Annotated in this window: 106 protein-coding genes and 7 pseudogenes (2 of these 113 only partly in view); 53 read left to right on the forward strand and 60 right to left on the reverse strand. The window is 62.3% G+C overall.

What is annotated here, in order from left to right; all coding sequences use genetic code 11:
• From GFK26_RS03325 to GFK26_RS03355, 7 genes are all read right to left on the reverse strand, one after another.
• Positions 1-142, reverse strand: partial view of a hypothetical protein gene (locus GFK26_RS03325; RefSeq protein ID WP_093299129.1) — the 5' end (the start) only. Its footprint begins 383 nt before the window's first position; the window shows 142 of its 525 coding nt (coding positions 1-142); its start codon is at positions 140-142; its stop codon lies off the left edge, out of view.
• Position 143: 1 nt separating this feature from the next.
• Complete coding sequence (locus tag GFK26_RS03330; protein ID WP_093299126.1) at positions 144-344, reverse strand: hypothetical protein; 201 nt, start codon at positions 342-344, stop codon at positions 144-146.
• Between the two features lie 25 nt (positions 345-369).
• Positions 370-969: a hypothetical protein gene (locus tag GFK26_RS03335; protein ID WP_093299123.1), complete on the reverse strand. Its 600-nt coding sequence runs from the start codon at positions 967-969 to the stop codon at positions 370-372.
• Positions 970-1,016: 47 nt separating this feature from the next.
• Positions 1,017-1,412 (reverse strand): hypothetical protein, encoded by a 396-nt coding sequence (locus GFK26_RS03340; protein WP_093299121.1) that lies wholly within the window; start codon positions 1,410-1,412, stop codon positions 1,017-1,019.
• A gap of 394 nt (positions 1,413-1,806) precedes the next feature.
• Positions 1,807-2,517, reverse strand: a complete 711-nt coding sequence (locus tag GFK26_RS03345) for a YqaJ viral recombinase family protein (RefSeq protein ID WP_093299116.1) — start codon at positions 2,515-2,517, stop codon at positions 1,807-1,809.
• A gap of 117 nt (positions 2,518-2,634) precedes the next feature.
• Positions 2,635-3,624, reverse strand: a complete 990-nt coding sequence (locus tag GFK26_RS03350; RefSeq protein WP_093299114.1) for a DUF932 domain-containing protein — start codon at positions 3,622-3,624, stop codon at positions 2,635-2,637.
• An 869-nt stretch (positions 3,625-4,493) separates the two neighbouring features.
• Positions 4,494-4,682, reverse strand: a complete 189-nt coding sequence (locus tag GFK26_RS03355) for a hypothetical protein (protein ID WP_143042881.1) — start codon at positions 4,680-4,682, stop codon at positions 4,494-4,496.
• A 260-nt stretch (positions 4,683-4,942) separates the two neighbouring features.
• Between GFK26_RS03355 and GFK26_RS03360 the strand changes: the two genes are divergently transcribed.
• The 5 genes from GFK26_RS03360 to GFK26_RS03380 all read left to right on the forward strand — a co-directional run bounded on the left by GFK26_RS03360 (position 4,943) and on the right by GFK26_RS03380 (position 12,143).
• On the forward strand, positions 4,943-6,247 hold the full coding sequence (locus GFK26_RS03360; RefSeq protein ID WP_093299110.1) for a TolC family protein: 1,305 nt from the start codon (positions 4,943-4,945) through the stop codon (positions 6,245-6,247).
• Between the two features lie 9 nt (positions 6,248-6,256).
• Positions 6,257-7,852 carry an efflux RND transporter periplasmic adaptor subunit gene (locus GFK26_RS03365; RefSeq protein WP_093299107.1) on the forward strand — a complete coding sequence of 532 codons (1,596 nt, stop codon included), beginning with the start codon at positions 6,257-6,259 and terminating at the stop codon, positions 7,850-7,852.
• A gap of 12 nt (positions 7,853-7,864) precedes the next feature.
• Positions 7,865-11,113, forward strand: coding sequence for a CusA/CzcA family heavy metal efflux RND transporter (locus GFK26_RS03370; protein WP_093299105.1), 3,249 nt, complete (start codon positions 7,865-7,867; stop codon positions 11,111-11,113).
• A 66-nt stretch (positions 11,114-11,179) separates the two neighbouring features.
• Complete coding sequence (locus tag GFK26_RS03375; RefSeq protein ID WP_093299102.1) at positions 11,180-11,599, forward strand: hypothetical protein; 420 nt, start codon at positions 11,180-11,182, stop codon at positions 11,597-11,599.
• A gap of 118 nt (positions 11,600-11,717) precedes the next feature.
• A complete protein-coding gene (locus GFK26_RS03380) occupies positions 11,718-12,143 on the forward strand; it encodes a hypothetical protein (protein ID WP_143042880.1) in 426 nt (141 codons plus the stop codon).
• A 992-nt stretch (positions 12,144-13,135) separates the two neighbouring features.
• Here GFK26_RS03380 and GFK26_RS03385 read toward each other — a convergent pair.
• The 10 genes and pseudogenes from GFK26_RS03385 to GFK26_RS03430 all read right to left on the reverse strand — a co-directional run bounded on the left by GFK26_RS03385 (position 13,136) and on the right by GFK26_RS03430 (position 21,855).
• Complete coding sequence (locus GFK26_RS03385) at positions 13,136-14,464, reverse strand: heavy metal sensor histidine kinase (RefSeq protein ID WP_228121890.1); 1,329 nt, start codon at positions 14,462-14,464, stop codon at positions 13,136-13,138.
• On the reverse strand, positions 14,461-15,144 hold the full coding sequence (locus GFK26_RS03390; RefSeq protein WP_093299094.1) for a heavy metal response regulator transcription factor: 684 nt from the start codon (positions 15,142-15,144) through the stop codon (positions 14,461-14,463). The genes GFK26_RS03385 and GFK26_RS03390 overlap by 4 nt, the downstream gene beginning before the upstream one ends.
• Positions 15,145-15,452: 308 nt before the next feature.
• Positions 15,453-15,647: pseudogene (locus GFK26_RS03395) on the reverse strand (transposase domain-containing protein); the annotation flags it as partial.
• 123 nt (positions 15,648-15,770) lie between these two features.
• Complete coding sequence (locus tag GFK26_RS03400) at positions 15,771-16,772, reverse strand: tyrosine-type recombinase/integrase (RefSeq protein WP_093299092.1); 1,002 nt, start codon at positions 16,770-16,772, stop codon at positions 15,771-15,773.
• Complete coding sequence (locus GFK26_RS03405; protein ID WP_093299901.1) at positions 16,765-17,721, reverse strand: tyrosine-type recombinase/integrase; 957 nt, start codon at positions 17,719-17,721, stop codon at positions 16,765-16,767. Before GFK26_RS03405 ends, GFK26_RS03400 begins: the two co-directional genes overlap by 8 nt.
• Complete coding sequence (locus tag GFK26_RS03410; RefSeq protein ID WP_093299089.1) at positions 17,718-18,944, reverse strand: tyrosine-type recombinase/integrase; 1,227 nt, start codon at positions 18,942-18,944, stop codon at positions 17,718-17,720. Before GFK26_RS03410 ends, GFK26_RS03405 begins: the two co-directional genes overlap by 4 nt.
• Before the next feature lie 112 nt (positions 18,945-19,056).
• Positions 19,057-20,532, reverse strand: a complete 1,476-nt coding sequence (tnpC, locus tag GFK26_RS03415) for an IS66 family transposase (protein ID WP_093299087.1) — start codon at positions 20,530-20,532, stop codon at positions 19,057-19,059.
• A gap of 70 nt (positions 20,533-20,602) precedes the next feature.
• Positions 20,603-20,944 (reverse strand): IS66 family insertion sequence element accessory protein TnpB, encoded by a 342-nt coding sequence (gene tnpB / locus GFK26_RS03420; protein WP_143042879.1) that lies wholly within the window; start codon positions 20,942-20,944, stop codon positions 20,603-20,605.
• A complete protein-coding gene (gene tnpA, locus GFK26_RS03425; RefSeq protein WP_093299084.1) occupies positions 20,941-21,312 on the reverse strand; it encodes an IS66-like element accessory protein TnpA in 372 nt (123 codons plus the stop codon). The genes tnpB (GFK26_RS03420) and tnpA (GFK26_RS03425) overlap by 4 nt, the downstream gene beginning before the upstream one ends.
• Before the next feature lie 198 nt (positions 21,313-21,510).
• Positions 21,511-21,855 carry a helix-turn-helix domain-containing protein gene (locus GFK26_RS03430; protein ID WP_093299082.1) on the reverse strand — a complete coding sequence of 115 codons (345 nt, stop codon included), beginning with the start codon at positions 21,853-21,855 and terminating at the stop codon, positions 21,511-21,513.
• A gap of 1,441 nt (positions 21,856-23,296) precedes the next feature.
• Between GFK26_RS03430 and GFK26_RS03435 the strand changes: the two genes are divergently transcribed.
• From GFK26_RS03435 to GFK26_RS03485, 11 genes are all read left to right on the forward strand, one after another.
• On the forward strand, positions 23,297-24,520 hold the full coding sequence (locus GFK26_RS03435; RefSeq protein WP_093299079.1) for a porin: 1,224 nt from the start codon (positions 23,297-23,299) through the stop codon (positions 24,518-24,520).
• A gap of 102 nt (positions 24,521-24,622) precedes the next feature.
• Positions 24,623-25,561, forward strand: a complete 939-nt coding sequence (locus tag GFK26_RS03440; RefSeq protein WP_093299076.1) for a LysR family transcriptional regulator — start codon at positions 24,623-24,625, stop codon at positions 25,559-25,561.
• Between the two features lie 532 nt (positions 25,562-26,093).
• Positions 26,094-27,800: a phosphoethanolamine transferase gene (locus tag GFK26_RS03445; protein ID WP_194274016.1), complete on the forward strand. Its 1,707-nt coding sequence runs from the start codon at positions 26,094-26,096 to the stop codon at positions 27,798-27,800.
• A 63-nt stretch (positions 27,801-27,863) separates the two neighbouring features.
• Positions 27,864-28,163, forward strand: a complete 300-nt coding sequence (locus GFK26_RS03450; protein WP_153280821.1) for a zinc ribbon domain-containing protein — start codon at positions 27,864-27,866, stop codon at positions 28,161-28,163.
• Positions 28,164-28,274: 111 nt separating this feature from the next.
• Positions 28,275-28,607 carry a cobalt-zinc-cadmium resistance protein gene (locus GFK26_RS34095; RefSeq protein WP_153280822.1) on the forward strand — a complete coding sequence of 111 codons (333 nt, stop codon included), beginning with the start codon at positions 28,275-28,277 and terminating at the stop codon, positions 28,605-28,607.
• Between the two features lie 89 nt (positions 28,608-28,696).
• Positions 28,697-30,007, forward strand: a complete 1,311-nt coding sequence (locus GFK26_RS03460; RefSeq protein ID WP_153280823.1) for a TolC family protein — start codon at positions 28,697-28,699, stop codon at positions 30,005-30,007.
• Positions 30,004-31,221, forward strand: coding sequence for an efflux RND transporter periplasmic adaptor subunit (locus GFK26_RS03465; protein WP_153280824.1), 1,218 nt, complete (start codon positions 30,004-30,006; stop codon positions 31,219-31,221). Before GFK26_RS03460 ends, GFK26_RS03465 begins: the two co-directional genes overlap by 4 nt.
• Positions 31,222-31,239: 18 nt before the next feature.
• A complete protein-coding gene (locus GFK26_RS03470; RefSeq protein ID WP_153280825.1) occupies positions 31,240-34,365 on the forward strand; it encodes an efflux RND transporter permease subunit in 3,126 nt (1,041 codons plus the stop codon).
• Complete coding sequence (locus GFK26_RS03475) at positions 34,362-34,700, forward strand: P-II family nitrogen regulator (RefSeq protein ID WP_153280826.1); 339 nt, start codon at positions 34,362-34,364, stop codon at positions 34,698-34,700. Before GFK26_RS03470 ends, GFK26_RS03475 begins: the two co-directional genes overlap by 4 nt.
• Positions 34,701-35,204: 504 nt before the next feature.
• The gene (locus GFK26_RS03480) at positions 35,205-36,116 is read left to right on the forward strand and encodes a cation diffusion facilitator family transporter (protein ID WP_153280827.1); all 912 of its coding nucleotides are present in this window, start codon (positions 35,205-35,207) and stop codon (positions 36,114-36,116) included.
• 45 nt (positions 36,117-36,161) lie between these two features.
• Positions 36,162-36,401, forward strand: coding sequence for a hypothetical protein (locus tag GFK26_RS03485; RefSeq protein WP_153280828.1), 240 nt, complete (start codon positions 36,162-36,164; stop codon positions 36,399-36,401).
• Between the two features lie 173 nt (positions 36,402-36,574).
• Here the strand turns inward: GFK26_RS03485 and GFK26_RS03490 are convergent, their stop codons facing one another.
• Positions 36,575-36,814 carry a hypothetical protein gene (locus GFK26_RS03490; RefSeq protein WP_153280829.1) on the reverse strand — a complete coding sequence of 80 codons (240 nt, stop codon included), beginning with the start codon at positions 36,812-36,814 and terminating at the stop codon, positions 36,575-36,577.
• 1,057 nt (positions 36,815-37,871) lie between these two features.
• Between GFK26_RS03490 and GFK26_RS34100 the strand changes: the two genes are divergently transcribed.
• The 6 genes from GFK26_RS34100 to GFK26_RS34435 all read left to right on the forward strand — a co-directional run bounded on the left by GFK26_RS34100 (position 37,872) and on the right by GFK26_RS34435 (position 42,442).
• The gene (locus GFK26_RS34100) at positions 37,872-38,270 is read left to right on the forward strand and encodes a mechanosensitive ion channel family protein (RefSeq protein ID WP_228121891.1); all 399 of its coding nucleotides are present in this window, start codon (positions 37,872-37,874) and stop codon (positions 38,268-38,270) included.
• A gap of 323 nt (positions 38,271-38,593) precedes the next feature.
• On the forward strand, positions 38,594-39,880 hold the full coding sequence (locus GFK26_RS03500; protein ID WP_153280830.1) for a sodium:proton exchanger: 1,287 nt from the start codon (positions 38,594-38,596) through the stop codon (positions 39,878-39,880).
• A 31-nt stretch (positions 39,881-39,911) separates the two neighbouring features.
• Positions 39,912-40,286 carry a copper-binding protein gene (locus tag GFK26_RS03505; RefSeq protein ID WP_228121892.1) on the forward strand — a complete coding sequence of 125 codons (375 nt, stop codon included), beginning with the start codon at positions 39,912-39,914 and terminating at the stop codon, positions 40,284-40,286.
• 138 nt (positions 40,287-40,424) lie between these two features.
• Positions 40,425-41,060: a hypothetical protein gene (locus GFK26_RS03510; RefSeq protein WP_153280831.1), complete on the forward strand. Its 636-nt coding sequence runs from the start codon at positions 40,425-40,427 to the stop codon at positions 41,058-41,060.
• A gap of 568 nt (positions 41,061-41,628) precedes the next feature.
• A complete protein-coding gene (locus tag GFK26_RS03515; protein WP_194274017.1) occupies positions 41,629-42,111 on the forward strand; it encodes a hypothetical protein in 483 nt (160 codons plus the stop codon).
• 199 nt (positions 42,112-42,310) lie between these two features.
• Positions 42,311-42,442, forward strand: a complete 132-nt coding sequence (locus tag GFK26_RS34435; RefSeq protein WP_265590120.1) for a hypothetical protein — start codon at positions 42,311-42,313, stop codon at positions 42,440-42,442.
• 516 nt (positions 42,443-42,958) lie between these two features.
• On the opposite strand, the gene GFK26_RS03520 is transcribed toward GFK26_RS34435, so the two are convergent.
• Positions 42,959-43,939: an arsenic resistance protein gene (locus GFK26_RS03520; RefSeq protein WP_153285844.1), complete on the reverse strand. Its 981-nt coding sequence runs from the start codon at positions 43,937-43,939 to the stop codon at positions 42,959-42,961.
• Positions 43,940-44,062: 123 nt separating this feature from the next.
• On the opposite strand from GFK26_RS03520, the gene GFK26_RS03525 reads away from it, so the two are divergent.
• From GFK26_RS03525 to GFK26_RS33950, 3 genes are all read left to right on the forward strand, one after another.
• Entirely contained in the window at positions 44,063-44,323 is a 261-nt protein-coding gene (locus tag GFK26_RS03525; protein ID WP_194274018.1) for a hypothetical protein, read from the forward strand.
• Between the two features lies 1 nt (position 44,324).
• A complete protein-coding gene (locus GFK26_RS03530) occupies positions 44,325-44,780 on the forward strand; it encodes a MerR family transcriptional regulator (RefSeq protein WP_153280833.1) in 456 nt (151 codons plus the stop codon).
• Between the two features lie 99 nt (positions 44,781-44,879).
• Positions 44,880-45,056: a hypothetical protein gene (locus GFK26_RS33950; protein ID WP_194274019.1), complete on the forward strand. Its 177-nt coding sequence runs from the start codon at positions 44,880-44,882 to the stop codon at positions 45,054-45,056.
• A gap of 301 nt (positions 45,057-45,357) precedes the next feature.
• Here the strand turns inward: GFK26_RS33950 and GFK26_RS03540 are convergent, their stop codons facing one another.
• From GFK26_RS03540 to GFK26_RS03550, 3 genes and pseudogenes are all read right to left on the reverse strand, one after another.
• A complete protein-coding gene (locus GFK26_RS03540) occupies positions 45,358-48,000 on the reverse strand; it encodes a heavy metal translocating P-type ATPase (RefSeq protein WP_153280834.1) in 2,643 nt (880 codons plus the stop codon).
• Positions 48,001-48,798: 798 nt separating this feature from the next.
• Entirely contained in the window at positions 48,799-50,043 is a 1,245-nt protein-coding gene (locus tag GFK26_RS03545; RefSeq protein WP_153280835.1) for a porin, read from the reverse strand.
• A gap of 386 nt (positions 50,044-50,429) precedes the next feature.
• A pseudogene (locus GFK26_RS03550) lies at positions 50,430-51,184 on the reverse strand (transposase).
• Positions 51,185-51,377: 193 nt separating this feature from the next.
• Between GFK26_RS03550 and GFK26_RS03555 the strand changes: the two are divergent.
• The 3 genes from GFK26_RS03555 to GFK26_RS03565 are packed head-to-tail and all read left to right on the forward strand — an operon-like array spanning position 51,378 to position 55,125.
• Positions 51,378-52,850 carry an alkaline phosphatase gene (locus tag GFK26_RS03555; RefSeq protein ID WP_153280836.1) on the forward strand — a complete coding sequence of 491 codons (1,473 nt, stop codon included), beginning with the start codon at positions 51,378-51,380 and terminating at the stop codon, positions 52,848-52,850.
• 32 nt (positions 52,851-52,882) lie between these two features.
• The gene (locus tag GFK26_RS03560) at positions 52,883-54,415 is read left to right on the forward strand and encodes an alkaline phosphatase (protein ID WP_373669305.1); all 1,533 of its coding nucleotides are present in this window, start codon (positions 52,883-52,885) and stop codon (positions 54,413-54,415) included.
• A complete protein-coding gene (locus GFK26_RS03565; RefSeq protein ID WP_153280837.1) occupies positions 54,412-55,125 on the forward strand; it encodes a hypothetical protein in 714 nt (237 codons plus the stop codon). Before GFK26_RS03560 ends, GFK26_RS03565 begins: the two co-directional genes overlap by 4 nt.
• A 175-nt stretch (positions 55,126-55,300) precedes the next feature.
• Here the strand turns inward: GFK26_RS03565 and GFK26_RS03570 are convergent.
• Positions 55,301-55,612 (reverse strand): annotated as a pseudogene (locus GFK26_RS03570) (transposase); the annotation flags it as partial.
• Positions 55,613-55,784: 172 nt separating this feature from the next.
• Here GFK26_RS03570 and GFK26_RS34650 point away from each other — a divergent pair.
• The 3 genes and pseudogenes from GFK26_RS34650 to tnpC (GFK26_RS03585) form a co-directional block, all read left to right on the forward strand.
• Positions 55,785-56,153 (forward strand): hypothetical protein, encoded by a 369-nt coding sequence (locus GFK26_RS34650; protein WP_416222562.1) that lies wholly within the window; start codon positions 55,785-55,787, stop codon positions 56,151-56,153.
• The gene (tnpB, locus tag GFK26_RS03580) at positions 56,092-56,430 is read left to right on the forward strand and encodes an IS66 family insertion sequence element accessory protein TnpB (RefSeq protein ID WP_153280838.1); all 339 of its coding nucleotides are present in this window, start codon (positions 56,092-56,094) and stop codon (positions 56,428-56,430) included. Before GFK26_RS34650 ends, tnpB (GFK26_RS03580) begins: the two co-directional genes overlap by 62 nt.
• A gap of 366 nt (positions 56,431-56,796) precedes the next feature.
• A pseudogene (gene tnpC / locus GFK26_RS03585) lies at positions 56,797-57,960 on the forward strand (IS66 family transposase); the annotation flags it as partial.
• Between the two features lie 46 nt (positions 57,961-58,006).
• Here the strand turns inward: tnpC (GFK26_RS03585) and GFK26_RS03590 are convergent.
• From GFK26_RS03590 to GFK26_RS03600, 4 genes are all read right to left on the reverse strand, one after another.
• A complete protein-coding gene (locus GFK26_RS03590; protein WP_153285846.1) occupies positions 58,007-59,221 on the reverse strand; it encodes an IS110 family transposase in 1,215 nt (404 codons plus the stop codon).
• Between the two features lie 328 nt (positions 59,222-59,549).
• Entirely contained in the window at positions 59,550-60,401 is an 852-nt protein-coding gene (locus GFK26_RS34110) for a helix-turn-helix domain-containing protein (protein ID WP_228121894.1), read from the reverse strand.
• Positions 60,385-61,620, reverse strand: coding sequence for a recombinase family protein (locus GFK26_RS34115; protein WP_228121895.1), 1,236 nt, complete (start codon positions 61,618-61,620; stop codon positions 60,385-60,387). The genes GFK26_RS34110 and GFK26_RS34115 overlap by 17 nt, the downstream gene beginning before the upstream one ends.
• The gene (locus GFK26_RS03600; RefSeq protein WP_153280839.1) at positions 61,607-61,816 is read right to left on the reverse strand and encodes a hypothetical protein; all 210 of its coding nucleotides are present in this window, start codon (positions 61,814-61,816) and stop codon (positions 61,607-61,609) included. Before GFK26_RS03600 ends, GFK26_RS34115 begins: the two co-directional genes overlap by 14 nt.
• Between GFK26_RS03600 and GFK26_RS03605 the strand changes: the two genes are divergently transcribed.
• From GFK26_RS03605 to GFK26_RS03615, 3 genes and pseudogenes are all read left to right on the forward strand, one after another.
• Positions 61,815-62,195: a hypothetical protein gene (locus GFK26_RS03605; RefSeq protein WP_153280840.1), complete on the forward strand. Its 381-nt coding sequence runs from the start codon at positions 61,815-61,817 to the stop codon at positions 62,193-62,195. The two genes, GFK26_RS03600 and GFK26_RS03605, sit on opposite strands and share 2 nt — an antisense overlap.
• Positions 62,129-62,344, forward strand: a pseudogene (locus tag GFK26_RS03610) (transposase domain-containing protein); the annotation flags it as partial. The gene GFK26_RS03605 and the pseudogene GFK26_RS03610, both read left to right, overlap by 67 nt.
• Positions 62,341-62,844 carry a hypothetical protein gene (locus tag GFK26_RS03615; protein WP_153280841.1) on the forward strand — a complete coding sequence of 168 codons (504 nt, stop codon included), beginning with the start codon at positions 62,341-62,343 and terminating at the stop codon, positions 62,842-62,844. The pseudogene GFK26_RS03610 and the gene GFK26_RS03615, both read left to right, overlap by 4 nt.
• A gap of 79 nt (positions 62,845-62,923) precedes the next feature.
• On the opposite strand, the pseudogene GFK26_RS03620 reads toward GFK26_RS03615, so the two are convergent.
• From GFK26_RS03620 to GFK26_RS03630, 3 genes and pseudogenes are all read right to left on the reverse strand, one after another.
• Positions 62,924-63,099: pseudogene (locus tag GFK26_RS03620) on the reverse strand (IS5/IS1182 family transposase); the annotation flags it as partial.
• A 166-nt stretch (positions 63,100-63,265) separates the two neighbouring features.
• Positions 63,266-64,465: a glycerate kinase gene (locus GFK26_RS03625; RefSeq protein WP_153280842.1), complete on the reverse strand. Its 1,200-nt coding sequence runs from the start codon at positions 64,463-64,465 to the stop codon at positions 63,266-63,268.
• A gap of 334 nt (positions 64,466-64,799) precedes the next feature.
• Entirely contained in the window at positions 64,800-65,339 is a 540-nt protein-coding gene (locus GFK26_RS03630) for a protein-disulfide reductase DsbD N-terminal domain-containing protein (RefSeq protein WP_228121896.1), read from the reverse strand.
• A gap of 773 nt (positions 65,340-66,112) precedes the next feature.
• Here GFK26_RS03630 and cadR (GFK26_RS03635) point away from each other — a divergent pair.
• Together cadR (GFK26_RS03635) and GFK26_RS03640 are read left to right on the forward strand one after the other, a co-directional pair.
• Positions 66,113-66,589 (forward strand): Cd(II)/Pb(II)-responsive transcriptional regulator, encoded by a 477-nt coding sequence (gene cadR / locus GFK26_RS03635; RefSeq protein WP_153285847.1) that lies wholly within the window; start codon positions 66,113-66,115, stop codon positions 66,587-66,589.
• On the forward strand, positions 66,586-66,822 hold the full coding sequence (locus GFK26_RS03640; protein WP_153280844.1) for a hypothetical protein: 237 nt from the start codon (positions 66,586-66,588) through the stop codon (positions 66,820-66,822). The genes cadR (GFK26_RS03635) and GFK26_RS03640 overlap by 4 nt, the downstream gene beginning before the upstream one ends.
• A gap of 91 nt (positions 66,823-66,913) precedes the next feature.
• Here GFK26_RS03640 and GFK26_RS03645 read toward each other — a convergent pair whose 3' ends face one another.
• Both GFK26_RS03645 and GFK26_RS03650 read right to left on the reverse strand, forming a co-directional pair.
• Positions 66,914-67,645 carry a glycosyltransferase gene (locus tag GFK26_RS03645; protein WP_153285848.1) on the reverse strand — a complete coding sequence of 244 codons (732 nt, stop codon included), beginning with the start codon at positions 67,643-67,645 and terminating at the stop codon, positions 66,914-66,916.
• A 305-nt stretch (positions 67,646-67,950) separates the two neighbouring features.
• Positions 67,951-68,577, reverse strand: a complete 627-nt coding sequence (locus GFK26_RS03650) for a cytochrome b/b6 domain-containing protein (RefSeq protein WP_194274022.1) — start codon at positions 68,575-68,577, stop codon at positions 67,951-67,953.
• Between the two features lie 390 nt (positions 68,578-68,967).
• On the opposite strand from GFK26_RS03650, the gene GFK26_RS03655 reads away from it, so the two are divergent.
• A complete protein-coding gene (locus GFK26_RS03655) occupies positions 68,968-69,348 on the forward strand; it encodes a hypothetical protein (RefSeq protein WP_153280846.1) in 381 nt (126 codons plus the stop codon).
• An 18-nt stretch (positions 69,349-69,366) separates the two neighbouring features.
• Here GFK26_RS03655 and tnpC (GFK26_RS03660) read toward each other — a convergent pair whose 3' ends face one another.
• From tnpC (GFK26_RS03660) to GFK26_RS03710, 11 genes are all read right to left on the reverse strand, one after another.
• Positions 69,367-70,944, reverse strand: a complete 1,578-nt coding sequence (gene tnpC / locus GFK26_RS03660) for an IS66 family transposase (protein ID WP_153280847.1) — start codon at positions 70,942-70,944, stop codon at positions 69,367-69,369.
• Positions 70,945-71,018: 74 nt separating this feature from the next.
• A complete protein-coding gene (gene tnpB, locus GFK26_RS03665) occupies positions 71,019-71,345 on the reverse strand; it encodes an IS66 family insertion sequence element accessory protein TnpB (protein ID WP_228121897.1) in 327 nt (108 codons plus the stop codon).
• Positions 71,342-71,713: an IS66-like element accessory protein TnpA gene (tnpA, locus tag GFK26_RS03670; RefSeq protein WP_153280848.1), complete on the reverse strand. Its 372-nt coding sequence runs from the start codon at positions 71,711-71,713 to the stop codon at positions 71,342-71,344. The genes tnpB (GFK26_RS03665) and tnpA (GFK26_RS03670) overlap by 4 nt, the downstream gene beginning before the upstream one ends.
• Before the next feature lie 53 nt (positions 71,714-71,766).
• Positions 71,767-71,934, reverse strand: coding sequence for a hypothetical protein (locus GFK26_RS03675; protein ID WP_153280849.1), 168 nt, complete (start codon positions 71,932-71,934; stop codon positions 71,767-71,769).
• A 42-nt stretch (positions 71,935-71,976) separates the two neighbouring features.
• Complete coding sequence (locus GFK26_RS03680; protein ID WP_153280850.1) at positions 71,977-72,540, reverse strand: MAPEG family protein; 564 nt, start codon at positions 72,538-72,540, stop codon at positions 71,977-71,979.
• 16 nt (positions 72,541-72,556) lie between these two features.
• Positions 72,557-73,294 carry a cytochrome c biogenesis CcdA family protein gene (locus GFK26_RS03685; RefSeq protein ID WP_153280851.1) on the reverse strand — a complete coding sequence of 246 codons (738 nt, stop codon included), beginning with the start codon at positions 73,292-73,294 and terminating at the stop codon, positions 72,557-72,559.
• Positions 73,294-73,902 (reverse strand): TlpA family protein disulfide reductase, encoded by a 609-nt coding sequence (locus tag GFK26_RS03690; RefSeq protein WP_228121898.1) that lies wholly within the window; start codon positions 73,900-73,902, stop codon positions 73,294-73,296. Before GFK26_RS03690 ends, GFK26_RS03685 begins: the two co-directional genes overlap by 1 nt.
• Positions 73,902-74,255, reverse strand: coding sequence for a hypothetical protein (locus tag GFK26_RS34655; protein WP_153280852.1), 354 nt, complete (start codon positions 74,253-74,255; stop codon positions 73,902-73,904). Before GFK26_RS34655 ends, GFK26_RS03690 begins: the two co-directional genes overlap by 1 nt.
• Positions 74,252-74,749: a signal peptidase II gene (gene lspA, locus GFK26_RS03700; protein WP_153285851.1), complete on the reverse strand. Its 498-nt coding sequence runs from the start codon at positions 74,747-74,749 to the stop codon at positions 74,252-74,254. Before lspA (GFK26_RS03700) ends, GFK26_RS34655 begins: the two co-directional genes overlap by 4 nt.
• 99 nt (positions 74,750-74,848) lie before the next feature.
• On the reverse strand, positions 74,849-76,171 hold the full coding sequence (ccsB, locus tag GFK26_RS03705; RefSeq protein ID WP_153280853.1) for a c-type cytochrome biogenesis protein CcsB: 1,323 nt from the start codon (positions 76,169-76,171) through the stop codon (positions 74,849-74,851).
• Between the two features lie 106 nt (positions 76,172-76,277).
• Positions 76,278-76,874 carry a thiol:disulfide interchange protein DsbA/DsbL gene (locus tag GFK26_RS03710; protein ID WP_228121899.1) on the reverse strand — a complete coding sequence of 199 codons (597 nt, stop codon included), beginning with the start codon at positions 76,872-76,874 and terminating at the stop codon, positions 76,278-76,280.
• Positions 76,875-77,129: 255 nt separating this feature from the next.
• Here GFK26_RS03710 and lpdA point away from each other — a divergent pair, with 255 nt between their 5' ends.
• A complete protein-coding gene (lpdA, locus tag GFK26_RS03715) occupies positions 77,130-78,575 on the forward strand; it encodes a dihydrolipoyl dehydrogenase (RefSeq protein ID WP_153280855.1) in 1,446 nt (481 codons plus the stop codon).
• A gap of 265 nt (positions 78,576-78,840) precedes the next feature.
• Here lpdA and lspA (GFK26_RS03720) read toward each other — a convergent pair whose 3' ends face one another.
• The 3 genes from lspA (GFK26_RS03720) to GFK26_RS03730 form a co-directional block, all read right to left on the reverse strand.
• Positions 78,841-79,329, reverse strand: coding sequence for a signal peptidase II (gene lspA, locus GFK26_RS03720; protein WP_153280856.1), 489 nt, complete (start codon positions 79,327-79,329; stop codon positions 78,841-78,843).
• 88 nt (positions 79,330-79,417) lie between these two features.
• On the reverse strand, positions 79,418-80,032 hold the full coding sequence (locus tag GFK26_RS03725) for a phosphatase PAP2 family protein (RefSeq protein WP_153280857.1): 615 nt from the start codon (positions 80,030-80,032) through the stop codon (positions 79,418-79,420).
• Between the two features lie 7 nt (positions 80,033-80,039).
• Entirely contained in the window at positions 80,040-82,949 is a 2,910-nt protein-coding gene (locus tag GFK26_RS03730; protein WP_153280858.1) for a heavy metal translocating P-type ATPase, read from the reverse strand.
• Between the two features lie 92 nt (positions 82,950-83,041).
• On the opposite strand from GFK26_RS03730, the gene cadR (GFK26_RS03735) reads away from it, so the two are divergent.
• Positions 83,042-83,440, forward strand: coding sequence for a Cd(II)/Pb(II)-responsive transcriptional regulator (cadR, locus tag GFK26_RS03735; protein WP_153280859.1), 399 nt, complete (start codon positions 83,042-83,044; stop codon positions 83,438-83,440).
• 8 nt (positions 83,441-83,448) lie between these two features.
• On the opposite strand, the gene GFK26_RS03740 is transcribed toward cadR (GFK26_RS03735), so the two are convergent.
• Entirely contained in the window at positions 83,449-84,684 is a 1,236-nt protein-coding gene (locus GFK26_RS03740) for a sterol desaturase family protein (RefSeq protein WP_153280860.1), read from the reverse strand.
• Between the two features lie 238 nt (positions 84,685-84,922).
• Between GFK26_RS03740 and GFK26_RS03745 the strand changes: the two genes are divergently transcribed.
• Positions 84,923-85,549, forward strand: a complete 627-nt coding sequence (locus GFK26_RS03745; RefSeq protein WP_153280861.1) for a cation transporter — start codon at positions 84,923-84,925, stop codon at positions 85,547-85,549.
• 30 nt (positions 85,550-85,579) lie between these two features.
• Here GFK26_RS03745 and GFK26_RS03750 read toward each other — a convergent pair whose 3' ends face one another.
• Entirely contained in the window at positions 85,580-87,511 is a 1,932-nt protein-coding gene (locus tag GFK26_RS03750) for a cytochrome c/FTR1 family iron permease (RefSeq protein WP_093299048.1), read from the reverse strand.
• A gap of 577 nt (positions 87,512-88,088) precedes the next feature.
• Positions 88,089-88,517, reverse strand: coding sequence for an Hg(II)-responsive transcriptional regulator (gene merR / locus GFK26_RS03755; RefSeq protein ID WP_176947364.1), 429 nt, complete (start codon positions 88,515-88,517; stop codon positions 88,089-88,091).
• 72 nt (positions 88,518-88,589) lie between these two features.
• Between merR and merT the strand changes: the two genes are divergently transcribed.
• The 4 genes and pseudogenes from merT to merA all read left to right on the forward strand — a co-directional run bounded on the left by merT (position 88,590) and on the right by merA (position 91,369).
• A complete protein-coding gene (gene merT / locus GFK26_RS03760) occupies positions 88,590-88,940 on the forward strand; it encodes a mercuric ion transporter MerT (protein WP_093299046.1) in 351 nt (116 codons plus the stop codon).
• Between the two features lie 12 nt (positions 88,941-88,952).
• Positions 88,953-89,231 (forward strand): mercury resistance system periplasmic binding protein MerP, encoded by a 279-nt coding sequence (gene merP, locus GFK26_RS03765; RefSeq protein ID WP_093299044.1) that lies wholly within the window; start codon positions 88,953-88,955, stop codon positions 89,229-89,231.
• 10 nt (positions 89,232-89,241) lie between these two features.
• Positions 89,242-89,662 (forward strand): annotated as a pseudogene (gene merC / locus GFK26_RS03770) (organomercurial transporter MerC).
• A 30-nt stretch (positions 89,663-89,692) separates the two neighbouring features.
• Positions 89,693-91,369 (forward strand): mercury(II) reductase, encoded by a 1,677-nt coding sequence (gene merA, locus GFK26_RS03775; protein WP_093299042.1) that lies wholly within the window; start codon positions 89,693-89,695, stop codon positions 91,367-91,369.
• 151 nt (positions 91,370-91,520) lie between these two features.
• On the opposite strand, the gene petA is transcribed toward merA, so the two are convergent.
• From petA to GFK26_RS03830, 11 genes are all read right to left on the reverse strand, one after another.
• Positions 91,521-92,126, reverse strand: a complete 606-nt coding sequence (gene petA / locus GFK26_RS03780; RefSeq protein ID WP_093299040.1) for a ubiquinol-cytochrome c reductase iron-sulfur subunit — start codon at positions 92,124-92,126, stop codon at positions 91,521-91,523.
• Between the two features lie 27 nt (positions 92,127-92,153).
• A complete protein-coding gene (locus tag GFK26_RS03785; RefSeq protein WP_093299038.1) occupies positions 92,154-92,408 on the reverse strand; it encodes a DUF2933 domain-containing protein in 255 nt (84 codons plus the stop codon).
• Between the two features lie 42 nt (positions 92,409-92,450).
• On the reverse strand, positions 92,451-92,780 hold the full coding sequence (locus GFK26_RS03790; RefSeq protein ID WP_093299036.1) for a P-II family nitrogen regulator: 330 nt from the start codon (positions 92,778-92,780) through the stop codon (positions 92,451-92,453).
• A 287-nt stretch (positions 92,781-93,067) separates the two neighbouring features.
• Positions 93,068-93,529 carry a copper-binding protein gene (locus GFK26_RS03795; protein ID WP_093299033.1) on the reverse strand — a complete coding sequence of 154 codons (462 nt, stop codon included), beginning with the start codon at positions 93,527-93,529 and terminating at the stop codon, positions 93,068-93,070.
• A gap of 110 nt (positions 93,530-93,639) precedes the next feature.
• The gene (locus tag GFK26_RS03800) at positions 93,640-93,936 is read right to left on the reverse strand and encodes a hypothetical protein (protein WP_093299031.1); all 297 of its coding nucleotides are present in this window, start codon (positions 93,934-93,936) and stop codon (positions 93,640-93,642) included.
• 90 nt (positions 93,937-94,026) lie between these two features.
• Positions 94,027-94,338: a hypothetical protein gene (locus GFK26_RS03805; RefSeq protein ID WP_093299029.1), complete on the reverse strand. Its 312-nt coding sequence runs from the start codon at positions 94,336-94,338 to the stop codon at positions 94,027-94,029.
• Positions 94,339-94,761: 423 nt separating this feature from the next.
• Positions 94,762-97,926 (reverse strand): efflux RND transporter permease subunit, encoded by a 3,165-nt coding sequence (locus GFK26_RS03810; RefSeq protein WP_093299026.1) that lies wholly within the window; start codon positions 97,924-97,926, stop codon positions 94,762-94,764.
• Entirely contained in the window at positions 97,923-99,647 is a 1,725-nt protein-coding gene (locus GFK26_RS03815; RefSeq protein ID WP_093299024.1) for an efflux RND transporter periplasmic adaptor subunit, read from the reverse strand. Before GFK26_RS03815 ends, GFK26_RS03810 begins: the two co-directional genes overlap by 4 nt.
• Positions 99,644-100,999 carry a TolC family protein gene (locus GFK26_RS03820; protein WP_093299021.1) on the reverse strand — a complete coding sequence of 452 codons (1,356 nt, stop codon included), beginning with the start codon at positions 100,997-100,999 and terminating at the stop codon, positions 99,644-99,646. The genes GFK26_RS03815 and GFK26_RS03820 overlap by 4 nt, the downstream gene beginning before the upstream one ends.
• Positions 101,000-101,136: 137 nt before the next feature.
• Entirely contained in the window at positions 101,137-101,562 is a 426-nt protein-coding gene (locus GFK26_RS03825) for a hypothetical protein (RefSeq protein ID WP_228122047.1), read from the reverse strand.
• A 284-nt stretch (positions 101,563-101,846) separates the two neighbouring features.
• A complete protein-coding gene (locus GFK26_RS03830; RefSeq protein WP_093299016.1) occupies positions 101,847-102,296 on the reverse strand; it encodes a hypothetical protein in 450 nt (149 codons plus the stop codon).
• Positions 102,297-103,199: 903 nt separating this feature from the next.
• Between GFK26_RS03830 and GFK26_RS03835 the strand changes: the two genes are divergently transcribed.
• From GFK26_RS03835 to GFK26_RS03875, 9 genes are all read left to right on the forward strand, one after another.
• Positions 103,200-105,128: a copper resistance system multicopper oxidase gene (locus GFK26_RS03835; RefSeq protein ID WP_322745832.1), complete on the forward strand. Its 1,929-nt coding sequence runs from the start codon at positions 103,200-103,202 to the stop codon at positions 105,126-105,128.
• Positions 105,125-106,204, forward strand: coding sequence for a copper resistance protein B (locus tag GFK26_RS03840; RefSeq protein ID WP_228121900.1), 1,080 nt, complete (start codon positions 105,125-105,127; stop codon positions 106,202-106,204). The genes GFK26_RS03835 and GFK26_RS03840 overlap by 4 nt, the downstream gene beginning before the upstream one ends.
• A 12-nt stretch (positions 106,205-106,216) precedes the next feature.
• Positions 106,217-106,753: a c-type cytochrome gene (locus GFK26_RS03845; protein ID WP_093299006.1), complete on the forward strand. Its 537-nt coding sequence runs from the start codon at positions 106,217-106,219 to the stop codon at positions 106,751-106,753.
• Positions 106,754-106,793: 40 nt separating this feature from the next.
• Positions 106,794-108,635: a glycoside hydrolase family 15 protein gene (locus GFK26_RS03850; RefSeq protein ID WP_176947363.1), complete on the forward strand. Its 1,842-nt coding sequence runs from the start codon at positions 106,794-106,796 to the stop codon at positions 108,633-108,635.
• Positions 108,632-109,624, forward strand: a complete 993-nt coding sequence (locus tag GFK26_RS03855) for an SDR family oxidoreductase (protein WP_093299001.1) — start codon at positions 108,632-108,634, stop codon at positions 109,622-109,624. The genes GFK26_RS03850 and GFK26_RS03855 overlap by 4 nt, the downstream gene beginning before the upstream one ends.
• A 3-nt stretch (positions 109,625-109,627) precedes the next feature.
• Positions 109,628-112,165, forward strand: coding sequence for an NAD-dependent epimerase/dehydratase family protein (locus GFK26_RS03860; protein ID WP_093298999.1), 2,538 nt, complete (start codon positions 109,628-109,630; stop codon positions 112,163-112,165).
• Between the two features lie 226 nt (positions 112,166-112,391).
• A complete protein-coding gene (locus GFK26_RS03865; RefSeq protein ID WP_093298995.1) occupies positions 112,392-112,730 on the forward strand; it encodes a hypothetical protein in 339 nt (112 codons plus the stop codon).
• A gap of 5 nt (positions 112,731-112,735) precedes the next feature.
• Positions 112,736-112,879: a hypothetical protein gene (locus GFK26_RS03870; protein WP_153280863.1), complete on the forward strand. Its 144-nt coding sequence runs from the start codon at positions 112,736-112,738 to the stop codon at positions 112,877-112,879.
• Positions 112,869-113,123, forward strand: the 5' portion of a protein-coding gene (locus GFK26_RS03875; RefSeq protein WP_093298992.1) for a four-helix bundle copper-binding protein. Its footprint extends 75 nt past the window's final position; the window shows 255 of its 330 coding nt (coding positions 1-255); it begins with the start codon at positions 112,869-112,871; its stop codon lies beyond the right edge, outside the window. The genes GFK26_RS03870 and GFK26_RS03875 overlap by 11 nt, the downstream gene beginning before the upstream one ends.

Raw genomic sequence — 113,123 nt, forward strand, 5'->3', positions numbered from 1 at the left:
GCTCGCCCGTGCGGGTCTGGGCCAGGAACCACAGGCGGTTGCCGATCACGCGGTGCGCCAGCACCGTGGAAGAAGCCCCGACGCTGGCAAGCTCATCGTGGATCGCCTGCGCCTTGGTGGCGCGGTAGACGATGGAGCCCATGTCAGGCGCCCGCCGCCAATGCATGCCCCTGTGCGAGGCGGACATCGAACAGGTCGCGAGGGTGAAGACCGATGGACTGCCGAGCCGCAGTCATCGACGAGAACAGGAAGACAAGAGAGTGGTGCATCGTGTAGACGTAAAAAAGCCCGCACAAGGCGGGCTGGGTTGATGAAGAAAAGCGCTTGAAGCAAGTGACTGTCATGGAGGCTGCGTACCTTGTTGACGCATCACAACGCCCCCGAGCCAGGCGTTCCAGCGGCAGCAAGACATGCCTCAGCACCATGGACATAGGCTTCGATGCGCGCGTACTCTGCAGGGGATGATTCCTTCAGGAGGTCGATCACCTTCAGATGCAAGGGGGTGGCCCGGGTCCAGACTCGGATCCAGGCGGCCGCATCGTCGGGCAGCGCACCATCGCCCTCGTCGGGACTGTCGATGCGCTCGAGTCGAAGTTCGGTGGTTTGGCCCATGTGCGTGAAGAGAGACCAGCCTTCGGCGCAGGCCTCGGCGTTTTCTTCTTCGCTGAGCAAGGAGTCTTCGCCCTGCGTCCGCGATGCCGGTGGCAAGAGGCCGTTGTACTCGCGAGCTGAGGCAATGATCTCGCGCATCGCCAGCGGCCCCATCGCATCGATGGCTTCGCGCTGCGCATCGTCGATTTCGCTCCAGTCCACGCTGCCATCGCCGCCATTGTCGACATCGGCGATCTCGTAGGCGCGCGCCACGCTGTGCGCGCAATGGATGGCACGCTGGAGCTGATGCCCTGTGTACACATTGCCTCCCAGCAAGTACTTGCTGGCGGTGTCAATGGAAATGGAGATGGAAGTCATGAAGGCGGCTACCGGTTGAGATTCGAATGAAGGAGGTGCGAAACGGCTCAAGGCCATGGGAAGACCTCGAACTCCAGAACGGCCGGCAACACCAGGTGGTCGCCGGCAAGCTCCAGGGCTTCGCATTGGTAGGCCTGCGCCAGCCGCAGCAACCGGCGCAGTGCGTCCCATCGCAGCGCCTGTGCCGCTGCGATGCTGTCGGCCGTGACATCGGCGCGCCAGCTGTAGTCGTCGAGCTCGAGGATCAGGAGGCCGCCAGTGGATGGGAACGCACCACAGGTCTCGCCCATCTGGTCCTCCGCGTGTATCTGCCGCGCGATCTCCCAGGGCAGGTGGCTCGAACTGACACGCAGCGTCCGGGCTATGTAGCGATGAAGCCCCACCGACTGCAGTGCGGAAGGCCCATGCGCCCACGGGGCTGGAGTGATTGATTCGTTGTTCATTTCTATTCGGGTTGTTAAAAAGAAGGCAAAGGGATTCGAAAGGCAAGAGAACAGGAACTGACAAACACGCCTACTGCGCTGGCGCGCGATGTCTCATGCCCCTCTCAGGACAGCTGTTAAGGAACGCTGGCCGATGCGGCACAATCTGCGCATGACGACAAAGCAGGAGCGGCCCGACGAGGCGCTAAGTGCGATGGCCATCGAGTGGCACAGGAAGGCCCTGGAGGGAGACCTTCACGCGCGCGGGATCGCTCATGAACTCGAGACGGAGTTGCGCCGGCGCGCTGGGGCACCATTTACGAACTACGACACCCTGGATCTACGGCCCCTGGAGACGAGATCGGCGCCACGCCGGTGGTGGACGCTCTGGCAGGAACGCTAACGTCCCCACATTTCAGGACACCGGCATATCCTCATCCCGCGAAGGCGGGGCCTGATCGCATTCGACACTGCGCCAGAACACCTTCTCCTGCCTGATCAGCCATGCGATCTCGGCCTCGTCGCGCTCGATGCGATAGATCTGCAGGTCCTGGCCGCCCAGCAGCGCGACCACATCGGCGGCGCGTTGACCCGTGACAGCAAGCAAATGCATGACCCGAAGCCGCATGTACGCCGGGACGCCGTGAGCCCATAGGGGCGCGGCGTCCATGCCGACACACGAGCACTCAAGAAGCTGGACATCGGGTGCGTCCACCACCTCGCGCGTGACGGTAGCGATCATCCACGGATGCTTTTGGTGCCGCTGCGTGGCGTTGACTTGCCGGATCCTGCGCCCGGTCCTATTGGTGTAATGCGCTGCTACGATCGGCTCGAGCAAGAGCCCCCAGTACCCCAGGCTATCGTCCTGGACCAGCACTGGGTGCAATAGGTCTTGGCGCCCTTTCTTCTCCATCCAGAGACGGACCTGGGATTTGAAGGGATCGTGTCCGAGGGCAGCGGCGGCATCGCGGTTTCCGATGCCGACTTCCGAGGGCTGGGGACTGTCGATCTGGCGATCAACGATCGCCGCCGATCCAAGTCTTTTCGACGTTGAGACTAGGTGCAGTGCGACGCGCCTTGTGGTTGTGAGGCTCGCAGTTCGCAAGCGTTCAGCACGTGTGTACATGATGTCTTCCTTGAAATGGAGTGCCCATAGCCAAAAGCCCCGTCCTCCTGATGGAGGGACGGGGCTTTTGGTAAGGGGGACGTGGTGGAGAGGCGGTGCCGAGGTTGGTTGTCTGCCTCATGAAGCGAGCTCAAGCGCATGGTCCAGCGCTCGCTGCTTCAGTGCGGCGCCCTGACCGAACCAGGCACTGTCAAGGCGGTACTCGCGGTTGCGGGCACGTCGTTCGTGGTCGACGTATTCGGTCATTGCACTCAGCAGGCCCCAGGCAGTGCCCCGAGCGGCTGCGAGTTCGGCGCCACGGCCTTTGCCTTCGTACAGTTGCAGAACCTTCCGCGCCGCCAACGCGCGCGGCACGGACTGCGCATTGGCATTGGACGCCGTTGGCTGATCCAGTTCGTCCGGCCCGTAGAGCACGCGCTGGATGTAGCCTTCGACTTCTTTGCTCTTGACTTTGCGCTCAGACAGGGCATTCATGCGATGCATGAAGTTGTCCCATTGCGACACAGCAATGCCCAACTGGCGTTTGATGGCGTCGGGGTCGAAGCTGGTGTTGTGTGGCACTCGAATGGCGTTGCTGCTCGCGCCGCTGATAGCCATGGTGAGGGTGTTGTGGCAAACAACCCTCACGGTTGTCGGCGTGACAGTGGTGGCCAGGGTGCCGTCGCAGGAGGTAGCGAGCAGCAGGTAGCCGTCGACAGCATCCGAGCCTTTGAGCACGGTGCGCTGGCCGGTGCGCGCCAAGGCCCAGAATTTCCGACCCGCCTTGAGAACGCCTGCTGTTTCCATCTCGCAGCCAGAGACCTCGATGAGGTCCCGGTAGAACTCGAGCACCGCCCGGGGCTGGACTACTTGGTAGCGATTGCTGACCACCGACAGGGCCGCCTTGGTATCGCTGCGATAGAGGACTTTCTGTTCCTCGAAGGACTTGAGGGTTTGGATACCACCAGTGCGCTCGCTTATGTAATGCACGGGCGTTTCGCAAATTGTCCAGGCCATACCTGCCTTCTGAGCCCAGACTTCCAGAGGCTGCTTCGGGGGGAGCTGGTGGCCCAGCAGATGCCAGGGGGTGTCGCCGGCGTAGGCCATGGTTTCGATGAGATGGGCCATGAATGATTGATTTCCTTTAAGAGTGAACACATGCGTAAGCCCGCGCCGCTCGCCGCAAGAGCAGCGTCCGGACGGGAATTCACGCCTACTTCCAGTTGATTTGGTGGATGACAGACAGGCGCGATCGCGACGGCACGAATGCCATCGATATTGCGCATCTGAGAACGGGAGGACAGACTCTGCTCGAGTGAACGGGTGAGTAATGCGAGTGTCTGATCCCATTTCACCTGGCCTGCTCATAGCGAGTGAGTCAAGAGAAATGCAATGAAATAGCGACTGCTCTACTGTTCTCGGGGGGTGATATAGGTCTGAAAAAAACTGGAATCGGAACTTAGGGGAGCTTCAATGAAAAAACAGGCGCTTCTGCGCGATTCGCCCCCTTGCCGAGACACAGAGGTCACTGCAGCGCCGCGCGTCGACGTCTTGTCGACGGCACTGCATCCGCCTGCTCAACGCGCGGGTTGTGTCAGGCGACACGACAAACTACCCCAGGGGGGCAGCTCCTGATGTCGCTTGACAGGTTGACGCTCGTTGGCTCATCGCGCCTGGTTGTCGGGCACTTGAAGCGTTTTTCATGAGGCCGCCGTTCCAGGGGGATCGCTGCCCCGCCTTCTGGTCTGCCACGCGGTCTACATGGACTTGCAGCACACACGCCACCACCGCGCCGCCACGGGCGGACGTTCCAGATTACAGCAATGTAATCTGGAAGTTCACTTTCTTGGCAAAATAGCTCATAGGATCTCGGTCGCAAGTCCCGTCTGCCCTATCCTTCGCGCTCCATTGGCGCTCTGCACAATCCAGGTTCTGAGTGACCTCGAGTCGAGTGCGCCTTCACGCTGCATATATAAAATTCCTCGATGGTCCGCTGCTTACTCGTCGTTTTGATGCTTTTGCTGCCCACCCAGTTCACTTGGGCGGCGGTCGCGACCTATTGCGAGCACGAGACTGCGCCAGCGTCGTTTCATATCGGGCACCATGACCATCAGCATAAGGCTGATCCCTTGGACCTCGCGCAACAAGAAGCCGATCTGGCGGACAAGCCCATATTTCTTGAACACGACGACTGCAGCTACTGTCAGACCGGTGTAGCTCAGTTTGGAGCAGCCTTGAACACGTCTTTCGTGGGTCCTCAGGGTCTCTCCTTTGTAGGAGCAACGTCCAAGCCCTACAACTTCAGGGTCGACGAGGACATCGATCGCCCGAAATGGATATGCGCCGCTTGACCCGGCGCGCCTCTGTCTTTACTTTTTCGCTCACAAACGATGTTCTGACGATCGCGCCGGATTCCCTTGTCTCGTTCCTTTGACTGGAGAATTCGATGTGCAGGTTTATCGTGCCGTTCGCGCTTGCGCTTACGGCATTCGCGGGCGGCAGTGCGTTCGCTCAAGGCAGCAGCTTGGGTACGCCCTCTGTGCCTAATCAGGCTTCTTTGCCTGTTGTCCCATCTTCTCCGCCCCTTACGTTGGCGGCCGCGATTCAGATCGCCCTGGATGGAAATCCCGAGATTGCTTCCTCGCGACGCGAGGTCGAAGCGATGGAAGGTGCACGTGTCCAGGCCGGGGTTTTTCAGAATCCCACGCTGAGCGTCGAGGTCGAAGATGTACGGCGCGACACACGCACGACCACAGTACTGCTGAGCCAGCCATTCGAACTTGGCGGCAAGCGGGGCGCACGTATCGAGGCGGCCGAGCGTGCCATCGACGTCGCGCGCGTGCAGCTCGAGACAAAATACGCAGACATTCGGGCGAATGTGACGGCTGCATTCTTCGCCACCCTGATCTCGCAGGACCGTGTGCGACTGGCGCAGGCATCGCTTGAACTTGCACGTACCGGCAGCGAGACGGCCGGCAAGCGCGTCACTGCAGGCAAGGTATCTCCGGTTGAGGAGACGAAAGCGAAGGTCGCGGAAGCCAATGTCCGACTGGAGCTGGTTCAGGCGCGTGGTGAGCTGCAGACAAACCTCTATCAGCTTCGTGCGTTGACGGGACCGACCGTGGCATTCGACGCGGTCGACGGCAATGCGCTGCAGATTCCCAAACCGCAGGCCCAGGAGACCATCGAGGACCGGATCACGAACGCGCCCTCCATGCGGCAGGCGCGCTTGGAAGTGCAGCGATACGGAGCTCTCTCGGAGCTCGAGAAGGCCAAGCGCATTCCGGACATCACCCTGAACGCGGGAACGATGCGCTCACGGGAGGTCGGACGCAGCCAGGCGGTCGTGGGCATCTCCGTGCCACTGCCCCTCTTCGATACCAATCGAGGAAACATCATGGAAGCGCTTCGACGTCAGGACAAGGCGGAAGAGGACGCTCGTGCGCTCGAACTCAGGCTGCGTGCCGATGTAGGCGGCGCGCGCCAGCGATATGTCACCACCCTGGCCGAGGTCGAAGCGCTCCAGTCGGACATCTTGCCGGGCGCGCAGACTGCGTTTGACGCGGCCACCAAAGGTTTCGAACTGGGCAAGTTCAGCTACCTGGATGCCCTCGACGCGCAGCGTACGTTGCTGCAGGCACGTTCGCAGTACCTGAGGTCGCTGTCCGAGCTGCATCGCTCCATCACTGATCTGGACCGCCTGCTTGGCGGCCCCGCCGCTGCAAGCGGCTCTCCCGCCTCCAATCCTTAAGGACCGATCATGGCCAACTCTTGGCAGTCGACGCTCGGCAAGCCCGGGCGCAAGCAGCTTTTCATCATCATTTTTCTCCTCATCGTCGGAGCAGCCGCAGGCGCGCTCATCTTGCGCGGCGGCTCATCCAAGAAAGCGGTCGAGGGCGCTGGCCATGCCGAGGAAACTGCCAAGGGCGACGACGGGCACGGCCACGGCAAGAGCGCCGAGGACGACGGCCACGGGCATGGCAAATCCGAAGAAGGCGGACACGAAGAGGAGTCCGCACCCAAGGGACCCAACGGCGGGCAGCGTTTCACCGAAGGCGATTTCAGCATCGAGCTGAAGCTCGCCGAGGAGAACGGCGAGCCAAGGTTCAAGGCCTGGCTCTATGACAAGGAAAAGCCGATCGCGCCGACCGACGCTGAGATAACGGTGACGTTGAATCGCCCGAACGGCGACCAGCAAGAAGTCAAGCTGGTGCCGGTCGCAGGCGTTCTGACGAGCCAAGAGACGGTGGCGGAGCCTCATATCTTCGAAGCCACGATCGCCGTGCAGACGCCGAAAGAACCGTACCTGTTCACGTTCAATCAGCAAGAGGGCAAGGTCAACATGACCGACGCCCAGATCAAGGCATCGAGCATCACGCTCGATACCAGCACACCGGAATCGATTCGCAGCGGGCTCCAGTTCCCGGGCGAGATCCGCTTCAACGAGGACCGCACTGCGCACATCGTCCCGCGGGTCGCCGGCGTCGTTGACAGCGTCAGCGCGAACCTCGGGGAACGGGTCAAGAAGGGGCAGGTACTGGCGGTCGTTTCCAGCGCCGCGATCTCCGAGACCCGTTCTGAACTTCAGGCTGCCCAGCGGCGGCGCGAGCTCGCCAAGACCACCTACGATCGCGAAAAATCGCTCTGGGAGCAGAAGATTTCACCGGAGCAGGATGTCCTCCAGGCCCAGCAAGCGCTTCGTGAGGCAGAGATCAGCGTGGCCAATGCGACGCAAAAACTGCTGACCGTCGGTGCGTCGACCAGCAGCAGTTCTCTGGGGCGCTTCGAGCTGCGTGCACCCTTCGACGGCATGGTCGTGGAGAAGCACATCGCCCTGGGTGAATCAGTCAAGGAAGACGCGAGCGTGTTCACCATCTCCGACCTGTCCAATGTGTGGGCCGAGATGAACGTTCCCGCACGCGACCTCCAGCAGGTGCGCGTGGGTGAGCGTGTCGTCGTGCGATCTGGCGCCTTCGATGCAACGACCAACGGCACCGTCGCCTACGTCGGCTCTCTGATCGGCGAGCAGACTCGTACTGCGCGTGCTCGCGTGGTGTTGCCCAATCCGCAAGGCGCCTGGCGACCGGGGCTCTTCGTCAGCGTTGAAGTCCTCGCCAGCGAAGTCGTCTCGCCCGTGACTGTCGCCTCCTCCGCTCTGCAGACCATCGAGGACAAACCTGTCGTCTTCCTCAAGGTCCCTGGCGGATTCGTGCCGCAGCCTGTGCAGATCGGCCGTACGGATGGCAAGCGCGTGGAAATCGTGAGTGGCCTGAAAGCGGGCGCGACGTACGCTGCCGCGGGCAGCTTCGTCGTGAAATCCGAGCAGGGCAAGGGCTCTGCGACCCATACGCATTGAGGCGAAAAACGCATGTTTGAACGCATCATTCGCTTCGCCATCGAACAACGATGGTTGATCCTGCTGGCCGTGGTGGCGATGGCAGGCCTTGGCGTATACAACTACCAAAAGCTACCGATCGACGCCGTCCCGGACATCACCAACGTCCAGGTCCAGATCAATACAGGTGCTCCCGGGTACTCACCGCTGGAAACGGAACAGCGCGTGACCTTCCCTATCGAGACCGTCATGGCCGGGCTGCCTGGGCTGCTCCAGACGCGCTCGCTGTCGCGCTACGGTCTCTCGCAAGTCACCGTGATCTTCAAGGACGGGACCGACGTCTACTTTGCGCGCCAGCTCGTCAACGAACGCCTCCAATCTGCAAGCGGTGAGATGCCTGAAGGCGTCCATCCGCAGGTAGGTCCCATTTCCACGGGCCTTGGGGAAATCTACCTTTGGACGGTGGAAGCGAAGGACGGGGCGAAAAAACCCGATGGCACTCCGTACACCTCGACGGACCTGAGAGAGATTCAGGACTGGATCATCAAGCCGCAACTGCGCAACGTGGCTGGTGTCACCGAAATCAATTCGATCGGTGGCTATGAGAAGCAATACCAGATTGCCCCCATTCCAGAGAAGCTGTCCGCGCATGGGCTGTCGATGGCGGACGTGGTCAAGGCGCTGGAACGCAACAACACAAACGTTGGCGCGGGGTACATCGAACGTCGCGGCGAGCAGTACCTCATTCGAGCGCCTGGCCAGGCGCGAGGCGTGGAGGATCTGCGCAACATCATTCTTTCTAGCAACGGAAGCACGCCGGTCCGCGTGCGCGACGTCGCGGAGGTCGGGATCGGGAAGGAACTGCGCACAGGTGCGGCGACCGACAACGGCCGTGAGGTCGTGCTCGGCACCGTTTTCATGTTGATCGGCGAAAACAGCCGCATCGTCTCGCAGGCAGTCGCGAAAAAGATGGCGGACATCAACCGCACGCTTCCTGAAGGCGTCGAAGCTATCACCGTCTACGACCGGACCGTGCTCGTCGACAAGGCGATCGCAACGGTCAAAAAGAACCTGCTGGAAGGCGCTGTGCTCGTGATCGTGGTGCTCTTCCTTTTCCTGGGGAACATGCGCGCCGCGGTGATCACGGCGATGGTGATTCCGCTGTCGATGCTTTTCACCTTCACTGGCATGGTCAATCAGAAGGTCAGCGCCAACCTGATGAGTCTGGGCGCGCTCGACTTCGGCATCATCATCGACGGGGCGGTCGTGATCGTGGAGAACTGCGTGCGCAGGTTGGCTCATGCTCAGCACAGGCACGGGCGACCGCTGACCCGCAAGGAACGCTTCCACGAGGTCTTCGCCGCTTCTCAGGAGGCTCGCCGCGCGCTGCTCTTCGGGCAACTGATCATCATGATCGTCTATCTGCCCATCTTCGCGCTCACCGGCGTCGAAGGGAAGATGTTCCATCCGATGGCCCTCACCGTTGTGATCGCCTTGCTCGGCGCGATGATTCTTTCAGTCACGTTCATTCCCGCGGCCGTTGCGCTTTTCATCGGAAAGACGGTTTCGGAGAAGGAAAACCGCCTGATGGGCTGGGCCAAGAAAGCGTATGAGCCGATGCTGGTACGCGTGCTCGAGGCCAAAGCGGTGGTTCTCACGGTCGCCGGCATTGCAGTGGTCCTCGCCGGCTTGCTGGCAACCCGACTGGGCAGCGAGTTCATCCCGAACTTGAACGAGGGTGATTTTGCCGTGCAGGCGTTGCGCATTCCCGGAACGAGCCTGAGCCAGTCCCTGCAGATGCAGCAGCAGCTGGAGCGCACGCTGAAGGAGAAATTCCCGGAGATCGAGCGGATCTTTGCGCGCACAGGCACTGCGGAGATCGCCTCCGATCCGATGCCGCCGAACATCTCGGATGCGTATGTGATGCTGAAGCCGGTAGATCAATGGCCCGAGCCCAGGCGCACGCGCCAGGAGGTTGTCCAGGCGGTGCAGAAGGAAGTCTCCAGGATTCCCGGCAACAACTACGAGTTCTCCCAGCCCATCCAGTTGCGCTTCAATGAACTGGTTTCGGGCGTACGGGCCGACGTTGCCGTGAAGGTGTTTGGCGACGACATGGATGTACTGAACAAGACCGCACGCGAGATCGAAGGCGTTTTGAAGTCGATCCCAGGCGCGGCCGAAGTCAACGTGGAACAGACAACAGGTCTGCCTATGCTGACCGTGAACATCGATCGGGACAAGGCCACGCGCTATGGGCTGAACATCGCGGATGTGCAGGACACCATCGCCACTGCCGTCGGCGGTCGCAATGCAGGCACTCTCTTCGAGGGAGATAGGCGCTTCGACATTGTTGTCAGGCTGCCGGACAACGTGAGAGGCGACCTCGAGGCGATCAAGCGCCTTCCCATAGCGCTGCCCGCCAGCGCGGCTGCGGCCGACGTCGCCGGGGCCACGTCCGTTGCCGGCGCTGGAACAGGCGCTGCACGCGTGAACTTCATCCCATTGGGTGAGGTCGCCACGCTGGAGCTTGCGCCGGGCCCCAACCAGGTGAGTCGAGAGGATGGGAAACGCCGCATCGTCGTCAGCGCCAACGTACGCGGCCGTGATCTCGGGTCCTTCGTCAGTGAAGCGACGGGAGCACTCGATTCGCAGGTGAAGATCCCGACCGGCTACTGGACCACCTGGGGCGGCCAGTTTGAGAACCTTCAGTCCGCCACCAAGCGCTTGCAAATCGTCGTGCCTGTCGCTTTGCTGCTGGTCTTTACGCTGCTGTTCGCCATGTTCGGCAACATGAAGGACGGGTTGATCGTGTTCACCGGCATTCCGTTTGCGCTCACCGGCGGCATTCTGGCGTTGTGGTTGCGTGACATCCCGCTGTCGATCACCGCAGCCGTCGGGTTCATTGCGCTATCGGGGGTCGCCGTTCTCAACGGCCTGGTGATGATTTCCTTCATCCGGAACCTTCGCGAGGGGGGGGCGTCGTTGGACCACGCCATTCACGAGGGGGCACTCACCCGCCTTCGCCCGGTGCTCATGACCGCACTCGTCGCGTCTTTGGGCTTCGTGCCGATGGCAATCGCGACAGGCACAGGGGCCGAGGTGCAGCAACCGCTCGCGACTGTGGTGATCGGCGGGATTCTTTCCTCCACGGCGCTGACGTTGTTGGTGCTTCCAGTGCTCTACCGGCTGGCACATGGTCGAGACGAGGAGGAGGCTGTGTTCAACGAGGCTCAGAAGCAAGCCGCATTGGAGCATGAGATCCCCCCACAGCCAGCCGCCTAGGGTCAGTACCGTGATTGCCCCCGCACGGCCGTTCAACGGGGGCGCCATTCATATCTGAGAGCGATCATGAAACTCGCAACATTCATCGCAGCCGCCACGCTCGGCATTTCGAGCGGCGCATTCGCTGCTGACGACCACAAGGGGCACGACCACGAAGGCAAAGGGGCAGCAGCCCATAAGGATGAGGCCAAGCCCGCGCATGGCGGCATCGTGACGGTCGCAAAGGATGTGAGCTACGAGCTCGTTGCTCGGCCCGATCTGATTTCCCTGTACGTGTCGGACCACGGCAAGCCCGTGGATCTCGCCGGCGCTACCGCCAAGGTGACCTTGCTGTCGTCGGGCAAGAAGGAGGAAGTCACGCTGGCGCCGGCCACGGACTCTCTCCAGGCAAAAGGCAGTTTCGCCGTGGGGGCGGGCACCAAAGTGGTCGCCAACGTTTCCCTGAAGGGCCAGGCACCGCAGCCCATTCGGTTTAACCTCAAGTGAAAAGCTGATGACCAAACTGTAATCCTGCAGTTAGAAGTCTGGAGGACTGGTTTTTTAAAGTTCACTCACGCAGTCGAGAACGGCGGCGTATGAACCCACCAATCCAAAGGACCTCCTCATGCAAATCTCCTCGCTTCGACTGCCCCTTGCCTCCATGCTTCTCGCTGCCGCGGCGGTTCCAGCCTTCGCCGGTAACTATGCAGAAGGCGACCCGCGCCCTGTTGCTCAAACATCCAACGTTTCCAGCCCTGCCGTGGCCGCAGAGACACGTGCCTGGATGGCCGCCGCTCCCACGCTCGGCTACCCGGAGGGCAACCCTCAAGCCGTCGTGCAGGTGCAGCAAAAGACCCGTGCGGCAGTGCAGGCCGACACGATGAACTGGATCAAATCTGGCCTTGGCGCGCTCAGCTACAGCGATGCATTCGCAAGCGGCAATCATCCGGCTTACGCCAAGGCAAACCGCGCATACGCACAGCTTCGTGGCTCAAGCGACGCTGCCAGTGCATCGCTGACGCCAGTTAACGGAAATGCCGTCACGCGCTGATTCGAAGGGGCCGCTGCCCGCTGCAGCAAGTTTGCAGGCAACTGACCCGAGCAGACAGGACATAGCCTCCAGTCGCAATCGCCACCTAGCCTCGGTATCCACGAGGCGGATAAATCAGGACACCACGCTGGGACCACCCAGGTGGTGTTCTTTTTTGTTTATGACATTTCGATGACCAATATGTAATCCGGTTGCAGGCCAAGTGTTCGAAAGGCTTTCTAGAGTCGTTAAACGCCCCGGACTCTTCGGGGCGGAATACAAAGGAGACCTTAATGTCGATTCGCACTCTTCGTTCCGCTGTGACCGCAGCAGTTCTCGTCGCTGCAACTCTGTCGGCCGCAAGCGCGTCCGCCGCTGGCGCCTACCACCCCTCACCCAATGAAGCCGGGGCGACCTACCACCTAGAGCATGCCTCCAAGCGAAGCCGGGCAGACATCGACTCCGACCTGAACTCGGCAATGAAGCATCCTGCTTGGAATGCTGCGAGTCGGGGTGCGCCATGGCCCGTCGCCAAGACGGGCGAACCCAAAACTCGCGCACAGGTAGTCGCCGAACTCGACGGTGCAATGAAGCATCCCGCATGGAATTCAGTTAGCCGCGGTGCACCTTGGCCACCAGTGTTGAACAATCCTAAGTAAAAAAGAAGGCGCTCCCTTCCTGAGCGCCGATCCTTCGCTTCGCGACAAACCGCCAACGACTTCGTTCGTCGAAACTGAGAGCGGGTGCGGGTGTAAATGGCAGTCGACATCACGCGTTGGACTAAGAACCTTGTGGCCAATGCAAAGAACAACTGCTCCGAGGTATACGCCAGATTCAGTTGCGTACGCATGACCGTGCCTGTGACTCAGTTGGTGTTAACCGCGCAGTAAACAACTGTGGCCCGCTGGGCCCCATGCATCGCAGGTCTTCTGATGAGTCAGCGTTCGAATTAGAGGTCGAGACAAATCCACCAGTCGAGCTATGTGTCGGCAAGAGTAAGCATCCGCTCTGATTCAGTCTCCGCTCGATTCTGGCTGGGCCAGCAAGATCCCAATGCGCGTCACGCCCCCACCCGAAGAGGCGAACGTCGACCCGCCGTGCATGCGTGCGATGGCCGACACAATCGTTAGACCCAGCCCATGGTGGCTGGAGGATCCAGAGCGGGAGCGATCCGCCCGATAGAAGCGCTCAAACAGATGCGGCAGCGCGGATGGGTCGATCGGCTCCCCTCGGTTGTCCACGAAAAGCTTGACCGCGCTCCCTTCTTGCTCGATTGCCACGCGGATGAGGCTCTGTGGTGTAGCGTATCGGATCGCGTTGCTCACCAGGTTCGAGACGGCACGCCGAAGCAGGCCAACGTCTACAAGGAGATTTGCGTCGCCATCGATCTTTAGAGAAAGCTCGGAGGCCTCTAGCTCGGCCTCATGGAACTCGGCAACGGCCGCAACTTGCTCGGCAATGCTTACAGGCCCGGTTCGTCGTGCACGTGCTCCACGATCTGCCTTGGATAGAAAGAGCATGTCCGTCACGATGTTTGAGAGGCGGTGCGCCTCTTCCAATTGGGAACTCAACGCATCTTGGAGTGCGGTGACGGATCGTGCCTGGCTCAGTTCGACTTCCGCTTGGGCGATCATGTTCGCCAAAGGCGTTCTGAGTTCATGCGCGACATCGGCGTTGAATGACTCGAGCTGCTCGTATGCACCTTGAACTCGCTCGAGCAAAGCGTTGAATTGCCCCACCCATGGCTGCAGTTCGCTTGCGTACTTCGAAGCGTCGATTCGAATGCCGGCGTTTTCCGGTCCTGCTTCTGCGGTCTTGGCCGCGAGGAGCTTGAGCTGTTTCAGCCCACGGCGAACCACCAAGGATCCGGTAAACGCGACCAGCAACGACCCCAAGGTGGTTGCCAGAAATAGAGTCCATGCGAGCCGGCGCAGCAACAAGTCATCCTTGGAGACATCGAGTGTCAGTTGCAACTTGATCGGCTTGCCGTCGATTGCGAGTCCCTCGAGCATGCGGTCCTGCGTGACCCAGTTGCCCTTGGCGGCCGGACCCGGCGGCAGGTAGACCTGCTCCTTGCCAACCCACACCGCTGCAGCTGCATCCGGGTGCGAAAGGAAGTAGTCACCAAGCTTGTGCCGTAAGGCGTCAAGATCGGGAGGATTGCTAGTCTCTTCGACCACATGCTGAACGAGCTCGATATACCTCGTGAACTCTTCCGATTGCTTGAGCTGAAAGCTCCATCGGGTCGCGGCATACACGGCCACGCACACGAAGCTCAAGCCAATCAAGGTTTGTATCGCGAACCAGCGCGACAGCGATGTCTGGATGGATTTGTCTTTCACGCCGATTCTGCTTCTCGCGACTCGAGTACATACCCCATACCTCGAACTGTATGGAGCAGCTTCACCTCGAAAGGATCATCGATCTTCATCCGAAGCCGTCTCACGGCCACCTCGACCACGTTGGTATCGCTGTCGAAGTTCATTCCCCAGACTTGGTCAGCCAGAATCGCTCGTGGAAGAATCTGGCCTTGCCGGCGCAGCAGAAGCGAAAGCAGGGCAAATTCCTTGGCCGTCAGCTCCAGCCGCTTCGAACCCCGCGTCGCCTTGCGCGTGGTGAGATCCAATTGAAGGTCCGCCAGTGCGTAGCGCGTTGTTTCCTGCAGTGTTCCACGACGCAGAAGCGCTCGGATGCGCGCCTGCAATTCCGAGAAGGCGAAAGGCTTTGCGAGATAGTCATCTGCACCACTTTCCAAACCCTTGACGCGATCGGCCACATCGTCCCGTGCGGTCAGCATCAACACGGGAATGGAAGAAGACTTGCGGATCGCTTCGAGGATCTTGAAGCCGTCGATGCCCGGCAGCATCACATCCAGGACGATCGCATCGTAGTTTCCTGTCAACGCCATGCCCAGCCCTTCAGCACCATCGCGCGCGAGATCGACGTTGAAGCCGCTTTCCACCAGGCCCTTGCGCAGGTAGTCCCCCAACTTCACTTCGTCTTCGATTACTAGTAGGTGCATTTTTTTGATCGTAACTTCGCGATGAGAGGGGAACGATTACATTTCGGTAATCTACGAACCCTCCTCCGCACAGCAAATGCAACCGCCGCCCTTGTTCGGCGAAATTGACTTTGATCACGCCACACAACCCATGTGGCACCTCCCGACAGGGAAGGCGCGCTACGTGTGTGCCTGCGAGGCACGAACAGGGCTCGCTCCACAATCCAGGTTGCGAATCGAATTCTTGCCGTTCATGGTCAGGCTCTCCGTAAGCGGATGGGCGCTCCATCTTGACGGTGATGAGCGGCGCGGCTGCCCCTGCTGCAGAGTCAGGTGAGCGGTTGCCAGCGATGTGGCAGGAGATCGTCAATTCGGCTGTTCAGGTGCGTGGGCAAGCGCTCCAGGACGTCCTTGAGGTAGGCATGCGGGTCGTGGCCGCACAGGCGTGCCGACTGCACCAGGCTCATCACGATGGCGGCGCGCTGACCAGCCAGTTCGCTGCCGGCGAACAGCCAGGCGCGGCGTTCATGCTCTTGTGTTCATGAGCGCCGTAATGCGAAGTGCGCTTTTATGCGAAGTCGGGATGTCGACACTGCGATCGGTCCGAGGGACATGAAGGAACTCGTTCCCATGACCGCTTCGCAGAATCACAGCGCCTTCAGGAACGCCAGCAGAGCCTTGGGCGGACGGTACGTAGTGAGCTTCACCTGCGGTGCCTTCAGGCGCGCCAATGCCCGCTCCTTCATCGCCAGGTCCGCCTCGACGTACATGTGCGTTGTCGCTGGACTCTCGTGTCCGAGCCACAAGGCGATCTCGCACGGGTCGGCGCCTGACTGAAGCAAGCACATTGCCGTGGCGTGTCTAACCAGGTGCGGCGACACCGACATGCTGATCAAGTCGGGGTATTTGCGAGAGGCGATCTGCACGGCGAGCTTCAGACGCTGAGCGACGTTGGCCCGCGTCATAGGCTTGCCGTCGCGGCGCGGCAGCAGCGGCGAGTCGGCGTGAAGTTCTGGGTTCAGGTGGAGCCAATCCCTCACCGCCCTGGCGCTGGTCTTCCACAGCGGCAATGAGCGCTGCTTGCGTCCTTTGCCGTGCAGCCGGATGCTCGACGTCGGGCCGAGCACGACGTCTTCCACCCGAACGCCGAGGATCTCCGAGACACGGGCCCCGGTGTTGAACATCAGCGCGAACATCAGGCGATCTCGCTGGCCGATCCAGGTGTCGCCCGGCGCGTCGATCAAGGCGAGCATCTGTTGCCTGGGGACGAAGCCCACCATCTTGCGATCGAAGCGCTTCATCGGTACAGCCAGGGCTTGCTCAATGAGGCCCAGGTGAAGCGGGTCGCGTCTCGCGGCGAACTTCAGGAAGGAGCGCACTGCGGCCAGCCGGATGTTGCGGCTGCGCACTGAGCTGTGTCGTTCCTGCTCAAGGTAATCAAGGAAGCCGACGAGGAACTTCGCAGTGACGTCGGTCAGCTCCATGCTGTTCGGCTCCTTGCCCTGCCGTTGCGCGTAGCGCAGCAGCAGCACGAATGTGTCTCGGTACGAAGCCACCGTGCACGGGCTCAGGGCTCGCTGTTGGAGCATGTAGTCGGTGAAGAACTCCTGCACCAGGGTCGCGAAGCTCGGCGATGTCGGCTTACTCATCGCCGTCTCCTGCGAGCGAGAAGCGCTCGAACTTTGCGCCGACGATGTCCATCAATTCAGGTACGCCTGTGAGATACCAGTAGGTGTCGGTGATCTTGGCGTGGCCAAGGTAGGTGCACAGCCAGAACATCGCCTGGTCAATGGACACACCAGTCTCATGCCAGAGCTGAACGCGTCGAACTGCCATCGTGTGCCGAAGGTCGTGCAGGCGCGGGTTGGTGTGGTCGCCTCGCGTGCACCACCCCAATCGAGGTCGTAGGCGTTTGAAGACGTGCTCGGCAGTACTTGCGGGCAAGAATCCACCGATGCGGGAGACGAAGAATGGCGCATCCGCATCGGAGTCGGCGTGCCGGTCGCGCATGTGCCGATACTCCATCAGCGCCTGCACCACGCTGGCATGGATCGGAAGACAGCGGGACTTGTGGAACTTGGTCTCCCGTACAGTGATTGTCGCGACGTCCAGATCAATGTCGCCGACCCGAAGTTTCAACGCTTCGGAGATCCTGAGCCCGACGGCTGCCAGAAGCCCGAACAGCGTGCGGTACATCAGCGGGCGCAAGCCCCCCAAGGGGGCCAGGCCATCGGCGTACCGTAGCAGTTGCAGGATCTCTTCGTTGGTGTAAATGTGCGGCGTCAGTCTGCGGTGACCGCGGCCGAGGGCGTTCGTCGGCAGCACTTCGGTGTCCACCTCGAATTGCCGGTAGTAGGCCGCAAACGGCCGCAGGATCTCGATCCTGCGCGCCGCGGTCACTGTGTCGGTGCGGTGAACATGCTGCCGCGCCCATTCGACCTGCAATTCCCGCGTCAACGGCCCCTTGTGGCCGCGGGCGTCGGCGAAGCGGGCGAACCGCATCAGCTCGGTGGCCGGCGCCTTCAACGCAAAGCCGAGCTGCCGACGTTCCTTGAGGTAGCGCTGCACAGTCGCCTGCAGCGTCGTCTCGGCCTTCATGCCGTGCTCCCCGGCCATGGCATTGCCACAGCGCCAAGGCGATTCATGTCGACCTTGGCGTAAATGAGTGTGGTGTCGAGGTGGCGGTGACGCAGCACATCGGCTACTTCCTTGAGTGTGCCCCCGGTGTCGAGCAGTCGGCTGGCCAGGGTGTGGCGAAGGATATGCACGCGGGTATAGGGCAAGCCACAGCGTCGATAGGCATTGCGCACGGTGTTGCGCACGACGTCCGGGCCCACGGGTTCGTCGGCCGGCGCCACGTGCCGGACGAACACCTGCCGGTTGACCGTCAGAGGTCGCTCCATCCGTAGGTACTCGGCGATGGCGCGGCCGGTCGCCGGCGGCAAGGGCATCAAGTCCGTGCGCCGGGTCTTGCACTTGGCGATGCGCAAGGTGCCGGCCGTCCAGTCGATGTCGTCCAGCGCAAGGCGGCTGACTTCGTGGGTGCGCAATCCGAGGTCCACGAAGCATCGCACGATCGCGTATGAGCGAAGGCGCGAAGGCAGCCCGGGCGGGAAGGCATCGAGCAATCGCTCGACATCGTTGCGCGACAGCGTCTGCGGCAGCGGCGCCAAGCGCCACCGCGCCGGTGACCCAATCACCGGTAACAAATGCTCGACACGGTCGCCTTCGAAGGCTCTGAAGTGCAAGTAGCCGCGCAATGCCGTGGCGATCACGCCCCCACTGGCCGGCGACACGCGGTCGAGTTCCTGAGCAATGAATCGCCGCAGTTGCTCCGCGCTCGGCGTGACCGCCGCAGCCTTGCGAATTAATGCGTCCACGATCTTCAGTCGCCGAAGACGAGTACTTCGAGCCAAGCCCCTGGCCTGTTGCATATGCTCGTCATAGCGGTGCAGTGCCTCTTCAATCGGGTCGACCCGACGTCTGTCTGTCACGATCCCGGAGTTCCCAAGAACTACTCTCAGGTGTTGCAGTGCAGCTCGAACTTGGTGGCGACAACGATGCGCCAGGGACGGGCAAGTACAGCGTGGCAAATGCTCATCGATGAACCTCGCGATCGCGTGATCGAGGTCATCCAGCGGATGACGACATCGACGAATCCATCGCGCGAAGTGCGCGAGGCAGCAGAGGTACGACCTCGCCGTGCTGGGCGCATAGCGCCGCTCGGTCAAGTAGCTCCAATAGGCAGGTACTGACGGCGCAAGCGCGCTCGAGCGAAGCCATGACGCGGCCGTCGGATGAAGGGTATCAAAAGCATCCATGATCGTCTCCTGAGGTGGGGTTGACACCGCAGGAGACGCTTACTTTTATGCGAAGTCCAGAGCCATCCGGATGCGCCTCAGACCGCCGGGATCTGCCCTTTTGCCGATCTCGTCACGCGCGACTTCGCATAAAAGCGCACTTCGCATTACGGCGTCCCATGGCCCAGGGGCGGATTCGGTTTTCCAAGTGGTTGTTGTCCACCGGCACGTCGCCGTCGAGGAGGTTGCGCGTCAGCGCAGCCCAGGCATTCAGGCTGTAGCTCAAGGCCTTGGCCGTCGCCCCGCCATCGGGGACCCTGGCGCGCTCGAGCTGCAGCCACACATGCAGTTCCTCCCACAGAGGCCTGGTCACCGACTGACGCATGCGTAGACGGTCTTCGCCAGCGAGTTGTCCGAACTGGCGCTCCGCGCGGTAAATCGTCGCAATGCGCCTGAGCGCTTCGGTGGCCACGTCGCTGGTGCCGGACTTGCCCAGCTCGTGGAAGTGGCGCCTCGCATGAGCGAGACATCCAGCGGCAATGCGATCAGCGTGCGCTGCGACGACGTTGTCGTATGCCGAGTATTCGTCGCGCACCAGCGTGCCGCTCCAAGGCATGTGCGCGCCGAAGCCGTCGCTTCCCTGCAGGAAGGCAATGGGGTACTGGGCGCCGCGGCCCAGGCAGAACTCGTACACGACGCCCGGCAGTGGATCGAAGGCTCCCCTGGCATAGGCCCAGATGTAGGCCCTCCTCGTCTTTCCCCGGCCTGGGTCCAACATGGCAACAGGTGTCTCGTCGGCATGCAGCACCCTCGACTGCAGTACGAAGCGCTTGTGGGCGTCGTACAAGGGCTCCAGGGCCGCGCCAGCGCGCCCCGAGGTCTGTGCCAGCGTCGAGCGCGGCGTGTGCACACCGGAGCGCGCGTTGATGGTCTCCAGCCTGTAGTACGGCAGGTGGTCGACGAAGTGGCTGGTCAGCGTGTGCGCGATAAGACCGGCGGCCATGATGCCGCCGTCGATGATCTGCGGCACGGCCGGTTCCTGCACCAGGCACTGGCAGCAGCGGCAGGCCCACTTGCCGTAGATGTGGCGATGAACGAAGAACTCGGCCGGCACGATGTCCAGTTGTTCGCTAATGTCTTCGCCCACGCGCACCATCGGCCGGCCGCATTCGGGCAACGGGCAGTTCGTGTCATCGGGCTCATGGGGGTGATCTACCCGACGCAGATGTTCGGGCAGCTTCTGGCGGCGAGGCTTGCATGGAGGCTTGTCGCCTTCTTCCTGCGCCTGCTTGGCCGGCGACTTGGATTGCAGTTGCTCAAGCTGCGCCTGCAGGCTGGCTTCGTCCTCGGCCATCGTCTCTTCGAACAGGCGCCGCTGTTCGGCGTTCATGGCTTCGGTTCTAGCGTCGAACTTCCACGCCTTCAGGCGCGCCAGCTCGAACATCACCTTCTCCAGCTTGGCGTCCCTGAATTTGATCTCGTGCGCCTGGCGCTCAATGTGCTGGGCCTGCTGCTGGATGTGGGCCAACATCTGCTGCGCCAGCGCGGTAACGGTCTCGGGCGACAGACTGCTGAGGTCCGAGGCATTGAGATCGTGCAGGTGCTGCATACATCCATCATGCCGGCGATCACACGCACCTGCCATGCGGGGTAGCGCTGTCAACGCTCGCGCGCCGACTTCACAGCCGGGTGATGACGCGCATGTCCTCCAGGCGCTGCCAGGGCAGGCCCAACACCAGGGCGTCGAATTGCTCGCGCGTCAGCGTGAGCGGCGCACCGCTCGTCGAACCTTGAGCCGGCCACGCGAAGCCGCCGACGTTCAGCCGTCGAGCGGCACACCACACACCGAAGCCATCGTGCACCAGCAGCTTGATGCGCGTGTGCCGGGCGTTGGCAAACAAGTAGCCGTGATGTGCCTGCGCGGCGCCGAAGACCTTCACGACGCTTGCCAGCAGTCGTTCGGCGCCGGCGCGCATGTCCATGGGCTGCACGGCCAGCCACACCGCGTCGATGCGGATCACTTCAGCAACTCGCGCGTCCAGATGCCCAACTGCGCCGCCGCCTCCAGTGGCCAGTCCACGCTGATCACCACGGCGCCGCGCTTGATCTGCACCTGAATCTGCGTTGGGGATGCCGACACCGCCGACGCAACCGGTGGCAACATCATTGGAACGAACGTCGGCTCCTGCAGTGCGATGGCATCGGGCGTCTCCAACGATTCCCGTACCTTCTTGCGCCAGGAGTGCACCACGTTGGCATTGATGCCATGCGCCATCGCGACCTTCGCCACCGATGCGTTCGGCCTCTCACATTCGCTCAGCACTTGCTGCTTGAGCTCTTCACTGTACCGGCGCCGACGCACCTCTTGACCGTTTGCCATCATGTCCATCTATTCGTTCGTGGACACGATCGTTGCCGCCAGCGCCCGAGCGTTCAAGATGGGGCGGCCAGCCCCTTACGGCTCTCCTAATGAATTGGCCTGCTTAATTAAGGCAAGGGGGCGCCACGCATTTATCTCGTGCCACGACAGTCGCATCCAATGCAGGATTGGCCGAGCACCGCACCCAACGGGATTCGAAAGTGCCTTTTACCTTGAGACAGTCAGTTCCTGAAGCAAACACAAAACCCGCTTACGCCCGTCCCCCCCAAGAGCGTGGAAAAGTCGCAAAAGCTCCGCCTCGTCATCGTCAGCTGCCCAAAAATACGACAGCGGCACACCCAGCACCTGGGCCAAGCGCCTGGACATCAGCACATCAGGCATGTGCCTTCCACGTTCGTATTGGTTAATTCTTGCACTAGCGGAGAACGCATCCATGCCGGCCGCTACACCCAATCGCTCCTGCGAGAAGTTGCTACGCAACCGTGCTACCTTGAGTCGCCGAGAAAACAAAGGCAGCGCAGGGTCCACCTGAGTACCGCTCGCATGTGACATGCTTAGATATTTGTGGGTTTATATCCTCCTTTATACCAAATCCTCCTTCGTGCCCGACGTACAAATACTCTCATAGCGACACTCGCCGTGAAGCTCGCGGAGGTTTCAACAGATGCATTTACCGCCAAACGGACGTCTAAAAATTCAGCTTTCGAGTAGCCAGAAGTGAATCTCCAATCGGTTGTATCTGATTCTTCGTCGGATTGGATTTTGAAAACTGTAGCCGCCAAACGTCAATCCATGCGCAGGCTGGGCTGGCCGAACGTTGATAACGCATGCTCAGCCGCCCTCTCCTGCTGAATCAAGCTGGTTAAACAGCTGATTTTGGAGTACGCCTGCATCGATGCCTCATGAAGTCCTGTAAAACTTTTCCCACTTGCTGCGCCCCCACACGGTACCTGTGGCAGCCACTATCTCAATTTTCCGGTCCCTTGCCTACCCATCGGACGAGTTGCTCAAGACGCCCTGCATGGGCAGCACCACGAAGAACAGAATCTGCCCAGTCATGCAGCAAACTGAACGAGCGTGTTCACGCCTTTCTGGGGCGCCAGATCAATGGCGACCACCCGCCAGCGGCTTGGCGCGATCTGCACAGTGAAGACGTAAGTGGCTAGGCGCCGCGATGCGTGCCGTTGATAGTGACCGTTAGGGTGAGCGCTGGCGAGAACCGCCAGGAGCTCGGTCTGAAGGTCAGACCTCGAAGGCCTCGCCCTTCGCTCTTTGGACTGAGCTCTGGCATAGTTTGAGCCACCGCGGGCCGCGCAGAGTCAAGTTGGGTGACCTGCGATCGCCACGAGAGCTTCAAGGCGGTCGCTGCAAAAGTGCTAGGCCACCCGACAGCATTGCCCGGCAGTTGCCGCCCCCGTAGAGATCTCTAGCCGAACAACCGACACCCAAGTAACTGAGCCCCCCCCGTCGGCTGCCGTCACTCACAACCGTCAAGTGCGGGACACCATTTACTCACAGCAGGCAGGACCGCAGTCCAAGCTGTACGGCGCATCCAAAGGCCCTGTGCGATCGAGGAAAGTCGGGCAATCGCGCAGCGGGAACCAGGAGCCCAGGGGCCAGAACCGCCATGGCCGGGCTCGGCCCATTGTCGGCCGAGTTCCATGATCGGCCATACGGGGCGTTCGCCCAAGTGCCAGTCAAGTCGGAAGGCCCCCTCCAAAGCGGCGCGATACGCTACAAATCCTCGCGAGGCAGCACCAGAGCCCCCAGGCGAGGCGCTGCTCCACTTTCGCGAGCATGTCTCTAATGCACAACAAAAATGCAGGGCTTCCAAGATTTAGGGCGAATTGTTTTGCCCTGCCGCATCGGCTCTGGTGCAATAGCATCAACTTCCCAAAAGGAGGTTGGCCCGGGGTCCGGTGGGAGCACTAAGTGCCAGTCACGGTGAGCCCTTCGCACCGGAGCCCTATGTTTAACCTTGGAGAAACTTGCAATGAAAAAATCTCTAGTTGCTCTGGCTGCTCTGGCTGTTGCCGGTGTTGCCTCGGCTCAGTCGTCCGTCACGCTGTTTGGTGTGGTCGACGCGTCGATCAGCGGCTACTCGTCCACCTCGCGTGACCTGAACAGCGCCACCTTCCTGAATCCGTTCTACCTGAACAAGGGCAGCGTCAAGGTCAGCAGCCGTCAACTGGCCAGTGGCGCTTACAACTCCAGCCGTCTGGGCTTCCGTGGTACGGAAGACCTGGGTGGCGGCCTGGCCGCCAGCTTCTGGCTCGAAGCCCCGATCACCAATGACGACGGCGCAACCGGCGTGTCGACGTTCGCTCGTCGCTCGACCGTGAGCCTGTCGGGTGGTTTCGGTGAAGTTCGCCTGGGTCGTGATTACACCCCGACGTTCTGGAACGACACCGTGTTCGATCCGTTCGGCACTGTTGGCGTGGGCACCAACCTGATCTCGACGGCCAGCGGTTTCAACACCGCCGGCGGTGCGGGTGGCTTTGGTGGCAACCCGAACTACGTTCGCGCCAGCAACACCATCGGCTACTTCCTGCCCCCGAACCTGGGTGGCTTCTACGGCCAGGTCCAATACGGCTTCAGCGAGAAGACGAAGTACAGCCCTGGTACCGCTACGCCCAACGTCGCGAACAACTCGCGCACCGGCCGTTACGTCGGTGGCCGTTTCGGCTACGCCAATGGTCCTCTGGACGTCGCGCTGGCTTATGGCAGCAGCACCTCGGGTGACCAGTTCTACGCTGGCGTGACCAACAAGGTCAACACGCTGAACCTGGGTGCTTCGTATGACTTCGGTCCTGTGAAGCTGTTCGGTGAAGTGTCGCGCGTGAAGAACAAGGTTGACTATGAAGTGACCCCGTTCGTCGGCGCTACGCCTGATACCGATCTGACCGGCTACCTGCTGGGTGTGACCGTGCCCGTCGGTGCTGGCCTGATCCGCGCCGCTTACTCGTCGGTCAAGTACGACCTGAACCAGCCTGCAGTGCTGTTCCAGCCGCGTATCGCTGACCCGAAGGCCAACAAGCTGGCTATCGGCTATGTGCACAATCTGTCGAAGCGCACTGCTCTGTACGCTACCGTTGCTCGCGTGAGCAACAAGAACGGTGCAGCGCTGACCGTCGGTGGTCCGGCTTTCTTCTCCGGCGCTGGCTTCACCCCGAAGAGCTCGACCGGCTACGACTTCGGTATCCGTCACGCTTTCTAATTTGATGCTGGCGTAAGCCAGCTTCGAATCGAAAGACTGAAAGCCACCCAGCTTAGGCTAGGTGGCTTTTTACATTGTGAAATACGTCTGTTTGTAATTTGCATGGAAAATTTCTCTTTGGACGAAAATGGCAAAATCGATGCAAATTCAATTGATTTGAACGATTTGAGAATTTTCACATACGTGGCAATTCTTGGCAGCTTTTCCGCTGCCGCAGAGGAGCTCTGCATTCACAAATCGAGTGTGAGCAGAAGTATTGCCAGATTGGAAAAAATTCTAAATACGCCACTACTTCTACGTACAACCCGCAAGGTGCGACTTAGCAAAGCTGGCGCCGTCGTTAAAGAACGCGGGGCTGAAATGCTTCAGCGCATCGATGACACACTTGGTTATGTAGGATCGCTTCCGTTGAAACCGCAGGGACATTTGACGGTATGTGTTTCAACGGAATTATTTCTTACCACCGCCATGCGAAATCACATAGGATTTCAATTCTTAAATAGCTGCACGGGCGTGCAGCTACAATTAGACATTACCTCTGATGATTCGGCCTTAAAGGCAGAGACTACTGACATCGCGATCACCTCGCGTAGTCATCCTGGTTCATCCCAATTAACAAGCATGGACCACTGGCTATGCGCTTCACCAGAATACATTGAAAGAAGAGGTCGCCCCCTTTTTGCCTCAGACTTAGATCGACATGATTTTATTTTCAACAGCTCTGGCGAGATAAATTCAAACCCTTTGTCGGCCACCGGAAGTGCGGCTTCCAAGCCCTTGCATGCTCGAGCTACCACGAATGATGTGGAGATTTTTCAAGCTTTTGTTCTGCAGGGCTTGGGTATCGGCTGCTTTCCTGCATACATCTGCGAACCCTTGATGCTAGAGAATCTCTTGATACGAGTGCTTCCAGACATCATGCTACCTCAATTAGAGATACATATTTCTTATCCAAGCAGACGGGTGAGAGCCCCAGCCGTTCGCGCCTTCTCTCACATCCTCAAATCGAACCTGTCGCCAACTCCAAGCCCACGCCTTTAGATTTAGAAAACCTCAGGAGCAAGGAATTTTTTCCTGCAGCAAAAATTATCGATCCGATGTTGATTATTTTTTCGAATCTGATTTGATGCCTGCAGTTATTTAATTTTTCAGAGCCACGAGAAGCAACTCGGTCCGCGCAAGGCATCGTTTCAAACAACACCAGATTTTTGATTGCCATCAAAAATCCCCCAGGTCAGAGATCGGTGGAATCCAACAAGTCGGGTTTAATTTTGGCGGAAAAATAAACTTCCTTGCACCAAACGCCCTCGCCATTTCTCGTCACACATCCTCAATGACGGATTCACTCACCTTGGCACTCAAAAGCGAAGAGTTAGAAGAAAAAGTGACATTACTTGCTTCAACTCCTCAATTAAGCCAAAGGTTCCATGGCGTCCTGCCCTAGCGCTTCTACATCTATTACGCGCCTGTAATGTTGCAGTTCGGCGCTTGTTAGATGCGATTTCTAGAATCGCCCGCCACGACTGACGCGATTGGCAGCCGCCGCCTTCGATCCGCGTGAATGATTTCGACCATGCCAAATCTCCCCCCTCGACAGCCTTCCAGCGCCGACGCACCACTTACCTCCTTGCGGGTAACGAATGTGCCACTCTCCGCAACTTGGGCAAGCGTAGGCACTGCAAGTTGGATTGTTGGTGTAGACAACCTCAGCTTCTGGAGGACGTTCGCGTTGGCACAGGACGGCTTGAGTGCCACCACCGCAGCTTCGACGGTCGGGCTTGGGATCTTTCTTGTGCTGCTTTTCGCCGCAGTTCTGCGACCCTTCGTCGTTGGCAGGGCTGGGATTTTCCTGTTGTGCACACTGTTAGTCACCTCTGCCAGCGTATCGCACTACCTCGATGCCTGGGGCGTGCTCTTCGACAAGGGACTGGTTCGGAACATGATCGAAACGGACTCCCGTGAAGTCCGGGAGTTGCTATCATTTCCAGCGTTCGTCGATGTGCTTTGGCGGGGTATTTTTCCTGCGGCATTGCTGTGGTTCATCGGCATTCGCAATGACGGATGGAAGCAATCAGCAGTCCAGATGACACTGCTAGGTGTGGTTGCGGCCAGCGTCGCTAGCGCGTTGCTTGCCACGTCATATGGAACCTTGGCATCGACATTTCGGAACCATCGGGAACTCCGCTTCCAGCTTGTTCCGACGAACTACATCAATGCGGTATACGGCTACATCAAAGGCGAAGATACGACACCTACGGCGCTTCTTCAAGTAGCACCGGATGCGCGTCGTACCGAGACGCTCTCCGGGCGCCCTCTGGTGCTTGTCCTGATCGTAGGCGAAACCGCACGAGCGGCGAACTTTTCCCTGGGTGGCTATGCGCGTCAGACAAATACAGCCCTGGTTAACCGAGACATCCTGTACTTTCAGAATGTCGTCTCGTGTGGCACCGACACCGCGACATCGTTGCCTTGCATGTTCTCCGGGCTGGGTGCCGAGGCCTTCTCCGTGCAGAAGGCGCGTGAGCGCGAAAATGTACTCGACGTCCTGCTGCGGACAGGTGTTTCGGTGCAATGGCTCGACAACAACTCCGGTTGCAAAGGAGTCTGTGCGCGAGTGCCGACCCGGCAGATGCCGACTTCAGGCATCGACGGCCTTTGCGGTGAGGACGCGTGCCTAGACGAAATCCTTACCCAGTCGCTGGAGGAGCGCCTGAGCGAGGTGAAGCAGGACACGGCCATTGTTCTGCACCAGATGGGCAGTCACGGGCCTGCCTATTACCGGCGGTATCCAGCACCTGGCAAATTCCAGCCGACGTGCGATACGAATCGGATCCAGTCTTGCGACCGGCAAGCGCTCGTCAACACCTATGACAACACGATAGAGTACGCCAGCCAGAACATCGCTCGGATCGTGGAGGCCGCGCGCGCCCGCGCCCCCGCGATAGACATCGCGGTCCTCTATATCTCGGACCATGGTGAAAGCCTCGGCGAGCGAAACATCTATCTGCACGGGCTGCCGCCGATGCTTGCGCCCAGCGAGCAAACGCACGTTCCCATGCTCGCCTGGCTACCGGCTCAGACACAGGATCGCCTGAAATTGCCGATCTCGTGCCTTGCGTCGGTGGCCGGCCAGAAATATTCCCACGACAACCTGTTTTCAACATTGCTTGGGTTTTTCGGCGTCGCCACCGCGGCGTACCGAGCCGATCTGGACGTGTTGGCGATCGCGCGGGCGTCCCATGCATGCGGAAATGCACCGCAGCGCTTGACCCTGAAGTGACTTCATGGTTTCCAATTACGTCATTCCACAGCAATGGGCGCTCCTGCCCTCCAAGGAATCATCATGAGCTTCTTCAGCGACATCTTTCGAAACTTGGCAAACGGTGGCCACGGCCAACGTGGGCATGGTCCGTCGAGCCGTTCGGGGCATCACGGTGGGCGGGAAAGTGGTTATCCGTACGGAGGAGCCGATGCGCGCGGCGGGCAGCCTTGCCGATCGTGCGGAGCCCCATTCCTTCCTGGCGCGAATTTTTGCGCACAGTGCGGCGCAGCTCCTGCAGCAGCACGGGTCTGCTCTGGCTGCTCCACTGCCTTGGCGCCCGGAGCACGCTTCTGCGCAAAATGCGGTCAAGCGGCAGCGTAAGCTGCGATCCCGCGAGATCACCCGATCCCTGACCTGATTTTCGCAGCCAAGCCCATCGAAGAATCCAGCACCGTCGATACACTTGCCATCATGCGTACGTTCCTCCTAGCCATGCTTCTCGCGATCCTGCCGCTGCAGTTCGCGTGGGGTGCGGCCACGGGTTACTGCAGGCATGAGGCTGGCACCGGTGCCGCGCATTTTGGTCACCACGAGCACCATGCCAACGCATCTTCGGGTGAAAAGAGTAAAGACCTGAAGCTAAAGACGCTCGCTGACAGCGACGACTGCATCGGTTGTCATGCCAGCGTTGTCCACATCGCTCCGCTTCCGTCTCTTCATTTCCTGGCCCCTGTCGGAGGATGGCCCCCAGCGCTCAGCCTTCCGACCTACCGTTCGCCAATCCCCATAGGGCTTGAACGCCCTGCACGAATGCTCGCCCTCTGATCGGCGAGCACGTTTTCTCTTTTCCTTTTCCCACGACGGCTGCTCGCCGAATCTCGCCTTTGGTTGTTTTTCAACGCTAGGAGAATTCGATGCGAATCAAGACGCTGGTCATTGCCAGTGCATTGGCTTTGGCCGCATGGCCCAGCCTCGCGCAAGTCGCGACATCCACCGCCCAAACTGCGCAACCCCGGCCGGTCCTTCAGGGATTGAGCCTGACGGAAGTCTGGCGGCTGGCTGAAGAATCCAATCCGGCCTTGAGAGCCAAGCAGGCCGAACTCGCTTCGGCGGAAGGTTCGCGCACCGATGCCAACGCCTTCCTCTACAACAATCCAGTCGTCTCTTGGGATGGCACCCGCCGGACTGTCCCCCAGGAGGGGGCGTCGTCTGAACGACGTCGCGAGTGGTCGAGCAGCGTCCAGCAGACATTCGAGATCGCCGGCCAGCGAGGCTTTCGCCGCGAAGCTGCCGACGCAGCACTGACGGCCTTGCAAGAAGAGATCGCCGAGACGCGCAGACAAGTTCGCGTCGAGGTGGCGCAGCTGTACTACCGCGTCCTCGCCTTGCAACAACGCACTGAGCTCGAAGAGCAGGCGCTGGGTCTCTTCGAGAGCACCGCGGCAGCTGTGCAAAAGCGACGTATCGCCGGTGAAGACACCAAGCTGGATTCCAACGTGGCCACGGTCGAGGCCGAGCGTGCCCGCAACCAGCTGGCCGTCGCAAAGGAACAATTGCTCGACGCTCGCGCTGAGCTGGCTGCGAAGCTTCAACTCCGCGCGGAAAGCCTGCCCCAGGCGAGCGGCGAGCTCCGACCTGCGGCAAGCGCGGCCTACAGCCTCGAGTCCCTGCTGTCCCAGGTCGATAGCCAGCCCCGCCTCCAGGCCCTGCGTGCGCGGGAGGAGTCTGCACGGGCCAAGCTGAAGCTGGAGAGCGCCAGCCGCTATCCCGATCTCACTGTCGGCGTGGGCGTGGGACGTGAAGGTGCATCCGGCGCACGCGAACGGCTTACAACTGTTTCAGTCTCCGTGCCCCTACCGCTGTTCAAGCGCAATGCCGCTGGCATCGGACAAGCAAGCAGCGCGCTCACCCAAGCCGAGATCTCGCGCAGTGCGGGCGCTCGAGACGCGCAAGCGCAGGTGCAGGCGCTCTGGGCCAAGCTGGAGAGCCTGAGGGATCGCGTCACCAGGCTCCAAGAGCGCGTGCTTCCGGCGCTGCTCGATAACCAGCAGCTCTCGGTCAAGTCGCAGCGCGCTGGCCAGATCGGTCTTCTCGAGTTGATTGTGGTGAACAGGCAAGCCCTCGACGCACGCCGCGATCTCATCGACGCGCTCATCGACTATCAATCCACCCGTCTTGCACTGGAGCTGGCCGCCGGCTGGCCTCCTGAAGGAGTCACGCCATGAAATTCAATTCCACCCTGGTCGATCAGCGCAGTACCGAACGTTCCGCTCTGACCAAGCTTGCCGCAGCGATCTGCGCGGCCTTTGCAGTGATTGCACTTTCCGGTTGCGGAGGCAGCAACGGCTCGGCCGAGAAGCCCGCTGCCGAAGAGAAGGCTGCCGAGAAAGAAGGCCTCAAGCTCTCGAAGGAGGAAGCGGATCGCGCCGGCATCGTCCTGGAGGAACTCAAGGCGCAGGCTCTGGCCGATACCGTCACGGTGACAGCGACGATTCGTGCGAACCAGGATCGCATTGCCAGGATTGCGCCTCGCGTCGAAGGCCGCGTTGCCACTGTTGCGGCAAGCCTTGGTGACAATGTTCGAACCGGCCAGTCGCTCGCGACCCTGGACAGTTTGGCCGTTGGCGAGGCTTCGTCGGCGTTGAGCCAGGCACGGTCTGCCCAGCGAGTGGCTGACGCGGACTACAAGCGCGCCACTGCCTTGCAGACAGAAGAGATCATTCCGCAGAAGGATTACCTGCGGGCCAAAGCCGAGCATGAAAAGGCAAGCGCGACGCTTCGCGCCGCAGAGGACCACCTTCGGCTGCTCGGCGTCCCATCGGGCCAGGGTGCAGGCGTGGCCTCCGTCTTCCCTCTGACTTCGCCGCTGGCCGGCACGATCATCGAAAAAAAGGCCGTTGTAGGCGGCCTGGCCGGACCCAGCGATGCCTTGTTCGTCGTCGCGGACCTGTCGACGCTGTGGATCGAGGCCAACCTGGCCGAGGCTCAGTTGGCGAAAGTCCGCGTCGGTGCGAAAGCGATTGTCACCGTCGGTGCCTATCCGGACGAGCGCTTCGAAGGACGAGTGACCTACGTTGCAAGCATCCTCGACAAGGAGACGCGTTCGATTCCGGCGCGCATCGAGGTGAAGAACGGCGAGGGCCGCCTCAAGCCTGAGATGTTCGCGACCGCCACCATCGAAAGCCCCTCGCCGCAGTCGGCACCGAAGACGGAGGTGCTGACGGTGCCGGACCAGGCCATCGTTCTCATGCAAGGCCAGCCCAACGTTTTCGTCTTTGAGAACGGTGCTTACGAACAGCGCGCCATCGATCCCGGCGACAGGCTCGGGAGCCGGACGGTGGTGAAGTCAGGCGTGAAGGCCGGCGAACAGGTGGTGAGTGCGGGAACCTATGCCCTCAAGGCGCGCGTGCTGAAGTCGCAAATCGGCGACGCACATTGAGGAATCGAAAGTAAACACATGCTCAATGCACTCGTAGACGCGTCGCTTCGATACAAGGTTCTCGTCCTGGTCATCTTTGCCGTCTTGATCGGACTCGGTGTCCAGGCGTTTCGCAACATCCCTGTCGATGCCTTCCCCGACGTCACCCCGATTCAGGTCAACATCTATACGGAGTCCCCGGGCTTGGCCGCGGAGGATGTGGAAAAGCTGCTCACGACCCCGATCGAAGGCGCCATGGCCGGCTTGCCGAGTGTCGAAGAAGTGCGCTCGGTCTCGCTCTTCGGCCTGTCGTACGTCGGCGTCTACTTCAAGGACGATGTCGACATCTATTTCGCTCGCCGCCTGGTGGGCGAGAAACTGCAGGAAGCAAAGGGGCGCTTGCCTCAAGGCTATGGCGAACCGGTGTTGGGGCCGAACAGCTCGGGTCTCGGCCAGGTTTTTTGGTACACCGTCGAGTCCGAAGACAAGAAGATGAGCACCATGGAACTTCGTACGCTCCACGACTGGACCGTGCGACTGATCCTCCGGACCGCCCCCGGTGTTGACGACATCACCTCGTGGGGCGGAGAACAAAAGCAGTTCCAGGTTCAGATCGATCCGCGAAAGCTCATCCAGTACAGGGTGAGCTTCAAGGAGGTGATGGAGCGGCTCACAGCCAACAATAAGCAGGTTGGCGGCCAGTCGATCAACCTCGGCGCCGAACAGTTCCTGGTACGCGGCCTCGGGCTGGTTGGGACCACAAAGGACATCGAGCAGATCGTCATCGCCGAGCGCAACGGCGCGCCTGTGTATGTACGGGACGTTGCTCAGGTCAAGGAGGCTCCTGCCCCCAGATTCGGCGCGGTGACACGAGACGGCAACGAAGCCGTCCTGGGTATGGCATTGGCCCGGGTCAACGAAAACGCGAAGAACGTGGTGGATGCCGTCAAAGCCAAGTTGGCCGTGGCGCAAGCAGCGCTGCCAAAGGGCGTGACGCTGCAGACGTTCTACGATCGCACCGACCTGGTCACGAAAGCTCTGAACACTGCGGAGAGTTCGCTGGTCGAAGGCGCGATCCTTGTCGCCGTGATCCTTTTCCTGTTCCTGGGCGAATTCCGGTCGGCGATCGTGGTGGTGGTCACCCTGCCGATCGCGATGCTGATCGCATTCATCCTGATGCAGCAGTTCGGCATCTCGGCCAATCTGATGTCGCTTGCCGGATTGGCGATCGGTACAGGGATGATGGTGGACGGCGCGGTCGTGATGGTCGAGAACGCATTCCGGCTTCTGGCGCATGCGAAGGAATCCGGCAAGCCGATCCAGAAGACGCACCTCGTCCTGGAAGCCGCCCGAGAGGTGGTCAACCCGATCGCGTTCGCCATCCTGATCATCATCGTGGTTTTCCTGCCCTTGTTTTCGCTCGGCGGGCTCGAGGGAAAGCTCTTCAAGCCGATGGCATACACCATCACGTTCGCCATGGCGGGCTCGCTCCTGCTTTCGCTGACATTGGTCCCAGTGCTCGCGGCGATGATCCTGAAGCCTAAGGAAGAGAAGGACACCTTCCTCGTTCGGCGCGCCAAACGGATCTACCTTCCTTTGTTGGATTGGGCCCTTGAGCGCAAGCGTCTGGTGGTCGGCTCGGCAATCGTCTTGCTGCTCGCCTCGCTGGCGTTGTTCCCGTTCCTGGGCAAGGAGTTCATGCCCCAGCTCCAGGAAGGAACGATCCTGTTTCGCGTGACGGGCATTCCCTCCACGTCGCTGGACGAGTCCATCCGCGTGTCCAATGAGGTGAGTGCGGCCTTGCGCAAGCAATTTCCTCAAGTCCGATCCGTGCTTGCGACCATCGGCCGCGCCGAAGGCGGCGAGACCACGGACGTGAACTACATGGAACTGAACCTGGACACCAAGCCGCCAGGGGAGTGGCCGGAGAAAATTTCGTACGGAAAGCTCGCTTCGGACATGCAGGAGGCGCTCGAAAAAGTGGTGCCTACGGTTGTGTTCGGCGCGACCCAGCCGATCCAATCCCGCGTCGAGGAACTGATTTCCGGAGTGCGGGCCACGCTCGCGCTCAAGCTGTACGGGGAGGATCTGGCCACGCTCGACAGGCTCACCGGCAAGATTCAAGGCGTGCTCGGAAAGATTTCGGGTGTAGCAGACCTGTCGGCCGAAGCCAACAAGGGCAAGCCGCAGCTCATCATCAAGGTCAACCGGGACGCGGCGGCGCGCTACGGCATCAATGCTGACGAGATCCTGGAGGTAGTGCAATCCGGCATCGGCGGCAGCGCGGTGTCCACGTTGATCGATGGCACCAAGCGCTTTGACATCGCGGTTCGCCTCTCCGACGAGTTCCGAGTCAGCCCCGCGGCCATCGCCAGCATCCCGATCCGCACGGGAGAGGGAGCGCTGGTGCCCTTCTCGCAGGTCGCATCGATCGAGCTCGACGAGGGGTACTCCTTCATCCGGCGTGAGTCGCTGCAGCGCTATTCAGTGCTCCAGATGGACGTCAAGGGCCGCGATGTCGACAGCTTCGTGAAAGAGGCGGATGCGCAGCTGAAGGCGCAAGTCGAGTTGCCAACCGGCTACTGGATCGAATGGGGCGGCTCCTTCGAGAATCAGCAGCGCGCGATGGCGAGGCTCGGGGTGATCGTCCCGTTGACCATCGGTCTGATTTTTATCCTTCTTTACACCGCCTTCAACTCTGTACGGCATGCGACGCTCATCATCGCCAACGTGCCGTTTGCAATCATCGGCGGCATCGTCGGCTTGTTTGTCAGCGGGCAATACCTGTCGGTCCCGTCGGCGATCGGCTTCATCGCTGTCTTTGGCGTTGCCATGCTGAACGGCATCGTGATGGTGACGTTCCTGAACGATCTGAGGCGGCAAGGCCTGCCGATCCGGGAGGCGGTTCAACAGGGGGCTGCGCTGCGGCTGCGACCCGTGCTGATGACCGCGTCTGTCGCGATCCTTGGCCTCATCCCGATGCTGCTGTCGACCGGTGTCGGCGCCGAGACCCAACGCCCGCTTGCAACGGTCGTGGTGGGTGGCCTCTTCACTTCGACCGCGTTGACGCTGCTGATCCTGCCCTTGATGTACGAGTGGGCGGAGCAGCGTGCCGAGAGGCGCAAGGCCAAGGCCGAAGAAATCGTAGAAGGAGAAACACCATGAAAGAGATCAAGGCATACGTCCACAGCAACAGGGTCGCGGCTGTGATTGCCGCATTGAAGGGGGCAAGCGCCTGGGGAGACGACGCACGCGGTCGCCTGCACAACCTTACCCTGTACGTCGTGAAGGGATCGTTGACGCCGCTTCACGAGGCTGAGCGTCGCTACTCCATTGAACTTGGCGACGAAGTGGTGAACGAGTACAAGCTCGAACTCCATTGCAATGATGACGATGTCGATGAGTTCGTGAAGATCATCGCAGCCGCGGCCCATACTGGCCAGGCAGGTGCGGGATGGATATACGTCATGGATGTCGGCTACGCGCAAGCCATCGCTTGATGGTGCCGTGATGAACAACTCCGATCCGCGCGCCCGTTGTCTCGCGAGGGGTGGTGATCGCGCAGGCGCCTTGCGGGCCAGGCGACTGCTCGTGATGGCGGCGTTCGGGACGGGTGGAGTCGCGAGCTTGGGTGGCTGTGCGAGCTTCATGGACGACGCCAGTGCGTTCCGAGAAGGCTGGCGCACCGCAGAGGTGGTCGAGGTGGCCTCTGCGCATCAACTGCGAGGAGGCGGCCGGACCGATTGCCGACAGACGGCGAGCCTGCAGCAACTTGCGACGTCGCGCTTCGCTCGTTTATCGTACCGCTCCGGTGGGTCCAAGCACTCGCATGTTGTCGTCGTGGGCGACGGCCCGTACGTCGCCGTCGGCGATGTAGTCTTCACCAATGTGATTCGGTGCGGAACTCCCTTGGAAGTTCGATCAAGGCCAACGGCCGATGCAATCAAGAAAGGAAGCTCGAACGGAGCTGGCCCGCTTCCAATCCTCAATCTTTGAAAGCAATCATGGCATCCGGAAATCCTCACTCGCACGTACAAGCAGCATCGGGCCCAGGCCATGAGCGGTCCCTGTGGATCGCCCTCGCGCTTACCACGACGTTCATGGTCGCGGAGGTGATCGGAGGACTCGTCACCGGAAGCCTGGCGCTGATCTCCGACGCGGCACACATGTTCACAGACACGACGGCGCTGGCCATTTCGCTTGCAGCGATCCAGATCGGTAAGCGCGTAGTAGATGCCAAGCGGACCTTCGGCTATTACAGGTTCGAGATCCTGGCGGCGGCGTTCAATGCCCTCCTGCTCTTCGGCGTTGCCATCTACATCCTTTATGAAGCCTGGCAGCGCATGCGTGCACCCCAAACGGTCGACTCCATCCCGATGCTGATCATTGCAGCACTGGGCCTCGTCGTGAACCTCGTGAGCATGAGATTGCTCTCGTCGGGAAAGGACCGGAGCCTCAATGTCAAGGGCGCCTACCTGGAAGTCTGGAGCGACATGCTCGGGTCCTTGGGAGTGATCGTGGGGGCTGTCGTGATCTGGTTCACAGGCTGGACCTGGGTCGATTCGGTTATCGCCGTCGCGATTGGATTCTGGGTGTTGCCGCGGACTTGGCTGCTGTTGCGAGACAGCATGAATATTCTTCTCGAGGGTGCGCCGAACGATGTCGATGTTGAAGAGATCGGAAAGGCGCTGTGCGAATTGCCCGGGATCGATTCCATTCACGAATTGCACGTCTGGGCTATCTCCAGCGGCAAGGTGAGCTTGAGCGTTCATCTAGTCAGCGCGATCGGTGACTTCGACAGTCTCGTGGCTGAGGGGACCCGCGTCCTCGCGGAGCGCTTTGATATACATCACTCGACGATCCAACCCGAACGCGTTCCATGCGGTCAGGCGTCGGAAACACATCGTTTCGAGTGATCTCCCATACCCGAACCATTCTGGGTTCGACGGAAAGGAAAGGCCGTGCACCGCACCACAATCGACGACGGATCGCATTTTTTTATGATGCTGGGCCTGTACATCAGCATCCTCGCCATCGGCGCTGTAATCTTTCTTCTAGTTCGATGGTGGAAAGATCGCCGCGACTATCCAGCGGCACATCGCCGCCCCCAAACAAAAAGCTTGCTCGATCGACTTTCGGGCCGTGACGCCAAGACGAAAAGCACGGCGGCTCACAAGAGCCACGGGAAACGCAAGAAATAGTGCTCGGTGTTCATCGATAGATGAACTCCTGATCACGGAAAGAAACTCCAGTGAAACTAGATAGTCCGCTCGAGGCCGTTGTTGACAGCTTAACGGTTTAGGACGTGATGCCGATGACGTGTTGAAGCAGAGCGAACGCCACGCATGTTGGCGCCGGCCGAAATTCTCCTCCGTCAGACAGCAGCGATGGTGAAAGCTTCGCGAATCTTAACCTCGTACTCCTCCAGCGAGAGCCAACTGCTGATGAAGAGCACGTCGATCCCTACGGCTCCCACAGAACTTGGCAACCGGTGCCTGTGGTACAGCTCAGAGGCGTTCCCCATAGAGGGATCCTCGAACTGCATGAGGCTTAAGTCATCAGCCACGAGCGATGTTTTACCGTGCTTCGGTCCACCAACAAATAGAACCTGCATCAATCACTCCTCTTCACTTGATGAAGTGTGCAAAATCTTGAGCCGGCCGTGCCATAGTCTGCCCCCTACGCCGCCATCGATACCTACCTCCGTATCGATCAAACAACACTCCAGCCCGACACTGCGCCAGCACATGGACGGCCGCGCGGACTAACTCCTCGACTTCCTGCCCACGCCGATCGAGATTGAGTTGTGCGGTGCGGCGGCTCGACTATGACGTCTGGCCTTGCTGCTGGCTCCCGCTGGACGTTGACACGTTCACCATAGACCACCGCGGCACGGCCGAGGACGGCTTGGGCCGTACCTATGCAAGGGTCGATGGCTACTGTCCGCTGGCGGCGTACCTGGGCTCGCACGAGTTTCGCCTGGAACTGGCGCCTGACACTGGTGCATTGCGTCCTCTCGTTCGCATTCGACATGCTGGCGCTGTCGAACCACTTCACTGTAGCGCCGCACACTCTCGCTGGAGTACATCTAGCGCTTGCCGCGCGCGCTACACTTCGCCGTCGAGCATTTGCTGACGTTGCCAGAACGCACCCGTCAGTCTGCGACCTTGTCGGTCGCCTTCTTGGACGGCCCGGCCTTGCTCCTATCGCGCTTGCGCGTCCCGCAACTGGCCCGCGGCACCGCTGGCACTCTTGATTCAGCGCGTTGGCGCCATTGCCCGGCGTCAACTACTTTGAGCGGCGCTCAAGATAATTGTCGTCCGCCACGCCATGGAGCTGCGACGCGTGACCCGTGGGGCACCAGTGCCTCACACGATGCTGGCCCATGTTCAGCCGGCCGTGCGATTGGCCCTGCCTCTTGTCGCTTTACATATGGCAGGTCGCCCTCGATGACCTGCTTTTCGTCAACAGCTTGCGCCACCTGAACGGGCTGCTTTTGATCGCCGCCGCGACCTGGGTCGCCGTGAAAGCAGTCAACGGCTTTGCCGAAGGCGTTATCGCCCTGCATCCGCTGGACGTCGCGAAAAACCTTCAGGCTCGCCGAGTCCTGACGAAGGCACGTATTGGCGCGCACTGCGAACTGCTGTTGGTCCGCGGCGCACTGATTACTCATGACCTTTCCCGGCGCCCGGCAGATCGGCACCAGCGTCTTCGCTTTCGCAGGCTTGATCGGCATCGTGGCAAGCCTGGCCGCCAAGCCCGTGTTCAACAACCCGATCGCTGCCCTTCAGATCGCGCTGGCACAGCCAATCCGCATTGGCGACGTGCTGGTGGTCGAGGGCGAATGGGGCCAGATCGATGAAATCGCCGGCACTTTCGTGAGGCTCAAGATCTGGGACGACCGACGGCTCATCCTTCCCCTCAGCTACTCCATCGAGAAGCCGTTCCAGAATTGGGCGTGCAGGGCTGCGCAACTGCTGGGCTCGCTCTTCATCAATGCCGACTACGGCCTGCCGCTCGCGCCGCTGCGCGAAGAGGTCAAGCGCCTGGTCAAGGCCGCGCCCGAATAGGACGGCCGCTTCTTCAACCGGCAGGTGACGGACGCCACCGAGCGCGCCATGCAACTTCGCGTGCTGTGCACGGACGGTCGCGTCGTCCTCGCTCGCATTCGATCTGCGCCGCAAGGTGCGCGAAGGCGTCATCGATTTCATGCAGCGCGAGCCTCCCAATCACTGCCGCGCCTTCGAACCCGCAATGAATAGGCACCATCGAGCGCCGATAACCAATCGCGAGCGGACTGAGCGTTCGCTCTTTCTGTTTCGCTGGTGTCGTGAAGCGGCCTCCAGGACGATGCGATGGCATCATTGATCGGTCGACTCCAACCAGAATACCGATGAAACGATTTCTTCTTCTGCTCGGCATCGCCGTGGCGGCCATCGTGCCGGCGGCAATCTTCCGTTACAGCGGGTTTCGCCCCAATCCGGTACTGGACACCGCAGTCTTCGGTGTTGCTGTGTTAGCCGCAGGCTTCATGTTGTCCTGGGGCGCCGAGGCGGCGGAGAAACGAATCTCGCTGGGCTTGATTCTCGCTCTCGTTGCCTTGGTGACGGTGCTGCCAGAGTATGCGGTCGACATGTACTACGCGTACCAAGCAGGCAAGGCACCGGAATCCAACTATGTCCACTATGCAGCCGCCAACATGACGGGCGCGAACCGGTTGCTGGTCGGCGTAGCATGGCCGCTGATGGCCATCCTCCATTGGTTTCGAACGCGCGAGCGCAGCATCAGGTTAGCGACGGTCAACGTCGTGGAGATCGGTTTCCTACTGGTTGCAAGTCTCTACGCGTTCGTGATCGTCCTCAGGAATCGCATCAGCCTCGTCGACACGGTCGTGCTGATCGGTATTTTCGGGGCCTACCTGTGGGTGACCGGGCGCATGCCCAAGGTTGAGTCTGGCCTGGAGGCCGACGACGAGCCCGGGCCGGCCGCGGCGCTGGCGACCCTGTCGCCTGCCCGTCAATGGACCTGGATGGGCGGGCTCACGATCGTGGCCGCCGCGGTGATCCTTGTCTCGGCTGAACCGTTCGCCGAATCGATCGTCGCCTCGGGACGGGTGCTGAGGATCGACGAATTCCTGCTCATCCAATGGCTCGCCCCCCTGGCCAGCGAGGCGCCCGCCGTCGTGATCGCGGTGCTGTTCGTGCTCTCGGGCCGCGCCGAGGGCGGCCTGACGACTATGATCAGCGACAAGATCAATCAGTGGACGTTGCTGGTCGGCATGCTGCCGCTGGCGATGAGCGTGGGCGCAGGTGCGCTGACGTCGATGCCACTCGACGCGCGCCAGCACGAGGAATTCTTCCTGACCGCGGCGCAGTCCTTGTTCGGCGTGGCGTTGCTGCTGCGCCTGCGTTTCAGCTTGGTGTCGGCAATCACGCTCGCGGCGCTGTTCTCGGTTCAGTTGGTGGTGGCCTTCATTTTTCGGGAGGATGCGCAGCGCGCCATCGATGCGCTGACCATGCTCGCCTGGGTCTACCTGGCGCTGGCGACGGTGATCTTTGTGACTGGTGCGCCGAGCGCGTGGCGTGTAGTCGGCGCGTTGCGCACGGCGGCAACTCGTCAGAGGCTTGAGGCAGCCGCTCCGGCAGGCTCCGGGGCAACGACCGCCGCACCAAAGAAATGAGAGCCCTACTTGCCGATTAACGGGAGCCGCCATGACACACGAGGCCACTTCGATGATCTCCCGCCGGCATCAACTGGTCTTCCTGTGCGCGTACATAGCTCCAGGGTTCGGAGGCCGCATTCATGCGCAGCCCTCGGCCAATGACTTCATCGCTGGGGAAATCGTCAAGATCGATGCCGAGCGCGGCGAGGTGACGCTGCGCCACGAACCGATCGCACACCTTCACCTACCCGCAAGGACGACGATCTTCCGCTACGTGGATGCCAGGGTGATCCTTCGGGCCAAGGCGGGCGACAAGGTCCGATTCCGGGCCGACCGCTTCGAGGGGACGCTGCAAGTGACGGCAGTCCTGGTGCCTGGGGCGGCGCCGGGCGCAGCGCCATTGAGTCCAACCTTCAGACAGTAAACCAAACATGAGCGAGCCCGTGAAACTTCGCCTGGACCTCCCGCTGGTGCTGCCGGATGTCGACGATGCGAATGACCGCTGCGTCACCCGGCTGCTCGACGCACTGTCGACCTGCCCGGACTTGCCGAGGCACATGTCGTGGGCCGCGAGAGCGGCTCGCCCTGGCTATGCATCCATTACGACCCCGCAGCCCTTTCACTGACGCGGATGCGCGAACTGGGGCGCTCGGTGGGTGCCCCGCTCACGTCCCGATTTGCCCGTCTGATGCTGCGCACCGGGCCCCTGCACACACGGGGGCGCGAGGGGCTGGCTGCCGACAGCCTGCGCAGCATCCGGGGCGTCCTGGAAGCCGATCTCGACGTGTCGGGTGCGGTGCGCATCGAGTATGACCGGTCGGTCTTGTCGGAGGACATCTTGCTGGCCAGCGCTACAGCGTTCGGTGTCCGCGGTTCGGCATCAGCCCGAGTTACGGCAGCAGCGTCGGCACTGAAAGAAACCGGAATGCACGTCGATCCGCGAGACATACGGATGGTCCTGACCAGCCTGTTGCCGTACCCGGCGGCCATGCCGATGGTGACCACGGGCACAATCATGCGGGTCACGGCCCCGCCCACGCCGAACAAGCCAGGCGGGACGCCGCGATCATGCAGGTCACAATCACGCCGTGGCAAGAGTTACCACGCCGGTTTCGACCACGCCCACGGCCGCCCTCTTGGCGAAAAGTCGGAGCTGATCTTAGCGGTGCTAGCGGCTTGTTGTTGGCCGGCTGGCTGATCGAGCGCCGGCGCGGGGCCCGGGTGGCTGCCTACCGCTTACTATGTCCCGGCCTTCTTTACCCTCTAGGAGGCCTTCGAAAACCTGCGCGCTCGCCGCTTCAAGATCAACACACTGACGCTGGTGGCCGCGCTGGGCGCCGGCGCGCGCGGCAAATGGGCCGAAGACGCTTTGCGACTCCTCCTGTTCAACCTCGGCCATTCGCAGGAACACTACGGCATGGGCTGAGCTGGCCGGGCAATCCGGGCCCTGCTCAACACCAGCAATGCGCTCTCACGCTCGATCTCGGCACGCAAGACAGGCGACGCCCGCTCGTCGCGCCAATGACAGCCGCGATCGATTCGATGACCTCGATGTCGAGGTACATCGGCGCGAAATCGAACACGGGGGTGAGTTGAACGGTGCCGTCGAGAAGCCGCTGCACCGCCGTGTTTCGCGCGTGATTGTCGGCCCGCGCCTACGCGAAGCCTGCTGAGCGTCCTACCGCCTGAGCTCGGGGTGCAACGTTGAAAAGGAGCGCTAAATCACTGTCAACTTCAAGAACAAGGGACCTACCATGAAACAAGCGTTGATCTCCGTCGCCGCGTGCTGCGCCTTTGCCGGCTCAGCTTTCGCCGCAATGAACAAAGACGAGTACAAGACCCAGAAGGCCGAAATCGAGGCGACGTACAAGGCCGACAAAAAGGGTTGCGGCATGAAAGCAAATTCGAAGGACGTCTGCAATGCCGAAGCGAAGGCCAAGGAGAAGGTCGCCAGGGCCGAGCTCGAGGCCAGCTACAAGCCGAGTCCCGGCGCCGACGCCAAGGTGAGAGAGGCCAAAGCCGACGCCGACTACGACGTCGCCAAGGAAAGGTGCGAGGACTTGAAGGGCAAGGAGCAGAGCGCCTGCAAGGTCGAAGCGAATTCCGCGCACGAAAAGGCCACGCACGAGAAGGCAAAGGGCGAGGTGAAGGCCGCCAAGACGGAAGCCAAGGCCGAGAACAAGGCAGCCATGGGCAACTCGCCGAGCACGACGACGCCCAACACGACTACAGCTGGCCAGAAGAAGTAAGGGCTCATGACTTGTCTCCGATTGAGTAGTTCCATTCACCATGGAACCGATCGGGCTTGATGGTGGAGAGGTCGGCACGCTTTCCAAACGAACCTTAACCTGCTGCACCGTTGTTCTGGGCCTCGAGTTCACGCAGCCACCGCGCATCGGGCACATCCATGCCGCCGTGCTTCGCACGCCACTAAATGGAATGGACTAAATGAACACCTTCAGCTTTCAAGCGCTGGAGTTCTACCTGAAGGTTGACTATTTACAGGCTGGCTTGGCTCCGGAATACTGCGGTATTCACGGCCTACACAACCGGCATTACGTGCAGAAGTTGTTCCGATAGTCTCCGCACAGCCGTGAGCGGTCGCTCGACGCGGCCTACCAGTGCAGATTCGCGAGGGCTTAGGTTCGCGCAACCTCACTGAGGACCTCGTCGAAGTCAAGGTGAAGCGTGACCGTCCCTCCAACCCATCTTGATCCCGAAACCGCACCAAATACGAGCGTTGTGCATTGGTGGGCACCATCGCCTCGGACGCATGCCGCACACTCAGTACGGGATCACAGCTCTTGTGCCTTTCTCTGGATCACCTTTGCCACTCACCGGCCTGGTGGGCATCTAGCGATTTGAGCCACGGCTCGCAAGTGTCGCCCCATGCAGCAGGCGATGAGGTTCGATGTCGCTCTGCGCAGATCCTGCTCGATACCGCCCGCGTACCACCGAAAGATGTTGGTGCGGGTGCGGTGCAAGCGTCCAGCGATCTCGTCTTGACTGAGCTTCTGTGGAGGGCCTCAGTACACCGTGGTTCATCTCGATGCGTGCGGCCTGCGACGCGAACGCTGATCCATGAATGGTATCGGGCTACGAAGGCTGCCGGACCGTGCGAGACCCCAAGCGGGGCACAACCTTGACATAGACCAGCTCGCTGACCAGCTCCACCAATGTCTGCGTCACGATCACGGCCGGCACCCAAGGGACTGCGCCGGGGATTGCCAAGCCCAGTGGCAAGACCACCAAGGAATTGCGCGTAGCCGCGCTGAACGCCACCGCTCGACCTTCGTCGGAGGGTAGACGACAGATGCGCGCCGCACACCAGCCCAGCATCGGGGCAATGATGGCGAAGCCCACATAGATTGGGGTCACCTCTCGCACAGCATCAAGCGCCAGCCCCAACTGCGGCGCGACCGCTGCGACCACCACGAACAGGACGGCGGCTGTAGCCGGCACTGGTAGCAAGCCCAACAGTTCCACCGCCCGCTCACCGGCGGCCAAGCGGGCCGCCCAAGCTTGGCAGACGGCTGCAAGCGACAGCGGCACGACGATCAGCCATATGAAGGCGTGCAAGAACGGACCCCAATGGATCAGTGCTGCGGCCGCATCACCCATGAACACGCCCAAGTAGACGGGCAGCAGCACCATTTGCAAGGCCAGCAGCAAGGGAGTGGATGCCAGCAGCGGCTTGGCGTCGGCTTTGCCAAGGTGGGCGAAGGTCACAACGTAATCGATGCACGGCGTCAGCAACACCAGCAGCACGCCCACGCGCAGCAATGGATCCTGCGGCATCCATGGCAAGAGCACCGCCACCAGCGCTGGCACGAGCACGAAGTTCGCCAGGAGCAGCGCGCCCAGGAATCGCATGTTCGACCACGCACGACGCAACTCGGTCAGCGGCACCTGCAGGAATGTGACGAACAGCATGAACGCCAGCAGCGGGTCGATGGCCGGTGCCATGGCCGTGGACGCCGGCCACTGCCACGCCACCAGGCCCGCAAGCACTACTGCAGCGAAGTAGATCGCGACTTGGCGGGTTTCGAGGATGGTGCGCAGGGAAACAAGTGACATGCGATTCAAGGAGATCAGTGCTACGGAGCAGACGTGGGGCCACAGCCGCATCCGTTCGGCGGCAGGGTGCAGGCGGACGGTGTGGATGAGCTCGGATTCTGGCAGCCGGGCTTGCCCCTTCGCTTGATCCAGAGCACCGTACCGACCACAACGACCAGCGCAGCAGCGATCAAGATGTTCAAGGCCGTTCCCAGTTCCAGTCCCCATCCAGTCACCAGAGCGGCAACGGCGGTGCCGCCCAGTACGGGTATCAGCAACGGGATCGAGCAGCAGGCGGCGCACGCACCAGCCACTCCCAAGGCGGCGAACAAAGGCTTTTTCATCGTCAGCTTTCAAAGTCACGGTACATTCCGCGCATTGAATCTAAAAGCTCAAGCAACTTGAGATGCAAGCCCCTACTGCAACACAGCATTTGTCGATTGGCGCGGTCGCCCGCCGCACCGGCCTGGCTGTGTCCGCAATCCGTTACTACGAAGAGGTTGGCTTGGTGCCATCTGGAAGTCGCAGCGAAGGCGGACATCGCGTGTATCCGGATGCCGTGGTCAGTGTGTTGAGCCTGATTCGGCATTGCCGCGATCTAGGGTTCAGCATCGAGGACACGCGCGCATTGCTCTCACTCGCTGACAACGCTGACGGGGACTGCCAGGGTGCTCGTGACGTTGCCGCAACCCACCTGACCGCCGTGCGCAACAAGATGGCCGAGCTTCGACAGCTGGAGCGAAGCCTCGCGCGCTTCGTGCGGGACTGCGACCAAGAATGCCTGGGTGGCCCAGCCGCCCAGTGCTGCATCTTTGAAGACTTGCGCAAGGGGCAGTCGAGTCCTAAGGCCGGGTGCTGCTAGGCCCGCGCAGACCAACGATGCGGCAGTAATTCGTCGATGCGGCTTGCCGGGTGCGTGGGCAGCCGCACGTACCATTCCGCGCACAAGGATGGGCTGTGGTTGACCCTGCCGGAAGCCGTTGCCGAATTCGAAGTCAACAATCACCGCATTCGGCGCCTGATCAAGGACGGCATACTGCCCGCCGAGCAGGTGGTGCCGCGGGCGCCGTATCAGATTCGAATCAGCGACCTGCTGGATCCGAAGGTTATCGACGCGGCAGCCCGAACAGACCGCTAGCACCCCAGGTCCTGGCAGCCGAGTTGCAGATCAAGGAACAGCGTATCCGGAGGATGGAGCACATTGAAGATTTGAGGCTCGCGCCCGGGGAGTCTGTCAAATTCACCCTCGGGGGCTTCACTTGATGCTGATGACCCGCCTGCAGTCTCTGTCGGTGGGGAGACCGCATACCGATGACGTTTCTTTTCTCCGATGATCAGCGGCTGCAGACGGTTTTCAGGGCTGCCCCGCCCTCGGCACATTGATGCACGCAAGGGTATTCGAGACGACTCTCGTCTTGTCGCAGTCAATGGGCGCCACTTTAGGAGGTCGCGCCTGCCGGGCTGACTGCCGCGACCTGCGGCGCCTGCAAGGTGTGTTTCTTATACGCCAGCAGACGTAGCGCGTTCACGACTACCAGCAAGGTCGAGCCTTCGTGAAACAGAACGGCGGTGCCAATGTTCAGGCCGAAGATCGTCGCGGGAATCAGCACAGCGACAACGCCCAGGCTCACGTAGAGGTTCTGCTTGATGATGCGACTCGTGCTGCGCGACAACCCTACCGCGAACGGTAACTGGGCCAAGTCGTCGGCCATCAGGGCGACGTCGGCGGTTTCGAGCGCGACGTCGGAGCCCGCCGCACCCATGGCGATACCAACCGTCGAGTTGGCCATCGCAGGCGCATCGTTGACGCCGTCGCCAACCATGGCGACCTTTCCATGCTCCTTGCGAAGTGCCTTGATGGCATCGACCTTCTGTTCCGGCATGAGATCGCCCCGTGCCTCGGTCAGGCCGACACTCTCGGCTACCGCATCGGCGACTTGCTGGTTGTCCCCAGAGATCATGATGAGCCGCTCGATGCCAAGCGCTCGGAGTTCGGCCATAACTTGCGCTGCCACGGGGCGCGGGGTATCCATCACGGCAATCACCCCCAGGTAACGCTCACCTTTGCGCACGACCATGGTTGTCCGACCGAAAGCGACCAGCTTGTCGTTCGTCTCCTTCACGTCCTGAGGCAGTGAAGAGCCTGGCAGCTCGGAAAACAGGATCGGCTTTCCGATGTAAACGAGCTCGCCGTCGATTTGTGCCTGGACGCCGCGTCCGGTGATGCTTTTGACGTCGGAGGCAGCAACCGCTTTCGAGCGATCACCGAGGCGTTCGCGCGCGCCAGATACGATGGCGGTCGCCAGGGGATGGTCGCTGTGCTCTTCAACGGCCAGCGCCACGGCCAGCAGTTCATCATCTGTGACGCCCTGCATTGCAACCACATCGGTCAGTTTGGGCTTGCCTTCGGTCAGCGTTCCAGTCTTGTCGAAAGCGATGGAAGTCAACGTGCCGAGATTCTCCAGAGGGCCGCCACCCTTGACCAGGACGCCGCCTCTGCCGGCGCGTGCCACGCCGCTGAGAACGGCGCTGGGGACGGAGATGGCCAATGCGCACGGACTTGCTGCGACCAGAACGGCCATCGCCCGATAGAAGGTGTCGGAAAACGGTTCATCCATCACGACGCCTGCGAACAGCAGCAGGACAACCAAGGCCAAGACCGCAGGGACGAAGATGCGCTCGAAGCGCTCGGTGAATTGCTGCGTCGGCGAGCGTTGCGCCTGCGCCTCGGTCACCATCTTGACCACGCGGGCCATCGTGGATTGTTCGGCACGGCGAGCAACGGTCACCTCGATGGCACCCGACCCGTTGATCGTGCCCGCGAAAACCCGATGCTCCGGCGCGACGCGATCAAAGGCTGCGAGCGCTGCTTTGATGTCGTCGACCGGCCGCTTGTCGACCGGCACGCTCTCGCCAGTGACGGGTGCCTGGTTCACGCTGGACGTCCCAACCACAACGACACCGTCGGCCGGCAGCCGTTCGTTGGGCCGCACGACGACCACGTCTCCGACCTTCAATTGTTCGACGCCAACCTCTTCAGTGCCAGTGTCACGTCGCACAGTAGCCGTCTCGGGTGCGAGCTTGGCAAGTGCTTCGATGGCCTTTCGGGCACGTCCCATCGCGTAGTGCTCGAGCGAGTGACCCAGACTGAAAAGGAACAGCAGCAAGGCACCTTCCGCCCACTTGCCGAGCGCCGCGGCGCCCAGCGCTGCCACTAGCATCAGCGTATCGATCTCGAAACGACGTGCCTTCAGGTTCTCAAAGGCTTCCTTGACTGTATAGAAGCCGCCGAAGAAATATGCAGCGATGTAGGTGGCCGTGGGGAGCCAGGCGGGTCCGGCGCCGCTGCGCTCGATCAGCCATCCTGCGGTCAACAGTACGCCGGCGAGCGCGGCAAAGATCAGCTCGCTCTTCTCTCCCAGTAGGCCGCCCTCGGAGTGATCGTGACCCGCATGACCGCCAGCACCTTGTTTGCCGTGATCATGGCCTGCATGATCCGCGTGGTCGCTGTGGTCAGGCCCGCTGTGCTTGTGGCCCGCGTGGTCGTGATTGGCATGGTCGATGGGTTCGTCGCCGGAGCGGGAAGGCCGGGGTGGAGTCTCCGGTGCGGCGTCTGTTCGCGGTGCGCTGGCGCCCGTCGTGCGGATCCCAAGTGCCGCCGCCTTTGCCCTCAATGTCTCCGCCGACACCAGTTGGCGGTCGTATTCAATACGGACGGAGCCGGAGCCCGACACATCTGCTTCCAGAACGCCTGGAACACTTCGCAAATCGGCGGCAACGCCGCGCGCTGCGCGTGCATGAAGCGAGCCATCGGCCCTGATCGTCAGGTGAGAGAACCGCTCGCTCAACTGCGCGCCGACCGAACCGACCAGTTCGCGCAGGCGGGTTATGGAGACGACGGACTGGTCGTAGTGCAGGCACAGCTGGGGCTGTCCATCGGCATCTCGAACGATGTGAGCCTCGGAGATGCCAGGGCGTCCCTCGAGCGCTTCCGTCAGCCGTTGTACGCAGTGATCCTCGACGTCGTCCACGTCGGGAAGGATCAAGGGTAGATCCAAACGGAGCTTGCTCGAGTCAGTCATGGACGTTGCCTTCTATTGAAAATTGAATACCGCATGCAGCGCTGGCATGAGTTGTTTCGCACCTCATCGCGCAACAGGATTGTCGAATCATTTCTTGATTTCTCGATGTGCGACAACATCCCAAGTTGGTATGGGCACTGCGGGAGGTAGCGAAGTCACGCTCAACCGGCTTACTTCGATTTGCCTGGTCTTGTGCTTAACCCGAACACCACAACGGATGTAGTTCGGCAGGCAACCAGCGACGTCGGCCATCCGGCGCAGTTCTTTCGCACCCTGCCGTACTAGGCGACAGAGTACATGAAACAAGGGAAGGCCAGAATTACTGGAGGCCTTGAGAAGAGCAGCAGCAGGCTCGAACGGCTGCCCCTGATCGCGCAGGATGTGTTCGGCTGACCTTCAGCGGGGCCGCAGTTTGCATAGGGACATGTCGATTGCCACTGCGCTCACGTCGGTTTCTATGCCGATGACCCAGGCAAACTGGGGTCTTCGGCACAGGTTGCAGCTTTCACCCAACAGGCACGGGATCCAATGGGCCGCGCATGGCGACTACGGGCGCTATGTCGTGAATGAAACGTGCCCGGCAACTTCATGTAGCTTTACCTCTAGAACTGATTTCCTTTTCCATTGATCGGTGAAGAACTTCTAGAACCGGTAGACCCTCACAGGGCTGGCACAGTTTTCATTCTGAATTTCCATGCAAAAAAGCCCGCGTATACGCGGGCCAAAGGTCCCTACTCAAAGACCCCTTGGAGGAACTAATTTTTCAAAACGAGCATCGCCTTTGGCGATCGGGCCGCTCTAGAACGAGTGACGCAGACCAAAGTCGTAACCGGTGGAGGTTTTTGGGGTAAAGGTCGAGTCGTTGAAGAAGGCAGGGCCACCGACCGTTAGTGCGGCACCATTCTTGTTGCTGATACGCGCAACCGTCGCGTACAGAGCAGTGCGCTTTGACAGGTTATGGACGTAGCCAATCGCCAGCTTGTTGGCTTTCGGATCTCGGGCTACGGAAAACGGAGTATTGAGGTCGTACTTGACCTGCGAGTAAGCCGCTCGGATCATGCCGGGCCCAACGGGCACTGTCACGCCGAGCAAATAACCGGTCTGATCGACATCCGGAATGCCTCCAAGAACCGGGACAACTGCATAGTCGCGAGTGCTCTTGGAGCGTGAGAGTTCGCCGAACAACTTCGCGGGACCGAAGTCATATGAAGCGCCGAGATTCATGGTCTTCACGGAGTTGGTGGTACCGGCATAGTAGCTATCACCAGCGGTGCTGTTGCCGTAGGAAAAGGCCACATCGAGGGGACCGCTCTTGTACCCAACCCGGCCACCGAAATAACGACCTGCACGTACGGTTGCGACAGGTCCTGGGTTAGTCGCGCCTGAGGGGCTCACGCCCGGGGGCGTCGCCGTACCAGGGTCGTACTTGTTGTTCTCATTGATCGCATACATTGCCTGACCGTAAAAACCGCCAAGCGTCGACGGAAGAAAGTAGCCGACAGAATTACTTGCACGATTGTAGTTAGGGTCGCCACCGAAGCCACCCGAACCGGCCGCCGTGTTCGTATTCAGCGCTGTGAAAATCAGACTGCGGCCCACACCCACGATGCCAAATGGATCAAAAATGATGTCGTTCCAAGCTGTTGGGACATAGTCGCGACCAAGACGCACTTCGCCAAATGGGCCAGACAAGCTGACAGTGGAGCGTCGCTGGAAACTGGAGACGCCCGTCGCACCATCGTCCGGGGAAATCGAGGACTCCAACCAAAAACTCGCGGCAAGGCCACCGCCGAGGTCTTCGGATCCACGAAAACCTAGTCGACTTGACGAATAATTGCCATTGCTCAAGGCCATCCGGTTCACGGTCCGCGTGCCCTGATTCAGATAGAACGGGTTAGCCAAAGTACCACTATTTTCGTCTTGCGACTTCGACGAATAGTTACTAACGCCAACATCCACCACGCCAAACATTGTAATGGTGGATTGTGCGCTCGAAAACCCAGCACCAACCATTGCAGCAATCATGACAAACGACTTTTTCATTGCGACTCTCAAAATTGATGGTTTTATTCGTGTGTTCAGCTTTTTTACGAAACACTCCGTTGAGGATCTTGGCTGTAGTTTTTTGACACCCATTACATCCAGACGCATTTTAGGCACTCGAGTTTTCTGCTCGCAAGCAATTCAGCATCCGAGACAAATTATCACTCTGAAATGTGACAAAGACTTCCAAGCCCTCGGCGATTGATTACATTTAACACCTGATTGGATTACAAATTTGTAATCTTTAAAAGGGAGTAGCAGGCCACGTAAATACTCTCAGCGAGGCGAGCCATCCTCGCCGGCGAGCGGTCGCTGCGTCCGGGCTGCGTCCGGCTGCGATTTTTGGAGCCGTTTTCGCCATGAGTGTTTTGGGACCTTTGTGCACCTCATGTGACCGCGTGCGTGACTTGCTGCTCCCTCCGCGAGCGCACGCGCGTCAAGTTGTAGGCCGCCATCGTCAGCACGAACAGGTGGTCCACGCGCTTGGGTCTACGCACCTTTGCCTGACGAATTCGTCCCACTGTCTCGACCCATCCGGGCCTCGGCTCTATGAGCCTGTGCATTCTCTGCGACGGGACATAGCCCTCGCTCGCGGCGATGGTCTCGGGGCACTGCCGAGCGCCACCCAGAAGTGCTCTGGTCCACATGCGGGATCTCGCCCATTTCCAGGCACGCATGGATGAACTCCTGTGCGTCATAGCCGTTCCCCACCCCCTGCGTGATGCTGATCGTGTCATCCTCCGCCGCCTCACAGCCCTACAGTCAGCCCTTGCAATCCGTGGTCCCACGCTGTGGTTGAACAGTTCGATGACCGCGTCATGCGCGATCAGTCGTTCGCGGCTCTTGGTGAAGATGCTGGGCACCCGGACCGGATCGTCCATGGCCAGCCCTATGAACCTGGCGCTCCGAGCGAACGCTGAAGAAGATCTGTAAGAGCATCGCGCGCAGCAGCTTCTCTGGTGCGATGCTGGGGCGACCGCCCTTGATGTCGGCCTCGTACATGCCGGCGAACAGGCCGTCCATCTTGAGCAATGCGTCATTGACCATCGCGCGGATCGGGCACAGCGGATGATCAGGAGGCACGAAGTTCTCCAGGCGGCGCAGTGGACAAGCTCTCGATGAAGGTATCGGCTCCGCGCATCGTCTGGGGATCTTTTCTTGTAACGGCCGGAGGATCAACCTCCAACGCTTGTGCGACTCCGCGTCCCGACCGACGGGGAGTATTTCTGCAGCCTGTTAGGGGACGTCACGATTGAGTCATTGGCAAGATCTAGATTATCCGTAGGACGGCCCGCAAGAGGCGTGCCGCTCGAATAATCACCCGAGGGATTTGCATGACCCAACGCTTCATTGCCCCAGCGCTGCTGGGCGTCTCGCTACTGCTTTCCGCTTGCGGCGGCAACGACAACGGCAGCCCGTCGCTGCCATTCATTCCGCCACCGACCACGCCGCCGCCGGCCGCGCAGGCACAGAAGAACATCCTGTTCTTCCTGGGCGACGGCATGGGCATCACCACGCTGACCTCTGCGCGCATCTACAAGGTCGGTGAGGACGGCGACCTGACGATCGACACGCTGCCCGAGACCGCCTTCGTCCACACCTACTCGAACGACGCGCAGGTGACCGACAGCGCGCCCTCGATGTCGGCCTACATGACCGGCGTGAAGATGAACAACGAAGTCATCTCGATGAGTGCCGAAACCAAGGCCACCGACGCCGCGGGCAAGGCCTACCACGTCAACTTCGACAGCACCTGCCCTTCGGGCAACGGCCAGGCCGTCGACACGCTGCTGGAGCAGAGCAAGGCCAAGGGCTACGCCACCGGCGTGGTCACGACCACGCGCATCACGCACGCCACGCCCGCCGCCACGTATTCGCACGTGTGCCACCGCGACGCCGAGAACACCATCGCCGCCGCGCTGGTGCCGGGCGGCGCCGGCTACAACGGCAAGCTGGGCGACGGCGTCGACGTGTTCTTCGGTGGCGGCACCGACTACTTCACGGCCAAGGAAGCCGGCGGCAAGCGCAACGACAAGCGCGACCTGATCGCCGAGCTGAAGACCGCCAAGTACAGCTTCGCCGCCAGCCGGGCCGAGTTCGACAAGCTGCCGGCCGACGGCGCCACCAAGATCGCCGGCCTCTTCACCAAGAGCCACATGGCCTACGACCTGGACCGCAACCCGACCAAGGAACCGAGCCTGGCCGAGATGACCGGCAAGGCTATCGACGCGCTGGCGGCGCGCAAGAAGGGCTTCTTCCTGATGGTGGAAGGCGGACGCATCGACCACGCCCTGCACGCCACCAACGCGCGCCGCGCGCTGCAGGACACCGGCGCCTTCGACGACGCCATCAAGCTGGCGCTGCAGAAGATGCAGGCCATCGACCCGGGCCTGAAGAACACGCTGGTGGTGGTCACGGCCGACCACGACCACACGCTGCAGCTCAACGGCTATGCCGCGCGCACGGGCAAGACCGAATCGGGCAAGCCCGGCGTGCTCGGCCTGGTGAAGGACTACGTCGACACCAGCAAGACCAGCAAGGACGTGAACGGCATGCCCTACACCATCATCGGTTTCGGCAACGGCCCGAACCGCACGGCGCGCGACATCGCGATCAGCGAGGCCGACCTGGAGCTGCCCGACTACCGCCAGGAAGCCGTGGTGCCGATGGACCCCGCGAGCGATTCCGAAACCCACGGCGGCGCCGACGTGTTCCTGGGCGCGCAAGGCCTGGGCGCCGACAACTTCTCGGGCGTGATCACCAACACCGACGTGTTCGGCCTGATCAAGAAGGCGGTCGGCCTGTGAGGGGCGGCAACCACGCATCGACGAACACAACCATGCACACGACCATGAACCGCACCCTCCGCACCACCCGCCTGGCCGCCGCGCTCGTCTGCGCCGCCGCCGGCACGCTCGCCACCGGCGCCCACGCCGCCGGCGAAGCCAAGAACGTGATCTTCTTCCTCGGCGACGGCATGGGCCCTGTCACCGTGACCGCCGCGCGCATCTACAAGGGCGAGAAGCAGCTGGCCGCCAAGCCCGGCTCGCTGGTGAGCCCCGAGCGCGCGAACCTCACGATGCAATCGCTGCCGTATGCGGCGCGCGTGAAGACCTTCTCGCTCGACGGGCAGACCACCGACAGCGCGCCCTCGATGGCCGCCTACATGACCGGCGTGAAGATGCGCAACGAGGTGATCTCGATGTCCAGCGACACGGTCGCCGTCGACAGCGCCGGCAAGCAGTACATCAACGGCGAGAACACCACCTGCCCGCCGACCAACGGCCAGGCCGCCGACACGCTGCTCGAACTCGCCAAGGCCAAGGGCCGCGCGGTCGGCGCCGTGTCGACCACGCGCGTCGGCCATGCCACGCCGGCCACCACCTACGCGCACATCTGCAACCGCAACGGCTACAACACCATCGCCGAGCAGAGCGTGCCGGGCCACGCCAACTACAACCCCAAGCTGCTCGACGGCGTGGACGTGCTGCTGGGCGGCGGCCAGCGCAACTACCTGCCGACCACGGTCCTGGCAGGCAGCAAGCGCACCGACGGCGTCAACCTGGTGACGGCGATGCAGGCCAAGGGCTACACCTACGTCGACACGGGCACCAAGCTGCGCGCCGTCGACGCGGGCGCCACGGGCAAGCTGCTGGGCCTGTTCACGCCGAGCGAAATGGCCTACGAGCTCGACCGCGTGAAGCAGAGCCTCGACCAGCCGAGCCTGTCGGAAATGACCGAGAAGGCCCTGGGCGTGCTCAGCAAGAACGACAAGGGCTTCTTCCTCATGGTGGAAGGCGGGCGCATCGACCACGCGCTGCACGGCACCAACGCCAAGCGCGCGCTGGAAGACACGCTGGCCTTCGACACGGCCATCCAGACCGCGCTCGACTACATGAACAAGAAGGACCCGGGCCTGAAGAACACGCTGGTGGTGGTCACGGCCGACCACGACCACGCGATCGCCTTCAACGGCTATCCGAAGATCGGCAACCCGATCCTGGGCAAGGTCAACGGCTACGCCGACGGCAAGCCTTCGAAGGCGGCGGATGGCAAGCCTTACACCACGCTGGTGTTCGGCAACGGCGGCCGGCCCAACGCGACAGCCTCCAGCCAGGTCAACCCGGAAGACGGCAACAAGCCGTGGATCGCGCCGGCGCGCGGCGCCTCGCGCGACGACCAGACCGCGATGGACACCACGGACGACAACTTCCTGCAGGAAGTCGGCATCAACCTGGGCACGCCGGGGTCGGAAACGCACGGCGGCGGCGACGTGATGCTGTTCGCCGGCGGCGCGGGCGCAAAGCTCTTCAAGGGCACGGTGGAGAACATCAAGGTGTTCAACAAGGTCAAGGAAGCGGCGGGCCTGTGAAGGCTGCCGTGACGCTCAAGACGCTGCTGGCGGCGGCGGCCCTCGCGGCCCTTCCGCTGGCAGCCGGCGCGGCAGGCGATGATGCCGCCGCGCCCGACCAGACCCTGCGCATCACGCACCACGTGATGTCGATCGGCAAGGACGGCGTGCAGCGCGAAAGCCGCTACGCCGACCGCATGGTGCGCCGCGCCGGCACGGTGTGGATCGAGCGCGAGCTGCCCCCTGCACTGCGCGCCGACCACGACCACGAGGCCAGCGAAGGCAAGGTGCACATCGGCCACTCGCACGCCGACAACACCGCGGCGCCGCTGTGGCTGCGCCACGATGCAGCCGGCACGGTGCAGGTGAACATGGTGCTGCGCCAGCAGCGCAAGGTGATCGAGGTGGACGCGGCCAACTACGGCAACGTCGGCTACAGCGGCTCGTGGGCCAACGCCTACTGGCTGATCGACCCGGCCAGCCTGCCGCGCATGAAGGCGCTCGGCACGGCGCGCGGTGGCGTGCAGCGCTACGAGCTGCCGCAAGGCGAACGCACGCTGCGCGTCGACTGGGACGTGGCGGGCCGCTATGCGCGCAAGATCGAGCAGCGCGACGCGCATGGCACCTCGCTCAACGTGATGACTGCCTCGGCCATCGCCGCGCCGAAGGTACTGCCGTGGCAGCAGGTCGAGAGCTACGCGCGCAGCGACTATTCGGACCTACTGGACTGAGTGAGCAGGGTCGCTGCGTAGGGAGGAGTGAGGCCTAGCAGGCTGCTGAAGTACCAAGCGTGCCGAAAGGCATCCTGCGCACCGAAGACGGCGGTTGTGTGATTTCAACGTTCCGGGCTCGCTGCCGTCGCTGTTTTCCCGCTTCGATTTCCCGTTTTCGGATCTCACTGGCCCCTTACGGGGCCAACGGACGGACTTGTGCCGAGGTCCGCATGCGCATCAAGTTGTAGGCGGCCATCGTCAGCACGAACAACTGGTCGACTTTCTTGATGCCGCGCACCATCACCTGCCGGATGGGGCCGACGAACTTGGCCCAGCCGAAGCCTTGCTCGAAGAGCTTTCGTTTGCGCTGCGAGATCGCATAGCCCTTGCTCCGAGCGATCTCGTCGGCCACCGCCGAACGACGCCCCGATTTGTTCTGCGCCACATGCGGCGTGACCTTCATGCGATGCAGCGCCTCGATGAACTCGGCCGCGTCGTAGCCCTTGAGTGGGCGTCCAGTCCAGCCATCTTGAAAGCCTGCTCGGAGCATAGGAGCCCAGTCCCCATCAACAACTCTTGGTGGGCACGTGAGCACTATCCCCGATCAACAAGCCGGCACACGCCGGCGACGTCGCATTCACAGCGACGAATTCAAGGCAAACGCAGTGGCCAGTTGCATGCAGCCGGGCATGTCGATGGCGGCCGTGGCGATGGCCCAAGGCGTCAACGCGAATCGGCTGCGCCGATGGGTTCGCGACGCAGAGATGAACTCGGGAATCACCGTCGTCAACGCGACCACCGCCGAGGCCCCGAAGGCGCAAGAAGCCAAGACAGTGTTCGTCCCGGTCAGCTTGCCGCCACCAGTGCAGCCGGCTCATGTCTCGGACGTTCGCATCGAGCTGCGCCGTGGGCCGATAGTGGTCACCGTGACCTGGCCGGCGAGCGCCCCAGCGAGTGCGCGGCCTGGATGCGCGAGCTGCTTCGATGATCCGCATCGACGCGATGTGGCTTGCTGCCGATCCCATCGACATGCGCGTCGGCGCTGAGCGCCTGTTGGCGCGCGTCGTGCAGGTCGTCGGCGCAGCGCAGGCGCACCATGGCTACCTGTTCGCGAACGCCCGCGGCACGCGCGTCAAGCTGCTGGTGCACGACGGCTTCTGCGTGTGGCGCGCGGCGCGCCGGCTCAACGCGGGGCGCTTCGTCTGGCCGGGCACGACCAACGCAACGCCCTTGCTGTCGCTCACACCTGCGCAGTTCGACGCCTTGGTCCTGGGCCTGCCGTGGCAGCGCCTTCCTGAGCTGAGCATCATCACGCGGGCCTGAGGCCCAGACACAACCGCCCTTGCATGCGTGGCAGTGGATGTGCCGATGGCGTCATCGCCGTGGTCTGGCACCATGCAACGCATGCTTGGCGTGCGTGATCTTCCTGCAGCGAATCCTTCGGGACTGTCCGCCGAGACAGCTGCGCTGGTTGCTCAGCTGCTCCAGCATGTGCAAGACCAGGAGCAGCAGCAGAAGCTGGCCGAGCATGGCCGTGTCCTTGCGCAGCGCGACCAGGCTCTTGCCGAGCGCGACGCACTGCTGCAGCGCAAGGACCGCGAGATCGCACTGCGCGAGGCCAAGATCGAGAAGATCACCTTCGAGCTGGCCAGGCTCAAGCGCTGGAAGTTCGGCGCCAAGTCCGAGGCCATGAACGCCGAGCAGCGCCGCCTGTTCGAGGAGACGCTGGCCGAGAACGAGGCGGGCCTGCGCGAGCAGCTCGAGCGGCTTCGGCGTGAAGCCGCCGCGGCCGCGGCCGCCGCAGCAACCTCGGACACAACGACCAAGGCGCCCCCACGTCGGCCGCGCCGCAATCCGTTCCCCGATCACTTGCGCCGTGTCGAACACCACCACGAGCCCGAGCGCACCGACTGCCTGGAGCCCGGCTGCGGGCGCCCGATGACGCGCATCGGCCAGGAGGTCAGCGAGCGCCTGGACATCGTGCCGGCCGAGTTCTTCGTGCACCGCCACATCTATGGCAAGTGGGCCTGCCGCTGCTGCCAGGTGCTGCGCCAGGCGCCCAGCGTGGCAGAAGTCATCGAGGGCGGTATCGCTGCCAGCGGCTTCGTCGCGCACACGCTGATCTGCCGCTTCGTGGACCACATGCCGTATTACCGGCAAGCGACCATCAACGCCCGCAGCGGCGTGCACACACCGCGCTCGACGCTGGCGTCCATCACCGGCCAGGCCGGTGCGGCGCTGGAGCCGCTGCACGAGGCGCACAGGCGCTTCATCCTCAGCTGCGCGGTGCTGCACGCCGACGAGACCCCTGTGGCCCTGCTGGACCCCGGCGCGGGCAAGACGCGCCGAGCCTACGTCTGGGCCTACGCCAGAAGCTGGCACGACAAGGTGCCTGGTGTGATTTACGAGTTCTGCCCGGGACGCGGGGCGCAGTACCCGCTGGCATTCCTGGGAGGCCGAGGGAGACACGGCCGACGATGGTCGGGCACGTTGCTGACCGACCGCTACGGCGCCTACGAGACCGTGGTCGATCCCCGGCTGTATCCGGACCGCTTGGGCGCAGCCTGCGCCGCGCACGCGCGCCGCAACTTCGAAGAGCTGACGCACGACGGCACCAGTGTGGTGGGCCTGGAGGCGGTGCGTCGCTTCGCGCGCATCTACGGGGTCGAGGCACAGCTCAAAGAGCTCAGCGATGACGAGCGCCGGGCGCAACGCCAGCAGCTCGCCAGGCCGCTGTGGGAAGAGCTTAAGCACTGGCTACAACTGGAGCGCCGGCTGGTAGCCGATGGCGGCCCGACGGCCAAGGCCATCGACTACACGCTGGGGCACTGGGCCGCGCTGACGCGGCACCTGGACGACGGCGCGGTCGCCATCGACACGGATGCTTTTGACAAGGGTTTCAGAGACTTTCCCCTTTCACCGGAGGGTTTCGCTTTACGGGAGGCTGCTCCTTCCAGGACGCGACGAAGTTTTCATAAGCCTTCTCGGCTTCGCGCACGCGGTCTCTCTCGGCATCGCGCACAGGTTTGATGCTGTAGTCACGCGCCGGACCAGGAGTCTTCCCGCCGCGCCGCGATGGCCGCCCCGATATAAGTTCCAACGCCCGCAGCTTGTACTGAAGCAAGGCCGGTCGAACCCAGGTGTAGTCCTGCTCTTTTGTGAGCATGTGCCAGACGAGCACGGCCAACTTGCGTGCGGTGGCGACGGCGGCAACGGGTTGTCCTCGCTTGAGACTGATGCGGTGGAAGAAGGCGCTGAGCGGGCCAGGCCCCATCCCGATGACCCACGCTGCCTCCACGAGCATGCTTCGCGCATGACCGTTTCCTTGATGAGTGATGTGTCCGTGATAGGCCGGGCGATCGCCGGACTGGTGAACCGAGGGATTGAGCCCGAGGTAGGCGACCAGCCTCTGGGAGCTCGAGAACCGCTTGATGTCGCCGATCGCGGCGAGCACGCTGGCGGCTACCACGACGTTGACCCCGCCGATCGTCATCAGACGTCGAACTTCCGGATCGTCGAGTGCATGGCGAGCCACATCCTGATCAATCAGCGCCAACTCCGCCGCCAGGCGCTGGATCTCGTCATGGTGACGAAGCGCCATGCGCATCTGGTCGAGCGCAAGGGGCAAGCCCTCCAGGATCGCCCGCCCCTTCGCGCTGAAGATTCGGCCCGTCTCTTGCGGCATCAAGTTGGCATGAAGGATCGAGTGGATCCTGTTCTTCAGCCGCGTCATCTGCGAGACCAGTTGGGTCCGCTCCGCGATGACCCGTCGTCGCTCGCAGACCTCCTCAGTAGGCATCCAGACCTCAGGCAGGAACTGCGCAGCGTGCTGGCGCGCGAGCGTTGCAGCGTCGATCTTGTCCGTCTTGACCTTGGCCCAGGCGATAGCCCGGACCTGCAGCGGGTTGGCGATCACGACGCGATGCGCGAACGGCTCGAGCAGCCGGACGATAGCCGCCGTATTGCCGGTGGCCTCGAGCACGACGTCGTCTTTCTTGGTCAGGGTCTCGGCAAACTTGAGCACGGCGACTCGATCCATCGCAAAGCGGCCATGCTGACTGACCTGGCCGTTCTCGACGATCGCCACCTGCGCAAAGTTCCGATGCACATCCAAGCCGATAACTCTCATAGGTCACCTCCTGTGAGTGAAACGACAAGGCGGAAGCTCGCGGACAACACGACAACTACGGATTCGCGCTCGCAGCGCAACCGGGCGAGTCGAAGGGGCAGCCAGATAACAACCCGAGCTCGCAGCTCATTGTCTAAGATCGGCCTGCCCGCAAACACCTATGCTTCCGTCGCCCCAATCCCGGTACGTGCACGATACGCCTGCTGGTGTGACGTGTGCCGGGAGGCGCGCGGAGACAAGCATGCCCGGTAACAACCACCTCGAGCGCCAAATCAAGCCGTGGGCAATGGCTTGTTCATAGTGCCCCACTTCGTTAAGTGCTTGAAAACATTGAGATCTGGTTCTCGGGAAAAACCTGACACGGGCGATCTGTTCGGGCGACGGCGTCGATCACTCGTTGATCCAGCAGATCGCTTGCGCGAATTTGATAAGGCGCGCGTGCAACGACTTGCTCTGCGGGCAGCAATCCTTCCTTGATGAGGCGCCGGATTCGGCGGTTGTTGACGCCAAGCTTGGCAGCTGCTTCTGACATCGTCAGCCACTCACCATCCTTATGCGCCGACCGGTATGCGCGGATGTCGTTGACCATGCGCACTGAACTGACGCGGTGCGCGTTCCAGGTCTTGCCCTGACCGGTGGGCAGGCCCATACGGTTGAGTGTCGCAGCGATGTGTTCGTCGGACCACTTGCTGGCCATGCTGCGCATCACGGCCAACGCCTCGTCTGGCGTGCGGCAGCCATGCTCACCTGAGCGCGGCTTGATGACCTTCACCTGCGAGTGCTGTCCGCCGCGCCAGTGGATCGTCAGCACAACCTCGCGGGCCGCGTCGTCGACGTCGGCGACGATGTCCTTGATGAGGGAACGCAGCAGCTGCTGTCGCGAGCGCATCGTCACACCCGGCGCGTTCCACGCACCGGCAAGATCCTCCGCCAAGCCAGACAAGTCGGGCTTGCTCGACGCCTGCTTCTGTTCGACCGTATTCAAGCGCTGCTCGCAGGCGAGCACGCGTTGCAACGCGGTCTCCCATGACTTCTCGAGTTGCGCGGCGATCAACCGGTTGTCTGGATCGCAGGCTGCATAGCGGCGCTCTGCGAGCGTGGCCTCGTAGCGTGCCTGCTGCAGCTCGAGTTCCGAAATGCGTCGTTGATCAGCCTGGACTTCCATGTGCCTCCGTTCGGCGTGCAGAGCGGCTTCGATGGCCAGAGGCTCGACTGCACGCAACAGTTCCCGGGCGACCGCTTCGTCGGGCCGACGGCCGCCGAATGTGAAACACCTCGGCTGCGCCAGCTGCAGGTTGGGACGGTCGCATCGGTACACTGCTTGCGGCACCCCGCGCCCTACGTAGGCGACCACCAGACGTCGACCGCAACGTCCGCAGCACAGCATTCCCTGCGAGCAAGGCCCGACCGCCGCGCCCTGACTTCGCTCCGTCAACTTTACCGTAGGCATTGAAGGCAAGCTGCTTCTGATTGCGCTCGAACTCGGTCCAATCGATGTAGGCCTCATGATGCTCCTTGAGCATCACATCCCACTGATCGACCGGCTTGCCGTGCTTATAGGTCTTGCGCAGCCGACCGTCCACAAGTGTCGTGCGCTTCTCAGTCTTGCCGTACACGTAGACCCCGGCATAAAACGGATTCTTGAGCACCGAGATCACGTTGCGGTAGCGGATTGGTGTCCAGTCGAAGCTCACCATCTTCTTACCGTCCGAGGGGCGCGGGAAATGGACCTCCTCGGTCGCGAGCGACAGCATCACCTGGCGCGCGCTGCCGAGCTTGCGGAACCGCTCAAAGATCAACCGGATCGTCTCCCGCAGACGGATGTCCGGATCAAAGCCGAGACCGATCTCTCGATGCCAGACATAGCCGATCGGCACGCTGATCCACAACTCGCCGCGAAGGGCCTTGGCACGGGCGGCTTCGAACATCCTTGCGCGGAGCACGCCGAGTTCGAACTCGCTGATGCTGCCCTTCATGCCCAGGAGCAGTCGGTCGTTGGGGCGACATGGGTCGTAAACACCGTCCAGGTCGATGACACGGGCTTCGACTAAGCCACAGAGCTCCAGCAGGTGGTGCCAGTCTCGCCCGTTACGAGCAAGTCGTGAAGCATCGAAGCACAGCACGGCGCCGACTTCGCCAGCGCAAAGCCATGCCACGAGGCGATCGAAGCCTGGCCGTGCCACCATGCCGCTGGCGGACCGGCCCAGGTCGTCGTCGATGACTTCCACCTGGGCGAATCCCCGGCGCCGGGCCTCCGCCACGAGGTCGTACTGGCGGCGCTTGCTCTCCAGGTTGGTCTGGACCTGTGTCTGCGTGGATTGGCGTACATAGACGACGGCCTTGCGTCGAAGCACGGCGGCCGGCAATAGGTCAGAGTTGCTCATCGTCAGCCTCCCTTGGTTGAACGCCGGCGGCCTGCAGCAGGACGATCGCCAGTTGCGCGATCACGTTTGATCGCTCGTTCGGGGTCATGCCCCGCAGGACAGAGGACTCGAACGTCAGGCTCAATTGACGATGGGACTTGGACTGTGGTGATGCCGATGTCGTCACGGATCGGCGCAGTCTGGAGATCTGGGTCATGGCGCTCCTTGCGGGTGTGATGAACACCCGTGCAGCTTCGCCGAAGTCCTTGTTGCGAGAGGAGATCGTGCAACTCGTTGAGCGCATCCAGCGCGACGCGCGGCGCACCCAGCTGCATGGGCGCGCAGATCGTGGGATTGAGCATCCATGCGGCGACGACGATGACGATCCCCGGACCAACTTCTACGTGAACGACCTCACCGTTGGCGCGCTGCTCGCTGTATTGCCGCCTGACGCGACGGCCGTAGAGCGGGTGCCAGCGATAGAAGACTTCGACTTCTTGCCCGACATGGGCAGAATGACCCGGCGATTGCGATGGGCCGCAAGGCATGGATGTTCGTGGGCAGTGAACTCGCTGGCCAACGCGCCGCCATCGTGATGAGCCTGGTGCAGTCGGCGCGCCTGAACGGCCATGACCCCTGGGCCTACCTGCACGACGTGTTGCAGCGCCTGCCGACGCAGCGCGCCAGCCAGATCGAGGACATGCTGCCGCACCGATGGCAGCCAGCGTCCGACGCGCGACCATGACCTTGCTCACGCAGGCCGTGATGGTCCGGGCGAACATCGACGTCGACCGCGCGAGGGCGCAACAAAAGGTTGAGCTGGCTGACGAAATCTACGTCCAGCAGCCCAACCTGCTGGCCTCCATCCTCGTGTTGCCGCGCTACGGTGTCGACATGCTGCAGCTTGAGGTCCCGATCCACGTTCTGCTGGTCGCCTTCCAGGCCATGAAGCACTGCGGGAACGCCGTGCCGACGATCTCTGAAGACGTCCAGGAAACCTGCTTGCAGCGGCTGACGGCGACGATGCAGTTCACCGAGGGCGTGCCGCCAGACCTCGTTGCGCAGATGATCACGAAGTTCTGCGTCGACCACCCCGAGCGCTACTTGTTGGCGTTCGTGTACGGCCACCTTGGCCAGCACGACCTGCTGCGCGTGAGAACTGACGCCGAGAAGTTCTTGCTGCTGGCCACCCTCAACCTCGTGGAGTGCATTGCCTACGTCGGAGCGCAGTTGCAGTCCGAGTGACCCGCGTGGGGCCGGTCAAGATGGGATGACTGGACGCTCACTGTGCATCAGGCAAGGACGGCCTTCGTCGGACGATTACCATGTAGCGCAACTCGCTGTCAGTCTTGCCCTTGCGGTACAGCTTCGAATCGGGATCCGTCTTCGACTCGCGCGTGTCGTTGCTGCGTCGCTGTCCCTTGAAGTCCCGCCACTGTCGCCGTCGTCGCCACCGTCCTTGCAGACGAAGCTCTTGTGTCCGGCCCAAGCCTGGATCAGCGCTAGAGGAGCGCGCGATAGCCGAGCTGACGATAGTGCGACTGGCCGACCAAGCCGGCGTGGCTCACCGACATCTCGGAGTTCCACATTCCGACAGTGTATCTATCGCCTGTGAGCGACTGCTTCGATGGCAACACCACAAGGCCGCCCTGAAACTTGCACTACGCTATTTTTTTTGCCAATTGCGCGTAGATTGGCAGTCAAGGAGTGCCAAGCGAACGACTTGCTCTGTAGCTCTTGCCACTAGTTCCGGCGCCCTCGACATTGCGTCGGCCATCGAGCAGGGCCGGTCGACAATACTGAAGTAGGCATCGATGCCGATTTCGTGCACTGTGTCTGCCCCGTCTGCGACTGACCCAACGATCGCGACCACGGGAATGCCGGCCTGATTCGCACGGCGCGCCACCTCCGCCGGTAGCTTGCCGAAGGGCGTGAGTCCGTCGATGCTTCCTTCCGCGGTCAATACGAGATCGGCGCGCTCGAGGAGTGCGTCAAAGTCCAAGAAGCGCGAAAGAATCTCAAACCGGGGATAAAGACACGCGCCCAGAAATGCGTGCAGCCCTGCACCCAGTCCTCCTGATGCCCCTGCCCCTTGCATGGAGCGAACATCAATCCCGAGATCACGCCTGAATACCTCCGCGAGGATCCTGAGCCCATTCTCCAATGTGTCAAGATCCTTGGGCAACGCTCCTTTTTGCGGTCCGAAAATGCGCGAAACACCCCGTCGTCCTAGCAGCACGTTGTCCCAGTTCACCGCAACATCGATGCTGACATCGCTGAGTCGCGGGTCGCGCCCCGAGAGGTCCACGTGAGCGAGGTCGCCCAACGCCCTGCAGCCGCGGCCAATGGCTCGCCCTCTACGATCAGAAAGCCTGATGCCCAACGCTTGGGCAAGTCCGGCGCCGCCATCGTTCACGCCGCTGTCGCCGCAACCGATGAGCAAACGCCGGGCGCCCAAATCCAAAGCTTCGCGGACTAGTTCACCTACACCGTAACTTGTGGTCCAGAGGGGATCTCGTTGGCCCACAGGGACGTGCCGTAGACCAGCCGCCGCAGCGATCTCAATCGCTACAGTTCCAACATGGGCTCCGCCGAGCAAACCGAGATGCGCCTCCAGCGGCTGGCCCACAGGACCGGTCACTTGCACCGGACGCAGACAGCCACCTGTCAACTCCACAAGCGTCTGAGCAAAACCTTCGCCACCATCTGCCATGGGCGCACGCAGGATCTCGGCTTCGGGTGCAGCCGCTTTTACTCCTCGTGCCATGCTCTCGATTAATTCAGCTACGCTCAGGCTCTCCTTGAAGCCACATGGTGCAAGAAGGATTCGCGGACGCAGATTGTTCCGCCTTGCCGGGATAGTCATAGGTACAGCCTCAGGTCATCGAGCAGTGCGCGGAACATGTTCCTTCGGAACGTTACCTCCGAGGGGCGCGCTTGGCGCTGGAGCGGCTGCGGCCTTTGTCGAGCAAGCTGTTCGACGCCAAGAATGAGACGCGTCGCGCCGAGCAAGGGACCTGTCCGCCAATGATGCCGATGCGCGGATATCACCCCGATTGAACGTAGCGGCTGAGGATCGAACGATCCAATGGCTATGAACACGAGGCGCTCACTTCTTTCTCCGCAACCGCGAATGTGGGCTTCGCTTCGCGTCAGCTCTTCTCCTCAGAAGCCCCTAGCCACCGGTGATCAAGCGACGCCTACGAAGAATTCGGCAGATCCAAAATGAATTCGGCCGTTGTCGGAGGGTAGCAGACGCCACGCTTCTCCTCGCAGCCTTGGTAGATGGCGCGCACCTTCACCTTTCTCGCCGACGCCGTTCGGTCAAGTTCCAGTGGCACTTCCACAGTCTTGCGGAATACGTCGGTCCACCCAAAGTTGGGGTCCTTCTTTGCTTCTCCCTTCGGCAAAGTCGCAGATCGGATGGACACCCCTGGAGAGTCGATTACGCTAAACTGGATTCGATCTCGATACAGGTAGTAGCCCGGTGACGGCTCGAGGACGGCGGTGAGCGAGGTACGGCCGCTCGGGAAAATCCGGAGCCTGAACGCCTTTTCAGGCGGCAGAAAATCGTCCGCTGCGCGCCTTTTAAAGAAAGTCTCGAGCAGACTCTCTGCGCAGGCGGGCTTGTGTACCGCGGTCCAGCTTATAAAGCTGCCGGCGACTGCAGTCAGAATTTGGCGGCGAGCGAACCTCTTGCATAGAGGACTTTGGATGCCCTTGGCTAACCTTTGCAGCATCATGGTTCCTCATTCGTTCTGGAGCTAATCCGATGCCCGCCGTCAACTGAGAAACCCTCGCGCGAGAGGTGGATGTTTCGCCAACCCTTGATGCGTCCGACTGACGGTGTCGCAGGCAGACAGCGCCAGCATTTCGCGGGCCTGCCACGTTTTTGGGCGAGTTGCACGCCACCCGCTGTCTCAGCCATTGCGGCGGGAATGAAATAGGACATCAAGTGTTGTGGGATATGAGGAATGGGCGAAGATTTTAGGGGACGAGTGAAACTTCCTCCGCCGGAATCTTTGTATGTCGCGGCTGGCTTGACCTTCCAGCGACTCCATAGTTTCCAATGATGGCCTGCGGTTGTCCGCCCCACGTTAATCTTTCGGTGCAGCAATGACGAGCGATCTCCCCCTCGATGACCTCTCGTTCTGACTGCTCCAAATTTTTTTCTTGGCCGGGGCGCATCAGTTGAAAGGAAGCAATGGTCCTGACCCGAAGGTTTCTTGGGGTACGCAGCCGTCGGGCGATGCGGCAGGCATCAAAGGTGTTCTGCAGCGCCAGAGGGATCGCGGTCGCGGCATGCTCGCGCGCGTCGGGCTCATAGCAGGTCACTACAGCCACCACGGTGTGCTGGACGAACCGCTGCGTATGCACTGGCCCTCTAATGTCGAGGTCGAACTTGCAGACGATTTGCCGCGCCTGGCGACCGGCGCAGGTGCGCCCCAATTCTTTGGGCGAGATTGAAGGCCAAAGTGCCAGAGCTACACTCGAATTTGAAAAGGGCTCGTTTATGAAGATCGGCGAACTCGCAAAAATCACCCGGACCCAGGCAGAGACCATCCGCTTCTATGAGCGCGAAGGATTACTCTGGGAGCCTCCGCGCAGCGACGGAAACTACCGTGTCTACGGCCGCGAGCACTTGGAGCGGCTGGCCTTCATTCGCCATTGCCGCTCATTGGACATGACGCTCGACGAGATCCGCGCGCTGCTGCGCTTTCAGGATGCGCCGAGAGAAAACTGCCACGCCATCAATGACGTTTTGGATGAGCACATCGAGCATGTGGCCCAACGCATCCGTGATCTGAGGCAACTTCAGAAGGAACTCAAGTCCCTGCGCGAGACGTGCGATGGAGTGGCCGCTGAGTGCGGAATCCTGGATGGACTGAAGAAAGTCAACCTCCACGTAGCGGTGCACGCTCACGGAGTTCACTCGGTCGGCCACCGCAGGCCTCCACAAGGCACACGCAGCGCAAAATCTGGGCCTTGAGACGGATTGAATTCGGTCGGCTTCTCATGGTTGGACGCGCGTGGATCGCACCGGGGATCGGCGACTTCGAGGAGGCACAAGTGAATTTCGGGGAGTTTTTCGTGATTTGGGACAAGCTTCTTGGCACGTTCTTCGACAGTCGCATCGAGCTTGGTGACGCCGAGGTCGGTCTTCGCGATCTGGAATATCCGCGGCGCTACTGGCCACAGCTTGAGCCGTTTAAGAAAAGATGACCCAAGCGAGCGTATCTCCACGAAGGTACGCATTGGCAACCCGATGAGGCTCCTCGTTGTCTGCGTTGCCATGGGCGGCGCAGCGGTGCGCTCACTCTCTCCAGCACTCGGCCACCCATGGCGCCGGGCGAATAAAGCGCCAGCGGCGGTTGCGCCGCCCCGCGAGCGCATCCGGCGGATTGCACTCGCCGTGGAAAATCACGATTCGAGCATCAGACGGCACAGAGGGCGAGCGCCAGTAGTTGCTCGGCCACGGTGGGATGCAATCGTACTTGAAGCTTGGGCACCAGTGCTCCGGCCAGTAGGCGAGCCTGCCCTGTCGATGCATGAAGTCCGAAAGGTAGGCCTGCTCGTTGCGGAACGCCGAGCGCACCTCGGCGAAGTGCGTGCGGAAGTGCTCAAGTACATCCGGATGGGCACCGAGCTCAAAGCGATAGACGGAGGAGTTGCCCGTCACGCGCCACGGCCGCTTGTAGTCGTGGATGATCAAGAATTTGCCGGAATGCTCGAAGAAGGCATCCAGCCCGCCAACAATGACCACGTCGAGGTCGAGGAAGAGCCCCGTGCCTCGCAGGCCGTACAGGTCGGCAGAGAACGTGACCAACTTGGTCCACCCGCGCTCAGGAATGCCCGCGGGCAGATCGAGCGCAGGGATGGGCAGGCACTGCACCTCGGGCCGGATGCCCCGCACGTCGTCCGTGAGGCAAACGAAGCGGAAATTCCCGCTCAGGTGGCGACGCACCATCGCATAGAGGCGGTTGACATACTCGGGACCATACTTGGTGCCCCACTTCATGCTAAGTATGAGGCGCTGCGGCTGCATGGATTGAATGGCGTTCACTGAGACTGAGGTTTCAAAGATGGCGGGGCGAACCTTAGGCCATGCATGTGCGCTGCACGATGCCTGTGGCCTTGCCTCCGCTGGATGTGACGCAGGTGATCAAGGGGGGCCCTGGCGAGCCGGCGCAAGGTCGCGGCCACGTCGGCGCAGCGCACACTGCCATGGATTCGGTTGGCAGCAAAGGCGCAAGGGCGCGCGGCCCAAATGGCCAGGCTCACTCTCAACGCCATGCTGAGGACCAACCAACACCCGCGATCACTTTACCGCTTGACTTGAAAGACGGTTATTCAGTCGTCGGCCACCGGCTCGCGCTGCACTTCCGAGGCAATTGGCTTCGAACTGGCGACAGCAGCGTCCCTGCTTCGCCATTGATACCACCAGAAGCCCACGACTGCGGCTACGATGAGTAGCGCGAAGCCATTCCGCGCGCTCGGAATGGCTTCGCTGCGAAAACCCAACTTGGTCCCAGTGAACACCGACCGCATCAGGCTTTCACCGGCACGCCAACTGCCGAATACCGCGCCAAGAATGTGCAAGCCTGCAAGCGCCAGCATTATGTTACCCGCGACCTCGTGGAAAGTTCTCCGTCGGCTTACGACCAACCCACCCTCGCTTGCCCAACCTGACCCGCCGACCACCAGCGCCAGCAGCAACATCGCGAGGACGAACAAGGCGCCTACGGGACTGTGCCCAATGTGCCGTCGGGCACCGCCGTGCCCCATCGACCGCAGGCAGCCCAATACGGCACTAGGGCCTCGCACGAAATTCGTGAACCGCGCATAGTGGGTGCCTACAAAGCCCCAGGTGATGCGAAACGCGACCAAGCCCATCATGGTGTAACCCAAGGTCGCATGAACTGTGCGCCAACCCTCTTGTTTCGCTGTCAGCCATGCACCCACGAAACAGATGATCATGAGTCCATGAAAAACACGCACTGGAGCATCCCAGACAAGCACCTGTTCAAAGCCCAAGGTGACGTGCCCGGATTGCCGAGATGGTGGTGATTTAGCGGGTGTATGCATGGCTCCGACGCGATGCGCAGCCCTCTGGGCCAGCGTTATGCCCTTCAGCATCGAGGTGCTGCGGCCGGCCAAGTCTGAACAACGACGCGACGATCAGGCGTATCGCATCGCCTTAGGTAGAGGACACTTGAGGACATTGCTTCACTTCCAAATTTTGCGAAGGCACTCAAGATACTCTATGAAATCGCTATAGGGTCAAGTGGTATTTTCGGGCTTTGCAAGCGTCCCAAGATGCTCGGTTTTGGGGGCAGGACTGCAAGTCAGCGGCAACAAGGCAAGCGGATGGTCTTCGCGCGCGAGGAGCGGGGATTCGCCGCCAATTCGCTCGCTAAGCGCGTGCTGTCCCGCGAGGACCAGAACCTTGAATTCGACCAAGCAGTGTCGGGTTTTCGCTTGAGTCGGAAGGGCGTGGCCGTCAAACCCTCGCTCAGCGGTTTGGACGACCGGTGCTGCCAGACCAACGCAGATTTGGTGGAGTTGATAGTGCCACCCGACCATGCAGAGCGTGCGGCAATGCTTCAGCTTCAAAGGATGGCGTGCAAAGTTCGCGTTTCGGTCCGAGTGCACTGCGTGCGCAGCGCGCCCAACTCACGGCTGCGGATTGCGGCGAATCCAGGCGGCCCAAACAAGAACAACGGTATGCGTCCGGCCAAGACATCTTGACCAGGCGCAGATGCTCGGTCAGGCAGCGCTGTCAGGTGTCCAGCTATAGGGCAGCAACTCTCGGATGCGGCTGTCTGGCTGCGTCGGCAACCTCTCCAGCACATCCTTGAGGTACTGGTAAGGGTCATGCCCGTTGAGCCTAGCTGTGTGCAGCAAGCTCATGATCGCCGCCGCCCTTTGGCCGGCACGGAGGCTGCCGGCGAACAACCAGTTCTTGCGGCCCAACGCGATAGGCCGGATCAGGTTCTCGACCCTGTTGTTGTCGATGCTCAGCTCGCCGTCGTCGACGTAGCGCGTGAGCGCGGCCCAGCGTTTGAGGCTGTAGTCCATGGCCTTGGCTGTGGCGCTGCCATCGGGCAACTTCTGCCGGTGTGCCATCAACCAGGCATGCAGCAGGTCGGCCGCCGGTCTCGCCCTGAGCCTTCGGATGTGAAGTCGTTCGTCGGGCGACAGCTCTTTGATCTCGCGCTCGATGTCGTAAAGCGTCGCAATCAACTTCAAGGCCTGCTCGGCCAGCGTGCTGCTGTGATTGGCCCACAGCTCGTGGAACTTGCGTCGCGCATGGGCCATGCAACCGGCCTCCGTGACGCCAGCCGCCATGGCCTGCTTGTATCCCGAGTAGTCGTCACAGATCAACGTGCCGCGCCAACCGCCGCTGCCGTCCTCCTCGATGCCGAGGAAGCGGCGAGCGTGGCGCCCGGCCCGACTCTCTGCGAAGTCGAACACCACCGCGTCGATGTCGTCCCAGACCGTGGTGCAGTAGCTCCAAAGGTACGCGCGATGGGTCTTGCCCAGTCCCGGCGTGAGCATTGCAACTGGCGTTTCGTCGGCATGCAGCACTCGCCGGCCGAGCAGGTCTTCGCGCATGGCCTGGACCAGTGGCGCCAGCTGCACGCCGATGGCGCCGATCCACTCGGCCTGCGTCGAGCGCGGTACGGCGAAGCCCGCCCGTCCGAGGATGCTCTCTTGCCGGTACAGCGGCTGATGATCGATGTACTTGGCCACAGTGACGTGGGCCATCAACCCAGCGGTGGCGATGCCCTTGTCGACGACGTGCGCGGGGACGGGCGCCTGGACCAGCGTCTGGCACTTGGTGCAGGCCCACTTGCCGCGGACGTGACGCTCTACCGTGAACGTGCCAGGCGTGTAGTCGAGCTTCTCAGCCACGTCCTCGCCGATGCGCTTGAGCGCGCAGCCGCAACTGCACGTCGTGGTCTCAGGCTCGTGGCATACCTCGCGCCGTGGGAAGTGCGCTGGCAGCGCGTGGCGCTTGGGCTGGCGCTTCTCATTGCTGTCCTTGGCGGCCGGAACCACCCTCTCGACCTCGCGGGCAAGCGCCTCGAGATCCTCGTCGATGGCTTCTTCGAGCAGGCTCTTCTGCTCCGGACTGAAGCGCTCGCTGGTGGCGGCGAACTTCAGCCGCTTCAGGACCGCCATCTCGTGCGTGAGCTTGTCGATCACGGTCTGCTTGAACGCCACGGCGCGTTCATGGCGAGCAACGAGCTCGGACTTGAGCGTGACCTGCGCTCGCGCGGCGCGCAGTGCCTCGCGCAACTGCTGCGGGTCCAACGTGTCGATGTCGTCGTCTGCGATCACGGAGGGTGATCGTGCCAGAGGGCGGCCCTGCAGACCATCGGCACATCCCTCAATTGCGCGGCAGCGTTGCGCCTCTACACCACGGTGATCACGCCGGCTTCGCCGATGCGTTGCCAGGGTAGGCCGAGGACCAGTGCGTCGAACTGCGCCTGGGTCAGCGCCTCGTTCATGAGCGAGGCTCGAACGAAGCCGCCCTGATGAAGACGTCGAGCGCATAGCCAGATGCCGATGCCGTCGTGCACGAGCACCTTGAGCCGGTCACCGCGGCGATTAACGAAGACGTAGGCGTGGTGCGGATGGGCAGCGCCGAACACCGCGACGACCCGGCCCAATGCTGTGTTGGTTCCGGCGCGCATGTCCATCGGCTCCACCGACAGCCACAGTGCATCGACCCGGATCACCGCAGCACCGCGCGCACCCAGGTCGCGCAGTCCGCTGCGGCGCTGACCGGCCAGATGACCGAGACGCTGACTCCACCGCGCTGAAGTTCGATGCGGATGTCGGTCTGTGGTTGCGGTGCAGGCAACTTCAGCGGAACGAACTCAGGGGCCGGCGGCGGCAGCGGTCTGACAGATGCAGCGGCAGGCTCAGGCTGCTCGGCACAATTGACCCACCGGCGAAGCATGTTGGCATTGAGCCCGTTAGCCAGTGCGATCGCCGCGCTCGATACGCCAGGCTGCTGGCAGGCCCTGATGAGTTCGGCCTTGAACTCGGCGCTGTGCTTGCGCCTGCGCCGCCGGCCTGCTGGCTCCAAGACAGAAGTGTCCACGTGTCCACGAAGAAGTTAAGTGGAGTAGAGCCTCCTATGGAGCAGAGACGGAATCAAGATGACTTTGCCGGACGCATACGAACAACGAGCGCGATTGCCCAGAAAATGGCGGCGGTGGTGTTGAGTCTGCGGCTGTAGAGGATGCCGAACAGTTCAAATTCCACGCCGCCCAATGCCAAGGCACCATGCGTAAGGATTTGATTGGCCGCGAACCCGCTCAAGAACTTGGCTATTCCTCTATATCGCATATGCGTCACTCCGGGCTATAGAACACGAACAACCACTGCGCCAAGGGCGAGCACGAAAGCGACGACGCTCGGCACGGCGGTGAGTGCCATGCCGAATGAGCGCGCCGCCGCCCCTTTTGGGTAGCTGACGAAGAAGGCAATGCGGCCTACGGAGAAGAGAGTCACAGACGCCAGGATCAACGGCATGGCAACTTCCCGTAGGACCATGAGCATCGCGAACTGCGTAACCATCATCACCACGGCCTGCTCCAAGGTGTTCTGGAGAAATGCGGCCGGCACTGCAATCCGTGGGCTGGGAGTGGAGTAGGCCGCTCCGCGAATGTCCTGCGAGGAATGCCGCCGCCCGTTGGACACCATGCGAACGCCAACCATGATCCAGAAGACCACAAACAGGCTGGAGCCGGCCCAGAATGTCAAGACAGACTCAAGATCGCCCGCAGGAAAGCGGATGAGTCGCGGCAACAGGAGGTGGGCCATGCCGAGCACCATCGCGCAGACCAGTATGGCCGCCATGGAGCCGCGCAGGACGCCGCGCTGCTCCCGGCGAAATTCGGAATCCGTCAACTCATAGGCCGGCATGATGGGCACTCCTTCGTCAGCCAATTCGCCCGAGCGACGGAAACATCCTTAGCAACCAGAACGACAGGTCGGTGAGGTGGCCGCTGATCATGGCTGCACCCATCGCAACCAGCACGATACCTCCGATCACCTGCAGCGGCCTGCTCAGCCGCCGGAGGGTCTGCTGGTGCCGCAACATCTGTCCCGTGAACGCCGCCGCGAGAACGAATGGAATGCCCAGGCCGGTTGAGTAGATCGCGAGCAGACCGACTCCGTCGAAGCCACCGGAGACAGCCGCCAACGTCAGTATCGCGCCCAGTACAGGGCCGATACAGGGTGTCCAACCGAAACCGAAGGCCAGGCCGAGCCCGAACGCCAAGACCGGTCGACCCCCTGGCCAAGCGGGGTGCCAGCGAACGTCGCGCTGCAGCCAACCGAACCCAGCCGGAATCCAGAGCATCAACAGCCCAAACAGCACGATCATCCCACCACCCAGCACGGAGGCTTCGCGCCGGTACTGAAGCAGAAGGCTGCCGACAGCCGATGCCGTTGCACCGAGCGCGGTGAACACTGTCGAGAAGCCGAGCACGAAGGCCAGCGCCAGCAGCGGTGGCGTCCAGCGAGTCGAGACGGCAGCGCCTTGCTCGCGCGCTGCCGTGCCCGCGATGAAAGAAACATATCCGGGGACGAGCGGCAGCACACAGGGTGACAGGAACGACACCACGCCTGCGGCAAACGCGGCGATCGGACCGAGTCCGGAGGAATCGAGTGCCATCACCCAGGCCCCGCGCGCATTAGCGCTTTCAGCGCGTCGACGATCTTTGGGGCGTCCCACTCGGCGGTCCCGCTCATGCGGCCGATCTCGCGGCCCTGCCGGTCCAGCAGCAAAGTCGTCGGAACCCCAACCGCCTTGAGCTTGAAGATTGCGTTGGCTTCGGCGTCCTGGTAGATGGCAAGATGCCTGATCCCCTCTGAAGCATAGAAAGATTTGACCAACTCCAACCCCTTTGCTCCGGTGTCCATGGACAGCGCGACGACCTGGAAATCAGCGCCGCCCAGTTGTGCCTGCAGGCGGTCCAGCGACGGCATCTCCTGCCGGCAGGGCGGGCACCAGGTTGCCCAGATGTTCAGAAGGACCACCTTGCCCTTCAGGCTCGCAAGTTCCACCGGTCGACCAGCACCGTCCAGCACACGCAGTTCCGGCAAAGGAATGGGCTGAGTGCGCATGACGAGTGGCAGCGCTCCCGCAGCGGCGGTGGCAGGGACACGCGAGAACTCGAGGTACGCCAGCGCGCCCAGCCCTACCGCGAGGGGAAGGCCCAGGCCCAGTAGCCAACGGCGCCGACGAAGATTGACGGAATCCGGGGATTGCACGGGGTCCATCACGCACCTCCCTGAAGCAACCTGGCATCGGACGCCAGCGCAGCGGCGCCGGCCCGGTTGCGCGTGTAGAGCCCGAAGAAGACGACCACGACTTCACCCTTGAAGTCCTTCAGACTGCGCACGGCGCTGTTCTGGTCGGGCAATTGGAGGTCACGGGCGTACCCGGCACCGGTGATGTCGATCAGCTGAAACTGGCTTGTGCGCTGCTGCGACTTGGACGGCACGAGGATCGCTGCGGGGACGCCGAGCAGCATCGAGATGCAAAACACCAACGCGATGCGGCGCCGCTCCAGCTTCTTGTCGTCCGGGGCAGCGACGGAACGGCGCGCCCTGCGGGATGCCGACGTCGTCATATGTTCTCCGTTGCCTGCGGCTGGCGCGCACCAGCGAACGACGTGAGCACTAGGCTGGCTGCGCCGACCGTGATGCCGATGTCGGCGACATTGAAGGCTGGCCAGTGCCATCCACCAAGGTGTAAGTCCAGGTAATCGATCACCTGCCCTCGCACTGCGCGATCGAACGCATTGCCGAGTGCGCCGCCGAGGATCAGGCTGAACGCCAGCGATTCCGCGCGCGGCCGAGGAGCACGGATCATCCAGATCAGCCAGAACGAAATTGCCACCGCAATGGCCAAGAAGAACCAGCGCTGCCAGCCTCCGGCACCGGCCAGGAAGCTGAAGGCAGCCCCAGGATTGAGCACATGGACCAGATTGAAGAACGGTGTGACCGCATGCGACCACCCCAGGGAAGTCGTTGCGTCGATATAGCTCTTGGCTGCCTGATCGGCGGCGAGGACCATGATGGCGAGCGAGAACCATGATGCTTGTCGGGTTGAATGCATGTTCACTTGGTTGGAATGGAGTCCGTCGGTGGTTTTCGTCACCCGTTCGGGGCTGTGGTCTCAGCGCCTCTTCGACCTGCTCGTCGGCCTGCGTGGCGCTCAAGTTCAGAGCGACCCGTAACTGTGGAGCCCTGACAGGAACATGTTCACGCCCAGAAATGCGAAGGTCGTCACCGCCAGTCCCACGAGGGCCCACCACGCGGAAGTGGCGCCGCGCAGTCCCTTCACCAGACGCAAGTGCAGCCAGGCCGCGTAGTTCAGCCAGACAATAAGCGCCCACGTCTCCTTCGGATCCCAGCTCCAGTAGCCGCCCCAGGCCTCGGCGGCCCACAGCGCCCCTAGCACCGTGGCCACCGTGAAGAAAGCGAAGCCAACGGCTATTGCCTTGTACATGACGTCATCGAGCACATCGAGCGCAGGAAGCCGCGATGCAATGCGCCGCCGCGCCAGCAGGATGCCGCCGACGATGAGAGACGACACGCCGAAGTAGACGGACCAGAACGATCCGCCGGCTTCGGCGCCGCGACGGAACACCAACGGTTCAAGGCACAACGCCGTGCCCAGAAGCCACAGGGGAGCGAGCTTGTACCACTTGGTCTCGCCGGCCTGTTGCTTGATCAGATAGGCGAACGCCACCATCGCAGCCAGTGCGAACGTGCCGTATCCGACAAAGTTCGCCGGCACGTGGACCTTCATCCACCAGCTTTGCAGCGCTGGCACCAGCGGCTGGATCTCGTGCTGCTCACGAGCGAGCGTGTACCACAGCAAGAATCCCACCGCAGCACTGACAATCAGCATGGCGAATGCGCCCAGGGCGCGAGTCTGGTAACGATCCTCGAAATACAGGTAGAACGCCGCCGTCATCCAACTGAACAGCACGAAGACTTCATAGAGGTTACTCACCGGGATGTGGCCGATGTCCGGCCCCATCAGGTGGCTTTCGACCCAGCGCACCATCGTTCCGACAAGCGCCATCGTCACGGCTGCCCAAGCGAAACCCGTCCCCAGCCGGTCAAAGCCGACGGCGCGCGTGGCCAGCATGCCGACCCAGTAAAAGGCCGTGCTCATGAAAAAGAGCAGGCTCATCCACAGGATCGCCGACTGACTGGAAAGGAAGTATTTGAGCCAGAAGACCGACTCGGCGCGTTGCAGGTCGCCTTGGTAGGCCATGGCTGCCAGTACCGAAACGATCGCCACGCCGGCGATGAGTGCGCGCAGCGGCCGCCAGAACCAGCCCAGCCAGATCGCAGCCGGAACGGACAACGCTAGGATGGCCTTCTCGTAGATGTCCATGTGAGCCGCATACGTGGCAAGCGCGTAGCCGCCTGCGGCAACGGCGAAGACAGCGAAAATCCAATCGACGGTATTGCGGCGCGCGAAGAATCCCTCGTGGAGGGAGATGGTGTAGGTCTGAGCAGTGGTGTTCATTCGCTGCTTTGCGTGTTTCGTCCGGCGGAGGATGTAGAGGTCTCGCGTGAAGCCTCGCGGGTGTTGCAGGACGCAAAGTCCATCGCGGCAAATTCGTCGTCGTCCACTATCCGCCCTTGCGAGCTAGGTCCAGCAGGTACTCGGCCACCGAGAGAGATTTGGAGTTCGATCCGGCCAGCGAACCGGATGCGAGCCAGCGACCATTCACACCGATCGACGGCGTGCCTTCGATCGCATAGCCGGTCGCCAGCGCGGTGGCTTGCTTCACCTTCGCCGCGACGCCGAAGGAGTCCAGTGCCTGAAGGAAACGCACGCGGTCCACGCCGTTGGCCGCTACGAAAGACCCGATCTGATCGGGCGCGTCCAGCTTCTTGCGTTCCACGTGCACGGCCGCGAAGACCTTGGGGTGCAATTGCTCCACCAATCCCATCGCCTCGATCGCGAAATACAGCTTCTGATGGATCACGAAGTCATCGCGAAACGCCACCGGGATGCGGCGGAAGATAACGTCGCGCGGCAGCTTTTTCTGCCACGCGTCGATCATGGGTTCAAAGGCATTGCAGTGCCCGCAGCTGTAGGCGAAGAATTCCAGCACCTCCAACTGGCGGGCGTCGCGGGTGGGCTGCCGCGTCTGCAGAACAACGTAGTTGCGTCCTTCCACCGGACGGTCCTGGGCGACCGCTGGCACGCTCCAGCCGGTCATGGGAGTAAATAGAGATGCTGCAAAAAGTCTTCGTTTCATGAGAATCCGGGTGTGGCTGGTTCCACTGAGTCACCAATTAGAAACCATGAAGTCGGTACAAGGTCAAGCCATGCGGATCGTAAGCTGCGCCAGGGTGGGGAGATTGGGCTGCGTTTGTAGGGGCGCTGTCTAAAATGTTCGGCCATTGCACGATGACCGTTATCCGCAGGTTGCCGCTTGCGTACCGCGGCGTCCGAACTAGGCGAGACATTCACCATGACCCAAGAACAAGCCCTCGACGTGCTGGTGATCGGCGCCGGCTCCGGCGGTTACATCGCATCGATCCGAGCTGGCCAGCTCGGCCTCAAGGTCGCGTGCGTTGAGGCCAACCCATATGCCGACCCGAAGGGGGAGCCGCGACCGGGCGGAACCTGCCTGAACGTCGGCTGCATCCCCTCAAAGGCGCTGCTGTCGTCGAGCGAAGAGTTCGAGAAAATCGAGAAGCACGCTGCCGCCCATGGCATCCGCGTGGCGGGCGCCACGATGGACGTCCCGGCAATGATCGCGCGCAAGGACGCGATCGTGACCAAGATGGCACAAGGCATCGAATACCTATTCCGAAAGAACAAGGTCGCTTACCTGAAGGGCCGCGCAAACATCCTTGGGCGCGCTGACGCCGGCTTCAGGGTATCCATCACGCGGGCCGGTTCGACACAGGAAGTGACAGCACGCAACCTTGTGATCGCCACGGGATCGCTTCCTCGCCAGTTGCCCGGCATTGCCGTCGACAACATGGACGTTTGCGACAACTCTGGGGCGCTGGACTGGCGCTCGGTGCCGCGTCGCATCGCGATCATCGGTGCCGGAGTAATCGGCCTCGAATTGGGTTCGGTATGGCGCAGGCTGGGATCGCAGGTCACCGTGGTCGAAGCGTTGCCGCAGTTGCTGCCAATGTGCGATGCCGATGTCGGGCGCGAAATGCTCAAGCTGTTGACGGCGCAAGGGATGGACTTTCGCTTCGGAGCGCGTGTAATGGCCCTCGAGCGGGCGGGCGATGGCGCGCTAAAGCTCTCCTATGCCGATGCGGGCGGAGCATCGCAATCGCTGGCTTGCGACAAGCTGGTGGTCGCGGCGGGCCGTGTTCCGACGACGGCGGGGCTGGGGCTTGATACCGTCGGCGTAAGGATCACCGAGCGCGGCTTCGTCGACGTCGACGAGCATTGCCGCACATCCGTCGAAGGCGTCTATGCTATCGGCGATGTGGTGCGGGGGCCTATGCTGGCACACAAGGCCGAAGACGAAGGCGTGATGGTGATGGAGCGCATCGCGGGCCAAGCCGGGCACGTGAACTATGACGCTATACCTTCGATCATCTACACCAGTCCAGAGATCGCGTGGGTCGGGCGCACGGAGCAGGCACTGAAGGACGCGGGCATCGAGTACAGGGCTGGCAAATTCCCATTCACTGCGAACGGGCGCGCGCTCGGAAACGGCGACACTTCCGGTTTCGTGAAGGTTCTGGCCGACAAAAAGACGGACGCCGTGCTGGGCGTCCACATCGTCAGCACGTACGCCTCAGAGATGATCGGCGAGGCGACGATGGCCATCGAGTTCAGGGCGGCGGCCGAGGACATCGGCCGGATCAGCCATGCGCACCCGACGCTTTACGAGGCGATGCGAGAAGCTTCGCTGGCGGCCGGCACGGGGGCTCTCAACCTGTGAGCCGCCCGGACGGTTGCAGGAATGGCCACGCTATCACCCATGCGCCTCCACAAGAAACTATCGCGGCGCGCTCACCGCCTTGCGCCGCACGAAGCCGGGACCGGGGCGCGTCGGCTGGCCTTCGTGCAAACGCAACGGCTGCCGCAGCGCAATTCCGCGATTGATCCGGAATGCTTGCGAAGGCCGCGCTTGACTTGTTGCGTCTAGGAGGTGATGGCCATCGGCAATCAGCAATCGTCCACCAGCAGGCACTGCCCTATGGCCTTCAGGCATCGGTGTGCTGTTGCCGGTCAGCTTTGAACAACGACGCGACGATCAGGCTTATCGCACCTCCCACGATCGCCATGTCAGCAACGTTGAACGCCGGCCAGTGCCATTGACGCAGATGGAAGTCGAAATAGTCGATAACCTGCCCGCGCATAGCCCGGTCGAAGGCATTGCCCAACGCACCGCCGAGGATGAGACTGTAGGCTAGGGCCTCAAGTCGTCGCACTGGCTTTGCCAGTAGCCAAACCAGCCAAATCGCGGCACTAACGGCGACAGCAAGTAGAAACCATCGTTGCCAACCACCGGAGTGCGCCAGAAAGCTGAACGCCGCCCCGGGATTCAGGACATGGACCAAGTTAAAAAAAGAGGTCACTTCATGGGACCAACCGAGCGGTGTTGTCATGTCGATGTAGCTCTTGATGGCTTGGTCGCCAGCAAACACTACAAATGCCAGGTAGTACCAGTTGGTTGAATGCGTGTAGTGCATCAATTCTTCTTTATTCGTCCAGGCCAAACTGGGACAGCTTGCCCGGGATTGCCAAGCGATCGACCTGTCGGACTGCATAGTCCGACAGTTACCGCATCGCGCTCGAGCGAGGCACAAGGAGCCGGATCAGTGCGGCCGAGATCGCGACGCACGCCCAGCCCAAGGCAAAGCTGGCAACGACATCCGCTGGGAAGTGGGCGCCAAGCGCGATGCGCGACCAACCCACAGCGATAGCGAAGGCCAGAAGGCCGATTCGACCGGGCCAGCCGAGAATGGGCCAGATCGCCGCAGCCAGAACCGCCACGTAGGCGGCATGACCGCTTGGAAACGAATAGCGACTGTCCGGCATCCCGACGATTCGAAAAACGCCTTCACCCAAGACCAGGGCGGGGCGCGGGAATGCGAATGCCGATTTCAAGAGGGCGGCCGATGACATGGCTAGCACCAAGCCAAAGACAAACCGTTGCAGGGTCAGGTTCGCAGAACGGGTTGCATCTGGCGCTTGGCTTCGGCGCCAGAGCAGGAGGACCGCGACGATCGCCGGAGCACCCCAATAGCTGCCTACCCAGCTCAAAGCTTCAGGCAGCCATAGCAGCTGATCTGGGACGGCATGATTCAAAAACATGAACAGGTTCACGTTCGCTCCGCCCCAGTCGTAGAGCCATTGCTTGAGCCATGCAGCAGAGATTGACGTTGCGTGCACCGGGGGATCAGGCCTTCTGGGTCTTGAGGAGCCTCAGACCATTGAAAACCACCAGCAAGCTCGCGCCCATGTCGGCGAACACCGCCATCCACATGGTGGCATGCCCCGTGAACGTCAACCCAAGGAACACCGCCTTGATGCCCAAGGCCAGAACGATGTTCTGAGTAAGGATCGCCGCGGTGCTGCGCGACAGCCGGATGAAGGTCGGAATTTTGCGCAGATCGTCGTCCATCAAGGCGACGTCCGCTGTTTCGATGGCCGTGTCGGTGCCAGCCGCGCCCATGGCGAAACCGATGTCCGCGCGGGCGAGCGCCGGCGAATCGTTGATGCCGTCGCCCACCATGCCGACTTGGCCTTGACCGCCGGCTAAGCTCTCGATGGTCTTGAGCTTGTCCTCGGGTAACTGATCACCACGGGCTTCAGAGATTCCGACCTGAGCGGCGATGGCCGCTGCCGTGTGCTGGTTGTCCCCCGTCAGCATCAGCGTGCGCACGCCCAACGCCTGCAGGTCGGCCACCGCCTCACGGCTGGTTTCCTTCACGGTGTCGGCCACGGCGAAAATGCCGAGCACGGTCGCATCGTCCATCAGCAGGATCGCTGTCTTGCCTTGGCGCTCCAGCGTCTCCAGCCGAGCTTGGAGCGCCGCTTCGCTCAGGCCCAGCTCCTGGGCGAGCCTGTGGTTGCCCATGTGCAACATGCGCCCGCCGACGCGGCCACGCACGCCGCGCCCGGGCAGCGCCGCGAACTCGTCGACCTCGTGCAGCGCGATGCCGTCACGGTTCGCCTTGCGGGCAATGGCCTGGGACACGGGATGGTCCGACCGCGCGGCGAGGCTTGCGGCCCAGGCGGCAACTTCCTGCGCCTCGCCGATCAGTGGCACGAAATCCGTCTGCTCGGGCTTGCCATGTGTGAGCGTGCCGGTCTTGTCCAGGGCCAACGCCTTGAGCTTGCGCCCGCCCTCCAGGTAGACGCCGCCCTTGATCAGAATGCCGCGCCTGGCGGCAGCGGCCAAGCCGCTGACGATGGTGACTGGCGTGGAGATGACCAGGGCGCAGGGGCAGGCGATCACCAGCAGTACCAGCGCCTTGTAGACCCAGTCGAACCAGGCGCCGCCGAAGGCGAGCGGGGGAACGACCGCAACCAGCACGGACACCGCGAACACGGCCGGCGTGTAGACGCGGGCGAATTGGTCGACGAAGCGCTGCGTGGGTGCGCGGCTGCCCTGCGCGGACTCCACGGCATGGATGATGCGAGCGAGCGTCGAGTCGCTGGCGCCTGCGGTCACCTTGTACTCAAAAGACCCGGTCTCATTGATCGTTCCGGCGAAGACCTGGTCGCCCTCGGCCTTCTCGACGGGCAGGCTCTCGCCGGTAATCGGGGCCTGGTTGATGGCGGATCGACCCGAGGTGATCAGGCCATCCAGCGCGATGCGCTCGCCGGGGCGCACGCGGACCACTGCGCCCTTGGCGACCTCCTTGGCCGGCCGTTCGGTCCATGCGCCATCAGCCTGTCGCACCGTCGCAGTTTCGGGCGCCAGATCCATCAGCCCTCGGATGGCATTGCGGGCGCGATCCAACGACTTCGCCTCGATCACTTCCGCCAACGCGAACAGGAACATGACCATGGCGGCCTCCGGCCAGTGGCCGATCGCCATGCCGCCCGTGACCGCGATGGCCATCAGGGCGTTCATGTTCAGGTTGAGGTTCTTCAGCGCGATCCAGCCCTTCTTGTAGGTGCTGAGGCCGCCGGTGAAGATCGAAACCAGTGCCAGCACGATCACGGCCCAATGATTGCCATCGTTGACCCAGTACACGCCTTCGGCGAGCACCGCAGTGACGCCGGAGACCGCCATTGGCCACCAATTGGTCTTGTGCGCAGCCACTGGGGCATCGCGCGGCTCGTCCGTCGTCTGGACCTCGGCTTCCATGCCCAGCGATTCGATGGCTTCGACCGCCGGCTTGATCGCGTCAGGCGTGTGCCGAACCGTGAGCGTGCGCTGCATCAGGTTGAAATCCATTCCCTGCACGCCCGACATGCCTTCTAGTTTGCCGCGGATCAGACTTTCCTCGGTGGGGCAGTCCATCTTCGCGATGCGAAGTACCGTCGTGGCTGTCTGCATATCCTGCCGTGCAGCCTGCATTCCGATCGACGCAAGCGCCTTCTCGATCGGCGCCGTGGTGGCCAGCGTGTGCTGGACTCCCAGTACACGCTGCATCAGATTGAAGTCGAGCGCGGTCACACCCGGCACCTTGCCCAGCCGGTCGCGGATCAGCGCTTCTTCCGTCGGGCAATCCATGTTCTCGATCCGGTACGTCACCCGCTCGCCGATCGGCGGCGCGGAAACCGCCGCGGTTGGCTGCTGCAGGGCCGAGGGTGGGCTCACAGCCGCGGCTTCGATCGGCCCCGTGTGGCTGGCGGTCTGCTCCTTGGCGCGCATGCCGATCGAGGCCAAGACCTGCTCCATCTGCGTGCGTGCCTGAGCGAGGTGCTTCACTGACAGGGTGCGCTCGGCGAGGTCGAAGTCCAGTTCCTGGATTCCGTTGACCGTCCCGAGGTGCGAGCGGATGAGTTTCTCCTCGCTCGGGCAGTCCATGTTCTCGATGCGGTAGGTGGTCGACACGGCGGCTTCTCGGACAGCCTGTGCCTTCATGCCCACCGAATTCAGCACCTGCTCCAGCGCATCGGCCGAGACCTCACGGTGCACAACGGTCAGTCGACGCTGCGGAAGATCGAACAGCAGCCGCTCGATGCCAGGCGAACCCTCCAGCGTTCGCCGCACCAGCGCTTCCTCGTTGCGGCAGTCCATGTTGCTCACGTGGAAAACGGTGGTCTCGGTGCTGGCTTGCCCACCGGCGCACCCCGTCTGTTGGCCATTGCCGCCGGAGCAGCCGCACGAGTTGGAGGGTTCTTTGTTCATAAATCGCAGTTCATTGACAGGGCTTTCCCCCGGATGCCGTCATTGGACAACCTCTAGTAGGTATAGAGTCAAGCTTTTCCGGAGGAGCAACCATGATGCGGATCGGTGAATTGGGCAAGAAAGCAGACTGTTTGGTGCAGACCGTACGCTTCTACGAGTCCGAAGGCTTGCTTCCCGAGCCTGCGCGCAGCGAGGGCAACTTCAGGCTGTACGACGACTCGCACCTTGAACGCCTGCTGTTCATCCGCCGTTGTCGGGCCAAGGACATGACGCTGGAGGAAATCCGTCAACTTCTAGATTTCCGGGATCGGCCCGAGCTGGACTGCGGCGAGGTGAACGCGCTGGTCGATTCCCACATCGCTCAAGTCCGGGCCAAGATGAAGGAGTTGCGCGAGCTCGAGCGCGAATTGACGGATTTGCGGCGCTCCTGCGATACCGCCCGAACCTCGCGCGAGTGCGGCATTCTCAACAGCTTGACCGAGCCCGCCTGAAGCTCGTGTCATCGGCGCTGAAAAGTGATCGGGTCCAGTTCCGGCGGCCATGCGCCGTGCTCCATCATGCCAAAGCGCCCCGTGCCGACGTTCTGAGGCGGGGTCCGGCCGAGGGCGTGGCCCACTGGAGCCAGCGCGAGCCGCACGACCTGCGCTGCGACCTCCGCAACGTTGCGCGTCCTCCAGGCCAGCCCGAGCATCGTGGCGTGGCTGCGCAGGTGCAGGCCAAGGTGAGACTGCGCCACGATATGGGCCAGTTCATGGGCACGCCATGCGGCGCCCAGATCGTGGGCGGCCTCGCACGAAGCTGCTAGACGCGTCTCGCGCAGGAAGGCGGCGCGCGCAAGCCCGTAGTCCCCGGCAGAAGCGTCTGCCGTCCCTGCTCGGCGACCGAAGGGATAGACCAGCTGCTGCCCATATTCCATCGGAAAGTCCATCTCCCTGAGTCCCACTTCGTCGGCCCCCAACTGGTGCTTTGGCAGCCGGAAAGTCCCGAACAGGTGGTCCCAGAGCATCCAGAACTCGCCATAGTTGACCTGGGCGTCCTCGTACTCGCGCTTGTGGTGCCAGCGATGGACTTCAGCCGCCCCGATCACGAATCGCAGCGGCCCGACCCGGTAGTCCAGGTTGGAGTGCTGGAAAGCCAGGTGCACGGCCAACAAGCCGAGCCATGCACCGACGGCCAGTGCCGGTGCTCCCACGAGGACCACGGCGAGCAAGCCAGGCGCGGCCATCATCCCGGCATGCAAGGGATGCCGGCGCTCCCCGTTGAGCCAATAAAGGCGTTCCGAGCTGTGGTGGATCGCGTGGAAACGCCAGAGCCAGGCCACGCGGTGACTCAGCCAATGGACACTGTAGAGGCTGAGATCGAGGACCGCACCGACGGCAAGGGCTTGCGCCCAAAGCGGCCACTGATCGGGCCACCAGGTCCCGGCCGACCACAGCGGCGCCAACACCGCCACAACGCCGTGCACCGTCAGGAGCACGGCGAGGTTGACCCCCGCATGGATCGCATCGCACATGCTGTCGCGGTGGTCCTGGCCCCAGGCGGCATGAAAGGGCAGCCGCCGCTCCAACAAGGCCACGCAAGCGAGCGCGGCGCCCACTGTGATCGGCACCGCAGGGAAATACGGCCAACCGGCCGCAAGCCCGCCGAAGAGCAACGCGGCCGTTGCGCCAACGATCAGCGGATAGCTGGCATAACGGATGAAAGTCTCGAGGAAGGAGAGTTCGCTTGTGCGCATCATTGTCCTTACAAGGGGTTTGACTGCGATTGAAAACCCTCTAGCAGCAATAGAGTCAAGTGGGTCAAGCACCTCGGTCGACCGGGCCTGCCGACAATCCGCGCACGGATGCATCCTGGACGTCTTCGTGGATGTTCGACCGCCTCCCCACGATGGCGCCGCGCAAATTCGCTGTGTCGGCGCTTGACTCTCCAGCGGCTATAGGCCTCAGCATCCCGCGGCATGGAAGGAACAACTCATGGCTAGCAACGACGAAGACGACGACTTGGGCGGCTTGGACGCACGCAACGAGGCGGACCGCAAGATTTTGCGGTCCGTGTTGTTGATCAACCTGGGCCAATCCGCCGCGGGCGTCGGCCTGGGCCTGTGGGCAGCTTCGACCGCGTTGATCGGCGCCGGGCTGGACAACCTCGCCGACGCATCGGTCTATGCGGTCAGCCTGTACGCCGTCGGCCGGGCGGCCATGGTCAAGGTGCGCGCAGCGCGGCTGTCGGGATTTCTGCTCATTGGCTTGGCCGCGCTGCTACTGCTGGAAGTCCTGCGCCGCTTCGCAGGAGGGGAAGAGCCTGTCGGCCTGGCCATGATGGCCATGGCCGCGCTGAACGCAGCCTTGAACCTGGTGTGCCTCAGGCTGCTGCGCCGCCATCGCGGGGAAGGCGTGAACTTCAAGGCGTCAGCAATCTTCACGAACAACGACTCCATCGTCAATGGTGCGATTGTGCTGTCCGGGCTGCTGGTGATGGCGTTCGGGTCGAACATCCCGGATCTGGTGTTGGGCATCGTCGTGGCCGCAATCGCAGCGAATGGCGGGCGGGAAATCCTGCGCGAAGCGTCGGAAACCGCTCGACGCGAAGCCAGCACATGAGGACTGGCATCGCCCAGCCCACCCCCAAGGTCATGCAGCCTGCAATCGACGGCCCTTGTATGCGTTCATCGCGAAGCCCGAGACCGCAATCAGCAGAACGATGACCTGGGCCACCACGGTTTCGGCCGAGGGGTACATGCCCAGCAAGTCGATCCGGGGCGCCATGATCGGAGTCGCACCCAGCCAGCCAGCTTCCTGCAGCCCCGCGACGCCCTTACCGGCCAGGACAACGGCGAGCACAGCGACCAGGAACGAGCTGATGCTGAAGAATTTCCCGATCGGCATCCGAGCGCTAGTCCTGAGCATCACCCAGGCAAGGACGGCCAGGAGTGCGACGCCCAAGGCGAGACCGCCCAGCAGTGCATCGCCATTCCCATCGGCGGACAGGGCCGAGTAGAAAAGCACGGTCTCGAAGACCTCGCGGTATACCGCAATGAACGAAAGACCGAACAAGGCCCACGCCGAGCGCTTCGACATGGCCGAGGACAGCTTTTCCTTGAGGTAGGCCTGCCAACGGCCCGCAGCGCTCTTCTGGTGCATCCACAAGCCCACGCTCAGCAGCACGAGCGCGGCAAAGAGCGACGAGAGCCCTTCGGTCACCTCTCGGCTTGCCCCGCTGATGTTCACGAAATAAGTTGCCACCGCCCAAGTCAGACCGCCGGCGGCCAACGCCACGATCCAGCCGCCGTGCACGTAGCGCAGGACGTCCGGACGATTGGCCTTCTTCAGGAAGGCCACCATGCCGACAACGATCAACAGAGCCTCGAGCCCTTCTCTCAGCAAGATCGTCAGAGAGCCCAGGAAGGTGGTGAGCGGTGCGGCCGATTCCCCACCCAGCTCCTTTTCCACCTCGGCAAAGAGGTAGTCCAGCTTTTGAGCTGCGGCCTCGGCTTGAGCCAGCGTGCCGTTGGCAATGGCCGAGCGATAGGCCAGCATGCCGTTTTCCACTTCCGTCAGAAGCGCCTTGTTGCGCGCGCCCAGGGACGGCTCCAGCGGCTCGAAGCCATCAAGGTAGGCGGAGAGCGCCAGCCGCGTGGCCGTCGGCTTGTCGCCCTTGCGAATTGCGGCCAGGCTCTCGTCAAGGCGCGTGCGGGAAAGGGTCAACGCGCCGGCGTTCCCCGCCGCGGACGCCGCCTCGGGCTGGCTGCGCAGGAAGGCGGTCACATCTCGAGCCGCCTCAGGCCCGATCCGGGCGGCTGCTGCCACTTCGGTGACCGTGGTCACTGCGGCCAGGTCTGCGAATTCCTTGCGAGTTGCGGCATCTCGTTTCCACAGCTGCTCGCCTCGTTCGCGCATGCCAGCATCATGAGAAAGCGTGCCGGCAAAGAACGCCAGCGCCCACCGGTCCTCATCGGGCAGCCCAGCAAAACTCGGCATCGCCGTGCCGGTAACGCCCTGGGAGACGACTTGATAGAGCGCCATGAGACTTCGCGAGCGAGCACGTTCCCGGTCCGTGAAGGCGATCGGCGGTGGCTCCATTTTGGCTGCGAGTGGTCCATCGCCTCCGCCCGCAGTGCCGTGACAGGATGCGCATTGGGCTTGGAAGAGCGCCGCGCCTCGCTTGAGGTCTGGCAGGGCCTTCGGTGCCACGGGGATAGGATAGGCGGCCACCAGCAGCGCTTCCGCTTCATGCGCCAGGCGCGCGACCTCTGCGCTATCTGCCTTACCGGAAACGGCCGCCTGCAGTTTGGTGGCAGCAGTGACTACCGCTTCCTTGGAGGCATGCGCAGGAAGGCTGCGCGCCTGGGTCACCGCATTGGTGGTGAAATCTCGCATCTCCGCATATTCCGACTCGCTGACGATGGCGCCTTTGTCGACCGCACCACCGTAGTCCACGGCGACATAGTCCAGCAGCTGCCATAGCTGACGCGGCCCTTCAGCGGCTCCAGCAGCAGGGGTCTGCGCGGTGGCAGAGCCCATGAAACACAGTCCAACCCACAGAATCAACAACAAGCGCTTCATTCTTCAATCCGAAATAAGAACGACAAGCATTTTCGTTCAATAGTCCGAGCTTTTGCTTGAGGCCAATCCATTTGCCTCAAAGCTGCTTTCGACAAAGTTGTAACAGTGGCACCGGTCGGCCGGGAGTGACGGTTGGGGGGCAGGCTTGCACAGCTTTTTGCTTGATCCCTCAACTATCTCAACTATCGGAAGGTGGGCTGTCAAGCTGTGACAGGAGCGCACACGGTCGAACGATCACACGCTACTGAAACTCAAAAAGTGGACGAACGTTCGCGTTCGCCCGCTCGGAGACGGCAATGTCTCGAAAGGCATGTTAGTTGAGAGCATGCCAGCACCGCCGGCTGCGGCCCGACGCCACTTCGTTGTCGCGGGGCTTAGAACCCATGTCCTTGCTGTTGTCTCGCATGCCCTTCATCATGAAGAGCGTCGCACAGGCTGATGAGCACCATCAGGATCGGCGCACCTCGGCCCTTCGAGCGCTCAACTTCGGTTGGTCGATTGACACTTTGCCGCCGCTGGTTTGGCCTGATCTCGCCCCCCTGGGCACTCGGCACATCGAGCGCTTCTCTCGCTTGCCTCAGGCGGGCGGAGCCACAGCCTGCTCCTGCAGCGCGGAAATCAACGGACATGACACCGTGCCGTGACTCGCACAACAGTCGTCAACCAGCGTAGCCAGAACGAACTCGATGCGGCGGAGATCGGCCAGCTTGGAGCGCACATTGGCCAACTTCTCTTCCGCAACCTGACGCGCTTCATCGCAATGGGTGCCGTCATCCAATGCGAGCAAGCTGGATACCTCGTCAAGGCTGAAACCCAGGCTCTGGGCGGACTTGACGAACCGAACACGCGCCACGTCAGTCTCTCCGTAGCGCCGAATGCTCCCGTAGGGCCTGTCCGGCTGCGGCAGCAGGCCCTTGCGTTGGTAGAACCTGATTGTTTCCACGTTGACCCCGGCCGACTCGGCGAATGCGCCGATGGTCAGGGTGTTGTGCACCTGATTTGCCATACCGCTTGACTCCGTACTTGACTACGGAAGTAAGGTTACTCCAGTTCAAAAACAACCGGAAGGATGGCGGCAATGCCAGAAACGAAAAGCAGTCGCGGAGTCCTGATTGCAGGGGGACTTGCCGCGTTGCTCGCCTCGACGTGTTGTCTTGGCCCCCTGATTCTGGTCGCGCTCGGTGTCAGCGGGGCATGGATCGGGAACCTGTCGGCGCTCGAGCCATATCGGCCGCTCTTCATCGGGGTGGCGCTGGTCGCGCTGTTCTTCGCCTCTCGACGCATCTTTCGGCCGGTGCAGGCCTGTCAGCCCGGGGACGTTTGTGCCGCGCCCCAGGTGCGGCTCGGCTACCAGGTCGTGTTCTGGATCGTGGCGATTTTGGTCGTCGTGGCGCTCGCGTTTCCCTATGTGTTGCCCTTGTTCTATTGAAAGGACCTCTTCATGAAAAAGCTGTTTTCTGTTCTCGCACTGCTCGCTGCGTTCACCGCTCCCGCGTGGGCCACGCCGCAAACCGTCACCCTCTCCGTACCGGGCATGACCTGCGCGGCGTGCCCGTTCACAGTCAAGCAGGCGCTGAGCAAGGTCAACGGAGTGAGCAAGACCGAAGTCAGCTTCGACAAGAGGCAGGCGGTGGTGTCGTTCGATGACGCCAGGACCAGCATCCAGGCGCTGACCAAGGCCACAGCGGACGCGGGTTACCCGTCGACCGCCAAGCAATAGGTCCTTCACCATGGGATTGATAACTCGCATTGGGGACAAGGCCGGGGCGCTGGGCACCGTCGTCTCTGCGATGGGCTGCGCGGGGTGCTTTCCGGCGCTGGGGAGCCTGGGGGGTGGCGCTCGGACTGGGCTTCCTGAACCGGTATGAGGAGCTCGTCATGACCCGCGTGTTGCCGCTGTCTGCCGTGGTGGTACTGCTCGCCAACGGCTTGGGCTGGTTCAGCCATCGGCAATGGCATCGCAGCGTGCTGGGCATGGTGGGTCCCGCGATCGTACTGGCGGTGCTCTATCCGTTCTTCGGCTATGGGTGGACCGAGTGGCTGCTCTACACGGGCCTGGCCATCATGGTCGCCGTCTCGGTCTGGGATCTGCTCTCGCCAGCGCATCGCAGGTGCGCTCCCGACTTGAGTGCACAACCACGCAGACAGTGAAGATTTTCAACCTACACAGACAGGCATTCAATGACCCGCTTGCAAATTGAAGGCATGACCTGTGCCTCGTGCGCTGAGCATGTGCGCAGTGCACTGCAGAAGGTACCCGGCGTGCGCTCGGTGTCGGTGTCTTACCCGGACCGCCTGGCCAAGCTCACGCTCGACGAAGGCACATCGCCGGCTGCGCTGACGACGGCTGTGGCAGCGGCCGGCTACCGCGCGCTGCATGCCGACACTTCGGCGCCCGCTGGGCCGCTCGGCAAGGCCCGCCAATGGCTCGGTAATGCCGCACATCCGAGCTCAGATAGCCAACCGTTGCATGTCGCGGTGATCGGTAGCGGCGGCGCCGCGATGGCCGCGGCGCTCAAGGCGGTGGAGAACGGCGCCCGCGTCACGCTGATCGAACGCGGCACGATCGGTGGCACCTGCGTCAATGTCGGCTGCGTGCCGTCCAAGATCATGATCCGCGCCGCGCATGTCGCGCATATGCGCCGCGAAAGTCCGTTCGACGCCGGCCTGTCCACGGCGGCGCCGACCGTGCTGCGAGACCGGCTGCTTGCTCAACAAAAAGCGCGCGTTGACGAACTGCGCCATGGCAAGTACGAGAACGTCCTGAGCGGCACACCGGCCATCTCGGTCGTGCATGGCGCCGCGCGCTTCAAGGATAGCCATACGCTGATAGTGACGCTGAACGAAGGCGGCGAGCAGGAGGTGTCCTTTGAGCGCTGCCTGGTGGCCACCGGTGCAAGCGCCGCTGTGCCGCCAATCCCGGGCCTGAAGGAGACGCCCTACTGGACGTCGACCGAAGCCTTGGCCTGCGCGGTGATCCCTCTGCGCCTGGTGGTGATCGGTGCATCGGTGGTGGCGGTGGAGCTTGCCCAGGCGTTCGCCCGATTGGGCAGCCAGGTCACGATCTTGGCTCGCAGCAGACTTTTCTCTCAGGATGACCCGGCCATCGGCAAGGCGGTCACCGAAGCGTTTCGCGATGAAGGCATCGTGGTGCTGGAGCAGACCGAGGCGAGCCAGGTGGCGTACGCCAACGGTGAGTTCGCCTTGACGACGAATCACGGCGTTCTGCGTGCGGAGCGGCTGTTGGTTGCCACCGGACGCTCGCCGAACACTGGCGGACTGGCTCTCGAAGCTGCAGGCGTGAAGCTCGGCGAGCATGGCACCATCGTCATCGACCACAGCATGCGAACCAATGTCGCAGGCATCTATGCGGCAGGCGACTGCACGAATCAACCGCAGTTCGTCTATGTCGCTGCGGCGGCCGGCACACGCGCGGCCGTCAATATGACGGGCGGAGCGGCTGAGCTCGATTTGACGGCAATGCCGGCGGTCGTGTTCACCGATCCGCAGGTGGCAACCGTCGGCTACACCGAGGCCGAAGCGCGCAAGGCGGGGATCGAGACCGACAGCCGCACGCTGACGCTGGACAACGTGCCGCGCGCCCTGGTCAACTTCGACACGCGCGGCTTCATCAAGCTCGTTGCCGAGGTCGGTACCGGCCGAATCCTGGGTGTGCAGGCGGTCGCGGCGGAGGCCGGCGAACTCATCCAGGCGGCGGCTCTGGCAATCCGAGGTCACATGACGGTCCAAGACTTGGTCGACCAGCTTTTCTCCTATCTGACGATGGTCGAAGGTTTGAAGCTTGCAGCCCAGACCTTCACCAAGGACGTTACACAGCTTTCGTGCTGTGCTGGCTGAGGAGCAGCAGCGGGGCAGCAATGACCGACAACGAATACGACCCGATAGGCAATATCGTCGAGAGATTGACCAATGATCTGTTTCTCGAGCAATGCAGCCAAGCCGTACGTCGAGACTGCCCGCCGTCGACTACATCGAGCGCCTCCGGCTCTCACTCTCCCGCCTGCCCAGGCCCTGCGCCGACCAACAGCATCGACTCCGCGACGTAGTGGTGCGGCGGCACCTCGAGGTTGCTTGGGGCAGGCACGTTCTTGAACACGCGACCTGCGAGATCGAACTTCGATCCGTGGCATGGACAATAGAAGCCGCCTGGCCACGATGCGCCGATGTCGGCGGCGCCTCGCTCTGGCCTGAAGGTCGGGACGCACCCCAAGTGGGTACATATCCCTGTCAACACGACGAACTCGGGCCTGACAGAGCGCAGCTCGTTGCGCACGTAGTCGGGCTGCTGGGCCAGCCGGCGCGAATGCGGATCTGCGAGCACATCGTCGTGTTGGCGCAAGCCTTCGATCATTTCGGCACTGCGGTGCAGCACCCAAACCGGCTTGCCGCGCCACTCCACGGTCTGCAGCTCACCGGGCTTGATGGGGCGGATGTCAACTTCCACAGGGGCGCCGAACGCTCGCGCCCGCTCGCTGGGAGACAGCGATGCCACGAAGGGCACGCTCGTCGCGATCAGGCCAGCGCCGCCGGCTGCGGAAGTGGCTATCAGCCAACTCCGACGTGCGGCGTTCGGGCGGCTTGGGGGGCATGACATGGGACGCTCCTCCTTGCTCGCTGGCCGTCAAGGCTTGTCGGGGTCGGTTTTTCGGTCACCCGGCACCACCTCGTTTTCGCGAGGCTTGGAGGTCACATCCTTGTTGTTGTCTCTCATGCCTTTCATCATGAAGAGCATCGCTGCCGGGCAGATGAGCACCAGCAGGAACGGTGCAATGGCCTGGATGAAGGCCCGCGCCTCGGGCAGCGCGGCATACGCCACCAGGAGGCCAGCGCCCAACCCAACGGCGACCTTGATCATTGTCCGCATATCGCATTTCATGGCATTGATCCTTTCAGAGCGCGTACTTCGCAGAGGCGTTCGCTAGACCGATGGGGCCGGCAGGAACTCTGTTCCGGTACGCAGATGGAGAAATCTTTCGACGGGCATCACAGCCGCGATTCCGGCGCCGGGGACATCCGAGCCAGCGACTTCCAGCAAGGCATTGAGAAGGCCTTCCAGGTGTGATTCCTCCACGAAGACCTCGAGCTTGGTGTGCTCGCTGAGCAAATCGCGGGAGAAGAAGTTCTTGTATTCGCCAAAGCCCTTGACCTTGGTCAGCGTCATACCGCCAATACCAATGCTCCTGAACCTTCTCTCCAGCGCATCGACCGTCTCGGGCGGAACGATGGCAATGACGTAGCTGAATTTCATGATGACCTCGCTGCGTTGTGTGCGGCCTGATCGGCCGATGAACACGGTATGAAAAGTTCGCTCGGAACGGCAACGCCGCACATGTGCCCATTTCAGGGGGCGCCTGGGCTGCAGGTCATTCGCGCGACCTGCAGTGCGGCAAGACTCGCCATCACGATGGTTGGAGTGCCGCGCCAGCCTGGGATTCCCCTGGCGCGCCCCATTTGTCAGAAGGAATGCGACTACGGCAAGCGCCGACCAGCGACGGTTCGCTGTCGTCGCAGGTTTGCACGAAGTCTTGTGTCCCTCTATTTCACCGAGGTCACCACGTAGCCGTCACCTTCTTTCTTGAACCCGACATGGACCTTCGCGCCCACGGCGAGCTTGTCGAACAGCATCTTGTCCTTGACGCCAAAGCCCATGGTCATCGCGGGCCACCCCAGGCTTTTGACGGGGCCGTGCGCAAGGGTGACTTTGCCCTGGGCCGCATCGAAGTCCTTCACCACCGCGTCAGCTTCATGGGACGTGGACTTGGATGCCTTGGAGGTGCTTTTTGCGGGCCTGTCTTTCATCATCTCCTTGCACTTCTTGGCATCCATGTCCTTCATGTCCATGCCTTTCATGTCCATGTCCTTCATGCCCTTCATCTCCATGCAGTTCTGCATGCCCTTGTCCCCCATCTTCATGTTGCCCATGTCGCCGGATTGGGCGAACGTGGCGGCAGAAAAAGACAAGGCAGCGATCACCGTTGCGGTCGAAACGAATTTCATGATGTGTTTCCTTTTTTGAAATTGAGGCGGGCCGTTTTTTTCAGGCCCGGGTTAAGAGCGGCCCCTTCGGCAGCCGCGTCTGGAGTCATGTGCCGGTTTTCGGTTCAGAATTACTTGGGTGTCCCTCCTTGCATGGGGAGTTGATGGGGGCGTGCCTCGCGGACATCGGCAAGGCGCTGCCCCGTTGTCTCCGCTCGGTCGAACGTCATGACGCCAGAGCCGCTGCCCTCGGCCGTGCTGCCGTCGTTGATTCGCACAACAACGCCGCGCGGCTTGGCGTTCTTCAGCGACTCCGCCACTGCCTGGGGCCGGCTGTCGAACTGAGGGGCCGCCTCCTGCGATTGGCTTTGGGCGTAGGCGCCGGACAGCAGCAGGCTTGCGGCGATAAATACAAGGGTGTTCTTCATTTCTGGGTCCTATTCAAAAAAATGGGATCAAGTGGACTCGGTGGGCTGATGGCTCGCATCGCATCCGCGTCGAACGATTCGGTCAGGCGTTCACAGCACGCGGTTCGCGCATGCCTTCACCTGGGCCTCGTAGCGCGCCTTGCGTACCCAGTTTTCTCCAGGCGTCGTTTGGGCACGCGGCCCATGGTCCAGCGGCAGCACCAGAGGTTCGAGCGGGCAATTCACCCGCTGGCCTGTGGTGCTGTCGACTCTGCTGGTGGTGGCCATGGCCATTTGTGCCGCCACAGCCGCGTGCCGGTCCGCGCGCGCTTTCTCGATGACCTGGAAGTCGGGGCCGGCAAGCGCGGGCCAGGCCGCGCCCAGCGTCAAGGCGGCGGCGAGGGAAATGAGCAGTTTCTTCATGATGTTCTCCTGAGGTTGGTCTGATCTGACAGTTCGAGAGGAACCTCATCGGATCAATCCAGCCACCGGCAGAACGCGATGCGCACAGGCCATCGCAGCCGTCCGCCTCCAGCATCAAAAAACCAGGCTGGCGCCGGCGCCGCCGGCGCGTACGCGAGCCAAACCCTCGGTGTCTGTTCTTGTGCCTCACCTTCGTCGGTGAATGCGTGAGCCACTGGCGCTGGTGCGATGGCACAAGCCGCACATGTCTGACAATCCTCGGCGCTGGTGGGCATCGGGCGCGAGGATGCCGACGCGGTCATCACCGGTCCGGCCGGCGGGGTTGTTGGGCTGGAGACTGCGGCGCGCGCTGAAGTACCGAGCACCAGCGACAGGCACAAGCAAAGCGCAACCGCACCCCACAGGTGGCGGCAGTCGGAGCGTTCAGACGGCCGCACGACGGCTCCTTCCAAGCGTCCACCGCGATGCCTTGCGCGGCCTGCGCATCAACAGGTAGGCCGCGGGAATGACGAACATCGAAAGCAACGGCGCCGTGATCATCCCGCCCACCATCGGTGCCGCGATGCGCTGCATCACCTCTGAGCCTGTGCCTGTTCCCCACATGATCGGGAACAGGCCCGCCAAGATGACCGCCACTGTCATGGCCTTGGGGCGCACGCGCAGCACCGCGCCTTCTCGGATCGCATCCAGCAGATCGTCGGTGCTGGTCTTGCCCTCGTCGATGCGCTCGTCCCAGGCGTGCTTCAGGTACAGCAGCATGATCACGCCGAACTCCGCCGACACACCCGCGAGCGCGATGAAACCGACCGCGCCGGCGACGGACAGGTTATAGCTGAGCAGGTAGAGCAGCCAGATGCCCCCGACCAGTGCGAACGGCAGCGCCGCCATGATCAGCAGGGCTTCGTCGAAGCGCTTGAAGGTCAGGTACAGCAGCACGAAGATGATCAGCAACGTGAACGGCACCACCACCTTCAGCTTTGCCGTGGCACGCTCCAAGAACTCGAACTGTCCGGACCATGACACCGCGTAGCCCGGCGGCAGCTTCACCTCCTTCGCAACCACGCGCTGCATGTCCTGCACGGCCGAACGCAGGTCCCGACCCCGAATGTCCACGTAGACCCAGCCGGACAGCCGCGCGTTCTCGCTGCGCAACATCGGCGGCCCATCGGTGACACGGATGTCCGCCACGTCGGAGAGCACCAGTCGCGCGCCGCGCTCGGTGACGACCGGAAGAGAGCGCAGTTGCTCCAGCGAGTCGCGAATCTCGCGCGGGTAGCGCACGTTGATCGGGAAACGCTGCAGGCCTTCGACCGTCTCGCCGATGTTCTCGCCGCCCACCGCCGAGGCGATGACCGATTGCACGTCGGCGATGTTCATGCCGAACCGCGCCGCCTCGTCGCGCTTGACGTTCACGTCCACGTAGCGGCCGCCGGTGAGCCGCTCGGCCAACGCGCTCGACACGCCCGGCACGTCTTTGAGCACCCGCTCGATCTCGCCGGTGATGCGATCGATGGTGGCCAGGTCGGTGCCCGCCACTTTCACGCCCACCGGGCTCTTGATGCCCGTGGCCAGCATGTCGATGCGGTTGCGGATCGGTGGCACCCAGATGTTGGTCAGGCCGGGCACCTTGACGATGCGATCGAGCTCCTCGACCAGCTTGTCCTGCGTCATGCCGGCGCGCCACTGCTCGCGTGGCTTGAACTGGATGGTCGTTTCGAACATCTCGATCGGTGCCGGGTCGGTTGCGGACTCTGCGCGTCCGGCCTTGCCATAGACGCTTGCCACCTCGGGAACCGTCTTGATCAGCCGGTCGGTCTGCTGCAGCAACTCGCCGGCCTTGCCCGTCGACAAGCCCGGCAGCGCCGAGGGCATGTAGAGCAGGTCACCTTCGTCCAGGCGCGGCATGAACTCGCCGCCGATGTGCTGCAGCGGCCACAGGCTCAGCACCAGCACGACAACGGCGCCCACCAGCGTCAGTTTGGGCCAGCGCAGCACTGCATTCAGCAACGGCCGATAGACAGCGATGAGCAGCCGGTTCAAGGGATTGGTCTTCTCATCGGGAATCCTGCCGCGGATCAGGTAGCCCATCAGCACCGGAATCAACGTCACCGAAAGTCCCGCTGCGGCGGCCATCGCGTAGGTCTTGGTGAAGGCCAGCGGCGAGAACATTCGCCCCTCCTGCGCTTCCAGCGTGAAGACGGGAATGAAGGACAGCGTGATGATGAGCAGCGAGAAGAACAGCGCAGGGCCCACCTCCGCCGCCGAGTCCGCGATCACCCGCCAGTGGGTTTCCCCGCGCAGCGTCTGGTCCGGGTGATCGTGCTTCCACTTCTCGATGTGCTTGTGGGCGTTCTCGATCATCACCACCGCGGCATCCACCATCGCGCCGATGGCGATAGCGATGCCGCCAAGCGACATGATGTTGGCGTTGACGCCCTGGTAGCGCATCACGATGAAAGCCGCGAGGATGCCGATCGGCAGCGAGACGATCGCGACGAACGCGGAGCGCAGGTGGAACAGGAAGACGAAGCACACCACCGCGACGACGATGAATTCCTCGAGCAGCTTGAAGCCGAGGTTGCGCACCGCGCGCTCGATCAGGTTGGATCGGTCGTAGGTCGGCACGATTTCCACGCCCTGGGGCAGACTGGCCTGCAGTGTCTGGAGCTTTTCCTTGACCGCGGTGATGGTCTCCAGCGCGTTCTTGCCCGAGCGCATCACGATCACGCCGCCGACGGCTTCGCCTTCGCCATCGAGCTCGCCGATACCTCGGCGCATCTCCGGTCCGACCTGGATGCGCGCGACGTCGCCCAGGCGCACGGACACACCGGCGTCGGTCGTCATCAGCGGGATCTTGCGGAAATCCTCCAGGCCCTGGAGGTAGCCTGAGGCGCGTACCATGTATTCCGCCTCGCCGAGCTCGAGCACCGAGCCGCCGGTTTCCTGGTTGGCTTTCTGGATCGCCTCCACCGCCTTGGTGTGCGGAATCCGATAGGCGGCGAGCTTCTCCGGATCGAGCACGACCTGGTACTGGCGCACCATGCCACCGATCGAGGCGACCTCGGCCACGTTGGGCACAGTCTTGAGTTCGTACTTGAGGAACCAGTCCTGCAAGGCGCGCAACTGCGAGGCGTCCTGTGTGCCGCCGCGGTCGACCAGCGCGTACTGGTAGATCCAACCCACGCCAGTGGCGTCGGGCCCGAGCGAAGCCTTGGCAGCCGCCGGCAGGCGTGACTGCACTTGGTTCAGGTATTCCAGCACCCGCGAGCGCGCCCAGTACAGATCGGTGCCATCCTCAAACAGCACATAGACGAACGAGTCACCGAAGAAGGAATAGCCTCGGACTGTCTTGGCGCCCGGCACCGACAGCATGGTGGTGGTCAGGGGGTAGGTAATCTGGTTCTCGACAATGCGCGGCGCCTGGCCGGGATAGCTCGTGCGGATGATGACCTGCACGTCCGAGAGGTCGGGCAGCGCGTCCAGCGGCGTGCGCAGGACGGAATACACGCCCCAGGCGCTGAGCATCACCGTGGCCAGCAATACGAGGAAGCGATTGGCGATGGACCACCGGATGAGCTTGGCGATCATGGCTTGCTTCCGGGGGTCGCGGGCGACACGGACGTAGCCGCGGAAGGGGCCTTGGGTTCGGCAGAGACGCCCGCCGCGGGAGCTCCCGCCAGCGGCGCCACCCGGGTGAGCTGCGGCAGGTCGTCCGTGTCGATGAAGAACTCGAAGCTCGCTCGGTCGCCGGGCTTCAGGGTGACCGGCGCACCGCCGGGCGGCAGCTTGAACTCCATGGTCATCGCGCCCCACTTCATCGTCGGAATCGGGCCGTGCGAGAAGGTCATCGCGTCCTTGGTGATGCTTTCCACCTTGCCTTCGCCCACGTGCCTTGGAGCCCCTGCGGCCGGCATGGCGGACGCGGCCGTCGCAGGCGCCGCTGTGCTGGGCGCGGCGTTCAGACGTGCCTCGACCCCCTTGAGGCTGGCCTCCGAGTCGATCAGGAACTGCGAGGACGCCACGACACGCTGGCCGGCCTGCAGCCCGCGCTTGATCTCGGTCTGGCCGCCGGTTTCAAGGCCGATCTCGACGTCGACCGGCCGGAACCGGCCGTTGTCCTCCGCCAGCATGACAACCGCGCGCTTGCCCGTCTGGATGACGGCTTCGGTCGGGATCAGCAGCGCCTTGCCGGCGCGCGTGTCGGTGAACTGCATCGACACGAACATGCCCGGCACCAGCCTGCCGGTTGGATTCGATAGCTCCAGGCGTGCCTTCAGGGTGCGCGTCGCCGGATTCACATCGGGAAGAATGGCCTGCACCTTGCCGTCGAAGGTTTCGCCGGGCGCGGCAGGCGTTCTGGCCTGCACCCGGGCACCCAGTCGCAGCAGTGCCGATTGGCTCTCGGGCACTTCGGCATTGGCCCAGACCGTGGCCAGGCCGTTGATGCGAAACAGCGTGGTACCGGCGCTGACCGTCATGCCTTCGCGCGCGGCCAGCTCCGTGACGACACCGCCGATGGGCGCGACCAGCGTGATGCGCGGCTGCGTGCGGCCGCTGCGAGCGACGAGTTCGATCTGCCCATCGTTCATGCCGACCTGGCGCATGCGTTGGCGTGCGCCGTCGATCAGCGAGGCCAGGTCGGTGCCGCGCATGCGCTGCACCGACAGGAACTCCTCCTGTGCCGCGATCCATTCCGGGACATAGAGCTCGGCCAGGGGCTGGCCTTTCTTCACCTGGTCGAGCGTGGCGCGCACGTTCAGGCGCTCGACATACCCGGTCGCCCGGGCCTGCACGATGACCTGGTCCCGCTCATTGAAGGCGATGCTGCCGACCGTGGTCACTTGCGGCGACACAGTGCCCTCGGACACCACAGCGGTTCGCACGCCCAGGTTCTGCTGCACGCGCGCACTCACCGTCACGCTGTTCTGGTCGCCGTCGCCACCTACGTAGACGGGCGACATCATCATGTCCATGAAGGGCGATTTGGCCGGCTTGTCGAACCTGTTCCCCGGCACCATGGGGTCGTGGTAGTAGAGGATCTTCTTGCCGTTGGCCGGGTCGGTGTCGCCGGCCTTGAGGCCTGCGGCGATGTGGCGCCGTGTTGCGTCTTCGCCGGTTTCGTTGGGAGAGACTGCAGGCGCAGCTGTTGTGTTCGCTGACGATGTGGCCATCGACGACGTGCCCCCCGAGGTGGCGGAAGATGGTCCCAGGCTCCTGCCGCGCTGCACTCCGAAGGTGTAGGCACCGAAGGCTGCTGCCGCGAGGACCGCTGCCGCGATCAGTCCAGGAAAGAGAGGTCTTGTTTTCATTTCTGTGATTCCTTGGTCTCGCCCGCGGCCGCGGACGGGCCGGTATCGAGCACTGAATGGTTGGCGGGGATCAGGAATTCGAGCTGCGCCCAGAGCGCGGCGGTCTCCATCTCGAGGCGAAGGCGTTCCAGGCGGGTGTCGATTTCCATGCGTCGTGTCTCGAGTGCAGCGCTCAAAGTGCCCGCACCGCCTCGGTAGGCAGCCAGCACCGCTTGCGTGCGTTCGGCGGCGAGCGGGATGAGCGAGCTGTCATACAGGCCGAGCCGCTTGCGGTTGCTCTGCCATTGCTGCAACCATGAAAGCGCCTCGGCGGTGCTCTCTCGCGTCGCTTCCTCACGCTGGGCCTGCAACTGCTCGACCGCGGCCAGCTTGGCCGCGAGTTCCCGATCCTGGCGATTCTTCTGGTCCAACTGCAGCGGGATCGACAGGTTCAGCGACACCATGTTCGAGTAGGCCGGCCCCCGCTGGCTGTACATCAGTTCGACACTCCAGTCGGAGCGCTTGTTGCTTTGCGCGACGTCAGCTTCCGCGCGCGCCACCGCTTCCTGCCGTGCCATCAGCGCGATCTGGGGATGCTCGCCGATCTGGGCCTCCAGATTGCGGGCGTCCAGGCGCACGGAGCCCAGTTCGGGGAGCACCGACGAGGGAGGGGGGATGCCCGGCCCGACCCAGCGCGCCAAACGCGTCTGGGCCGTGGCGATCTGGCGCTCCTGCGCAAGGATGCGGTCGTCCAACTGCGCCAACGCGGAGCGGGCCGTGAACACATCGGCCTGCGTGCCGCGGCCTCCGCGGTAGGCAGCGTCGGCGCCCTCGATCTGAAGGGTCAGCTCGGCACGTTGGGTTTGCAGCAGTTCCCGCATCCGCCCTTGGTAATAGAGATCAAGCCAGGCGGTCGCGGTGTCGCGCCGCAGGTTGGCCAAAGCCACAGCACGTCCTGCATCGGCGACCTCGGCTTCCCGGTCAAAGCGCGCCGCGCGGGTCTGGCGCTTGTCGGAGCGGGTGAATTCCTGCATCACGCCGATCGAGCGCATCGTCATGAAGTCGCGCGTGAGGCTGAAGCGGTCACTCCCGTTGACCGGCAGATTGCTGATACCGGCCTTGAGCACGGGATCGGGCAGTTGTCCTGCGGCCACGGCCATGGCGCGCGCGGCGCCGGCGGCCGCGTCCTGCGCGACGAGCTGCCGCGAGCGCTCCTCGGCGAGCCGCAGTGCCGCATCGAGAGAAAGCGTCTGCTGTGCATGAGCGCTCAGGCCGAGGGTGCCGGCGCACAGCGCCAACACCACAGCCCAAAGGCGAGCGGGGCGGCGGGCTGATCGCACGATCGGTGCAGCCGCAAAAGGATTGGGGAACATGGAATCTCCTGACGAACCTGCGAGTAGGTTGTCGGGCCGCTCCGGTGCACCGAGCACAGCTCGACGAACACGGCAAGGCACGACCGACGCGCCGTACCGGCCCACAACGGGCCGTCGGCGCAAAGTCGGTCAGGCGATCAAGTTCGGGAGACGCAGTGCAGGATGGCGTGAGGCGGCGAGGCCGCAACCAGTGCACTCAGGGAGGTGGCCGAAGGGCGCGCAGGAGGCACCGTCTCAGGCACCCATGGGGTCAGGGCATAGATCGCCGACAGCAACACCGGCGGAACCGTCAGTGTGGATGCGTGGTCGCTTTGCTGCCCGTATTTGCAGTGCTCGGCGCACAGGTTGCCGGAAGCCGTGTCAGTCGCGCCCACCATGTCCGCACAGGGCGATCCTTGCACGGCCGAGTCACGAGAGTTGTCTGTTGCAGAGACAGCGCCTTGCGCCATCGACATGTCAGTGGACAAGCCACCCGCCAGACCCGCGGAAAGCGCGGGGCAGGCGTAAGCGGCGATCGCCAACTGCGAGAACAGCAGCAAGCCGATCAGGCCCCGGGCCACCATCTGCACGAGTCCACGCCTCATCGCTGCACCTCTGGCAACACCGACACGGCCGCACGTCCAGCGCATGATGCGTTGGCGAGCCGTGTGAGGAGGGTTGCGGAAATGAGCATTGGAGAACGCGTGAAACGCTGCTGATGGAGTCCGTGCCTGGAAAGTGGTTCCGCGAATTCTAGGCCTGTTGCTCAGGAAACGGGGCGAGCCGTGGCAAGACGTGCGGCTTGCGGCGGACGACAGCGTTGTGATCGGCGCTCAATTGCCTGGCGGTCGCCCGGTGGCCAGGTCGCTCAGCGGCGCATGGTCGCGGGTGCGTCCGGCAGTTGGCCCTGCTGGGTGAGGCGCTCCACGGGCGTGCCGAACTCCGGCTGCTCACCGCGCAGGCGTGCGTACGCAGCTGCGGCTTGCCGATAGGCAGGGCGAGTCGTGTCCGCACCCGCTTCGCCGTTGGTGGCGGCGGCCAGACCCGAACGCATCCAGGCCAGCGTGTCCGCCTGGACCATCGCGCGGGTGTTGGAGGACACGCTCACGACGGCGCGCGGATTGCCCTCGGGATAGCCCTGGTCCATTGAGCTTTGCAGCCAGCGCTGCGTGTCCGCGGCAACGGCTGCACGGCTGGTACTCGAGGTCAGCGGCGCCGGGCGAGGATCGCCTTCGGCATAGTTGCCGGCCAGTGCGGGTCCTGCGATCGCACCGAGCAGTGCGGCCAGCGTCAGGGAGGTCCTAAGGGAAGTCTTCATGTTCGGTCCTTTGGCGGTCAGAGGGTTGGCATTTCCGGAAATGAACAGCGCTGGGACTTGTCTTTCCGATGCGTCAACTTTAGGCTGCGGGTCCGTGGGTTACCGCACGCGCAGATTACAGTTATGTCATCTATCGGGAGCCATCCGTCGAGCTACCGCCTGCCGAGCGCGAGGGCTTGGCGAAGTTGACGCGGCGGCGCCTCGACCAAGGACAAGAACGCCGGGCTCGGCCGATCTCACGATCAAATCAGCTGTTATCTGACAGACGGCACTCTCCAGACACCAATCATTCGGGCATCAATCTGGTCGGCCCGTCGATTGGATAACCAAGGCTGCTGCAGCATGTCCTGCTTTCGAGTTTTGCTTCTTTGGGCACTCACACTCGCCGTACCGTTCCAGGGGTACGCTGCAGCGTCCATGGCTTTCTGCGAGACCGAGCAGGCCGAAGCCGCCGAAACAGTTCACGTGGGTTCGCATCATCACTCGCATGCCGCCGCTTCCGATGCCGACCACCTCCAGGGGACGGACGATGAAAGCGCTGGACACCCCGATGGCTCAGGCGTTGCACACAAATGCGGGACCTGCGGAGCCTGCCACGCGGTGGCATTGGTGGCTGATACCTCCGTAGTTCGCACTGAGCATCTGCCGGCAGCGGATCTGGCAGAGCCCCACGTGCGACCGACAACCCTCTTTCCGCTCCTCCTCGAACGCCCGCCTCGGGCCTGAAGAACCCGCTCGCCCTCGACATTGACGTCGGGCGCAAGTGCTTCGTATCGCCGGTAGCCGCCCTCCCAACTCGGGAGGGGCATGACGCATCCCAGCCATGAAACTTCGAGGACTCCATGCCCTATTCATCAACACGTCCAAAGAGCAAGCCCACGCGCATGCGTACTGTTCCAAGCAGTGTTCAGTTTCGTTGCGCGCCTGAGATCCGATCACCCGATCGGCCACGCTCAATCGGCCTGGACGCGCTCGCCGGCGCTGCTCGCTCAAGACGTCTCGAGACGAGAAGGGGCGCACCATGAAGCCGACTTCAAACGGCGCCGATCGGCGCAAATTCGTGATGGGTCTGGGCTCTTTCGGGGTCTCGGTGGGTTGACATTGCCTTCTTCGTTGTCCTGGGCCGCGGCGGCAGGGCAAACCGAACTCACGGAATTGCGTGGAACGGAGTTCGATCTCGAAATAGCGCAGACGCCCGTCAATCTCACAGGACAAGCCCGCATCGCCACGACTGTCAATGGCCAGATTCCGGCGCCGACGCTCAGATGGCGCGAGGGGGATACGGTCACGCTGCGCGTGACCAACCGACTACCGGTCGCGAGCTCGATTCACTGGCATGGCATCCTGGTCCCTGCGGCCATGGACGGCGTGCCTGGCCTGAGTTTCAACGGCATCGCACCCGGCGAAACTTTCGTCTATCGCTTCCCAGTCAAGCAGAGCGGCACTTACTGGTACCACAGTCACTCCCGATTCCAAGAGCAAACGGGTCTGTATGGGCCCATCGTGATCGACCCGCGCGATGGCCCTCGCTTCAGAACCGACCGCGAGCATGTGGTGCTGCTTTCGGACTGGACGGATGGCGTGCCCGAAGAGATCTTCCGAAAGCTGAAGGTCATGAGCGGGTTCTTCAATTTCAACCAACCGACGGTTGGCGACTTCAAGCGAGACATCGCCCAGATGGGTATCCAAGGCGCGCTCGAAAAGCGAAAGATGTGGAACCGCATGCGCATGGTCCCAACCGACCTCGGTGATTTGACCGGCACGGCTCAACTGCGTAGCGCCGCGCGCTATCTTCTCAATGGCAAGACCGCGGATCACAACTGGACTGGCGCGTTTCAACCCCGCGAGAAGGTGCGGATTCGGTTCATCAACGGGTCGGCAACCACCATCTTCGATGTCCGCATACCGGGACTGAAGATGACCGTCGTCGCTGCAGATGGTCAGGACGTCCATCCGGTGACGGTGGATGAATTCCGGATCTCCGTTGCCGAAACCTACGACGTGGTCGTCGAACCAACCGACGACAGGCCCTACACCCTTTTCGCTCAATCGATCGACCGAACCAATTTCGTCCGCGGCACGCTTGCGCCTCGCGCCGGGATGCAGGCGCCGGTACCTGAGGTGGGCAAACCTCAGTGGTTGACCATGACCGACATGATGGGCGCCATGGGCGTGATGGGGAGCATGGGCGGGTCCAAGGGCAAGGGCGAGATGGATGGAATGCAGGAGATGGAGAACATGCAAGGCATGGACCACTCGAGCATGGCCGGAATGGGGACAGAGGGTAGCGCGAAGCCCGCCATGAAACCGCCGCGCGTGCGCCACGCCCGTACGGAGTACGGGCCCGGCGTGGACATGCACGTCGACATGCCGCGTACCAACCTCGACGACCCGGGCATCAATCTGCGGGACAACGGAAGACGCGTCTTGACCTATGCCGATCTCCACACGATCGGCGGACCGATCGACAGCCGGGAGCCTGGCCGTGACATCGAGTTGCACCTCACCGGCAACATGGAGCGATTCATGTGGTCTTTCGACGGTCAGAAGTTTTCCGAATCGAAGCCCGTGCACTTCCGTTTCGGCGAGCGGCTTCGATTGGTGCTCGTCAACGACACGATGATGAATCACCCGATTCACCTGCACGGGATGTGGGGTGAACTGGAATCTCCCACTGGCGAGTTTCTGGCTCGCAAACACACGATCAACGTCCAGCCCGCGCAGCGCGTGACCTACCGGGTGACCGCGGATGCGATGGGGCGTTGGGCTTATCACTGTCATATGCTGTACCACATGGAAGCAGGCATGTTTCGCGAGGTGCATGTGTCATGAACCCGCTTCAGCTCAAACTTGCGCGCAGCAGCATTGCAGTCGCAACCGCATCTTTTCTACTCGGCTTCACAGTTTCTGCGATTGCCCAGAGCGATGCGTCCAAGCGCATGGACGACATGCCGGGGATGGGCGCGAACATGTCCGATCCCACGTCGAAGGGAGGTGCATCCAACAAGGTCGCGCCGACGTCACCGTCAAAAGAGCTAACCGAGAAGAACAATCCTCGATCCACCGCAGCGCCTATGGATCTCGGACAGGTGCAGGGAATGCCCGGAATGAAAGGCGGAAGCTCCGACATGAAGGACATGCCCGGAATGAACATGGGCTCCATGCCCGGCATGGGCCCGATGCAAGGTGGCACCCCCCCTCCCGATGCCCGCAACCCAGACGCCCATGCTGAGGGGATGCCGAAGATGGCCATGCCCGGAATGGACATGGCGGATGACGAGCGCTTCGGGCGGATCCTGGTCAACGAGTTGGAATATGCAAAGGGCAGAGATGCTCGTGGCCAGAACCTCAACGTCGAAGCCTGGTACGGGGGCGACTACAACAAGCTTTGGATCAAGGCTGAAGGTGAACGCCGCGCGGGCCGCCTTGACGCCTTTCGCACCGAAGCACTCTGGGACCATGCCATCGCCACGTTCTGGAGCACGCAGTTGGGCTTGCGGCACGACAATGGGGGTGGCGGACGCTCGCGCAGCTGGCTGGCGTTCGGTGTGCAAGGCCTTGCTCCGTACTGGTTCGAAACCGAAGCAACAGCCTATGTGGGTTCAGGCGGCGCGCTCGCCGCACGTCTCGAACTGCGCTATGACCTCCTCCTGACGCAGAAGTGGATCCTCCAACCCAAGCTCGAAGCCAACTTTTATAGCAAGAGCGATCCGCAGCGCGGCATTGGGTCGGGACTCTCCGACATGGAACTGGGTGTTCGTCTGCGCTACGAGGTGACGAGGCAGCTCGCTCCCTTCATCGGCGTGACTTGGTCGAAGAAGTTCGGGAACACAGCGGCTTACGCAAGACAGGCTGGCGAACGCGTTCGAGACACGCAAATCGTGGCCGGCGTGAGATTGTGGTTTTGACAGGAGCATCCCATGTCGAAACGGATCTCAACGATGCTTGCCGGAGCGGCTGCTGTGATCGTGATTGCCGCTGCAGGACTTGCGGCTGTTTGGTGGACGGGAGGGTACAACGTCGCGGCGGACGAGGCGCACTCCCGGCCTGTCGCTTCCGCCCTGACTTCAATGCGCGAGCGCTCGGTCTCTGCGCGCGCGCGAAGGATCGCTGTGCCAGACCTCGAGTCACCGCAGATGGTCGCCCTTGGCGCAAAGCAATACAGGGAAATGTGTGCGAGCTGTCACCTGGCACCGGGGATAGAAAACACAGAGCTGCGTCGAGGACTCAACCCGCGCCCACCGGATCTCGCACGCCATGGCGTGCACGATCCGGCGGAATCCTTCTGGATCGTCAAGTACGGCATCAAGATGTCTGGAATGCCGGCGTGGGGCCTCACCCACGACGATCAAACACTCTGGGCCATCGTGGCCTTCATGCAGCGCATGCCGAAACTGTCGGCAAAGCAGTTCGATGAACTGAGCTCCGACGGCGCGTTCCATCACGATGCGAACTAAAAAGGGTGGACCAAGCGCCGTCTGCTCGGATGAGTACAACGTGAAGACACATCAAGCATATCAACCCATCTCCGACTATGCGCTGATCGGCAACACGCATTCGGCCGCGTTGATCGGACGCGACGGTGCGATTGATTGGTGCTGCCTGCCGCAATTCGACAGTCCAGCGGTCTTCTGTCGGCTGCTGGATGCCCAGCTCGGTGGTTATTTCAAACTCGCGCCCGCTGGCGCTCACCGGAGCACACGGCGCTATGCAGCGAACGGTGCGGCACTCGAAACGGAGTTTTCGACTGCGGGTGGTGCCGTTCGCGTGACCGATTTCATGCACAGCGAACGCTTGGCCACCAGTCGGATCGGGATCGATAAAGCCCACTGCCACCGGTTGCTGCGGTGCATCGACGGCCTCGGCGGTGATGTTGAGCTGGAGGTAGCGCTAAGACCGACATTCGACTTCGCACGGCAGGCCGCGCATTGGAACCAAAGCGCGCTTGGCTGGCATGTCACCGGCGGCGGGCAGCACCTGTTATTGGAAAGCATGCCTGTCATCGAATGCCGCCTGCGCGGCGACATAGCGCAGGCGCGGCTTTCTGTTCGCACCGGTGAGCGGGCCTGGCTCATTGTGTCGCAGGTCGACGCCATGACGCTTCAGGCTCCTCCGCCCGCGGGCGATCCCGAGGTGCTGCTCGAGGAAACGCGACGTCATTGGGCGGAATGGGACCGGCTCTATACCTACGAAGGGCCCTATCAAGCGCAGGTTCGCATCAGCGCGCGCGTGCTCAAGCTTCTGACATTCGGCCCGACCGGAGCACTGGTAGCGGCTCCTACGGCCTCGCTGCCGGAGCTCGTCGGCGGCGCACGCAACTGGGACTATCGATTTTGCTGGCTGCGCGATTCGGCGCTGGTGTTGCGCGCGCTGATGGCCGTCGGCTACCACGAAGCCGCGATGGATTTCTTTCGTTGGCTGGAAGAGTTATGCCAAGGGGAATGCGATGCGATCCAGATCATGTATCGGATCGACGGCGGTCGAGACCTTCCTGAGCAGGAACTGGAGCACCTGGAGGGATACCGCGGTTCCCAACCGGTACGCATCGGCAACGCAGCGGCGCAGCAGAAACAGCTCGACGCCTACGGTCACGTCCTGGATGCGGTTCTGGTGTGCCATGAGGGCATGCGCATGTCGTTGAGTTCGGGCCTGCGGCACGTGCTTGCGAGGTTGGCGGATGAGGCGGCTGCGCACTGGCGTGAGCCTGACCAGGGCTTCTGGGAAAGCCGCGGGCCGCCACAACACTTTGTCTCATCGAAACTGATGTGTTGGGTCGCTCTGGATCGAGCCGTTCGACTTGCGGCCACGGCCGCGCTCGAAGGCAACGTGGATGGCTGGAGGGCTGAGCGCGATGCGGTGCGCCAGGCAATCCTGGAGCATGGCTACGACGCGAGAGCACAGGCGTTCACCCAGGCCTTCGGCAGCGCCGAACTCGATGCGAGCGCGCTGCTGATCCCGCTCGTAGGCTTCCTTCCGGCCGGTGACGAGCGGATGGCCAACACCGTGGAAAGCATTCGCCATCGGCTCATGAACCACGGACTGGTGTACCGCTACGGCGGAAACGACGGCGTCGCAGGCGGAGAGGCGGCGCTTGCGATGTGCAGCTTCTGGATGGTCGATAACCTCGCACTGCAGGCTCGGGTCGACGAGGCATGCATGCTGTTTGAACACATCGTCTCCTTCAGCAGCGATCTCGGTCTTCTTTCCGAGGAAATCGATCCGTTGACCGGCCAGTTGCTCGGCAACTACCCCCAGGGCTTCACTCATTTGGCGCTGATCGAATCGGCACTGGCGATCGGTGCCGCGCAGCGCAGGCAGATGCGAGGAGCGCAGGAATGAACGGCCCCCTTGTTGTTGTCATCAGCGGGGGAACCGCCGGCGTCGGACGGGCAACCGCGCTTGCATTCGCGCGCCGGGGCGACTGGGTCGCGATCCTTGCGCGCGACGAGGGGCGCCTGCAATCCGCGTGTGCCGAACTGCGCGCAACCGGATCGACCGTCCTTGGAATCGCCACCGACATGGCGGATGCCGCGCAGGTGGAGGCTGCCGCCGACCGCATCGAGCGCGAGCTGGGTGTGATCTCCATCTGGGTCAACAACTCGGCTACGACGGTTTTTGCGCCGGTGCTGGAGACGACGCCCGAGGAGTTCAGGCGTGTGACGGAGGTGACATACCTCGGTGCGGTCCATGGCACGCTCGCCGCGCTCAGGCGCATGCATCCGCGCAATGACGGCTGCATCGTCCAGACGGGGTCGGCCCTTGCTTATCGTTCGATCCCGCTGCAGTCGGCCTACTGCGCCGCAAAGGCCGCCATCCGCGGATTCACGGATTCGCTGCGCTGCGAACTGATCCGCGACGGCTCGAAAGTGCGGCTCACGATGGTGCAATTGTCCGCGTTCAACACGCCGCAGTTCGAATGGGTGCGAAGCAAGCTGCCGCGGCGCGTTCAGCCCGTGCCGCCGATTTTTCAGCCCGAGTTGGCAGCCGACGCCATCGTCTGGGCCGCCACCCATCGTCGGCGCGAAGTGTGGGTCGGCTGGCCGGCCGCGAAGGCCATTCTTTCAAGTCGCATCGTGCCTGGCATCGGTGATCGGTTGGCGGCCCGGCAGGCGTATGACTCCCAGATGACGCTGGAGCCGGCGCAGCCCGGCCGGCCGGACAACCTGTTCACGCCCGTGGCAGGTCCTTTCGCAGCCCACGGACGCTTCGATGCCCAGGCACGCGGCGCCAGCGTGCAATGGTGGTGCTCGAAGCAACGCTGGACGCTGACGGCGTTCGCGGCGGCGCTGGCGGTCGCGGTCATCTTTTTGGCGCGCTGGAGCAACTGATCAATGAATAGAAATGCCAAAGGCCTCGTGCTCGTGACCGGCGCCAGTGGCTTCGTCGGGCGCGCGGTGGTGGCTCGACTCGCGAAGCTCTATACCGTCGTCGCGCTGGATCGCCCGGGCCCTCCCGACCTTGGCGCCGGCGCCAAGGTCGTGGATATCGACCTTGCTTCCGACGCCAGCGTACGAGATGCTCTGGCGCGCGTGCGCGCCGATTTTGGCGGCCGGGTCGCGTCGGTGATTCATCTGGCGGCCTATTTCGACCTCGAAGGTGTCCCTCATCCCGACTACGAGTGCGTGACCGTGGGCGGCACGCAGCGGCTGCTGCGCGAACTGCAGGCTTTCGAGGTTGAGCAGTTCGTGTTCGCCAGCACGCTGCTCGTCCATGCACCCGGGCGGCCGGGTCAACCGATCGATGAGGACTGGCCGGTCGAGCCGAAGCTGCCGTATCGAGAATCGAAGATCAAGACCGAAAAGTTGATCCGCGAGGAACGCGGCAAGATTCCCGCCGTCTTCGTTCGACCCGCCGGCGTCTATGACGACAAGGGACACGCGGTCTTTCTGGCCCACCAGATCGCCCGCATCTACGAGCGCAAGCTCAACAGCCGCGTCTATCCGGGCAACCTTGATGCGGGCCAGCCGTTCTTGCACTTGAACGATCTGGTCGATGCGCTGAAACGGATCGTCGAACGCCGCCACGAACTGCCACCCGAGTTGCCCGTGTTGCTGGCAGAGCCGAGGACACCTTCGTTCCGAGACCTGCAACAGGCCATTGGCCGCCTGGTGCACGGCGAAGCATGGGCTACAAAGGAAGTTCCCGAGGGAATCGCGCGCATGGGCGTCGAGCTTGAGGACAAGGTCCTGGGCGAGGATCCGTTCATCCGGTCCTGGATGGTCGAGATCGCGGGCGACCATTACGAGGTCGACATTTCTCGCGCGAGGAAGCTGCTCGGCTGGCGGCCTCGACATGCGGTGATGGATGTGCTGCCGAAGATTGTCGAGGCCTTGAAGTCCGATCCGCCTGCCTGGTATCACAGCAACAAGCTGAATGCGTCCGTGGTCGCAGACCGCGCACCTGCCGTTCTCGGCCAGGGCGACGCAAAGACCGAAACCCACCATGACAGCATGCGGGAACATCAACAGCAGATGCGACGCATGCACTTTGACATGCTGTGGGTCCATTTCTTCAACATGCTGCTTGGCGGATGGCTCATAAGCAGTGCGTTCGCGTTCGACGCTTTTGATGCTCAAGCCTTCGGCCACATGATCTGGCAAGTGACCGCCGAGCGCGGCCTGGCCGATCCGGCGCAGCGCATGGCTTGGCTCGGATGGAGCGATGTCGTCTGCGGCGCACTGATCATCCTGTTCGGCGCGATGTCTCTGTCGCAAAAATTTTCGTGGGCGCAGTGGGCCAATGCGGCCGTCGGCGTCTGGCTGCTGTTCGCGCCGCTTGTGTTTTGGTCGCCGAGCGCCGCGATCTACAACAACGACACCTTGGTCGGGGTGCTCGTGATCAGCTTCGCCATTCTCGTTCCCATGATGCCGGGGATGAGCATGGAGTCGATGATGGACCAGTCCGACATGCCGGCAGGCTGGTCCTATTCGCCATCGACTTATCTGCAACGCCTGCCGATCGTGGCGCTGGCATTCATCGGCTTCGTCATTGCACGCCAGCTCACCGCCTACCAGCTCGGCCACATCGCTGGCGTCTGGGACCCTTTTTTCTCAGGCACGGCAGGGCGCAACGGAACCGAAGCGATCATCACGTCCGACGTGTCCAAGGCGTGGCCGATTGCTGATGGCGGGCTCGGCGCAGTGAGCTATCTGCTGGAAGTCCTGATGGGCGTCATGGGCGGGCGGCAGCGCTGGCGAACGATGCCGTGGATGGTCGCGGCGTTCGGTGTGGTGGTGGTCCCGCTGGGGGTGGTCAGCATCTACTTCATCATCATCCAGCCGATCATGCTCGGCACCTGGTGCGCCTTATGCCTGGTCGCGGCGCTCGCGATGGTCATCATGATCCCCTATACCCTCGACGAACTCGTTGCGATGGGACAGTTTCTCGTCCAAGGCCATCGCCGCGGCGACCCGTTCCGGCGCATATTTTTCATGGGTGGCCCCTCTCCCGGGAGCAAGCAGGATCGACAGCCCGATTTCGACGCGCCGCTGATCAAGACAGTCGCATCTGCCCTGCGCGGCGTGCAAGTGCCTTGGACACTCGCCGCCTGTGCGCTGCTCGGCGCAGGATTGATGTTCACGCGTTTGATGTTCGGTTCCGAGCCGCCCATGGCCAACAGCGATCACCTGGTTGGCGCGCTCATCATCACGGTGGCGATCTCGGCCATGGCGGAGGTAGGTCGGCTGCTGCGCTTCATCAATGTTGCGCTGGGTCTTTGGCTCGTTGCCGCGCCATGGGTCTTGGACGGAGCGTCGGTTGCCGCCTCCGCAGGAAGCGTCGCTTTCGGAGTTGCGGTGGTCGCGCTCAGCCTCCCGCGGGGACGACGCAGCAAGGAACACTATGGCAGCTGGGATCGCTGGGTCCTGTAGGTGCAGGCGCGCCGCGCTGATGGCGGTTGCGAAGGCTCTCGCCGACAGAGTTCGAACAGCTCATCTGGCAATCGCGCGGGAGATTGGATTACGCAACTGTAATGCCCGCGTCCGGCTTTCGCCAAAGCCGCTTCCTACAGTGGGTGCGACAGCTGTCCCCACAGGGGGCCTGACGGGACAAATGTCCTTTTCGCCGGAACGCCGGCAACGACCCAAGGAGCTTTTCATGACGAACCAGAACACGATCCCTCAACGCAAAACCTTCACTCTCAAGAGCACGCTCATCGGATTCAGCGCTGCCGTTCTGTTCTCGGGCACTGCCATTGCGCAAAACCACACGTCCGAGGCCGTCCCGCAGACGAACACGAAGCCGCAGATCGCAGCCGAAGCCAAGAAGAGCGCGAAGCCGACGGGAACCAAACCGATCAAGGATGGCAGCACCGCCGAGGGCGAAGGCTCGGGCGTGAAGAAGACGACGCGGCCCGAGGCCACGGGCCAGGGAAGAGCCGCCGCTCGGGAGGCGCGTCCGCACCGCGATCCCGGTCAAGGCGGCACCCCGAAGTAACCACCATGAAATCCATGCTGTCGGGCTTCGCAACGACCAAGGTCCTGGAGGGGGGCGGCAGCAGATGGTTCAGGGCTGTCGAGCCACGGCAGCCCATTTGTCGCCGGGTCACCGGCATTCACTTCAAAGGAGTCGACAATGTCACATGAGAGCTATACCGCATGCATCGAAGCCTGCAACGGCTGCGCCACTGCCTGCAATCATTGCGCGTCCGCGTGCCTGAAAGAAGACAACGTCAAGATGATGGCAAGGTGCATCGCCCTTGACATCGATTGCGCCGCTGCCTGCCAGTTTGCTGCGGCCGCAATGGCCCGCGGCAGTGAACATGCCAAGGCCATATGCGCACTGTGCGCGGACATCTGCGACGCATGCGGTGCAGAGTGCGAGAAGCAC

The sequence above is a fragment of the Variovorax paradoxus genome (assembly GCF_009498455.1).
GTDB lineage: Bacteria > Pseudomonadota > Gammaproteobacteria > Burkholderiales > Burkholderiaceae_C > Variovorax > Variovorax paradoxus_H.

Bases quoted from the DNA above. Each gene is read 5' to 3' on its own strand.
- GFK26_RS03330 (WP_093299126.1), bottom strand. From the start codon at position 344: ATGACAGTCACTTGCTTCAAGCGCTTTTCTTCATCAACCCAGCCCGCC.
- GFK26_RS03335 (WP_093299123.1), bottom strand. From the start codon at position 969: ATGACTTCCATCTCCATTTCCATTGACACCGCCAGCAAGTACTTGCTG.
- GFK26_RS03340 (WP_093299121.1), bottom strand. From the start codon at position 1,412: ATGAACAACGAATCAATCACTCCAGCCCCGTGGGCGCATGGGCCTTCC.
- GFK26_RS03345 (WP_093299116.1), bottom strand. From the start codon at position 2,517: ATGTACACACGTGCTGAACGCTTGCGAACTGCGAGCCTCACAACCACA.
- GFK26_RS03350 (WP_093299114.1), bottom strand. From the start codon at position 3,624: ATGGCCCATCTCATCGAAACCATGGCCTACGCCGGCGACACCCCCTGG.
- GFK26_RS03360 (WP_093299110.1), top strand. From the start codon at position 4,943: ATGTGCAGGTTTATCGTGCCGTTCGCGCTTGCGCTTACGGCATTCGCG.
- GFK26_RS03365 (WP_093299107.1), top strand. From the start codon at position 6,257: ATGGCCAACTCTTGGCAGTCGACGCTCGGCAAGCCCGGGCGCAAGCAG.
- GFK26_RS03370 (WP_093299105.1), top strand. From the start codon at position 7,865: ATGTTTGAACGCATCATTCGCTTCGCCATCGAACAACGATGGTTGATC.
- GFK26_RS03375 (WP_093299102.1), top strand. From the start codon at position 11,180: ATGAAACTCGCAACATTCATCGCAGCCGCCACGCTCGGCATTTCGAGC.
- GFK26_RS03380 (WP_143042880.1), top strand. From the start codon at position 11,718: ATGCAAATCTCCTCGCTTCGACTGCCCCTTGCCTCCATGCTTCTCGCT.
- GFK26_RS03390 (WP_093299094.1), bottom strand. From the start codon at position 15,144: ATGCACCTACTAGTAATCGAAGACGAAGTGAAGTTGGGGGACTACCTG.
- GFK26_RS03400 (WP_093299092.1), bottom strand. From the start codon at position 16,772: ATGAGTAAGCCGACATCGCCGAGCTTCGCGACCCTGGTGCAGGAGTTC.
- GFK26_RS03405 (WP_093299901.1), bottom strand. From the start codon at position 17,721: ATGAAGGCCGAGACGACGCTGCAGGCGACTGTGCAGCGCTACCTCAAG.
- GFK26_RS03410 (WP_093299089.1), bottom strand. From the start codon at position 18,944: ATGGATGCTTTTGATACCCTTCATCCGACGGCCGCGTCATGGCTTCGC.
- tnpC (WP_093299087.1), bottom strand. From the start codon at position 20,532: ATGCAGCACCTGCACGATCTCAATGCCTCGGACCTCAGCAGTCTGTCG.
- tnpA (WP_093299084.1), bottom strand. From the start codon at position 21,312: ATGGACATGATGGCAAACGGTCAAGAGGTGCGTCGGCGCCGGTACAGT.
- GFK26_RS03430 (WP_093299082.1), bottom strand. From the start codon at position 21,855: ATGTCACATGCGAGCGGTACTCAGGTGGACCCTGCGCTGCCTTTGTTT.
- GFK26_RS03435 (WP_093299079.1), top strand. From the start codon at position 23,297: ATGAAAAAATCTCTAGTTGCTCTGGCTGCTCTGGCTGTTGCCGGTGTT.
- GFK26_RS03440 (WP_093299076.1), top strand. From the start codon at position 24,623: ATGGAAAATTTCTCTTTGGACGAAAATGGCAAAATCGATGCAAATTCA.
- GFK26_RS03445 (WP_194274016.1), top strand. From the start codon at position 26,094: ATGCCAAATCTCCCCCCTCGACAGCCTTCCAGCGCCGACGCACCACTT.
- GFK26_RS03450 (WP_153280821.1), top strand. From the start codon at position 27,864: ATGAGCTTCTTCAGCGACATCTTTCGAAACTTGGCAAACGGTGGCCAC.
- GFK26_RS34095 (WP_153280822.1), top strand. From the start codon at position 28,275: ATGCTTCTCGCGATCCTGCCGCTGCAGTTCGCGTGGGGTGCGGCCACG.
- GFK26_RS03460 (WP_153280823.1), top strand. From the start codon at position 28,697: ATGCGAATCAAGACGCTGGTCATTGCCAGTGCATTGGCTTTGGCCGCA.
- GFK26_RS03465 (WP_153280824.1), top strand. From the start codon at position 30,004: ATGAAATTCAATTCCACCCTGGTCGATCAGCGCAGTACCGAACGTTCC.
- GFK26_RS03470 (WP_153280825.1), top strand. From the start codon at position 31,240: ATGCTCAATGCACTCGTAGACGCGTCGCTTCGATACAAGGTTCTCGTC.
- GFK26_RS03475 (WP_153280826.1), top strand. From the start codon at position 34,362: ATGAAAGAGATCAAGGCATACGTCCACAGCAACAGGGTCGCGGCTGTG.
- GFK26_RS03480 (WP_153280827.1), top strand. From the start codon at position 35,205: ATGGCATCCGGAAATCCTCACTCGCACGTACAAGCAGCATCGGGCCCA.
- GFK26_RS03490 (WP_153280829.1), bottom strand. From the start codon at position 36,814: ATGCAGGTTCTATTTGTTGGTGGACCGAAGCACGGTAAAACATCGCTC.
- GFK26_RS34100 (WP_228121891.1), top strand. From the start codon at position 37,872: ATGACCTTTCCCGGCGCCCGGCAGATCGGCACCAGCGTCTTCGCTTTC.
- GFK26_RS03500 (WP_153280830.1), top strand. From the start codon at position 38,594: ATGAAACGATTTCTTCTTCTGCTCGGCATCGCCGTGGCGGCCATCGTG.
- GFK26_RS03505 (WP_228121892.1), top strand. From the start codon at position 39,912: ATGACACACGAGGCCACTTCGATGATCTCCCGCCGGCATCAACTGGTC.
- GFK26_RS34435 (WP_265590120.1), top strand. From the start codon at position 42,311: ATGAACACCTTCAGCTTTCAAGCGCTGGAGTTCTACCTGAAGGTTGAC.
- GFK26_RS03520 (WP_153285844.1), bottom strand. From the start codon at position 43,939: ATGTCACTTGTTTCCCTGCGCACCATCCTCGAAACCCGCCAAGTCGCG.
- GFK26_RS03530 (WP_153280833.1), top strand. From the start codon at position 44,325: ATGCAAGCCCCTACTGCAACACAGCATTTGTCGATTGGCGCGGTCGCC.
- GFK26_RS03540 (WP_153280834.1), bottom strand. From the start codon at position 48,000: ATGACTGACTCGAGCAAGCTCCGTTTGGATCTACCCTTGATCCTTCCC.
- GFK26_RS03545 (WP_153280835.1), bottom strand. From the start codon at position 50,043: ATGAAAAAGTCGTTTGTCATGATTGCTGCAATGGTTGGTGCTGGGTTT.
- GFK26_RS03555 (WP_153280836.1), top strand. From the start codon at position 51,378: ATGACCCAACGCTTCATTGCCCCAGCGCTGCTGGGCGTCTCGCTACTG.
- GFK26_RS03560 (WP_373669305.1), top strand. From the start codon at position 52,883: ATGCACACGACCATGAACCGCACCCTCCGCACCACCCGCCTGGCCGCC.
- GFK26_RS34650 (WP_416222562.1), top strand. From the start codon at position 55,785: ATGCAGCCGGGCATGTCGATGGCGGCCGTGGCGATGGCCCAAGGCGTC.
- tnpB (WP_153280838.1), top strand. From the start codon at position 56,092: ATGATCCGCATCGACGCGATGTGGCTTGCTGCCGATCCCATCGACATG.
- GFK26_RS34110 (WP_228121894.1), bottom strand. From the start codon at position 60,401: ATGGAAGTCCAGGCTGATCAACGACGCATTTCGGAACTCGAGCTGCAG.
- GFK26_RS34115 (WP_228121895.1), bottom strand. From the start codon at position 61,620: ATGAGCAACTCTGACCTATTGCCGGCCGCCGTGCTTCGACGCAAGGCC.
- GFK26_RS03605 (WP_153280840.1), top strand. From the start codon at position 61,815: ATGGCGCTCCTTGCGGGTGTGATGAACACCCGTGCAGCTTCGCCGAAG.
- GFK26_RS03600 (WP_153280839.1), bottom strand. From the start codon at position 61,816: ATGACCCAGATCTCCAGACTGCGCCGATCCGTGACGACATCGGCATCA.
- GFK26_RS03615 (WP_153280841.1), top strand. From the start codon at position 62,341: ATGACCTTGCTCACGCAGGCCGTGATGGTCCGGGCGAACATCGACGTC.
- GFK26_RS03625 (WP_153280842.1), bottom strand. From the start codon at position 64,465: ATGACTATCCCGGCAAGGCGGAACAATCTGCGTCCGCGAATCCTTCTT.
- GFK26_RS03630 (WP_228121896.1), bottom strand. From the start codon at position 65,339: ATGCTGCAAAGGTTAGCCAAGGGCATCCAAAGTCCTCTATGCAAGAGG.
- cadR (WP_153285847.1), top strand. From the start codon at position 66,113: ATGAAGATCGGCGAACTCGCAAAAATCACCCGGACCCAGGCAGAGACC.
- GFK26_RS03645 (WP_153285848.1), bottom strand. From the start codon at position 67,645: ATGCAGCCGCAGCGCCTCATACTTAGCATGAAGTGGGGCACCAAGTAT.
- GFK26_RS03650 (WP_194274022.1), bottom strand. From the start codon at position 68,577: ATGATCATCTGTTTCGTGGGTGCATGGCTGACAGCGAAACAAGAGGGT.
- GFK26_RS03655 (WP_153280846.1), top strand. From the start codon at position 68,968: ATGGTCTTCGCGCGCGAGGAGCGGGGATTCGCCGCCAATTCGCTCGCT.
- GFK26_RS03680 (WP_153280850.1), bottom strand. From the start codon at position 72,540: ATGCCGGCCTATGAGTTGACGGATTCCGAATTTCGCCGGGAGCAGCGC.
- GFK26_RS03685 (WP_153280851.1), bottom strand. From the start codon at position 73,294: ATGGCACTCGATTCCTCCGGACTCGGTCCGATCGCCGCGTTTGCCGCA.
- GFK26_RS03690 (WP_228121898.1), bottom strand. From the start codon at position 73,902: ATGGACCCCGTGCAATCCCCGGATTCCGTCAATCTTCGTCGGCGCCGT.
- GFK26_RS34655 (WP_153280852.1), bottom strand. From the start codon at position 74,255: ATGACGACGTCGGCATCCCGCAGGGCGCGCCGTTCCGTCGCTGCCCCG.
- ccsB (WP_153280853.1), bottom strand. From the start codon at position 76,171: ATGAACACCACTGCTCAGACCTACACCATCTCCCTCCACGAGGGATTC.
- GFK26_RS03710 (WP_228121899.1), bottom strand. From the start codon at position 76,874: ATGACCGGCTGGAGCGTGCCAGCGGTCGCCCAGGACCGTCCGGTGGAA.
- lpdA (WP_153280855.1), top strand. From the start codon at position 77,130: ATGACCCAAGAACAAGCCCTCGACGTGCTGGTGATCGGCGCCGGCTCC.
- lspA (WP_153280856.1), bottom strand. From the start codon at position 79,329: ATGCACTACACGCATTCAACCAACTGGTACTACCTGGCATTTGTAGTG.
- GFK26_RS03730 (WP_153280858.1), bottom strand. From the start codon at position 82,949: ATGAACAAAGAACCCTCCAACTCGTGCGGCTGCTCCGGCGGCAATGGC.
- cadR (WP_153280859.1), top strand. From the start codon at position 83,042: ATGATGCGGATCGGTGAATTGGGCAAGAAAGCAGACTGTTTGGTGCAG.
- GFK26_RS03740 (WP_153280860.1), bottom strand. From the start codon at position 84,684: ATGCGCACAAGCGAACTCTCCTTCCTCGAGACTTTCATCCGTTATGCC.
- GFK26_RS03745 (WP_153280861.1), top strand. From the start codon at position 84,923: ATGGCTAGCAACGACGAAGACGACGACTTGGGCGGCTTGGACGCACGC.
- GFK26_RS03750 (WP_093299048.1), bottom strand. From the start codon at position 87,511: ATGAAGCGCTTGTTGTTGATTCTGTGGGTTGGACTGTGTTTCATGGGC.
- merR (WP_176947364.1), bottom strand. From the start codon at position 88,517: ATGGCAAATCAGGTGCACAACACCCTGACCATCGGCGCATTCGCCGAG.
- merT (WP_093299046.1), top strand. From the start codon at position 88,590: ATGCCAGAAACGAAAAGCAGTCGCGGAGTCCTGATTGCAGGGGGACTT.
- merP (WP_093299044.1), top strand. From the start codon at position 88,953: ATGAAAAAGCTGTTTTCTGTTCTCGCACTGCTCGCTGCGTTCACCGCT.
- merA (WP_093299042.1), top strand. From the start codon at position 89,693: ATGACCCGCTTGCAAATTGAAGGCATGACCTGTGCCTCGTGCGCTGAG.
- petA (WP_093299040.1), bottom strand. From the start codon at position 92,126: ATGTCATGCCCCCCAAGCCGCCCGAACGCCGCACGTCGGAGTTGGCTG.
- GFK26_RS03785 (WP_093299038.1), bottom strand. From the start codon at position 92,408: ATGAAATGCGATATGCGGACAATGATCAAGGTCGCCGTTGGGTTGGGC.
- GFK26_RS03790 (WP_093299036.1), bottom strand. From the start codon at position 92,780: ATGAAATTCAGCTACGTCATTGCCATCGTTCCGCCCGAGACGGTCGAT.
- GFK26_RS03795 (WP_093299033.1), bottom strand. From the start codon at position 93,529: ATGAAATTCGTTTCGACCGCAACGGTGATCGCTGCCTTGTCTTTTTCT.
- GFK26_RS03800 (WP_093299031.1), bottom strand. From the start codon at position 93,936: ATGAAGAACACCCTTGTATTTATCGCCGCAAGCCTGCTGCTGTCCGGC.
- GFK26_RS03805 (WP_093299029.1), bottom strand. From the start codon at position 94,338: ATGAAGAAACTGCTCATTTCCCTCGCCGCCGCCTTGACGCTGGGCGCG.
- GFK26_RS03810 (WP_093299026.1), bottom strand. From the start codon at position 97,926: ATGATCGCCAAGCTCATCCGGTGGTCCATCGCCAATCGCTTCCTCGTA.
- GFK26_RS03815 (WP_093299024.1), bottom strand. From the start codon at position 99,647: ATGAAAACAAGACCTCTCTTTCCTGGACTGATCGCGGCAGCGGTCCTC.
- GFK26_RS03820 (WP_093299021.1), bottom strand. From the start codon at position 100,999: ATGTTCCCCAATCCTTTTGCGGCTGCACCGATCGTGCGATCAGCCCGC.
- GFK26_RS03825 (WP_228122047.1), bottom strand. From the start codon at position 101,562: ATGGTGGCCCGGGGCCTGATCGGCTTGCTGCTGTTCTCGCAGTTGGCG.
- GFK26_RS03830 (WP_093299016.1), bottom strand. From the start codon at position 102,296: ATGAAGACTTCCCTTAGGACCTCCCTGACGCTGGCCGCACTGCTCGGT.
- GFK26_RS03840 (WP_228121900.1), top strand. From the start codon at position 105,125: ATGAACCCGCTTCAGCTCAAACTTGCGCGCAGCAGCATTGCAGTCGCA.
- GFK26_RS03845 (WP_093299006.1), top strand. From the start codon at position 106,217: ATGTCGAAACGGATCTCAACGATGCTTGCCGGAGCGGCTGCTGTGATC.
- GFK26_RS03855 (WP_093299001.1), top strand. From the start codon at position 108,632: ATGAACGGCCCCCTTGTTGTTGTCATCAGCGGGGGAACCGCCGGCGTC.
- GFK26_RS03860 (WP_093298999.1), top strand. From the start codon at position 109,628: ATGAATAGAAATGCCAAAGGCCTCGTGCTCGTGACCGGCGCCAGTGGC.
- GFK26_RS03865 (WP_093298995.1), top strand. From the start codon at position 112,392: ATGACGAACCAGAACACGATCCCTCAACGCAAAACCTTCACTCTCAAG.
- GFK26_RS03870 (WP_153280863.1), top strand. From the start codon at position 112,736: ATGAAATCCATGCTGTCGGGCTTCGCAACGACCAAGGTCCTGGAGGGG.